The sequence below is a fragment of the Bacillus sp. 1780r2a1 genome (genome assembly GCA_024134725.1).
Classification (GTDB): Bacteria; Bacillota; Bacilli; order Bacillales; family Bacillaceae_H; genus Priestia; species Priestia aryabhattai_A.
Genome location: CP099863.1, coordinates 3,964,778 through 4,080,120, shown reverse-complemented (window position 1 = coordinate 4,080,120; position 115,343 = coordinate 3,964,778). Strand labels below are relative to the sequence as shown.

At 38.5% G+C, this 115,343-nt stretch carries 115 protein-coding genes (2 of these 115 running past the window's edge); 103 read left to right on the top strand and 12 right to left on the bottom strand.

The annotated features are described in order from the left end of the window. The 8 genes from NIZ91_20635 to NIZ91_20600 form a co-directional block, all read left to right on the top strand. Positions 1 to 515, top strand: partial view of an acetyl-CoA C-acetyltransferase gene (locus NIZ91_20635; protein ID USY55075.1) — the 3' end only. 664 nt of this gene lie to the left of the window's left edge; 515 of the gene's 1,179 nt are visible here — the last part of the coding sequence; its start codon lies beyond the left edge, outside the window; the stop codon is at positions 513 to 515. Between the two features lie 15 nt (positions 516 to 530). Beyond that, entirely contained in the window at positions 531 to 1,385 is an 855-nt protein-coding gene (locus NIZ91_20630; protein ID USY55074.1) for a 3-hydroxybutyryl-CoA dehydrogenase, read from the top strand. 11 nt (positions 1,386 to 1,396) lie between these two features. Further along, a complete protein-coding gene (locus NIZ91_20625; protein ID USY55073.1) occupies positions 1,397 to 2,509 on the top strand; it encodes an acyl-CoA dehydrogenase family protein in 1,113 nt (370 codons plus the stop codon). Between the two features lie 16 nt (positions 2,510 to 2,525). Next, a complete protein-coding gene (locus tag NIZ91_20620; protein ID USY55072.1) occupies positions 2,526 to 3,665 on the top strand; it encodes an acyl-CoA dehydrogenase in 1,140 nt (379 codons plus the stop codon). Between the two features lie 22 nt (positions 3,666 to 3,687). Continuing rightward, entirely contained in the window at positions 3,688 to 4,317 is a 630-nt protein-coding gene (locus tag NIZ91_20615; GenBank protein ID USY55071.1) for a TetR/AcrR family transcriptional regulator, read from the top strand. A gap of 18 nt (positions 4,318 to 4,335) precedes the next feature. Further along, a complete protein-coding gene (locus tag NIZ91_20610) occupies positions 4,336 to 7,563 on the top strand; it encodes a methylmalonyl-CoA mutase family protein (GenBank protein ID USY55070.1) in 3,228 nt (1,075 codons plus the stop codon). Between the two features lie 210 nt (positions 7,564 to 7,773). Beyond that, positions 7,774 to 8,319 carry a DNA-directed RNA polymerase subunit delta gene (rpoE, locus tag NIZ91_20605; protein ID USY55069.1) on the top strand — a complete coding sequence of 182 codons (546 nt, stop codon included), beginning with the start codon at positions 7,774 to 7,776 and terminating at the stop codon, positions 8,317 to 8,319. A 347-nt stretch (positions 8,320 to 8,666) separates the two neighbouring features. After that, the gene (locus tag NIZ91_20600) at positions 8,667 to 10,274 is read left to right on the top strand and encodes a CTP synthase (protein ID USY55068.1); all 1,608 of its coding nucleotides are present in this window, start codon (positions 8,667 to 8,669) and stop codon (positions 10,272 to 10,274) included. Positions 10,275 to 10,313: 39 nt separating this feature from the next. On the opposite strand, the gene NIZ91_20595 is transcribed toward NIZ91_20600, so the two are convergent. Continuing rightward, the gene (locus tag NIZ91_20595) at positions 10,314 to 10,844 is read right to left on the bottom strand and encodes a DUF2529 domain-containing protein (protein USY55067.1); all 531 of its coding nucleotides are present in this window, start codon (positions 10,842 to 10,844) and stop codon (positions 10,314 to 10,316) included. Between the two features lie 237 nt (positions 10,845 to 11,081). Here NIZ91_20595 and NIZ91_20590 point away from each other — a divergent pair, with 237 nt between their 5' ends. The 41 genes from NIZ91_20590 (at position 11,082) to NIZ91_20390 (ending at position 47,106) form a co-directional block, all read left to right on the top strand. Beyond that, entirely contained in the window at positions 11,082 to 11,456 is a 375-nt protein-coding gene (locus NIZ91_20590) for a response regulator (GenBank protein USY55066.1), read from the top strand. A 225-nt stretch (positions 11,457 to 11,681) separates the two neighbouring features. After that, a complete protein-coding gene (locus tag NIZ91_20585) occupies positions 11,682 to 12,539 on the top strand; it encodes a fructose-bisphosphate aldolase (protein ID USY55065.1) in 858 nt (285 codons plus the stop codon). A 123-nt stretch (positions 12,540 to 12,662) separates the two neighbouring features. Continuing rightward, positions 12,663 to 13,307, top strand: coding sequence for a fructose-6-phosphate aldolase (gene fsa / locus NIZ91_20580; protein ID USY55064.1), 645 nt, complete (start codon positions 12,663 to 12,665; stop codon positions 13,305 to 13,307). Positions 13,308 to 13,511: 204 nt separating this feature from the next. After that, entirely contained in the window at positions 13,512 to 14,798 is a 1,287-nt protein-coding gene (locus NIZ91_20575) for a UDP-N-acetylglucosamine 1-carboxyvinyltransferase (protein USY55063.1), read from the top strand. 493 nt (positions 14,799 to 15,291) lie between these two features. Next, entirely contained in the window at positions 15,292 to 16,566 is a 1,275-nt protein-coding gene (gene rho / locus NIZ91_20570; GenBank protein USY55062.1) for a transcription termination factor Rho, read from the top strand. A gap of 216 nt (positions 16,567 to 16,782) precedes the next feature. Next, complete coding sequence (gene rpmE / locus NIZ91_20565; protein USY55061.1) at positions 16,783 to 16,983, top strand: 50S ribosomal protein L31; 201 nt, start codon at positions 16,783 to 16,785, stop codon at positions 16,981 to 16,983. Between the two features lie 201 nt (positions 16,984 to 17,184). Beyond that, positions 17,185 to 17,796, top strand: a complete 612-nt coding sequence (locus NIZ91_20560; protein ID USY57250.1) for a thymidine kinase — start codon at positions 17,185 to 17,187, stop codon at positions 17,794 to 17,796. Positions 17,797 to 17,886: 90 nt separating this feature from the next. After that, positions 17,887 to 18,273, top strand: a complete 387-nt coding sequence (locus tag NIZ91_20555) for a hypothetical protein (protein ID USY55060.1) — start codon at positions 17,887 to 17,889, stop codon at positions 18,271 to 18,273. An 86-nt stretch (positions 18,274 to 18,359) separates the two neighbouring features. Beyond that, entirely contained in the window at positions 18,360 to 19,427 is a 1,068-nt protein-coding gene (gene prfA, locus NIZ91_20550) for a peptide chain release factor 1 (GenBank protein USY55059.1), read from the top strand. Between the two features lie 2 nt (positions 19,428 to 19,429). Beyond that, positions 19,430 to 20,272: a peptide chain release factor N(5)-glutamine methyltransferase gene (prmC, locus tag NIZ91_20545; protein ID USY55058.1), complete on the top strand. Its 843-nt coding sequence runs from the start codon at positions 19,430 to 19,432 to the stop codon at positions 20,270 to 20,272. 80 nt (positions 20,273 to 20,352) lie between these two features. Further along, positions 20,353 to 21,120 carry a stage II sporulation protein R gene (spoIIR, locus tag NIZ91_20540; GenBank protein USY55057.1) on the top strand — a complete coding sequence of 256 codons (768 nt, stop codon included), beginning with the start codon at positions 20,353 to 20,355 and terminating at the stop codon, positions 21,118 to 21,120. An 81-nt stretch (positions 21,121 to 21,201) separates the two neighbouring features. Beyond that, entirely contained in the window at positions 21,202 to 21,645 is a 444-nt protein-coding gene (locus NIZ91_20535; protein ID USY55056.1) for an acetyltransferase, read from the top strand. A 187-nt stretch (positions 21,646 to 21,832) separates the two neighbouring features. Next, positions 21,833 to 22,873, top strand: a complete 1,041-nt coding sequence (locus tag NIZ91_20530; protein ID USY55055.1) for an L-threonylcarbamoyladenylate synthase — start codon at positions 21,833 to 21,835, stop codon at positions 22,871 to 22,873. A 70-nt stretch (positions 22,874 to 22,943) separates the two neighbouring features. Continuing rightward, positions 22,944 to 23,504, top strand: coding sequence for a manganese efflux pump MntP family protein (locus tag NIZ91_20525; protein ID USY55054.1), 561 nt, complete (start codon positions 22,944 to 22,946; stop codon positions 23,502 to 23,504). Positions 23,505 to 23,686: 182 nt separating this feature from the next. Further along, a complete protein-coding gene (locus NIZ91_20520) occupies positions 23,687 to 24,121 on the top strand; it encodes a low molecular weight protein arginine phosphatase (protein USY55053.1) in 435 nt (144 codons plus the stop codon). 50 nt (positions 24,122 to 24,171) lie between these two features. Further along, positions 24,172 to 24,609 carry a ribose 5-phosphate isomerase B gene (gene rpiB, locus NIZ91_20515; GenBank protein USY55052.1) on the top strand — a complete coding sequence of 146 codons (438 nt, stop codon included), beginning with the start codon at positions 24,172 to 24,174 and terminating at the stop codon, positions 24,607 to 24,609. A gap of 24 nt (positions 24,610 to 24,633) precedes the next feature. Beyond that, on the top strand, positions 24,634 to 25,185 hold the full coding sequence (locus tag NIZ91_20510; protein ID USY55051.1) for a TIGR01440 family protein: 552 nt from the start codon (positions 24,634 to 24,636) through the stop codon (positions 25,183 to 25,185). A 122-nt stretch (positions 25,186 to 25,307) separates the two neighbouring features. Next, positions 25,308 to 26,552, top strand: a complete 1,245-nt coding sequence (locus NIZ91_20505; protein ID USY55050.1) for a serine hydroxymethyltransferase — start codon at positions 25,308 to 25,310, stop codon at positions 26,550 to 26,552. Between the two features lie 277 nt (positions 26,553 to 26,829). Beyond that, the gene (gene upp / locus NIZ91_20500; GenBank protein USY55049.1) at positions 26,830 to 27,459 is read left to right on the top strand and encodes a uracil phosphoribosyltransferase; all 630 of its coding nucleotides are present in this window, start codon (positions 26,830 to 26,832) and stop codon (positions 27,457 to 27,459) included. Positions 27,460 to 27,483: 24 nt separating this feature from the next. Then, the gene (wecB, locus tag NIZ91_20495; protein ID USY55048.1) at positions 27,484 to 28,632 is read left to right on the top strand and encodes a UDP-N-acetylglucosamine 2-epimerase (non-hydrolyzing); all 1,149 of its coding nucleotides are present in this window, start codon (positions 27,484 to 27,486) and stop codon (positions 28,630 to 28,632) included. Positions 28,633 to 29,062: 430 nt separating this feature from the next. After that, positions 29,063 to 30,895: a S8 family serine peptidase gene (locus NIZ91_20490; protein USY57249.1), complete on the top strand. Its 1,833-nt coding sequence runs from the start codon at positions 29,063 to 29,065 to the stop codon at positions 30,893 to 30,895. 314 nt (positions 30,896 to 31,209) lie between these two features. After that, positions 31,210 to 31,431: an AtpZ/AtpI family protein gene (locus tag NIZ91_20485; protein ID USY55047.1), complete on the top strand. Its 222-nt coding sequence runs from the start codon at positions 31,210 to 31,212 to the stop codon at positions 31,429 to 31,431. A gap of 6 nt (positions 31,432 to 31,437) precedes the next feature. Continuing rightward, positions 31,438 to 31,821, top strand: coding sequence for an ATP synthase subunit I (locus NIZ91_20480; GenBank protein USY55046.1), 384 nt, complete (start codon positions 31,438 to 31,440; stop codon positions 31,819 to 31,821). Positions 31,822 to 31,827: 6 nt separating this feature from the next. After that, positions 31,828 to 32,541, top strand: a complete 714-nt coding sequence (atpB, locus tag NIZ91_20475; GenBank protein ID USY55045.1) for a F0F1 ATP synthase subunit A — start codon at positions 31,828 to 31,830, stop codon at positions 32,539 to 32,541. A gap of 91 nt (positions 32,542 to 32,632) precedes the next feature. Then, positions 32,633 to 32,845 carry a F0F1 ATP synthase subunit C gene (gene atpE, locus NIZ91_20470; GenBank protein ID USY55044.1) on the top strand — a complete coding sequence of 71 codons (213 nt, stop codon included), beginning with the start codon at positions 32,633 to 32,635 and terminating at the stop codon, positions 32,843 to 32,845. 119 nt (positions 32,846 to 32,964) lie between these two features. Next, on the top strand, positions 32,965 to 33,477 hold the full coding sequence (atpF, locus tag NIZ91_20465) for a F0F1 ATP synthase subunit B (GenBank protein USY55043.1): 513 nt from the start codon (positions 32,965 to 32,967) through the stop codon (positions 33,475 to 33,477). Continuing rightward, positions 33,474 to 34,019, top strand: coding sequence for a F0F1 ATP synthase subunit delta (locus NIZ91_20460; protein USY55042.1), 546 nt, complete (start codon positions 33,474 to 33,476; stop codon positions 34,017 to 34,019). Before atpF ends, NIZ91_20460 begins: the two co-directional genes overlap by 4 nt. A 15-nt stretch (positions 34,020 to 34,034) precedes the next feature. After that, positions 34,035 to 35,543, top strand: a complete 1,509-nt coding sequence (gene atpA / locus NIZ91_20455; GenBank protein USY55041.1) for a F0F1 ATP synthase subunit alpha — start codon at positions 34,035 to 34,037, stop codon at positions 35,541 to 35,543. A 110-nt stretch (positions 35,544 to 35,653) separates the two neighbouring features. Continuing rightward, the gene (locus NIZ91_20450) at positions 35,654 to 36,511 is read left to right on the top strand and encodes a F0F1 ATP synthase subunit gamma (GenBank protein USY55040.1); all 858 of its coding nucleotides are present in this window, start codon (positions 35,654 to 35,656) and stop codon (positions 36,509 to 36,511) included. A gap of 36 nt (positions 36,512 to 36,547) precedes the next feature. Next, positions 36,548 to 37,969, top strand: a complete 1,422-nt coding sequence (gene atpD / locus NIZ91_20445) for a F0F1 ATP synthase subunit beta (GenBank protein USY55039.1) — start codon at positions 36,548 to 36,550, stop codon at positions 37,967 to 37,969. A 25-nt stretch (positions 37,970 to 37,994) separates the two neighbouring features. Beyond that, positions 37,995 to 38,402, top strand: a complete 408-nt coding sequence (locus tag NIZ91_20440; GenBank protein ID USY55038.1) for a F0F1 ATP synthase subunit epsilon — start codon at positions 37,995 to 37,997, stop codon at positions 38,400 to 38,402. A gap of 181 nt (positions 38,403 to 38,583) precedes the next feature. Then, entirely contained in the window at positions 38,584 to 38,823 is a 240-nt protein-coding gene (locus tag NIZ91_20435; protein USY55037.1) for a DUF1146 family protein, read from the top strand. 105 nt (positions 38,824 to 38,928) lie between these two features. Continuing rightward, positions 38,929 to 39,672 carry a YwmB family TATA-box binding protein gene (locus NIZ91_20430; GenBank protein ID USY55036.1) on the top strand — a complete coding sequence of 248 codons (744 nt, stop codon included), beginning with the start codon at positions 38,929 to 38,931 and terminating at the stop codon, positions 39,670 to 39,672. 31 nt (positions 39,673 to 39,703) lie between these two features. Next, on the top strand, positions 39,704 to 41,011 hold the full coding sequence (murA, locus tag NIZ91_20425; protein USY55035.1) for a UDP-N-acetylglucosamine 1-carboxyvinyltransferase: 1,308 nt from the start codon (positions 39,704 to 39,706) through the stop codon (positions 41,009 to 41,011). A 155-nt stretch (positions 41,012 to 41,166) separates the two neighbouring features. After that, positions 41,167 to 42,198, top strand: a complete 1,032-nt coding sequence (gene spoIID / locus NIZ91_20420; protein USY55034.1) for a stage II sporulation protein D — start codon at positions 41,167 to 41,169, stop codon at positions 42,196 to 42,198. A 167-nt stretch (positions 42,199 to 42,365) separates the two neighbouring features. Beyond that, positions 42,366 to 43,208: a M23 family metallopeptidase gene (locus NIZ91_20415; protein ID USY55033.1), complete on the top strand. Its 843-nt coding sequence runs from the start codon at positions 42,366 to 42,368 to the stop codon at positions 43,206 to 43,208. A gap of 247 nt (positions 43,209 to 43,455) precedes the next feature. Beyond that, the gene (gene spoIIID, locus NIZ91_20410; protein ID USY55032.1) at positions 43,456 to 43,719 is read left to right on the top strand and encodes a sporulation transcriptional regulator SpoIIID; all 264 of its coding nucleotides are present in this window, start codon (positions 43,456 to 43,458) and stop codon (positions 43,717 to 43,719) included. Between the two features lie 185 nt (positions 43,720 to 43,904). Beyond that, positions 43,905 to 44,906: a rod shape-determining protein gene (locus NIZ91_20405; protein USY55031.1), complete on the top strand. Its 1,002-nt coding sequence runs from the start codon at positions 43,905 to 43,907 to the stop codon at positions 44,904 to 44,906. 113 nt (positions 44,907 to 45,019) lie between these two features. Continuing rightward, positions 45,020 to 45,835 carry a flagellar hook-basal body protein gene (locus NIZ91_20400; GenBank protein USY55030.1) on the top strand — a complete coding sequence of 272 codons (816 nt, stop codon included), beginning with the start codon at positions 45,020 to 45,022 and terminating at the stop codon, positions 45,833 to 45,835. A gap of 31 nt (positions 45,836 to 45,866) precedes the next feature. Continuing rightward, positions 45,867 to 46,691, top strand: a complete 825-nt coding sequence (locus tag NIZ91_20395; GenBank protein USY55029.1) for a flagellar hook-basal body protein — start codon at positions 45,867 to 45,869, stop codon at positions 46,689 to 46,691. Between the two features lie 124 nt (positions 46,692 to 46,815). Continuing rightward, the gene (locus NIZ91_20390; GenBank protein USY55028.1) at positions 46,816 to 47,106 is read left to right on the top strand and encodes a hypothetical protein; all 291 of its coding nucleotides are present in this window, start codon (positions 46,816 to 46,818) and stop codon (positions 47,104 to 47,106) included. 33 nt (positions 47,107 to 47,139) lie between these two features. Here the strand turns inward: NIZ91_20390 and NIZ91_20385 are convergent, their stop codons facing one another. Further along, positions 47,140 to 47,562: a helix-turn-helix domain-containing protein gene (locus NIZ91_20385; GenBank protein USY55027.1), complete on the bottom strand. Its 423-nt coding sequence runs from the start codon at positions 47,560 to 47,562 to the stop codon at positions 47,140 to 47,142. 470 nt (positions 47,563 to 48,032) lie between these two features. Continuing rightward, complete coding sequence (locus NIZ91_20380; protein USY55026.1) at positions 48,033 to 48,500, bottom strand: YwpF-like family protein; 468 nt, start codon at positions 48,498 to 48,500, stop codon at positions 48,033 to 48,035. A gap of 121 nt (positions 48,501 to 48,621) precedes the next feature. On the opposite strand from NIZ91_20380, the gene ssb reads away from it, so the two are divergent. After that, the gene (gene ssb, locus NIZ91_20375) at positions 48,622 to 48,966 is read left to right on the top strand and encodes a single-stranded DNA-binding protein (protein USY55025.1); all 345 of its coding nucleotides are present in this window, start codon (positions 48,622 to 48,624) and stop codon (positions 48,964 to 48,966) included. Positions 48,967 to 49,143: 177 nt separating this feature from the next. Here ssb and NIZ91_20370 read toward each other — a convergent pair whose 3' ends face one another. The 3 genes from NIZ91_20370 to NIZ91_20360 form a co-directional block, all read right to left on the bottom strand. Continuing rightward, positions 49,144 to 50,211, bottom strand: a complete 1,068-nt coding sequence (locus NIZ91_20370) for a LysM peptidoglycan-binding domain-containing protein (GenBank protein USY55024.1) — start codon at positions 50,209 to 50,211, stop codon at positions 49,144 to 49,146. Between the two features lie 158 nt (positions 50,212 to 50,369). After that, the gene (locus NIZ91_20365; GenBank protein ID USY55023.1) at positions 50,370 to 52,985 is read right to left on the bottom strand and encodes a DEAD/DEAH box helicase; all 2,616 of its coding nucleotides are present in this window, start codon (positions 52,983 to 52,985) and stop codon (positions 50,370 to 50,372) included. Then, a complete protein-coding gene (locus tag NIZ91_20360) occupies positions 52,972 to 54,534 on the bottom strand; it encodes a hypothetical protein (GenBank protein USY55022.1) in 1,563 nt (520 codons plus the stop codon). The genes NIZ91_20365 and NIZ91_20360 overlap by 14 nt, the downstream gene beginning before the upstream one ends. A 118-nt stretch (positions 54,535 to 54,652) precedes the next feature. On the opposite strand from NIZ91_20360, the gene galU reads away from it, so the two are divergent. From galU to NIZ91_20345, 3 genes are all read left to right on the top strand, one after another. Then, on the top strand, positions 54,653 to 55,525 hold the full coding sequence (gene galU, locus NIZ91_20355; GenBank protein ID USY55021.1) for a UTP--glucose-1-phosphate uridylyltransferase GalU: 873 nt from the start codon (positions 54,653 to 54,655) through the stop codon (positions 55,523 to 55,525). A 237-nt stretch (positions 55,526 to 55,762) separates the two neighbouring features. Further along, positions 55,763 to 57,046, top strand: coding sequence for a nucleotide sugar dehydrogenase (locus NIZ91_20350; GenBank protein USY55020.1), 1,284 nt, complete (start codon positions 55,763 to 55,765; stop codon positions 57,044 to 57,046). 91 nt (positions 57,047 to 57,137) lie between these two features. Beyond that, entirely contained in the window at positions 57,138 to 57,845 is a 708-nt protein-coding gene (locus tag NIZ91_20345; protein ID USY55019.1) for a WecB/TagA/CpsF family glycosyltransferase, read from the top strand. A gap of 37 nt (positions 57,846 to 57,882) precedes the next feature. Here NIZ91_20345 and NIZ91_20340 read toward each other — a convergent pair whose 3' ends face one another. Continuing rightward, the gene (locus tag NIZ91_20340; GenBank protein USY57248.1) at positions 57,883 to 59,400 is read right to left on the bottom strand and encodes a flotillin family protein; all 1,518 of its coding nucleotides are present in this window, start codon (positions 59,398 to 59,400) and stop codon (positions 57,883 to 57,885) included. An 11-nt stretch (positions 59,401 to 59,411) separates the two neighbouring features. Beyond that, complete coding sequence (locus tag NIZ91_20335) at positions 59,412 to 59,957, bottom strand: YqiJ family protein (protein USY55018.1); 546 nt, start codon at positions 59,955 to 59,957, stop codon at positions 59,412 to 59,414. 455 nt (positions 59,958 to 60,412) lie between these two features. Between NIZ91_20335 and NIZ91_20330 the strand changes: the two genes are divergently transcribed. Next, positions 60,413 to 61,462: an undecaprenyl/decaprenyl-phosphate alpha-N-acetylglucosaminyl 1-phosphate transferase gene (locus NIZ91_20330; GenBank protein USY55017.1), complete on the top strand. Its 1,050-nt coding sequence runs from the start codon at positions 60,413 to 60,415 to the stop codon at positions 61,460 to 61,462. 34 nt (positions 61,463 to 61,496) lie between these two features. Here NIZ91_20330 and NIZ91_20325 read toward each other — a convergent pair whose 3' ends face one another. Together NIZ91_20325 and NIZ91_20320 are read right to left on the bottom strand one after the other, a co-directional pair. Beyond that, complete coding sequence (locus NIZ91_20325; GenBank protein USY55016.1) at positions 61,497 to 62,489, bottom strand: LCP family protein; 993 nt, start codon at positions 62,487 to 62,489, stop codon at positions 61,497 to 61,499. Between the two features lie 179 nt (positions 62,490 to 62,668). Continuing rightward, complete coding sequence (locus NIZ91_20320) at positions 62,669 to 63,301, bottom strand: YigZ family protein (GenBank protein ID USY55015.1); 633 nt, start codon at positions 63,299 to 63,301, stop codon at positions 62,669 to 62,671. A 567-nt stretch (positions 63,302 to 63,868) separates the two neighbouring features. On the opposite strand from NIZ91_20320, the gene NIZ91_20315 reads away from it, so the two are divergent. The 19 genes from NIZ91_20315 (at position 63,869) to NIZ91_20225 (ending at position 79,932) form a co-directional block, all read left to right on the top strand. Beyond that, positions 63,869 to 65,017 (top strand): sensor histidine kinase, encoded by a 1,149-nt coding sequence (locus NIZ91_20315; protein USY55014.1) that lies wholly within the window; start codon positions 63,869 to 63,871, stop codon positions 65,015 to 65,017. A gap of 71 nt (positions 65,018 to 65,088) precedes the next feature. Continuing rightward, positions 65,089 to 65,772, top strand: coding sequence for a response regulator transcription factor (locus NIZ91_20310; GenBank protein ID USY55013.1), 684 nt, complete (start codon positions 65,089 to 65,091; stop codon positions 65,770 to 65,772). A 130-nt stretch (positions 65,773 to 65,902) separates the two neighbouring features. Beyond that, on the top strand, positions 65,903 to 68,230 hold the full coding sequence (locus NIZ91_20305) for a hypothetical protein (GenBank protein USY55012.1): 2,328 nt from the start codon (positions 65,903 to 65,905) through the stop codon (positions 68,228 to 68,230). Beyond that, positions 68,227 to 68,532: an EscU/YscU/HrcU family type III secretion system export apparatus switch protein gene (locus tag NIZ91_20300; protein ID USY55011.1), complete on the top strand. Its 306-nt coding sequence runs from the start codon at positions 68,227 to 68,229 to the stop codon at positions 68,530 to 68,532. Before NIZ91_20305 ends, NIZ91_20300 begins: the two co-directional genes overlap by 4 nt. A gap of 47 nt (positions 68,533 to 68,579) precedes the next feature. Next, on the top strand, positions 68,580 to 69,005 hold the full coding sequence (locus NIZ91_20295; protein USY55010.1) for a flagellar protein FliS: 426 nt from the start codon (positions 68,580 to 68,582) through the stop codon (positions 69,003 to 69,005). Between the two features lie 15 nt (positions 69,006 to 69,020). Next, positions 69,021 to 69,842 carry a flagellin gene (locus NIZ91_20290; GenBank protein USY55009.1) on the top strand — a complete coding sequence of 274 codons (822 nt, stop codon included), beginning with the start codon at positions 69,021 to 69,023 and terminating at the stop codon, positions 69,840 to 69,842. An 81-nt stretch (positions 69,843 to 69,923) separates the two neighbouring features. Beyond that, positions 69,924 to 70,361, top strand: a complete 438-nt coding sequence (locus NIZ91_20285) for a YaaR family protein (GenBank protein ID USY55008.1) — start codon at positions 69,924 to 69,926, stop codon at positions 70,359 to 70,361. A 116-nt stretch (positions 70,362 to 70,477) separates the two neighbouring features. Continuing rightward, complete coding sequence (locus NIZ91_20280; GenBank protein USY55007.1) at positions 70,478 to 71,323, top strand: DegV family protein; 846 nt, start codon at positions 70,478 to 70,480, stop codon at positions 71,321 to 71,323. A 229-nt stretch (positions 71,324 to 71,552) separates the two neighbouring features. Next, positions 71,553 to 72,896, top strand: a complete 1,344-nt coding sequence (locus NIZ91_20275; protein ID USY57247.1) for a DEAD/DEAH box helicase — start codon at positions 71,553 to 71,555, stop codon at positions 72,894 to 72,896. A gap of 284 nt (positions 72,897 to 73,180) precedes the next feature. Then, complete coding sequence (locus tag NIZ91_20270; GenBank protein USY55006.1) at positions 73,181 to 73,588, top strand: hypothetical protein; 408 nt, start codon at positions 73,181 to 73,183, stop codon at positions 73,586 to 73,588. A gap of 57 nt (positions 73,589 to 73,645) precedes the next feature. Next, the gene (locus NIZ91_20265) at positions 73,646 to 74,047 is read left to right on the top strand and encodes a hypothetical protein (GenBank protein USY55005.1); all 402 of its coding nucleotides are present in this window, start codon (positions 73,646 to 73,648) and stop codon (positions 74,045 to 74,047) included. A 212-nt stretch (positions 74,048 to 74,259) separates the two neighbouring features. Further along, the gene (gene flgM / locus NIZ91_20260; GenBank protein ID USY55004.1) at positions 74,260 to 74,517 is read left to right on the top strand and encodes a flagellar biosynthesis anti-sigma factor FlgM; all 258 of its coding nucleotides are present in this window, start codon (positions 74,260 to 74,262) and stop codon (positions 74,515 to 74,517) included. Positions 74,518 to 74,532: 15 nt separating this feature from the next. After that, positions 74,533 to 74,973: a flagellar protein FlgN gene (locus NIZ91_20255; GenBank protein USY55003.1), complete on the top strand. Its 441-nt coding sequence runs from the start codon at positions 74,533 to 74,535 to the stop codon at positions 74,971 to 74,973. 20 nt (positions 74,974 to 74,993) lie between these two features. Beyond that, complete coding sequence (flgK, locus tag NIZ91_20250; GenBank protein USY55002.1) at positions 74,994 to 76,508, top strand: flagellar hook-associated protein FlgK; 1,515 nt, start codon at positions 74,994 to 74,996, stop codon at positions 76,506 to 76,508. A 2-nt stretch (positions 76,509 to 76,510) separates the two neighbouring features. Then, complete coding sequence (flgL, locus tag NIZ91_20245; GenBank protein ID USY55001.1) at positions 76,511 to 77,392, top strand: flagellar hook-associated protein FlgL; 882 nt, start codon at positions 76,511 to 76,513, stop codon at positions 77,390 to 77,392. Positions 77,393 to 77,435: 43 nt separating this feature from the next. Further along, positions 77,436 to 77,852, top strand: a complete 417-nt coding sequence (locus NIZ91_20240; protein USY55000.1) for a DUF6470 family protein — start codon at positions 77,436 to 77,438, stop codon at positions 77,850 to 77,852. A 3-nt stretch (positions 77,853 to 77,855) separates the two neighbouring features. Further along, entirely contained in the window at positions 77,856 to 78,284 is a 429-nt protein-coding gene (locus NIZ91_20235; GenBank protein ID USY54999.1) for a flagellar assembly protein FliW, read from the top strand. 13 nt (positions 78,285 to 78,297) lie between these two features. Continuing rightward, the gene (csrA, locus tag NIZ91_20230; GenBank protein USY54998.1) at positions 78,298 to 78,537 is read left to right on the top strand and encodes a carbon storage regulator CsrA; all 240 of its coding nucleotides are present in this window, start codon (positions 78,298 to 78,300) and stop codon (positions 78,535 to 78,537) included. A 165-nt stretch (positions 78,538 to 78,702) separates the two neighbouring features. Next, on the top strand, positions 78,703 to 79,932 hold the full coding sequence (locus tag NIZ91_20225) for a flagellin (GenBank protein USY54997.1): 1,230 nt from the start codon (positions 78,703 to 78,705) through the stop codon (positions 79,930 to 79,932). Between the two features lie 421 nt (positions 79,933 to 80,353). Here the strand turns inward: NIZ91_20225 and NIZ91_20220 are convergent, their stop codons facing one another. Next, positions 80,354 to 80,701, bottom strand: a complete 348-nt coding sequence (locus NIZ91_20220; protein ID USY54996.1) for a hypothetical protein — start codon at positions 80,699 to 80,701, stop codon at positions 80,354 to 80,356. A 285-nt stretch (positions 80,702 to 80,986) separates the two neighbouring features. Between NIZ91_20220 and NIZ91_20215 the strand changes: the two genes are divergently transcribed. The 20 genes from NIZ91_20215 (at position 80,987) to putP (ending at position 102,692) form a co-directional block, all read left to right on the top strand. Continuing rightward, the gene (locus NIZ91_20215) at positions 80,987 to 81,340 is read left to right on the top strand and encodes a flagellar protein FlaG (protein USY54995.1); all 354 of its coding nucleotides are present in this window, start codon (positions 80,987 to 80,989) and stop codon (positions 81,338 to 81,340) included. Between the two features lie 14 nt (positions 81,341 to 81,354). Beyond that, positions 81,355 to 83,145: a flagellar filament capping protein FliD gene (gene fliD / locus NIZ91_20210; GenBank protein ID USY54994.1), complete on the top strand. Its 1,791-nt coding sequence runs from the start codon at positions 81,355 to 81,357 to the stop codon at positions 83,143 to 83,145. Positions 83,146 to 83,177: 32 nt separating this feature from the next. Next, positions 83,178 to 83,576: a flagellar export chaperone FliS gene (gene fliS / locus NIZ91_20205; protein ID USY54993.1), complete on the top strand. Its 399-nt coding sequence runs from the start codon at positions 83,178 to 83,180 to the stop codon at positions 83,574 to 83,576. After that, complete coding sequence (locus tag NIZ91_20200; protein ID USY54992.1) at positions 83,573 to 83,923, top strand: flagellar assembly protein FliT; 351 nt, start codon at positions 83,573 to 83,575, stop codon at positions 83,921 to 83,923. The genes fliS and NIZ91_20200 overlap by 4 nt, the downstream gene beginning before the upstream one ends. A gap of 197 nt (positions 83,924 to 84,120) precedes the next feature. Then, the gene (gene raiA / locus NIZ91_20195; protein USY54991.1) at positions 84,121 to 84,678 is read left to right on the top strand and encodes a ribosome-associated translation inhibitor RaiA; all 558 of its coding nucleotides are present in this window, start codon (positions 84,121 to 84,123) and stop codon (positions 84,676 to 84,678) included. A 231-nt stretch (positions 84,679 to 84,909) separates the two neighbouring features. Continuing rightward, positions 84,910 to 87,426, top strand: a complete 2,517-nt coding sequence (secA, locus tag NIZ91_20190; protein ID USY54990.1) for a preprotein translocase subunit SecA — start codon at positions 84,910 to 84,912, stop codon at positions 87,424 to 87,426. Between the two features lie 132 nt (positions 87,427 to 87,558). Next, a protein-coding gene (gene prfB, locus NIZ91_20185) for a peptide chain release factor 2 (GenBank protein USY54989.1) occupies positions 87,559 to 88,657 on the top strand; the annotation gives its coding sequence in 2 pieces (ribosomal slippage) (positions 87,559 to 87,621 and positions 87,623 to 88,657; 1,098 coding nt in all). Positions 88,658 to 88,775: 118 nt separating this feature from the next. Further along, positions 88,776 to 89,636 (top strand): YitT family protein, encoded by an 861-nt coding sequence (locus NIZ91_20180; protein ID USY54988.1) that lies wholly within the window; start codon positions 88,776 to 88,778, stop codon positions 89,634 to 89,636. 69 nt (positions 89,637 to 89,705) lie between these two features. Then, positions 89,706 to 90,014, top strand: a complete 309-nt coding sequence (locus tag NIZ91_20175; protein ID USY54987.1) for a cytochrome c — start codon at positions 89,706 to 89,708, stop codon at positions 90,012 to 90,014. Positions 90,015 to 90,316: 302 nt separating this feature from the next. Beyond that, positions 90,317 to 91,003 carry a cell division ATP-binding protein FtsE gene (gene ftsE / locus NIZ91_20170; protein ID USY54986.1) on the top strand — a complete coding sequence of 229 codons (687 nt, stop codon included), beginning with the start codon at positions 90,317 to 90,319 and terminating at the stop codon, positions 91,001 to 91,003. Then, the gene (ftsX, locus tag NIZ91_20165; GenBank protein ID USY54985.1) at positions 90,993 to 91,883 is read left to right on the top strand and encodes a permease-like cell division protein FtsX; all 891 of its coding nucleotides are present in this window, start codon (positions 90,993 to 90,995) and stop codon (positions 91,881 to 91,883) included. Before ftsE ends, ftsX begins: the two co-directional genes overlap by 11 nt. Before the next feature lie 110 nt (positions 91,884 to 91,993). Then, positions 91,994 to 93,319 (top strand): peptidoglycan DD-metalloendopeptidase family protein, encoded by a 1,326-nt coding sequence (locus tag NIZ91_20160; GenBank protein USY54984.1) that lies wholly within the window; start codon positions 91,994 to 91,996, stop codon positions 93,317 to 93,319. Positions 93,320 to 93,492: 173 nt separating this feature from the next. Further along, complete coding sequence (locus tag NIZ91_20155; GenBank protein USY54983.1) at positions 93,493 to 94,935, top strand: S41 family peptidase; 1,443 nt, start codon at positions 93,493 to 93,495, stop codon at positions 94,933 to 94,935. A gap of 145 nt (positions 94,936 to 95,080) precedes the next feature. Next, on the top strand, positions 95,081 to 95,398 hold the full coding sequence (locus NIZ91_20150; protein ID USY54982.1) for a helix-turn-helix transcriptional regulator: 318 nt from the start codon (positions 95,081 to 95,083) through the stop codon (positions 95,396 to 95,398). A 44-nt stretch (positions 95,399 to 95,442) separates the two neighbouring features. Further along, positions 95,443 to 96,078, top strand: a complete 636-nt coding sequence (locus tag NIZ91_20145; protein ID USY54981.1) for an FMN-dependent NADH-azoreductase — start codon at positions 95,443 to 95,445, stop codon at positions 96,076 to 96,078. A gap of 155 nt (positions 96,079 to 96,233) precedes the next feature. After that, positions 96,234 to 96,869, top strand: coding sequence for an FMN-dependent NADH-azoreductase (locus NIZ91_20140; protein USY54980.1), 636 nt, complete (start codon positions 96,234 to 96,236; stop codon positions 96,867 to 96,869). Between the two features lie 267 nt (positions 96,870 to 97,136). Further along, the gene (locus NIZ91_20135) at positions 97,137 to 98,327 is read left to right on the top strand and encodes a PDZ domain-containing protein (protein USY54979.1); all 1,191 of its coding nucleotides are present in this window, start codon (positions 97,137 to 97,139) and stop codon (positions 98,325 to 98,327) included. Between the two features lie 272 nt (positions 98,328 to 98,599). Beyond that, entirely contained in the window at positions 98,600 to 99,514 is a 915-nt protein-coding gene (locus NIZ91_20130) for a proline dehydrogenase (protein USY54978.1), read from the top strand. A gap of 24 nt (positions 99,515 to 99,538) precedes the next feature. Beyond that, positions 99,539 to 101,107 carry an L-glutamate gamma-semialdehyde dehydrogenase gene (pruA, locus tag NIZ91_20125; GenBank protein USY54977.1) on the top strand — a complete coding sequence of 523 codons (1,569 nt, stop codon included), beginning with the start codon at positions 99,539 to 99,541 and terminating at the stop codon, positions 101,105 to 101,107. A gap of 121 nt (positions 101,108 to 101,228) precedes the next feature. After that, complete coding sequence (putP, locus tag NIZ91_20120) at positions 101,229 to 102,692, top strand: sodium/proline symporter PutP (GenBank protein USY54976.1); 1,464 nt, start codon at positions 101,229 to 101,231, stop codon at positions 102,690 to 102,692. 37 nt (positions 102,693 to 102,729) lie between these two features. On the opposite strand, the gene NIZ91_20115 is transcribed toward putP, so the two are convergent. After that, a complete protein-coding gene (locus NIZ91_20115) occupies positions 102,730 to 104,379 on the bottom strand; it encodes a sigma 54-interacting transcriptional regulator (protein ID USY54975.1) in 1,650 nt (549 codons plus the stop codon). Between the two features lie 291 nt (positions 104,380 to 104,670). Here NIZ91_20115 and uvrB point away from each other — a divergent pair, with 291 nt between their 5' ends. The 10 genes from uvrB to NIZ91_20065 all read left to right on the top strand — a co-directional run. Continuing rightward, a complete protein-coding gene (uvrB, locus tag NIZ91_20110; GenBank protein USY54974.1) occupies positions 104,671 to 106,650 on the top strand; it encodes an excinuclease ABC subunit UvrB in 1,980 nt (659 codons plus the stop codon). Positions 106,651 to 106,657: 7 nt separating this feature from the next. Continuing rightward, positions 106,658 to 109,537 carry an excinuclease ABC subunit UvrA gene (uvrA, locus tag NIZ91_20105; GenBank protein USY54973.1) on the top strand — a complete coding sequence of 960 codons (2,880 nt, stop codon included), beginning with the start codon at positions 106,658 to 106,660 and terminating at the stop codon, positions 109,535 to 109,537. Positions 109,538 to 109,712: 175 nt separating this feature from the next. Beyond that, positions 109,713 to 110,810, top strand: coding sequence for a DUF4097 family beta strand repeat-containing protein (locus tag NIZ91_20100; GenBank protein USY54972.1), 1,098 nt, complete (start codon positions 109,713 to 109,715; stop codon positions 110,808 to 110,810). Positions 110,811 to 110,873: 63 nt separating this feature from the next. After that, the gene (locus tag NIZ91_20095; GenBank protein USY54971.1) at positions 110,874 to 111,071 is read left to right on the top strand and encodes a PspC domain-containing protein; all 198 of its coding nucleotides are present in this window, start codon (positions 110,874 to 110,876) and stop codon (positions 111,069 to 111,071) included. Between the two features lie 2 nt (positions 111,072 to 111,073). Beyond that, the gene (locus tag NIZ91_20090; protein ID USY54970.1) at positions 111,074 to 111,436 is read left to right on the top strand and encodes a phage holin family protein; all 363 of its coding nucleotides are present in this window, start codon (positions 111,074 to 111,076) and stop codon (positions 111,434 to 111,436) included. 148 nt (positions 111,437 to 111,584) lie between these two features. Continuing rightward, a complete protein-coding gene (gene hprK, locus NIZ91_20085; protein USY54969.1) occupies positions 111,585 to 112,520 on the top strand; it encodes an HPr(Ser) kinase/phosphatase in 936 nt (311 codons plus the stop codon). Positions 112,521 to 112,534: 14 nt separating this feature from the next. Beyond that, on the top strand, positions 112,535 to 113,359 hold the full coding sequence (lgt, locus tag NIZ91_20080; GenBank protein ID USY54968.1) for a prolipoprotein diacylglyceryl transferase: 825 nt from the start codon (positions 112,535 to 112,537) through the stop codon (positions 113,357 to 113,359). A gap of 4 nt (positions 113,360 to 113,363) precedes the next feature. Further along, entirely contained in the window at positions 113,364 to 114,308 is a 945-nt protein-coding gene (locus NIZ91_20075) for a hypothetical protein (protein USY54967.1), read from the top strand. Further along, positions 114,298 to 114,945, top strand: coding sequence for a pyrophosphatase PpaX (ppaX, locus tag NIZ91_20070; GenBank protein USY54966.1), 648 nt, complete (start codon positions 114,298 to 114,300; stop codon positions 114,943 to 114,945). The genes NIZ91_20075 and ppaX overlap by 11 nt, the downstream gene beginning before the upstream one ends. Then, positions 114,942 to 115,343 carry the 5' portion of an acyltransferase gene (locus NIZ91_20065; GenBank protein USY54965.1) on the top strand. 132 nt of this gene lie beyond the right edge of the window, so 402 of the gene's 534 nt are visible here — the first part of the coding sequence; the start codon lies at positions 114,942 to 114,944; its stop codon lies off the right edge, out of view. The genes ppaX and NIZ91_20065 overlap by 4 nt, the downstream gene beginning before the upstream one ends.

Below are 115,343 nucleotides of genomic sequence, written 5' to 3'. Positions count from 1 at the left end.
ATACGTCATATGAAAGACTGAGTACGCTGCGACCAGTATTCGATCATGATGGAACAATTACGGCAGGCAACGCACCCGGTGTAAATGACGGCGCAGCAGCATTGCTTGTAATGAATGAAGAAGAAGCAAAGCAAAATGGTTATCAACCGATTGCAACGATTATAGGTCATGACTCATTAGCTGTTGAGCCACAAAAATTTCCTGTTACGCCAGGGTTAGTAATAGAGAGAGTGTTAAAGCGTTGTAATAAAACTGTTCAAGATATTGATTTATTTGAGATTAACGAAGCCTTTGCAGCTGTAGCGCTTATGAGCATGCAAGTAGCTAACTTACCTGCTGACAAAGTGAACGTAAACGGAGGAGCTATCGCACTTGGCCATCCAATTGGGGCAAGTGGAGCGAGGATTTTAGTTACCCTTATTCACGAACTAAAGCGCCGTGGGGGTGGCTTAGGAATTGCAGCAATTTGTAGTGGCGGTGGCCAGGGTGATGCTGTGATGGTAGAAGTACATTAAAAAGGGGAGAAGGCCATGGATATTAAGAACGTACTTGTAATTGGAGCAGGACAAATGGGGTTAGGGATTGCCCAAGTTTTTATGACGTCAAATTACCATGTTTCACTTTACGATATGTCAGAAGAACAGATTAAAAAAGGAATCGCATTTATCGATAAGCAGTTAAATCGCCAAGTAGAAAAAGCTGCTATGACACAAGCGGAAAAGGATGAAGTGATGGAGAGATTAAGTCCAATTTCGTCTCTTTCTAAGGCAAAGCAAATAGATTTAGTAGTGGAAGCCGTCGTGGAGAAAATGGAGGTTAAACAAATGCTCTTTAAAGAGTTAGATCAGCTTATGCCACCTCATACAATCTTGGCTACCAATACATCATCCCTACCCATTACCGAAATTGCAGCCGCTACTAATCGGCCTCAACAAGTCATTGGAATGCATTTTATGAACCCAGTGCCTGTGATGAAGTTAGTGGAAATTATTCGAGGGTTAGCTACAAGCGATGAAGTGTATAAAGTAATTCACGAAACGTCTGAGCGTTTAAATAAAGTTCCTGTAGAAGTAGAAGATTTTCCTGGGTTTGTATCAAACCGAATTTTAATGCCAATGATTAATGAAGCAATTTATACGTTATATGAAGGTGTTGCAAGGAAAGAGGATATTGATGCAGTGATGAAGCTTGGCATGCGTCATCCAATGGGGCCGCTGACGCTAGCTGATTTTATTGGCTTAGATACCTGTCTATTTATTATGGAAACACTCCACAAAGGGTTTGGAGATGATAAATATCGACCGTGTCCGTTGTTAAGGAAATATGTAAAAGCGGGTTGGTTAGGGAAGAAAGTAGGTCGTGGCTTTTTTATATATGACAAGTAAGGAGTGATGAAATGCTTGCTTTTACGGATAAACAGCTCAGCTTTCAACAGCTCATTCGTAAATTTGTGGCGGATGAAGTGATAAAAGTGGTGCCCAAAATGGAGAACGGAGAGTTTCCAAAAGAGATGTTAAAAGTCATGGGGAATGCAGGCCTTCTTGGAATTCCTATTCCAAAGGTTTACGGTGGTCAAGAGCTCGATTTTATTTCATATACCATGGCCATCCATGAAATCTCCAAAGTAAGCCCTGCTTTAGGCGTTATTTTATCTGTTCATACGTCCGTTGGTACCAATCCAATTCTTCGCTTTGGAACAGATGAACAAAAGCAGAGGTATGTGACAAAACTATCCAAAGGAGCATATCTGGGCGCTTTTGCTTTAACTGAACCGAATGCAGGCTCTGATGCAGCTAGTTTAAAAACAACTGCTGAAAGAAAAGAAGACCACTATATTGTAAACGGTTCCAAAATTTTTATCACAAATGGTGGAGAAGCAGATACGTACATTATGTTTGCGAAAACTAACAGAAGCTTAGGTTCCAAAGGAATTACCGCGTTTATTGTAGAGAAAAATATGGTTGGGTTTCACGTTGGGAAAGATGAAAAAAAGATGGGGTTAAACGGTTCTCGTACTGTGCAGCTTCACTTTGAAAATATGAAAATACCAGTTGCTAATCGCCTTGGCAACGAAGGAGAGGGCTTTAAGATTGCGATGGCCAATTTAGATGCAGGGAGAATTGGCATTGCAGCGCAGTCCTTAGGGATTGCAGAAGGAGCTCTTTATGAAGCCAAGAAAAATATAGTATTTACTGAAGAAAAAGAGAACATTCTTCAGCAAGGAAAACTTGCTGACATGGAAACTCAAGTGGAAGCAGCTCGACTACTTGTTTATCGCGCAGCTCATTTATATCAACAAGGCATGAAATGTACAAAACAAGCTTCAATGGCAAAGCTTTTTGCTTCACAAGCTGCAATGAATCTTACGACAGAAGCCATTCAGCTTATTGGACTTGGAGGAGCCACACAAGGCCATGCTGTAGAACGTTTATTCCGAGATGCAAAGGTATGTGAAATTTATGAAGGAACAAGTGAAATTCAGCGTATCGTAATCAGTAAATCTTTATAAATTGGGGGAGCTTAACATGTATTTTAAACTATCAGAAGAGCATGAAATGATTCGGAAAATGGTTCGAGATTTTGCTAAGAATGAGGTAGGGCCTACAGCTGAAGAGAGAGATGAAGAAGAGCGTTTTGATCGAGATATCTTTCGAAAGATGAGTGAGCTAGGATTAACTGGCATCCCGTGGCCAGAAGAGTATGGAGGAATTGGAAGCGACTATTTAGCTTATTGTATAGCCGTTGAAGAGCTGTCGCGCGTATGTGCATCAACAGGAGTGACACTGTCAGCCCATACCTCTCTTGCTGGGTGGCCAATCTTTAAGTTTGGTAGCGAAGAGCAAAAGCATAAGTACTTAAAACCGATGGCTCAAGGAGAAAAAATTGGTGCTTACGGACTTACTGAGTCGAGTGCAGGATCTGATGCGGGAGGCATGAAAACGACCGCTGTAAAAGAAGGCGATTTTTATGTATTAAACGGCTCGAAGATCTTCATTACAAACGGTGGAGAAGCGGATATTTATGTCGTGTTTGCCCGTACAAATCCAGCAGAAAAACAAAAAGGAACGAGCGCATTCATCGTGGAGAAGAATACGGAAGGATTCTCTGTTGGAAAGAAAGAAAAGAAGCTAGGTATTCGTTCATCACCCACAACGGAAATTATCTTTGAGAACTGTCGAGTGCCAAAAGAGAATCTACTGGGCAACGAAGGAGAGGGCTTTAAGATTGCCATGATGACGCTGGATGGTGGACGAAACGGTATTGCTGCTCAAGCGGTAGGGATTGCTCAAGGAGCTCTAGACGCAGCGGTGGCGTATGCAAAAGAGCGTCACCAGTTTGGCAAGCCCATTATTGCGCAGCAGGGAATTGCGTTTAAGTTAGCTGATATGGCAACTAGCATTGAGGCAGCACGACTATTAACGTATCAGGCAGCTTGGTTAGAAGGAGAAGGGCTACCTTATGGGAAGGAATCCGCTATGTCAAAACTTTATGCAGGTGATACTGCTATGAAAGTCACGACAGAAGCTGTTCAAGTATTTGGTGGGTACGGATATACGAAGGATTATCCTGTTGAGAGATATATGAGAGATGCAAAAATTACCCAAATTTATGAAGGGACTCAAGAGGTTCAGCGTTTGGTTATTTCTCGTTACCTTTCAAAATAAAGAGCGGAGAAGGTGGATGTTGATGAGTAAAAGAGAAGTGCTTACCTCTATTAAGGATGAGCGGTTAATTGAAGAAAGACGGACGCAGATGGTGAAAGGTGCAGTTAGTCTTTTTAAAGAAAAAGGTTTTCATCGAACGACCACGAGAGAAATCGCAAAATCATCAGGATTTAGTATCGGTACGCTTTATGAATACATCCAGTCAAAAGAAGATGTTCTTTATTTAGTTTGCGACAGCATTTATGAAGAAGTAAGAGAGCGCTTAGAAGAGGAAATGCACCTTGAAGGCTATACGGTTCAATGCTTAGAAAAGGCAATTACGCATTATTTTAAGGTGATTAATGAACTTCAAGATGAAGTTCTTGTTATGTACCAAGAAGCAAAATCATTATCAAAAGATGCTCTCCCCTATGTATTAAAAAAAGAGCTTGAGATGGTGGGCATGTTTGAGACATTAATTCGTGGTTGTATCCAAAGCGAGCAATTCCTTCTAGATGACAAAGAGGTAAAGCTGCTAGCCCATCATATTTTTGTCCAGGGGCAGATGTGGGCGTTTAGACGTTGGTGGCTGCAGCAACACTACACGCTGGAAGAATACACAAACATACAGCTGAAGTTTTTGCTAAAAGATTTTTCAGTCCAATCTGTTTAATGGGGAGGCGTCATTATAATGGAGCAAAAGAAAAGAGTACGTTTTGTAACGGCGGCTAGCTTATTTGATGGCCATGATGCGTCTATTAATATTATGCGACGCATTTTGCAATCGTTAGGAGTAGAAGTCATTCACTTAGGCCATAACCGGTCTGTTGAAGAGGTGGTGAATGCTGCTATACAGGAGGATGTTCAAGGAATTGCAATTTCTTCATACCAAGGAGGTCACGTCGAGTACTTTAAATATATGTATGATTTGCTAAAAGAGAAAGGGGCTTCCCACATTCGTATTTATGGAGGAGGTGGTGGAGTTATTATTCCAAGCGAAAGAGAGGAGCTTCACCACTACGGGATTGCTAAAATTTTCTCTCCAGAGGATGGGCGCTTAATGGGGCTACAAGGCATGATTCAGTATATGGTGGACGAGTGTCAGATGGTGGCTGTGCCTGAAGTACCCCCGGTCAATCAGTTAGAAAAAACCAATCATCAAGTCATTGCTCAGTATATTACATTAGTTGAGAATGCGCTTTTAAATGGGGTTATGCAAGAACAAGCGGCAACTCTAGAAGCGATTAAAAGAGATTTAAAATCGGCATCATCTATTCCCATTTTAGGTATAACGGGAACAGGCGGGGCTGGTAAAAGCTCTTTAACAGATGAATTAATTCGGCGCTTTCTAGAAGAAAATGAATCTCTTCATATTGCTGTATTATCAATTGATCCAACTAAGCAAAAAACAGGTGGAGCGCTGTTAGGAGACCGAATTCGAATGAATAGCGTTTCATCGAATCGAGTTTATATGAGGAGTTTAGCAACACGTTCTTCTAAACATGAGCTATCAGCAGCTATTAAAGATGCAGTTGATATTGTAACGACAGCGGGCTTCGACATGATTATCGTCGAAACGAGTGGTATTGGGCAAGCGGATGCTGAAATTAAAGATTTAGCCAATCTATCCATGTATGTCATGACTAGTGAATTTGGTGCCCCATCGCAGCTTGAAAAGATTGAGATGCTTGATTATGCCGACTTTGTTGTTATTAATAAATTTGAGAAAAAAGGGTCTGAAGATGCGAAGCGCCAAGTTCAAAAGCAATATCAGCGTAACCATGAACGATTTGAGGAATCACCAGGCAATATGCCTGTATATGGAACTATTGCCAGTCAATTTAACGACCCGGGAACTAATTATTTATATAATGAGTTGATTCGCACTATTAATCAACAGTTCAATACTCAGCTTAAACCAACTCTATCTACAGATGAAAAACAATCACATACCATTATTCCTCCAGATAAACAGCAATATTTACAGGAGATTGTAAATACAGTGCGAGGCTATCATAGCTATGCAAAAGAGCAAGGGGACTTTGCGCATAAAGTCCATCAAGTAAAAAGCGTTATAAATGAGGTTAGACATAAAGAAAGTCAGCATGAGCTAAAGGAACTTTTGCAAAAATATGAAAACCAGTTATCTAAAGAATCAAAAGAGAAGTTAGAAAGGTGGGAAGAATTAAAGATTAACTATCGTCAACCTACGTTGACAACTTACGTGCGAGGAAAAGAAATCAAAACAGATTTACAAATTGAGACATTGTCAGGATTGAAAATTCCAAAGGTAGCGTTGCCTACATTACGAGATGATGGAGATGTTTTACAGTGGTTATATAGAGAAAACGTTCCAGGTGGATTTCCTTTTACAGCCGGAGTTTTCCCATTTAAGCGAAAAGGTGAAGACCCTAAACGACAGTTTGCTGGAGAAGGCACACCAGAAAGAACGAACCGTCGCTTTCATTATTTGTCAAAAGATGATAACGCGAAGCGTCTAAGCACAGCCTTTGATTCCGTGACGCTATATGGTGAAAATCCAGCGGAACGTCCTGATATTTTCGGGAAAATCGGTGAAAGTGGCGTTAGTATATGTACATTAGACGATATGAAAAAGTTATATGAAGGCTTTGATTTATGTGCACCTTCTACATCGGTTTCTATGACGATTAACGGACCAGCTCCTATTTTATTAGCTATGTTCATGAACGTAGCTATTGCTCAAAAGGTAGATAAAAAAGAAAAAGAGTTGAAACGTCAGCTGAGTCTAGAAGAATACGAAGTGGTAAAAAACGAAGCCTTAACCACGGTTAGAGGAACTGTCCAAGCAGATATTTTAAAAGAAGACCAAGGACAGAATACATGTATTTTCTCTACAGAGTTTGCTTTGAAGATGATGGGAGATATTCAAGAATACTTTACGCAGAATCAAGTTCGTAACTATTACTCTGTGTCAATTTCGGGCTATCATATTGCAGAGGCAGGAGCTAACCCCATTTCTCAGCTTGCTTTTACGCTTGCTAATGGATTTACGTATGTAGAGTATTACTTAAGTCGTGGTATGAATATCGATGACTTTGCACCAAACCTTTCCTTCTTTTTCAGTAATGGACTTGATCCCGAGTATACGGTAATTGGTCGCGTAGCTCGACGTATATGGGCCATTGTTATGCGTGATAAATATGGAGCAAACGAACGGAGTCAAAAGTTAAAGTACCATGTACAAACGTCTGGGCGTTCACTTCATGCTCAAGAAATTCAGTTTAACGACATTCGTACAACACTACAGGCATTAATGGCTCTTCATGATAACTGTAACTCTTTGCATACGAATGCGTATGATGAAGCTATTACAACACCTACGGAAGAATCAGTACGTCGTGCGATGGCTATTCAATTAATTATTACGAAAGAAAATGGGTTAACAAAGAATGAAAACCCGCTTCAAGGTTCTTATATTGTAGAAGAGTTAACAGATTTAGTGGAGGAAGCTGTTTTACAAGAATTTGAACGTATCAATACACGAGGTGGAGTATTAGGTGCTATGGAGCTACAGTACCAGCGCGGCAAAATTCAAGATGAATCAATGGAATATGAGATGAGAAAGCATAATGGTTCCTTACCAATCATTGGAGTAAATACGTATCGTAACCCCAATGAGCAAGGTGATATAAGCGTTAATGATATGCAGCTTGCTCGCGCATCTTGGGAAGAAAAGAATTATCAAATCGAGCAGCTTAAAGCGTTTCAAAAAAAACATATTGGTGATGCAAAGCCAGCGCTTGAAAGGTTAAAAAAGGTTGCCAACAATGGAGAGAATATCTTTGCTGAGCTTATGAATACCGTCCAAGTTGCCAGCCTCGGTGAAATTACACAGGCGCTTTACGAATGTGGTGGGCAGTATCGTCGAAATATGTAAATTGTTTTAGAAACAGAAACTATTAGCTATATAGAGCTAGTAGTTTCTGTTTCATTTTGCAATTTCCAAGAGATTTTTAGAATCGAGGCTAGCATAAATGTATTGAATTTGTTTATAATGAATGGTATGTATTTATTCGTGTCCATCATTTGAACTTATGATGAATTGATTTAATAGATTTTAGATATACATAGAAAGGGCGTGTCACCTTTGAGTTTAGAAAAATACTCAAAAGAAGAATTAAAAGAGATGTCAATGATCGAAATTGCGTATGCGCTGTTAAGTGAGAAAACAGACCGTCAAGCTATTTCATTTCAAGAAATTATTGATGAAATTGTAAAAGCAACAGAGATGTCAGATACAGAATTAAAATCAAGAATTGCTCAGTTCTATACAGATATTAATATCGATGGCCGTTTCCTAACAATTGGTGAAAACTATTGGGGTTTAAGAGGTTGGTATCCTTTTGATCAGGCAGAAGAAGATATTGTACCAGCAGCGAAGCCTAAGAAGAAGAAAGCGAAAAAAGCTGTTGTAGACGAGTTAGATGATTTTGATGATTTAGAAGAAGAAGATCTAGATTTCGATGATCTTGATGAACTAGCTGAAGAAGAAGATGACGATGATTTTGACGATTTAGATGAAGAAGATGTTATTGAAGAAGACGAAGAAGAATTTGATGACTTAGATGAAGATCTAGATGAAGAAGATGATGAAGAAGACGAAGAAGACCTTGAATATGAGGATGGAAAATAATCTATCATAATGGTTCTTGACTTTTGTCATTGAAATATGTAGAATCTTTTTTGGGCTCTTTAAACGAGTATTTAAGAAGTTTAAACATATTATATAGAACATTGCTCCCAATCCTGTTATGGCATTGGGAGCAATTTTTTTTTAAAAACTTGGCAACTTGGAGTTAAAAACTATAAAGGCTCTTTGTGCTATCGGGTTTTTGCTTTTTCGTACTGAACAGTTGAATTCTTATTCAAGCATTCTTAGTCATGCTTTCAATAATTTCATACATGATGAATGAATTGTGATTGTTTATGTAAAAACTTTTAGTATTGTACACTTTAACAAATTTAGAGGGGGAAGACCAAATGACAAAATATATTTTCGTAACAGGTGGCGTTGTATCTTCTTTGGGGAAAGGGATTACTGCTGCTTCTCTAGGTAGACTATTAAAAAATCGTGGATTAAATGTAACCATTCAAAAGTTTGATCCATACATTAACGTAGACCCAGGAACAATGAGCCCTTATCAGCATGGTGAAGTATTCGTTACAGATGATGGTGCAGAAACAGATTTAGACTTAGGGCACTATGAGCGCTTTATTGATATTAACTTAAATCGCTATAGTAACGTAACAACAGGGAAGGTTTACTCAACTGTATTGAAAAAAGAGCGCCGTGGTGACTACCTAGGTGGAACAGTTCAAGTAATTCCTCATATTACAAATGAAATCAAAGAAAAAGTATTCCGTGCAGGTAAAGAGACAAACGCAGACGTTGTTATTACTGAAATTGGTGGAACAGTAGGAGATATCGAATCTCTGCCATTCTTAGAAGCTATTCGTCAAATTAAAAGCGATATCGGTCGCGATAACGTAATGTACATTCATTGTACATTAGTGCCATATTTAAAGGCTGCAGGTGAGATGAAAACAAAGCCAACACAGCATAGTGTTAAAGAACTTCGTAGCTTAGGGATTCAGCCAAACGTTATTGTTGTACGTACAGAAATGCCAATTTCTGAAGATATGAAAGAAAAGCTAGCTTTATTCTGCGATATCGATAAAAAAGCAGTTATTGAATGTGCAGATGCAGAAACGCTATACGAAATTCCATTATCTCTACAAGACCAACACTTAGACCAAATCACGTGCGATCACTTAAAGCTAGATTGTAAAGAAGCGGATATGACAGAGTGGAAAGAGCTTGTAGCTAAAGTAAAAGGCTTATCTAAAACAACAAAGATTGCTCTTGTTGGTAAATATGTAGAGCTTCAAGATGCTTACATTTCAGTTGTTGAAGCAATGCGACATGCTGGCTATGCGTTCGATGCAGATGTAAACATCCAATGGATTAACTCAGAGCACGTTACGCAAGAAAACGTAAGTGAACTATTAGGTGATGTTGATGGAATTCTAGTACCAGGTGGATTTGGTGACCGCGGTATTGAAGGTAAGATCGTAGCTACTCAATATGCTCGTGAGCAAAAAGTGCCATTCTTAGGTATTTGCTTAGGTATGCAACTTGCATCTGTAGAGTTTGCTCGCAACGTATTAGGTTTAGAAGGAGCACACTCTGCTGAAATTGCTCCAAGCACAAATTATCCAATCATCGACTTATTACCAGAACAAAAAGATGTTGAGGATTTAGGTGGAACACTTCGCTTAGGCTTATATCCTTGTAAGCTAACAGAAGGAACATTAGCTCATCAAGCGTACCAAGATGAAGTTATTTATGAGCGTCATCGCCACCGTTACGAGTTCAATAACGAATATCGTCAAGAGATGGAGAAGAAAGGCTTTATCTTCTCTGGTACAAGTCCAGACGGTCGTTTAGTGGAAATTGTTGAGTTAAAAGACCACCCATGGTTCTTAGCAGCTCAATTCCATCCAGAATTTACTTCTCGTCCGAACCGTCCACAACCTCTATTTAGAGAGTTCATTCGCGCATCAATTGAATTAGGACAACAACAATAAAATGTGATAAAAAAGACGCTGTGTTACAGCGTCTTTTTGTTATTCGTTTTCATCTAGGATTTCTTTTAATGTAAACGATAAACCATAATAAGCATAAAGGGCCGTCATGAGAGCTGGAAAGCCAAAGCGTTCACCATTATCATCAGGTATAAGAGGTTGTAAAAGATAAGTATTAATGTGAACATCTGATAGGTCATGAATGCTATCACTTTGTACTTCTTTAGGAACGGCACCGATGCTAACAAACGGAATTCCTTCTTTAAGTAGCATATGTGCAACTTCAACTGCTTTTTCATCTGTGGAAAATCTTGTAACAATGAGGACTCGATCGACTGATGTTAAACTGCGAATGTCATCGAGAACTAAAGGTTTTGCATGAGTTAAAGGTTCTGCACTCTGCGTCGCTTCGTACGTCACAGCTTGCATTTCATTTACTCCATAAATATAAATATTGCCTTGTCCAACGGCTGCTTGAGCTAAAATACGAGACCCATCTTCTAAGTTGAGTTCTTCTTTTTCGCCTATGCGTTTAAAATAGCTAGACAATTGTGTTGTGAAAATTTTAAGCATGATAAATTCACCTTTCTCTTTCTCAAGAGTGTTTGCTAATCATTATAGCGAAAAAATATATCCATATTCTAGTGTAAAACAAGTTATAATAAAAAGGTATTAAAAAACGAGGTAAGAATAATGACTGAAATTCCTGTATTTTGTAAGATTTTCTTAAATGAGCAGGGATTTGTCGCTTTATAACGAAATACATATGTTAGTTTTGTCTCAACAAGAGGCGGTATAGAAGGTGGGATTATGTTGACTGAAAAAATCTTAATTGTAGATGACCAGTACGGAATTCGTATTTTACTAACAGAAGTATTGCAAAAGGAAGGGTATCAAACTTTTCAAGCAGCGAATGGGTTTCAAGCGATTGACATTGCAAAAGAACAACAACTTGATCTTGTCTTACTTGACATGAAGATTCCAGGAATGGACGGAATTGAAATTCTAAAAAGATTAAAAGAGTATGACAAGACAATAAAAGTGATTATAATGACCGCTTATGGTGAATTAGATATGATTCAAGAAGCAAAAGATTTAGGTGCATTAACGCACTTTGCAAAACCGTTTGATATTGATGAAATTAGGCAGGTTGTTAGGGAATATATACCATTAAAGTCTAAGTAAGTGCTTACAAACAAGCGTGTTTCTAAGAAATTTTTAATATTAACCTAAAAATCTTGCTGTTTTGTTTTTAAGTTGGTATCCTAATTACTGTATTAATCATTCGACAACATATTGTGTGCAGATACACCGCATTTCTACATGGAATGTCAGATTCAAGAGCATACTACTTTAGGTAGGCTTTTGGTTAGTATCTAACTCACATAGATTATTAAGGAGGATTTCAACATGCCTTTAGTATCAATGAAAGACATGCTTATTAAAGCAAAAGAGGAAGGCTACGCAGTAGGCCAATTTAACCTAAACAACTTAGAGTTCACTCAAGCTATCTTAAAAGCAGCTCAAGAAGAAAACTCTCCAGTTATCCTAGGTGTATCTGAAGGTGCAGCACGTTACATGGGCGGTTTCAAAACTGTAGTATCAATGGTTAAAGGTTTAATCGAAGACTACAATGTAACAGTGCCAGTTGCAATTCACTTAGACCATGGTTCAAGCTTTGAATCATGTGCAAAAGCAATTCATGCAGGATTCACTTCTGTAATGATCGATGCTTCTCACCACCCATTCGAAGAAAACATTGCAACTACTGCTCAAGTAGTTGAATTAGCACACTTCCACGGTGTATCTGTAGAAGCTGAGTTAGGAACTGTTGGTGGACAAGAAGATGACGTAATCGCTGATGGCGTTATCTACGCTGATGCAAAAGAGTGTGAAGAGCTTGTTAAACGTACAGGTATCGATTGTCTTGCTCCAGCATTAGGTTCAGTTCACGGTCCTTACAAAGGTGAGCCAAACTTAGGTTTTGCTGAAATGGAAGAAATCGGTCAAATTACTGGTTTACCATTAGTATTACACGGTGGTACTGGTATCCCAACAAAAGATATTCAAAAAGCTGTTTCTTTAGGAACTGCTAAAATTAACGTAAATACAGAAAACCAAATTGCTTCAGCTAAAGCTGTACGCGAAGTACTAGCTGCACAACCTGAGCAATATGACCCACGTAAATACTTAGGACCAGCTCGCGATGCAATTCAAGCGACAGTTCAAGGGAAAATGCGTGAGTTTGGTTCTTCAAACAAAGCATAATTACCATTCCGCATTAAGTGATTAATGATGAGATGGTGCAAAGCCGCCTTGCTCAATAGTTGTAAGGCGGCTTTGTTTTAATTATAATTTTCATATAATTAAGAAAAAAGGGGATGGGGACAGGTGAAATTTTTTATTGATACAGCTAACTTATCAGAAATAAAGGAAGCGTATTCATTAGGTGTAGTTGCTGGTGTTACAACGAATCCAAGTTTGGTAGCAAAAGAGAATATTACATTTGAAGACCGCCTTCGAGAGATTACGGAGCTGGTTGAAGGGTCAGTAAGTGCCGAGGTCATTTCTTTAGATGCAGAAGGAATGATACGAGAAGGTAAAGAGTTGGCAGCCATTGCGCCAAATATTACGATTAAAGTGCCAATGACTCCAGACGGCCTAAAAGCAGTAAACGAATTCACTAGTCTTGGAATTAAAACCAACGTAACGCTTATTTTTTCTGCTAACCAAGCATTGTTAGCTGCAAGAGCTGGAGCTACATATGTTTCGCCATTTTTAGGACGCCTTGATGATATCGGATTTAATGGTATGAACTTAATTTCAGATATTGCAGAGATTTTTGCTATTCACGATATTCCAACTGAAATCATTGCTGCTTCCATTCGTCACCCAATGCATGTAACGGAAGCTGCTAAGCAAGGAGCTCATATTGCAACAATTCCTTACAAGGTTATTATGCAACTTTTTAAGCACCCTTTAACAGAAGCAGGAATAGAACAGTTTCTATCAGATTGGGAAACACGACAAAAATAATGTAGATAAGATGATATGGCATTTACGAATAAACTGAGTAAATGCCATATTTTCTTTAAAATTGTCGAAATTATACATGATTTTTGGATTTTCGTGTACACTAGTAGATAAGAGGAAAAATACAAGTAGTCTACATAGTGGTAGTTCCAATTTTTTCCTTAACTACAGAGTGGAAAACTTTCTTTCGCTGGAAGGGAGCTATAAATGGAAAAGCTGAAAATACAAGGTGGCTTTACTCTAAGTGGAACAGTTCGTGTAAGCGGTGCTAAAAATAGCGCTGTGGCACTGATTCCAGCTACAATTTTAGCGGAGTCACCTGTTACAATAGAGGGGTTACCTCGTATATCAGATGTTGAATTGCTGAGTGATTTAATTGAAGAAATTGGTGGCAGTGTCACAAGTGATAATGAAGAATTAACGGTAAACCCGACTCATATGACGGCAATGCCTTTACCGAGTGGAAAGGTAAAAAAACTGCGCGCTTCTTATTATTTAATGGGAGCAATGTTAGGACGCTTTAAAAAAGCGGTTGTTGGTCTTCCTGGCGGTTGTTATTTAGGACCTCGCCCAATCGACCAGCATATCAAAGGTTTTGAGGCGCTAGGTGCGACTGTTACAAATGAACAAGGAGCTATTTATTTACGTGCTGAAGAACTAAAAGGAGCTCGAATTTATTTAGACGTAGTAAGTGTCGGTGCAACTATAAATATCATGCTAGCTGCTGTCAGAGCAAAGGGACGTACTGTTATTGAAAATGCAGCTAAAGAGCCTGAGATTATTGATGTTGCAACACTATTAACAAGTATGGGAGCAAAAATTAAAGGTGCGGGAACAGACGTTATTAGGATTGATGGTGTAGATACTTTACACGGCTGCCGTCATTCAATTATTCCAGATCGTATTGAGGCCGGTACTTATATGGTAATGGGTGCTAGCATGGGAAAAGAAGTGATTGTGGATAATGTAATTCCGCAGCACTTGGAATCCTTGACTGCTAAAATGAGAGAAATGGGCATTCATATTGAAACAAGTTCGGACCAAATTTTGGTGGCTACAAGAGAATTATTAAAGCCTGTAGACATTAAAACATTAGTGTATCCAGGATTCCCAACAGATTTGCAACAACCGTTTACTACTTTATTGACAAAAGCATCTGGTACAAGCGTAGTAACAGATACAATTTATGGTGCTCGTTTTAAACACATTGATGAACTAAGACGAATGAATGCTTCCGTAAAAGTAGAAGGTCGCTCTGCAATTATTAATGGCCCTGTACAGTTGCAAGGTGCACGTGTTAAAGCTTCAGACTTACGCGCAGGAGCCGCTTTAGTGACAGCTGGTTTAATGGCTAAAGGAATTACTGAAGTTACTGGATTAGAGCATATTGATCGTGGATATAGTCACTTAGTGGACAAGTTATCAACTCTAGGTGCAATGATTTGGCGAGAAGAAATGACTGAGGAAGAAATTGAGCAATTTCAAAATTCTTAATCATAGTTTTTCTCATCAGGTCAGCTACTAGACATTATGCAAATTTGGTCTATAATAGAGTAAGTTGAAAATCAGTGAGGGAAATCCCTCACTGATTATTCGTTATAAATAATAAATTGGTGTGTGCAATGCATTTGTACCTATCATTTCTTATTTAATATGAATTGAAAAGGTTTTCAGTCGAAGCTATTAAACTATAACGTGTTTTTTGGATTTGACCGTTATGCGTCAAAAAAAGATTGATTAAAAAGATAGAAAAAGGTTAGAATATAAGTTGCTACATCAAACAATTCGTGGTTTTGGCCACTTCGTTATGAAAGTAACCTGTTTTTTCTTCTAATAAGTGTATAATTATAATTGATTCTACTTATGTATACTTCTAGATTACCTTCTCCATCTTTAACACACTGTTCCGACCGTATCATTTTCTGCTAGATAGTAACTTAATATGGAAGGAAACTCAAAAATTATTCATTAAAAGCGTGGTGTCCTAATGAACTTAACATTATCCAGTTTAGAAAATATGAAATTAAAAGAGCTATATGAACATGCGAAAGCATATAAAGTTTCTTATTATAGCAAGCTAACGAAAAAAGAGCTTGTTTTTGCAATTTTAAAAGCACAGGCAGAACAAGACGGTCTGCTTTTCATGGAAGGTGTCCTTGAAATTATTCAATCGGAAGGGTTTGGTTTTTTAAGACCAATCAACTATTCTCCAAGTTCTGAGGATATCTATATTTCTGCCTCTCAGATTCGACGTTTTGATTTAAGAAACGGAGATAAAGTATCTGGTAAGGTTCGTCCCCCTAAAGAAAACGAGCGTTACTATGGCTTGTTACACGTAGAAGCAGTTAATGGCGAAGATCCAGAGACATCAAAAGAGCGCGTGCATTTCCCGGCCCTAACACCTATTTATCCAAATGAGCAAATGCGTCTAGAAACACAACCTAGAAGTTTCTCAACCCGAATTATTGATCTCATTTCACCAATTGGTTTTGGCCAAAGGGGATTAATTGTTGCGCCACCTAAGGCTGGTAAAACAATGCTTTTAAAAGAAATTGCCAACAGCATTACAACAAATCACCCAGAAGCAGAGCTTATTGTTCTCTTAATTGACGAGCGCCCTGAAGAAGTAACAGATATTGAACGATCTGTTGATGGAGATGTCGTCAGCTCAACGTTTGATGAGGTGCCAGAAAATCATATTAAAGTCGCAGAGCTTGTACTGGAACGTGCAATGAGACTAGTAGAGCATAAAAAAGACGTTGTCATCTTAATGGATAGTATTACTCGTCTAGCTCGTGCTTATAACCTCGTTATTCCGCCAAGTGGACGAACGTTGTCAGGTGGTATTGACCCAGCAGCTTTCCATCGTCCAAAACGATTCTTTGGTGCGGCTAGAAACATTGAAGATGGTGGAAGCTTGACCATTCTTGCAACAGCTTTAATTGATACAGGCTCTCGTATGGACGACGTAATTTACGAAGAGTTTAAAGGAACTGGAAATATGGAGCTTCACCTTGATCGCTCACTTGCTGAAAAACGTATTTTCCCAGCAATTGATATTCGTCGTTCAGGTACACGTAAAGAAGAGCTTCTTATTCCAAAAGAGCAGCTTGATCATCTATGGGCTATTCGTAAGTCGATGGCTGATGCACCTGATTTTGCTGAAAAGTTCTTAAAGCGTCTTCGTCAAACCAAGTCAAATGAAGAATTTTTTGCTTTATTGACTGAAGAGAAGAAAGCTTTATTAGCTAATAAAAGATAAAAGAAAACAGACCAAATTAATTTTATATAAGTTTTAAATGAAGTGTTAGTTGATGGAAAAAAGATGTTTTGAATAGGTGGTTGCAAAACGAAACAACCCTTGTTATAATTTCATCATGTGTGTTGATAAGATACACGATGTTGCAATTATGCTCATCATTTTTCTTATCAATAAACTCTGTTTCAGAATGATTCAGGGCGGAAGGAGATGAAAAGAATGAAAACAGGAATTCATCCAAAGTACAACAAAATCATGGTGAAATGCAGCTGTGGTAATGAGTTTGAAACTGGTTCTGTAAAAGAAGAGATGCGCGTTGAGACTTGTTCACAATGTCACCCATTCTATACGGGCCGTCAAAAATTCGCTGAAGCTGGTGGCCGTGTTGATCGTTTCAACAAAAAATACGGTCTTAAATAATCAAGATTGTCGAAGCAAACAGGCAAGTGGCTTATCTCTTGCCTGTTTTTTTACTTCTTAAAATAGGAAAAAAGTTAAAGATTTCCATTGTAGGTGAAGAAATCTTTTCTATATACATGTTCTACATAATTAAAGGTAGACTAGATAAAGTTAGTAGCGGTTCGCTCATAATGGAGTGATAGGAAGGGAGAGTCCCGCATGGTGTACGTAATGAAACAAAGCGGTTGGATTGAAGTAATTTGTGGAAGTATGTTCTCAGGGAAATCAGAAGAGTTAATTCGTCGTGTTCGTCGCACGCAGTTTGCTAAACAAAATGTGCAGGTATTTAAACCTGCAATTGATGATCGATACAGTGAAGAAGCAGTTGTGTCACATAATGGAACATCAGTTATTGCGCATCCAATATCCATCTCTACCGATATTTTAGATAAGGTTAGCGCTGAAACAGACGTAGTGGCAATCGATGAGATTCAATTCTTTGATAATCAAATTGTTGAAGTTGTACAAGCTCTTGCAGATAAAGGGTTTCGTGTCATTGTAGCAGGACTTGATCAAGACTTTCGTGGTGAGCCTTTTGGACATGTACCTCAGCTGATGGCAATAGCTGAATCAGTTACAAAATTGCAAGCTGTTTGTGCATCATGTGGATCTCCAGCAAGTCGTACTCAACGCTTAATTAATGGAGAGCCAGCTTCTTATGATGATCCCATTATATTAGTGGGTGCATCAGAATCTTACGAACCTCGCTGCCGTCATTGTCATGTGGTGAAAAGTTCAAAAACAGCAAGTAACTTTCAAGAGTTAACAAAGTAAAAAAGCAAGGCCAAACGGCCTTGCTTTTTTTTATGGAATTGGATGAAAAGAGAGGAATGCGGAAAGCTAACAAGATAGGAGGGTGATAGTATGAAACACTTAATCATAATACTGTTTACAGCTTTTCTTGTAACCGCATGTAATCAAGGAAACAATTCTCAAGAAGCTCAATCAAAAAAAGAGCGGGCTGAGCTTGAAAATTATGAAGAATTTACGGATCAAAACCCTAATTTTTTAAATACAACGAATAAACAAACTGCAGTAAAAGATGATGCAGCTAAGATTGAGGAAATTATTAACGTTAAAACTCCCTATAAGCCTGGAAATATTGTTATCAGTGGAAAAGATGCTTGGGTGACGGTCTATGTTGGAAAAGAATATAACGTTCACGAGAAGAAAAAGATTATAAAAAATCTCAATGAGGCTTTCTATGAGGGTTTGCCTAGACTTCAATTTCATGTAAACGTCAAGCCATAATCCATGTTAAGACTCACTTTGTTTTGACTGAATCCATGAGCTATACTATAATTAGAACGTTATGGATAAAAAATGAGGTGAATGACGTGTTTGATCGTTTAGAAGCCGTGGAGGCACGCTATGAGAAGTTGAATGAGCTTCTTAGCGACCCTGAAATCGTAAATGACCCATCTAAATTAAGAGAGTATTCAAAAGAACAATCAGATATACAAGAGACTGTTACGTGTTACCGAGAGTATAAAGAAGTAAAAGAGCAGCTACAAGATGCAAAAGCGATGCTTGAAGAAAAACTTGATGCGGATATGCGTGAAATGGTTAAAGAAGAAATTCAAGAGCTAGAGCCACAGGCAGAAGAATTAGAAGATAAACTTCGCATTCTGTTAATCCCGAAAGATCCAAATGATGACAAAAACGTTATTATGGAGATTCGTGGTGCTGCAGGAGGCGATGAAGCAGCTTTATTTGCTGGTAACCTGTACCGCATGTACTCCCGTTTTGCCGAGACTCAAGGCTGGAAAATTGACGTAATGGAAGCTAACACAACAGGTGTTGGTGGATATAAAGAAATTATTTTCATGATTAACGGTAAAGGTGCATATTCAAAAATGAAGTTTGAAAACGGCGCACATCGCGTTCAACGTGTACCTGAAACGGAATCTGGTGGACGTATTCATACTTCAACAGCAACCGTTGCATGTTTACCGGAAGCAGAAGAGGTAGAAGTAGAGATTCACGAAAAAGATATTCGTGTTGATACGTTCGCATCTAGTGGACCAGGTGGACAAAGTGTAAATACAACTATGTCCGCTGTTCGTTTAACTCATTTACCAACAGGAACAGTTGTGTCGTGTCAAGATGAAAAGTCCCAAATTAAGAATAAAGAAAAAGCAATGAAAGTATTACGTGCGCGTGTTTATGATAAATTTCAGCAGGAAGCCCAAGCTGAATACGATGCAAATCGTAAGCAAGCAGTAGGTTCTGGGGATCGTTCAGAGCGTATTCGTACGTATAACTTCCCTCAAAACCGTGTAACGGATCACCGAATTGGTTTAACAATTCAAAAGCTTGATCAAATTCTAGAAGGTAAGCTAGATGAAGTCATTGATGCATTAATCATGGAAGATCAAGCGAGAAGAATGGAAGATTCGAACTAACAATGAAAGTTTTTGAAGCCCTAAAATGGGCTTCTTCTTGTTTAAAAGAAGCGAAACGAGATGAAAATGCGGGGGAAATGCTGTTGCGTCATCACCTTGGCATGACTCGAACTTACCTACTTGCTTCATTACAAGAAGAAGTTCCAGCAGTAACAATAAAAAAATTCCAATATGATGTTAACAAACATGTAGATGGTATCCCGGTACAATATCTCATTGGTTCGGAAGAGTTCTATGGAAGGACGTTTCAAGTAAATGAGGAAGTGCTAATACCGCGTCCCGAAACGGAAGAGCTTGTATTAGGTTTAATTGAACGTATGAAACAAAAGTTTGGGCATAATCCAATTCAAGCTGTTGATATTGGAACAGGTAGTGGTGCAATTGGTGTTACACTTGCTTTAGAAGTTCCAGCAATAGAAATGACGTGCACTGATATTGCAGAAGAATCTTTAGCGGTAGCAAAAAAAAATGCTAAATGCTTGGGTGCGAAGGTTCAATTTGTACATGGTGATTTATTAAAGCCTTTTATTGAGACAGCTCAACGGTTTGATGTTGTGGTATCTAATCCTCCTTATATTCCTGATAGTGATGAGTTATCAACCGTTGTAAAGGACTATGAGCCTAATCGAGCTCTTTTTGGTGGTCAAGATGGTTTGAATTTCTATCGACGCTTTATGGAAGAGCTCCCGCTTGTTATTAACAAACAAGGAATTATTGCATTTGAAGTAGGGGCTGGACAAGCTAATGTCGTAGCAGATATGTTAAAAAAGCAGTTTCACAGTGCGAAAGTTGAAGTTGTTTTTGATATCAACGGAAAAGATCGAATGGTATTTGCTTCTTTATAAAAATAATAGATTTTAATAAGTTGCTAGTTTAGGATAGAAAATGATTGTCCATACTGTCTTGTGAAGGGATGGTGGACATAATGAAAAAACAAGCAATCATTTATTTTCTTTTACTTATTATTGGAGCAAATATCCAAATTCTATATACAAACCAAAAGGTCGAAGCTAATGAGCCCATGGTAATTCCAGATGAAGCGATTCGTTTGCGTATTCTAGCAAACAGCGATAGTGAGAAAGATCAGCATGTAAAGCGATTGATTAGAGATGAAGTAAATGCACAAATCACTACGTGGGTACAAGAGCTTACGTCAGTGGATGATGCCAGAGATGTTATTAAAAGCAACTTGCCAGCATTAGAAGCAATTGCTAAGGAAGTTATGAAAGAACAAGGTATGAATGAGTCTATACACGTTGATTTTGGAAAGGTGAGCTTTCCAACAAAGTTATATGGCCAGTTTCTTTATCCTGCTGGTGAATATGAGGCAGTACTAATCACTTTAGGTGAAGGTGAAGGAGCAAACTGGTGGTGCGTACTATTTCCACCCATGTGCTTTTTGGATTTCTCAAATGGTGAAGCTATTCAATCACCAATGCCAGAGGAAGAGCAACCTGTAGAAAAGAAAGAAGTGATTGAATCGGTCGCTGAAGAAGTAGCGAAAGTAGATGCTAATCATATTGATCATTCAAACCTTGTTGCATCGACTTCAAATTTAGCACAAGAAGTAGCTGTAAAAGAAGCGAAAAAAGAAAAGCAGCAGAAGAAGTCTAGTAAAAAAGTACAGAAAAAAGAAGAAGAAGTAGAAGTGAAATTCTTTATTGTAGAACTAGCTTCATCTTTATTCAAATGATAGAAAGTAAAAGTATATAGTTCTATTTGTTTCTCATATTTCATAGTTTTGTTACTAGAAACTAAAATGAGGTGATGAGAAATGAAGGAACAATTAAAGTTAGCAGAAGTGAAAGATTGTGGGCGAATTCAATCTTTCTTAACAAAAGCAGGTATTAGTTCAGAAGGTGTAGCAGAAAGTATTCATCATTTTGTTATTATGGAAGATGAGAATGACGAGCTGTTAGCAACTGTTGGATTTGAAAAAGATGGAGAGCATGGGTTATTACGTTCTCTTGTTGTTTCGCCTTCCCTCATGAGATCGGACATTTTATTATTATTTAAAAGTATTGTACAACTAGCAAAAAAAAATGATGTGCATCAATTATATTTAGTGACCAATAAGGCTTCATCTGTACAGTTTTTTTCTATGATGAATTTTCAGCAAATCCACTACGAAGAATTGCCAGGTGGCTTGAAACATCACTCTTATCTACGAAACCTTCCAAGCTTAGAGCAAGTATATGTGATGGCTTATCAAGATTAACTTTTACACATGTGAATAAATGTCATCCACAAAGTTATTAACAAACAAACAAGCTTTATCCACATTTTGTGGATAAAGCTTGTTTGTTGCAATCGTCTATTGATAAAATAAGTTAAAATCTTGTATAAATAGTAGGTAATATAGATGGTTTTGCCTATATATAGTTGTGCTAATAGGAGTGAATGAAATGAATACAAAAATCTGGTCTGTGGATAAAGAAATGAAAGAACATGATAGTTATCCACAGATAGAAAAAGCAGCTTCTTTATTAAGAAATCAAGAAGTGGTTGCGTTTCCTACAGAAACAGTCTATGGATTAGGAGCGGATGCAACCTCTGAAGAGGCTGTGGATAAAATTTTTAAGGCAAAAGGGCGTCCAAGTGATAACCCACTTATTGTACACATTGGCGACATGAAACAGTTAGATAGGATTGTAACCGAGGTTTCAGAAACGGCTCGAAAAATAATGAACGCTTTTTGGCCAGGACCAATTACGCTTATCTTTCCTAAAAAAGGATTTGTAGCGGAAAACGTAACCGCTGGATTAGATAGTGTTGCTGTTCGAATGCCTTCGCATCCCGTAGCTCTAGCTTTATTAAAAAAGGCAAATGTACCAGTAGCTGCACCAAGCGCAAATCTATCGGGAAAGCCCAGTCCAACAAGCGCTCAGCATGTTGTGAGCGATTTAGAAGGTAGAATTAGTGGAATTGTCGATGGGGGAGTGACAGGAGTGGGTCTAGAATCTACTGTTTTAGACTGTACAGAAGATATTCCAGTGATTTTACGACCTGGTGGCGTTACAAAAGAACAATTAGAAGCTTTAATTGGAGAAGTAAGGGTAGACCAAGCTCTTAAAGATGAGAAGGAAGCGCCGAAATCCCCTGGGATGAAGTATACCCACTATGCTCCTAACGCGCCGCTCATCATTGTAAAGGGTTCAAAGGAATTTTTGCAGAAGCAAGTTGAATATTTTCAAAAACAAGGAAAGAAAGTTGGAGTTTTAACAACGCATGAACATCAAGACTTTTATCATGCAAATCAGATTTTAACTTGCGGCTATCGAAGTAAGTTAGAGACGGTCGCAAGTGAACTCTATCATGTTTTACGTTCCTTTAATGACTATGACGTAGATATTATTTTAAGTGAGAGCTTCCCTGAACATGGAGTAGGTCAAGCTTTAATGAATCGGTTAGTAAAAGCGGCTGGTCATCAGTTTATTGTTCAATAATTTTAGATTCATCTTCTAAACCATTTCGTGCGTGCATAAGGTGAAATAGGCACGTCCGAGGAGGTTGAAGATGGATATTTCAGGATTGATTAGTGAACTGATTACATTAGTTATTATGGCATTTGCGTTAGGAATGGACGCCTTTTCGGTCGGACTCGGTATGGGTCTAGTCCGTTTACGCTTTCGCCAAATTTTCTACATTGGAGTAATAATAGGTCTTTTCCATATATGGATGCCGCTTTTGGGTATGTTTATTGGAAAGTTGTTGTCTGATAAGCTGGGAATGTTGGCTACATATGGTGGAGGCGTGTTATTACTCATATTAGGAATCCAAATGATTTACTCATCCTTCAAGCGTGACGAGGAACCGTTTATTAAACCAGTAGGATGGGGATTAATTATCTTTGCATTAAGTGTTAGCTTAGATAGCTTTTCCGTGGGCTTAAGCCTTGGAATCTTTGGAGCACGAACATTTTTAACAATTATGATTTTTGGCGTAGTAAGTATGCTTTTAACATGGTTAGGCCTTTTGCTTGGAAGGCGTGTTCAAGGCTGGCTAGGTTCATACAGTGAAGCGTTAGGTGGAAGCATCCTCCTTGCATTTGGAATCAAGCTTCTTTTTCAATTATAAATAGTTTACTAATTCAGTATCCTATAGAAGCAAGCTCAATTCACATAGAGCTTGCTTTTTTGTGCTTACATTTAATGAAAAGTATCATAGGTCATGGGTGTTGAACTCTTCTATATATTAAGGATAAAATAAAGGCAATGTAGAAAGGGTTTATTAGTAGTAAAATAAGGAGAGATTTTAGATTGAAAAAAGTCTTATTTGTTTGTACAGGAAATACATGTCGAAGCCCTATGGCAGCAGCTTGGTTAAGGAACCAAAAAAAGCATGAGATGGAAGTGAAATCAGCGGGTTTATTTGCAATGGACGGCCAACCGATTTCCACGCACGCAGCAGCTGTTTTAGCACAGCAAGGTATTGATGCATCACATACATCATCTAGTATAACAAGAGAGATGTTAGATTGGGCAACTCATATCTTTACCATGACGAGTAGTCATAAGCAGATGCTAGCAAGTCAAGCTCCTGATACGCTAGATAAACTGTTTACGCTAAAAGAATTTGTAGGTGAAAATGGAGACGTTGCCGATCCTTACGGAGGCAATTTATCTGTTTATCAAATGACATTTGAGGAAATACAGCAGCTTATTAATCGAGCAGTTAAAAAATTAGAAAATTAAAAATGGTAGTTTTAAAAAATACCTTTAACAGTCTATAGGGAGGATTCATTATGAAAGTAGCAATTGCATCAGATCATGGCGGTATAAATATTAGGAAAGAAATTATGCAATTAATGGAGGAACTAAACATTGAGTATATTGATTTCGGTTGTGAATGCAGCGATTCAGTAGACTATCCAGACTATGCAATTCCAGTTGCTGAAAAAGTAGCAGGTGGAGAAGTTGACAAAGGAATTCTAATTTGTGGAACAGGAATTGGAATGAGCATTGCTGCTAATAAAGTAAAAGGTGTTCGTTGTGCACTTGTCCACGATACGTTTAGTGCTAAAGCGACTAGAGAACATAATGATACAAATGTACTAGCTATGGGTGAACGGGTGATTGGCCCAGGTTTAGCTAGAGATATTGCTAAAATATGGTTGACGACGAGTTTTGAAGGTGGACGTCACGAAAATCGTGTAAACAAAATTAAAGCATATGAAGAGTAAATGATGTAAAGGAGGCGCTTTAGAATGTCTAATGCTCAAGATTGGGGCCAAGAACTAGAAGTGGTGCTAGCAGACTTTTCAAATCAGGTAAAACTTCCGCAACATAGTTTATTTGTAGTTGGTTGCAGTACAAGTGAAGTAGTTGGAGAGCGAATCGGAACATCGGGAACCGAAGAAGCAGCAGAGGTAATCTATGGTAAGCTTGAAGAATTTGCAGAGAACAAAGGCATCTATTTAGCGTTTCAATGCTGTGAACATTTAAATCGAGCGCTAGTGGTAGAAAGAGAAGTAGCGTTGAAGCAAAGTTTAGACCTGGTAACCGTTGTACCTGTTCGAAAAGCAGGTGGAGCGATGGCCACTTATGCATATCATCATTTCAAGGATCCTGTTATTGTTGAATTCATTAAAGCTGATGCAGGCATTGATATTGGAGATACATTCATTGGTATGCACTTAAAGCATGTGGCTGTTCCTGTTAGGTGTTCTTTGAAGCAAATTGGTCAAGCGCACATGACTATTGCTTATACTCGACCAAAATTAATTGGTGGACCAAGAGCCATTTACGAACGATTGTAAATAAATATATTAATATAATGCACATTTTTTGTTTTTTATTCTAAATAAACCATGTTACAATGTAGATGAATTAATAAAAAACGAACATTGTTCATACGAAACGAAACGAGGAGAGGATTTCGATGGAGAAAAAGTTAGTGCAGCAAGATCCAGCAGTCTATAATGCAATTCAAGATGAATTAGGTCGTCAACGTACAAAAATTGAGTTAATTGCATCAGAGAACTTCGTAACAACGGCAGTAATGGAAGCTCAAGGTTCTGTACTTACAAATAAATATGCAGAAGGTTATCCAGCTAAGCGTTATTATGGTGGCTGTGAACACGTAGACGTAGTAGAAGATTTAGCTCGTGACCGTGCAAAAGAAATCTTTGGTGCAGAACATGTGAATGTTCAACCTCACTCAGGTGCTCAAGCAAACATGGCTGTGTACTTTACAATTTTAGAGACAGGAGATACAGTTCTTGGTATGAACTTATCTCACGGTGGACATTTAACGCATGGTAGTCCAGTAAACTTTAGCGGCGTGCAGTACAATTTCATTGAATATGGTGTAGACGCAGAAACACATCGTATTAACTATGAAGATGTATTGGAAAAAGCACGTACTCATAAGCCGAAGTTGATTGTTGCTGGTGCTAGTGCGTATCCTCGTGAAATTGACTTTAAAAAATTCCGTGAAATTGCAGATGAAGTGGGAGCATATTTAATGGTAGATATGGCTCATATCGCTGGACTTGTAGCAGCAGGCCTTCATCCGAATCCAGTTCCACATGCTCATTTCGTTACAACAACTACGCATAAAACATTACGCGGACCGCGTGGTGGAATGATTTTATGTAAAGAAGAATTTGCAAAAGCAATTGATAAATCAATCTTCCCTGGAATTCAAGGTGGGCCATTAATGCACGTTATTGCTGCTAAAGCAGTAGCATTTGGTGAAGCGTTACAAGAAGAATTTAAGCAATATGCACAAAACATCATTGATAATGCAAATCGCTTAGCTGAAGGCCTAACAAAAGAAGGTTTTACATTAGTTTCTGGTGGTACAGATAATCATCTTGTTTTAATCGATGTAAGCTCAATGGGACTAACAGGTAAAGTGGCTGAAAAAGCGTTAGATGAAGTTGGAATTACAACGAATAAAAACACAATTCCTTACGACCAACAAAGTCCATTTGTAACAAGTGGAATTCGTATTGGAACAGCTGCTGTGACGACTCGCGGATTTGGTGCTGAAGAAATGGATGAAATCGCTGCTATCATTGGCTTAACATTAAAAAACATTGATAATGAAGAAAAGTTAGCAGAAGCAACAGCTCGTGTAGAAGCATTAACAAGTAAATTTGAAATGTATGCATCTCTATAATCTATATAAGATAAATAGTAAAATACAAAAAGAAAAGTTGGGAAGTTACCCAACTTTTCTTTTTGTATCAACGTTTAAAGGTGAATAATATGGTTACAAAATTGTTATAGAAAAATATCTATTTTTGGATTAAGCTTGAACTCAAAAATAATTTTCTGTAAAATAGATGCAATGCTTAAGTTATGTTAACGTTATCGTTTTTTTTAAAGTAGGTACCATTCAAGGGCTTGAATGGTATTTCAATGTGGACATTTTTAAATTCAAAGGAGAGATTTTAATGGGCAAAGTATACGTATTCGATCATCCTCTTATTCAACACAAATTAACATACATACGTGATGTAAAGACGGGAACAAAAGAATTTCGTGAGCTAGTAGATGAAGTAGCGAGCTTAATGGCGTTCGAAGCAACTCGTGATCTACCTTTACAAGATGTAGAAATTGATACACCAGTATGTAGAACAACTTCTAAAGTAATTGCTGGTAAAAAGTTAGGAATTGTACCGATTTTACGTGCAGGTATCGGAATGGTTGACGGTTTCTTAAAACTAATGCCTGCAGCAAAAGTAGGGCATGTTGGCCTATACCGTGATCCAGAAACACTGCAACCAGTTGAATACTATGTAAAATTACCAAATGATGTAGAAGAGCGTGATTTTATTGTTGTAGACCCAATGCTTGCAACAGGTGGTTCAGCAGTTGAAGCAATCAATTCGTTGAAAAAGCGCGGTGCAAAAAACATTAAATTTATGTGCTTAATTGCTGCTCCAGAGGGAGTAGAAATTGTAAAAGAAGCGCACCCAGATGTTGATATTTATATCGCAGCTTTAGACGAAAAATTAAATGACCATGGTTACATTGTTCCAGGTTTAGGAGATGCGGGAGACCGTTTATTCGGCACAAAATAATTTCTCAGATACGGGTGATAAATAATGAAGCAACCAATTAAAGTAATGACGATATTTGGTACTAGACCGGAAGCTATTAAAATGGCACCACTTGTTCTTGAGCTAAAGAAACGTCCCGAGGAATTTGAAGCAATTGTGACTGTTACTGCTCAGCATCGTCAAATGCTTGATCAAGTGCTATCCATCTTTAATATTGAACCAGATTATGACTTAAACATTATGAAAGACCGTCAAACATTAATGGATGTAACAACTAGGGGATTAGAAGGTTTAAACGATGTAATGCAAAAAGTAAAGCCAGATATTGTGTTGGTTCATGGAGATACAACAACAACATTTATTGCGGGACTAGCAGCGTTTTATAACCAAATTCCTGTAGGGCATGTAGAAGCAGGTCTTCGTACATGGAATAAATATTCACCTTATCCTGAAGAGATGAATCGACAGTTGACGGGTGTACTAGCAGATTTACACTTTGCTCCAACAACGAAGTCTTCTGTTAATTTGAGAACAGAAAACAAGAATGAAGAAAATATTTTTGTGACAGGAAACACAGCTATTGATGCGCTGAAAACAACTGTAAAAGATTCGTATGAGCATGAAGTCTTACGTAACCTTGGTACTGATCGTCTTATCTTATTAACCGCTCATCGTCGTGAAAATTTAGGTGAGCCAATGAAAAATATGTTTAGAGCCGTAAAGCGCATTGTAACTGAACATGATGACGTACAAGTTGTTTATCCTGTGCACTTAAATCCTGTTGTACGTGAAACAGCCAATGAAATATTAGGCGATGATGATCGTATTCATCTTATTGAGCCATTGGATGTAATTGACTTCCATAACTTTGCGAATCGAGCACATCTTATTCTAACGGATTCCGGTGGCGTTCAGGAAGAAGCACCTTCTCTTGGTGTACCTGTGTTAGTATTACGTGATACAACGGAGCGTCCAGAGGGTATTGAAGCAGGAACGTTAAAGTTAGCTGGTACAGAAGAAGAAACGATTTACACCTTAGCGAAAGAGTTATTAATCGACACATCCGTTTATGAAACAATGTCGAAAGCATCTAATCCTTATGGAGATGGTCATGCTTCTGAACGTATTTGCGATGCAATTAGCTACTATTTTAAACATCGTGAAGAAAGACCTGAAGAATTTAAGCCGTTATAAAAATAAACCTAACACCTCTCACATGAATGCAGTCTATTTGTGACACGCTATGTTGAGAGGTGTTTTTATGTGGAAAATAACCATTTTATTATTATTAATATTTGGAGTAAACAGTACAATCACGTACAGTGAAGGCGTAGAGTTTCCAGATATTCAATCATTTGAAAAACAGGTGCAAAAAACATACATTCTCATACTGAACGAGCAGAATGTGGCAGTTGCAAAACAAGAAATAAAGAAAAAATATCCCAACGTAAGCATTAACCACGAATTTCGAGAAGTATTTACAGGTCTATCCGTATCGGGGACTTTATACGACTTACAAAGACTGCGAGAAGAATCTTATATTGATAGTTCACATGCTTCTGTTTCGTATCATGCAAAAAATGAAGGAAGCGCATCTTATATTGGCAGTGAAAAGGTAAGGGGCATGTTTGATAAAAAAAACCAACGTTTAACAGGTAGAGGGATAAAAGTTGGAGTGATTGATACAGGAATTGACTTTAATCACCCTGATTTAAAGTCAAATTATCGAGGTGGATATGACGTTGTCGACCAAGATTACTCTCCAATGGAAACAGTAAGTAAGCAAGGAGAGCCTACGCTTCATGGTACGCATGTGGCTGGTATTATCGGAGCAAACGGGAAGATGCGTGGAGTGGCACCTGAAGCTGAAATTTATGCTTATCGAGCATTAGGTCCAGGCGGTTCTGGTTCTTCTGAAAACGTTATTCTAGCTGTTGAAAAAGCCATTCAAGATGGAGTCGATGTTATCAACTTATCCCTAGGAAACGATATTAATGGGCCAGATTTACCGACTAGTTTAGCTCTGAATAAGGCCGTTGAAAAAGGAATCGTAACGGTAACGTCCAGCGGTAATTCAGGGCCAGGATTGTGGACTGTCGGATCTCCTGGAACAGCTCGAGAAGCAATTTCAGTTGGTGCATCCGTTTCTCCAACAAGCATTCCATTTATAAAAATGGAAAGTTTCCCACATGATATTTCTCTATCTCCATTACCCAATGCTGAGAAATGGGATATGGATCAGAAAATTGTATTAAAGGACGCGGGAAGCGGAAGGGAAATGATTGATGTTGGAAATAAGGTCGTCCTTATGCATACCGGGGAAATTCCTCTATCGAATAAAATAAACAAAGCTAAAAAAGCTGGAGCTAAAGCGGTAATTGTATACCATGCTATCAACGGAGTGGTAGATGAGACTGTAAGCGAATTGTTTTCAATTCCAGTAGTTATCGTTTCGAGTGATGTGGGGGAAGTCATAAAGAAAGAAATTCAAAAAGGAAACGTGTATGCATCTACTTTCTCCAAGACTATAGAAGATATTATTACCCCTTTTAGTTCAAGGGGCCCGGTTACAAGCACATGGGACATTAAGCCTGATGTAGTAGCGCCAGGCTATCAAATCATGAGTACGGTACCGAACGGGTATGAGCCTTTAAATGGAACGAGCATGGCAGCACCTCACGTAGCGGGAGCCTGTGCTTTACTTTTACAGGCTCACCCTGATTGGTCTCCTGAACAAGTAAAAGCTGCACTGATGAGTACGGCAAAGCCAATTAGGAATTTGAAGGGTGAATTATATCACGTATATGAACAAGGCGCAGGAAGGATTCAAGTGGAACGTGCAGTAAAAGCAACAACGCTGTTATCACCTAGCACGTTACCTTTTGGAATTTTTGAAGGACAAAGTAGTAAAAGAATTAAAATGAGCATCTTTAATGAATCAAATTATAAAAACGTTTATCATGTTACGCCTCCAACAAAAAAGTCTGGTGAAACTTGGAGAGTACCGCTTTCTTTCACATTAAAGCCTAAAGAAGCGAAGACTATTTCATTTGATCTTCAGGTAAACAGCCATCAAAAGAAAAAAGGCATATATGATGGACGGTTGGAAATTCGTGATTCACGTGAAACAATATCAATACCGTATTTGTATATGGTCGAAAAGCCAAATTACCCTCGAGTTATGGGACTGCAGGCTATGCAAGGAAGTGATGCTAATACTTATATATATGAAGCATTTTTACCTGAAGGAGCGGATGAATTTGGAATTGCTGTTTATGACACGGATACCCTTCGATTCGTCTCTTATTTAGATGTAGATAAGAAATTAGAAAGAGGAATGTTAAAGCGGAAAATTCAACTGCAGGAAGAGCTACCTAAAGGTGATTATAAAGTATTCGCATATGCTAAAAAAGATGGTAAAACAGAGGTAGTAAATGCGAGGCTGATGATTGAGTAAAAGGGCATCAAACCAAGGTTTGATGCCCTTTTACATTGTTCTTATTTAATTATGAAATATGTGTGGCAAAAATGTGAACATCCCTTTTTAGATTGTGAAGTTTTTAGCTTAAACACATTGACATTAAATATGTGCTATTGTATGCTAACAATGGATATAAATGATAAGGTTTTCAACACTTGAAAATCAAGGTTCGCTTGTGTTTTCGACTAACTGTTTTTAACTTTTTTGGTAATTTATACATAAGTTTGCATAGCTTTAGAGTATGTAGATTTTTTTGAAAAAAAAGAATTTACCAAAAAGGGGTTTTCTAAATGACTAAGCAAAAACGGCAGTCATTACAAGCGATTGCATTAATGTCCACCATTCTTTCTCAGTTAGCAGGTTCCGTATTAATCGGTCTATTTGGTGGCAAATGGATTGATGGAAAAGTTGGGACTGAGCCACTTTTTTTAGTTTTAGGCCTTCTTTTAGGGCTTGCAGTTGGCGTCTATGCCATGCTGCGCACAGTCCGACAATTTTTTTCAGGAGATTAATAATCCATGCAAGAATTGCAACATTTATTTCCAAGACTTCGATCCTACATATTTTATTTATTAGCAATATACGTTCTCGGATGGGGATTTACTCCTTATCAAACCGTGTTTTTAGGCCTGATTTTAGGTACAGCACTCAGTTTGTATAACCTTTGGGTTTTAGTAAGAAGGGCTAAACAGTTTGGACAAGCGCTGGATGAAGGAAAACGACCTCGTTCAGTAGGAACATTTGCAAGGTTTGCAACCGCTGCGCTAGCAGTTGTAATTACAATCTCTTATCCAAATACTTTTCATATTATTGGTGTAGTTATGGGATTAATGACATCCTATCTTGTCATTATCATAGATTTAGTTGTTCAAAATATACGCAGGAGATGGGAAGAGAGGTGAATATAGTTGGGTCATGAATCACCAACTCAAGATTTCTTTGGTCTTACGTTTAATCTCAGTAACATGTTGATGATTACCGTGGCGTCAGTCATTGTGTTTTTAATTGCAGTTTTATGTACTCGTACTTTAGCAATGAAGCCTACAGGTATGCAAAACTTCCTGGAGTGGGTATTAGACTTTGTAAAAGGCCTCATTAACAGCACAATGGATTGGAAGACAGGTGGACGCTTCTTAACACTAGGTGTAACGCTCTTAATGTATATCTTCGTTGCCAATATGTTAGGATTGCCATTTGCCGTTGTTGTCGATCACGAATTATGGTGGAAATCACCGACTGCTGATCCGACGATTACATTGACTCTAGCAGCAATGGTCGTTGTCTTATCACATTATTATGGTATTAAGATGAAGGGGTTCGCAGAATATGGTCGAGATTACTTCAAACCAATGCCTTTTCTATTCCCATTAAAGATTATTGAAGAGTTTGCAAATACGCTAACGCTTGGTCTACGTCTTTTCGGGAATATCTATGCAGGAGAAATTCTGTTAACTTTATTAGCAGGGCTTGCTACAAGTGGTACTGCTCTTGGATTATTTGGGGCGGTTGTGCCAACATTGGCATGGCAAGGCTTCAGTATTTTCGTAGGTGCAATTCAAGCATTTATCTTTACAATGTTAACAATGGTTTACCTGGCACACAAAGTGAGTCAAGACCATTAATTTATAAAACCTTCGCTCAAGCTTTACCCGTTTTGAGCGAGTTTAAAACATGTTGAAAAAATTCTATTTCACTAAGGGAGGACTTTATAAAATGGGTTTATTAGCAGCTGCAATTGCAATTGGTTTAGCGGCACTAGGTGCTGGTATCGGTAACGGTCTTATCGTATCAAAAACAGTAGAAGGTATCGCTCGCCAACCAGAAGCACGTGGTACATTAACAACAACAATGTTCATCGGGGTTGCATTAGTAGAGGCGATTCCTATCATCGCTGTAGTAATCGCGTTCATGGTTCAAGGTCAATAATTAGTAACTTAAAACGTTTAAAAGTGGCGAAGATCATTCGAAAAGAACCTTCGCCATTGCTTTATGTCTTTAATGAGCAAAATCATAGATGTTAAGTCTTTGAAGGGAGTGAAGCAGCCGTGTCAAATACGTTTGTATTAGGAGCATCAGGCTTTAACGGTGGAGATATTTTATTCCAATTAGTAATGTTCCTTATCTTGCTAGCATTGTTACGAAAGTTCGCGTTTGGTCCAGTAATGGGTATCATGAAACAGCGTGAAGAGCATATTGCAAGTGAAATTGATTCAGCTGAACAGCAGAATCAACAAGCACAAAAGCTTGTTGAAGAGCAACGCGAGCTGTTAAAACAGTCTCGTGAAGAGGTTCAAGTTTTAATGGAAAACGCAAGAAAATCCGCTGAAGAGAAAAAAGAAGAAATTGTTGCTGCTGCGCGTGAAGAGTCTGAGCGCTTAAAAGCATTAGCAAAACAAGAAATTCAGCAAGAAAAAGATCAAGCAGTTACTGCACTTCGTGAGCAAGTTGCATCATTATCTGTATTAATCGCGTCGAAAGTGATTGAAAAAGAATTGTCAGAGCAAGATCAAGAGAAGTTGATCAATGAGTACATTCAAGAAGTAGGGGATGTACGATGAGTCAGCCGGCAGTCGCGAAGCGTTATGCATTAGCTCTTTTTCAATTAGCTTCTGAAAAGCAATCTATCGATGCTTTACAAGAAGAATTAGACGTAGTGGAAGCAGTTTTCGCTCAAAACGATGATTTAATTGAAGTGTTAACGCATCCAAAGATTTCAAACAACCGAAAAAAAGACTTAGTTCGCCAAACGTTTTCAACGTTGACAGAAACGGTTCAAAATACGCTCCTTTTATTATTAGATCGTCATCGTATTCAAGTAGTAGGGGAGATCACTCGTGAGTATCGTGCTCTTGCAAATGAAGCACGAGGTGTGGCTGAAGCTACCGTTTACTCTGTAAAAGCATTATCTTCAGATGAAGAGCGTGCTATTTCTGAAACATTTGCACCAAAGGTAGGAAAGCATTCATTATATATTACAAATGTAATCGATAAAAGCCTAATCGGCGGCGTGAAGCTTCGCATCGGCAACCGTATTTATGACGGAAGTATTTCCGGGAAATTAGAATCGGTACATCGCGAACTTCTTGCACATAGATCGTAGATAGGGGTGAAATTCATGAGCATCAAAGCTGAAGAAATTAGTGCGCTGATAAAACAGCAAATTGAAAACTATCAGTCTGAGATTAAAGTGAGTGATGTAGGTACTGTTATCCAAGTAGGGGATGGTATCGCACGTGCTCATGGCCTCGACAATGTCATGGCTGGAGAGTTAGTTGAATTTTCAAACGGTGTCATGGGTATGGCACAAAACTTAGAGGAAAACAATGTCGGTATCATTATCTTAGGACCTTACACTGGAATTCGTGAAGGGGATGAGGTACGTCGTACGGGAAGAATCATGGAAGTTCCTGTAGGAGAACAATTAATTGGTCGTGTTGTAAACTCGTTAGGTCAACCTGTAGACGGTTTAGGCCCAATTGGAACAACAAAAACACGTCCAATTGAAAGTCAAGCTCCTGGTGTTATGGATCGTAAATCTGTACACGAGCCACTTCAAACAGGTATTAAAGCGATTGACGCGCTTGTACCAATTGGCCGTGGTCAACGTGAGCTTATCATTGGTGACCGCCAAACAGGTAAAACATCTGTGGCAATCGATACAATTTTAAATCAAAAAGACCAAGATATGGTTTGTATTTACGTAGCTATTGGTCAAAAAGAATCAACAGTACGTAACGTAGTAGAGACATTGCGTAAGCATGGAGCACTTGATTACACAATCGTTGTAACAGCATCTGCTTCTCAACCAGCACCAATGCTGTTCTTAGCACCTTATGCTGGTGTAACAATGGGTGAAGAGTTCATGTATAACGGCAAACACGTACTTGTTATCTATGATGATTTAACAAAACAAGCATCTGCATACCGTGAACTTTCATTATTACTTCGTCGTCCTCCAGGTCGTGAAGCATATCCAGGGGATGTATTCTACTTACACTCTCGTTTATTAGAGCGTGCTGCAAAATTATCAGATGCTAAAGGTGGAGGATCATTAACAGCTCTTCCATTTATTGAAACACAAGCAGGAGACGTATCTGCTTATATTCCAACAAACGTAATCTCGATTACGGATGGACAAATTTTCTTACAGTCTGACTTATTCTTCTCAGGTGTACGTCCAGCGATTAACGCAGGTCTTTCAGTATCACGTGTAGGTGGGTCAGCTCAGGTTAAAGCGATGAAGAAAGTAGCTGGAACGCTACGCTTGGATTTAGCATCTTATCGCGAGCTTGAATCATTTGCTCAGTTTGGATCAGACCTTGACCAAGCTACACAAGCAAAGCTTAACCGTGGTGCGCGTACAGTAGAGGTATTAAAACAAGGCTTACACAAGCCGCTTCGCGTAGAAAAACAAGTAGCGATTTTATATGCGTTAACAAAAGGCTTCTTAGATGATGTACCAGTTGCTGATATCACTCGTTTCGAAGATGAGTACTTAGCATGGTTGGATTCAAATCGTAAAGAAGTTCTTGAAACAATTCGTACAACTGGCGGACTGCCTGAAGATGGTGCGTTTGAGTCTGCTCTTGAAGCGTTCAAGAAAACATTTGTAGCATCTGAGTAATCGTTAACTTTGTCAAAATGGTATGTTAAGACAAGCTTTTATTAAGGTAAAGGTGAACTTACGTTCACCTTTCATACCACGTGATCTTCTAAAACAAGGTGGTGAAACCTGTGGCATCATTACGTGATATACAAACGAGAATTACATCAACGAAAAAAACGAGTCAAATTACAAAAGCAATGGAAATGGTTTCAGCTGCAAAGTTAAACCGTGCCGAGCAAAACGCTAAGTCTTTCGTTCCTTATATGGAAAAGATTCAAGAAGTAGTTGCAAGCGTAGCAGGAGGCAGCAAAGGCGCTGCACATCCAATGCTAACGGCTCGTCCTGTAAAGAAAACAGGATACATTGTCATTACTTCAGATCGTGGCTTAGCAGGAGCTTATAATAGTAACGTTTTACGCGCTGTCTCACAAGCAATCGAAAAACGTCATGCATCTTCCGATGAATATGGTGTAATTGCAATTGGGAAAGTTGGGCGTGACTTCTTTATCAAGCGTGGTATTCCAGTGTTTTTAGAAATTACTGGTTTATCCGACCAACCATCTTTTGCTGATATTCAAGGAATTACTTCGCAAACGGTGCATATGTTCGCAGACGGTACATTTGATGAATTGTATTTATACTATAACCATTTTATTAATACAATCTCTCAAGAAGTAACGGAAAAGAAGCTGTTGCCGTTAGCTGATTTAGCTCCAACAGGGAAGCTTGTATCCTATGAGTTCGAGCCTTCTCAAGAGGAGATATTAGAAGTGCTATTGCCACAATATGCAGAAAGCCTTATTTATGGTGGCTTACTGGATGGAAAAGCAAGTGAGCACGCAGCGCGTATGACAGCGATGAAAAATGCAACGGATAATGCAAAAGACCTTATTAATAATCTTACCTTATCATATAACCGTGCTCGTCAAGCAGCAATCACGCAAGAAATTACGGAGATTGTTGGTGGAGCAGCGGCTTTAGAATAGAAATAAGACTTGAAAAGCAAGTTAGGAGGGAACACGATGGCAAAAGGACGCGTTACTCAAATCATGGGTCCAGTTGTAGACGTAAAGTTTGACAGCGGACACCTTCCAGCAATCTATAACGCCCTTAAAATTTCTCATAAACCTGTTAGTGAAAGTGAAGTAGCAATCGAATTAACATTAGAAGTTGCAATTCACTTAGGTGATAATACAGTTCGTGCAGTAGCAATGTCTTCAACTGATGGACTAGTTCGTGGACTAGAAGTAGAAGATACAGGCGCACCAATTTCTGTACCGGTTGGTGATGTAACGTTAGGTCGTGTGTTTAACGTATTAGGTGAGCATATCGATTTAGATGGACCAATCAGTGCGGGAGCTCGTCGTGATCCAATTCACCGCGAAGCACCAAAATTTGAAAACTTATCTACACAAGCTGAAATCCTAGAAACGGGAATTAAAGTAGTTGACCTTTTAGCTCCTTATATTAAAGGTGGTAAAATCGGTCTGTTCGGTGGAGCAGGTGTAGGTAAAACTGTACTTATTCAAGAACTAATCAATAACATCGCACAAGAACACGGCGGGATCTCAGTGTTCGCAGGTGTAGGTGAGCGTACTCGTGAGGGTAACGATCTATACCACGAAATGACAGATTCTGGTGTTATTAAAAAGACAGCGATGGTATTTGGTCAAATGAACGAGCCACCTGGAGCACGTCAACGTGTTGCATTAACTGGTTTAACAATGGCTGAATATTTCCGTGATGAGCAAGGACAAGACGTTCTGTTCTTTATCGATAACATCTTCCGTTTTACTCAAGCTGGTTCAGAGGTATCAGCCCTACTTGGTCGTATGCCTTCAGCGGTAGGTTACCAGCCTACACTAGCAACGGAAATGGGTCAATTACAAGAGCGTATTACATCTACTAGCGTTGGTTCTGTAACATCGATCCAAGCGATTTATGTACCAGCCGATGACTATACGGATCCGGCTCCTGCAACAACATTTGCTCACTTAGATGCAACAACTAACTTAGAGCGTAAGCTATCTGAGATGGGTATTTACCCAGCGGTGGATCCGTTAGCTTCGACTTCGCGCGCGCTTTCTCCGGAAATCGTAGGTGAAGAGCACTATAACGTTGCACGTCAAGTTCAGCAAACGTTACAGCGCTATAAAGAATTACAAGATATTATTGCAATCTTAGGTATGGACGAGTTATCTGATGAAGATAAGCTTGTTGTACAACGTGCTCGTCGTGTTCAATTCTTCTTATCTCAAAACTTCCACGTTGCGGAGCAATTTACTGGTCAGAAAGGTTCATACGTACCAGTTAAAGAAACGGTTCAAGGATTTAAAGAAATTCTTGAAGGTAAATATGATCATTTACCAGAAGATGCTTTCCGTTTAGTAGGACGTATTGAAGAAGTAGTTGAAAAAGCGAAAAGCATGGGAGTAGAAGTATAATATAGGGACATAGGAGGTTTTTTGAATGAAGACAATCCATGTCAGTGTAGTCACTCCTGATGGCCCAGTTTACGATTCGGAAGTGGAAATGGTCAGTGCTAGAGCTCAAAGTGGTGAGCTTGGTATCTTACATGGACATATTCCGATGGTAGCTCCATTACAAATTGGAGCCGTCCGCTTGAAAAAAGGAAGCAGCAGTGATGAAGTTGTAGCTGTTAGTGGAGGCTTTCTTGAAGTAAGACCTGACAAAGTAACAATCTTAGCACAAGCAGCAGAGACGTCAGATATGATTGATGTTTCTCGTGCAGAAGAAGCAAAAAAGAGAGCAGAAACACGACTGCAAAGCAAACAAGATGACGTTGATCATAAACGTGCTGAGTTAGCTTTAAAGCGTGCTTTAAATCGCATAGAAGTTACTAAACAAAAAATGTAATAACTAAAGCCTCCTTAAGCTTTTAAGGAGGCTTTTTACATGTAAATAAAAAGATTATATTAAGTTAAAATATGTAAATTAAGTTATATAGAGGTAAATCTTTGCACATTGCGCTGGACTGTGATTAAATGAGATAGTGGCTTTTCTTTGTTTTTTATCATTATGTTAAGGAGGTGTGATCATGCTAATTGGTGGTATTGGTCCACAGGCGCTATTAGCGATGGTTTCTCACCTTATTTTTATTGTCATTACATGGTATGCGCTTCAAGGTTTTCAGATTGAGAAATTAATGAAGCCAAACCGGATAGTACAAGCAAGAATCATGTTAATCTTGCTAACTATTACAATCGCTTCTACTGTTAGTAATTTCTTTTTGGATTACTTATTCTGGTCGCAGCGAATTCCTTCCTTATTTCAATAGAAAGTAGTGCTACCCTCTTAAAAGGCTGTCTAAAAATGACGACGAAACAGGTGTATTCATCTGGTTAATTTGGACAGGCTGATAGTAAGAAGAGGGAGTGAGGAAATGGGGAAAAAAATTAGTGTCTTTTTGGCTATTTTCATTGCAGGTATAATCGTATATTATGGAAGTTACGTGACCAATGCACAAGCTTCGAATTCAACGCTTGAAAAAATGGTTAACGTCTTAAATAAAGAAGCTGTAGAGATGAAAGAATGGTCATTGTATGCACGTGAAGAAGCTATGGACGTTACTAGTCTAGTAAACTTCCAAATGAAATCAAAACAGCTTCAAAGTAAATTTAGAGGTTTTAAATGGGACATTAAAAGGGAAAACGATGTATGGAAAGCTAAGGGTACAAGACAAACGGAATCTGTGAAAGAGTTGATTATGTTAACCTATACGGGAGATGAAAAAAGTAAGGGTGGATATATCTCATATGAGTTAATAGGACAAGGATTCACGACTCGGAATGTCAACGATGCCGAAGAGATTTTTAAAGACAATTATGAGCAACTTTTCCTAACAAATCCATTAATTTTCTCTTGTATAAAAGGTGAAATAAATGATAAGATGGAAAGTGTTTTGTCTTTACAAGTCAAGCAATTATTAACAGCATTCAATGCCCAGCAGATTGAATCGCTAATGGAAGAGTCATTTGTATCAGTATCAGCATATACTGGACTGTGGGAAGAAGCTCTTTCAAGTCAACAGCAGGAAATGAACTTACAAATTGCATTACGCAAGACAGGAATGGGCGGTCAAACAACCCTAGTTGTTGGCACACCTATTATTACGTCTGAATATTAATATATAGAAAATGGACGCGGAGGGGAATACCTTGGAAAAAATCATCGTCCGCGGTGGAAATAGATTAAACGGTACAGTAAAAGTAGAAGGTGCAAAGAATGCCGTTTTACCTATTATCACTGCAACATTATTAGCTAGTGATGGAAAAAGCATTTTAAATGATGTACCAGCTCTCTCCGATGTATTTACGATTGGCGAAGTTTTAAGACATCTGAATGCAGAAGTGGATTTTGAAACAAATCGTGTAGTTGTAGATGCATCAAGAGAATTAGAAACAGATGCACCTTTTGAGTATGTAAGAAAAATGCGAGCATCTGTATTAGTAATGGGTTCTTTATTAGCCCGTACTGGTAAAGCGCGTGTTGCGTTACCAGGTGGATGTGCAATTGGTTCTCGTCCAATTGATCAGCACCTTAAAGGCTTTGAAGCAATGGGAGCCAAAGTTACGGTTGGAAACGGCTTTATCTATGCTGAAGTTGAAGGAAGATTACAAGGTGCAAAGATTTATTTAGATTTCCCAAGTGTAGGTGCCACTGAAAATATCATGATGGCGGCAACGCTTGCTGAAGGTACAACAATTATTGAAAACGTAGCAAAAGAGCCTGAAATTGTGGATTTAGCAAACTTCTTAAATGCGATGGGTGCGAAAGTACGTGGAGCTGGAACTGGTACAATCCGAATTGAGGGTGTTAACAAATTATATGGTGCCGAACATTCAATTATTCCTGATCGCGTTGAAGCAGGTACGTTCATGGTAGCAGCAGCGATTACAGGTGGAGATGTGCTTGTACGTGGAGCTGTATCTGAACATTTGAGCTCGTTGGTAGCAAAAATGGAAGAGATGGGCGTGAAGATTATTGAAGAAGGCGACGGTTTACGTGTTATTGGACCGGAGAAATTAAAGCCTGTTGATATTAAAACGATGCCACACCCTGGCTTCCCAACAGATATGCAATCTCAAATGATGGCATTATTGTTAGCAGCTGAAGGCACAAGTATGATTACAGAAACAGTTTTCGAAAATCGCTTTATGCATGTCGAAGAGTTTCGTCGTATGAATGCAGATATTAAAATTGAAGGTCGTTCTGTGATTATTAATGGTCCTTCAAAACTACAAGGCGCAGAAGTAGCAGCAACAGATTTACGTGCTGCAGCAGCATTAACGCTTGCTGGCTTAGTGGCTGATGGCTATACGCGCGTTACTGAATTAAAGCATTTAGATCGTGGCTATGTGAACTTCCACCAAAAGCTAGCGGGATTAGGTGCTGATATTGAACGTGTAAATGATAAAACACATCAAGTGGAAACATCACAACAAGTATCTGATGTAAATATGTAATAAAAAAGTATCTCGCTTTGTCGAGATACTTTTTTTTATGGACAAATTTAGAAAAGGTTTTGGAGTGTCATAAAAGCTTGTCCCTATCCATAAATATGAATTATAAGGATTATTGAGTTCCTTGATAAATTCATAGATATGGAGGCTCTGTGTACATGAAGCAAATAAAGCCAATGATTATTCTAGCAGCGATCTTCTTTCTCGTCATTCTTTTAATTCCAACTTTATTGGTGATACCTTTTATTGAAAACGAAAGCGATTCATTAATGAATAAAGAGAATAAAAAAGCGGAACAGTCTGAGGTAGAGGAAGCGCCTAGTTCACAGCTAGATATTGATGTAGGTGTATATCGCTCTCAATCAGAGCAGGTAGAGACGTTGCCTCTTGAAGAATATCTAGTAGGAGTCGTAGCTGCTGAAATGCCTGCAGAGTTTGAATTGGAAGCATTGAAAGCCCAAAGCCTTGCAGCGCGCACTTATACTGTTCAAAAGCTTATGAATAGAGCAAATGCAGGCTTACCAGCCGGAGCAGACATTACAGATACTGTAAACGATCAAGTATATTTAAGTGAAAAAGAATTAAAAGAGCAATGGGGAAAAGAGTATGAGTGGAAAATCAAAAAAGTAAAAGATGCGGTTAAAAAAACAGAGGGACAAATCTTGACGTATAAAAATAAGCCCATTGATGCCACATTTTTTTCAACTAGCAATGGTTATACGGAAAATTCAGAGTCGGTGTGGTCAAATTCTATCCCTTATTTAAAGAGTGTCGAGAGTCATTGGGACACGAAATCACCTAAGTTTAAAAATCAAAAGATGGTATCTATTTCAGAGTTTGAACAGAAGCTAGACGTCAACATCTCACAATCTGGTGATGTAGGTAATATTATTTCAAAAACGCCTGGAAAACGAGTAGATTATGTGCAGGTTGGCAATAAAAAGATAGCTGGAACTGTGGTACGTAATAAGCTAAATCTTTCATCAGCTGATTTTACATGGAAGCGTGAGAATGACCATATTGTCATTGAAACTAAGGGATATGGGCATGGAATTGGTATGAGTCAATACGGTGCTAACGGTATGGCTATGGAGGGTAAATCTTATAAAGACATAGTGACTCATTATTATACAGGTGTAGCAATCGCCGGCTCAGACCAGTATGTTACACAGCTAACGGCTAAAAAGTAAATAAAAAAGCTTACTCTAGACATAGATCTAGAGTAAGCTTTTTTTGGGGAAATAAATAGCTTTATGTATATTTTTAAAACGTTTGTCGAAAAATAATCGAAAAAAACTTTTAGGTTGTGTATATATTCTTAAAATTGTGTTCAAACTGGTTGCTGAGGTGATGATACATGAGAGAGGAAGAAAAGAAACGTACTTCTCAACAATCAAAGGTTCACAAACTTTTTAGAAAGCGTTGGATTTTCCCAGCAATCTATCTGGCAAGCGCAGCAATTATCCTTACAGCCGTTCTTTGGTTTCAAGCGAATGGAAATAGTAACCTAAGCGAAGATGCTAAAGATCGTTATGGACAAGATGGGACTGCATATACAGAAGATGCAATGGAAGTAAATGCATCGCTTGAGAATTTAAAGATGCCACTTGTAAATGATAAGGATGCTGTTGTGAAGAAACCATTTTACGATGATCAAGCATCAAAGAAACAACAAGAAGCAGCACTCGTATTTTATAATAATACGTATCACCCAAACACAGGTATTGACTTAGCGGTAGAAGGTGATAAATCATTTGATGTAACAGCAGCTGCAAGTGGAACTGTTACAAAAGCCGAAAAAGACCCGTTGCTTGGATTTGTAATTGAAGTGGATCACAAAGATGGACTTGTTACGCAGTACCAATCGTTAGATGAAGCGACTGTTGAAGTAGGAGATGTTGTGAAACAAGGTCAAGTGCTTGCTAAAGCTGGAAAGAGCTTATATAACCAAGAAGCAAATAACCATGTTCACTTTGAAATTCGTAAAGATGGCGTTGCTATGAATCCTAGCGATTACTTTGGTAAATCAGTCTCTTCTATTAAAGAAGTGAAAGCTGCTGAAGTGACAGAACCGACTACAGCTGATGAGCCATCAAAGGATAAAGAAGAGTCAAAGCAGGAAGATAAAACTGGTGACGAAGCACCTAAAGCTCCTGAAAAGAAAGAGCAATCTGCGGATGAATTAAAATCAAATGCATAATATAAACTAATAAAAGCCTACCTTCTCTTAAACTCAGTTTTGGGTTAAGAGAAGGAGGTTTTTCTCTATTTTTTGATAAAATAGATGAAATTTTTAAAAAAATAAAATAAATCACTTGTCCCTCTTGACTTTTATAGCATATATCTTCGTATAAGCTAATACACTGTTACAAACCTACAAAGAGAATGGTGGAAAAATATAGAATGTTTTTCATCATCTCACATCCAATTTAGGGAGGGCGAGTAGAGTGCACGATTACATCAAAGAGAGAACTATCAAGATTGGGAAGTATATCGTGGAAACCAAAAAGACCGTTCGTGTAATTGCGAAAGAGTTTGGTGTTTCTAAAAGTACTGTCCATAAAGATTTAACAGAAAGACTACCTGAAATAAACCCTGAACTAGCAAATGAAGTAAAAGAAATACTTGATTACCATAAATCAATTCGACATCTGCGTGGAGGGGAAGCAACAAAATTAAAATACAAAAAAGAAGAAGAAATTGTAAAGTAGTACGATTCCCCTTTACTATCGTAAGCAATAGGGTAGGAAAGGGGAATTTATATTGGTTAAAAAAGTAAAAAAATAAAAATTTTTATTAATAAATACATACATATACAATTTGTGATAAAATAGTAAATTAGGAAAAAAGAATGGTATGCATGCAATGATATGTAAACTGAAGGAGGATTTAAGGTATGTTAGCAAAAGACATCGGTATCGACCTTGGTACGGCTAACGTCTTAATTCATGTAAAAGGCAAAGGAATTGTATTAAATGAACCATCGGTTGTAGCAATCGATAAAAATACAAATAAAGTGTTAGCAGTTGGGGAAGAAGCACGTCAGATGGTTGGACGTACACCTAGTAATATTGTAGCAATTCGTCCTCTTAAAGATGGTGTAATCGCGGACTTTGATATTACAGAATCTATGTTGAAATATTTCATTAATAAGTTAAATGTAAAAGGTTTTTTATCGAAACCTCGCATTTTAATTTGCTGTCCTACGAATATTACATCCGTAGAACAAAAGGCAATACGTGAAGCAGCCGAAAAAAGTGGCGGCAAAACCATTTATTTAGAAGAAGAGCCAAAAGTAGCAGCTATTGGTGCGGGAATGGATATCTTTCAACCAAGCGGTAATATGGTAGTGGATATTGGTGGGGGAACAACAGATGTGGCTGTGTTATCAATGGGCGATATTGTAACAGCTTCATCTATTAAAATGGCTGGAGATCGTTTTGATGCTGAAATCTTACAGTATATAAAAAGCAAATATAAGCTGTTAATTGGTGAGAGAACAGCTGAAGAAATTAAGGTGAAAATTGGTACAGTTTTCCCTAACTCAAGAGAAGAAGAATTAGATATTAGAGGTCGAGATATGGTGTCAGGCCTTCCTCGTACAGTCACAGTAAAATCTCATGAGGTAGAGGAAGCGCTTAGAGAATCTGTTAGCGTCATTGTACAAGCATCAAAAAGTGTCTTAGAACGTACACCTCCAGAGCTTTCTGCCGATATTATAGATAGAGGTGTTATCTTAACAGGCGGAGGAGCTTTACTACACGGTATTGATCAGTTGCTAGCAGAAGAACTAAAAGTTCCCGTACTGATTGCTGAGAGTCCAATGGATTGTGTTGCAGTTGGTACAGGTATTATGCTAGACAATATCGATCGACTTTCTCGCCGAAGTATTATTTAATAATGAAATTCTTATCATACGCTTTTTGTAAAAGCGTAAATAAGATGATAACTCCTCTTTGTAAAGTATTACAAGAGGAGTTTTATTATTTCTAAAAGTGTGAGGTGGACAAGTTGTTTAAAGGTTTTTATACAGCGACAGCAGGAATGCTATCCCAACAGCGAAGAACAGATATGCTTACAAATAATATTGCTAATGCAAATACTCCAGGCTTTAAAGAGGATCAAGGAGTTATTAGAGCGTTTCCGGAGATGTTATTGCAGCGTATCGAAGAGCAGCAAAAAGGAAAAACTGTAACTCGTTCTCAAGAGAACATTGGAAGCTTAAATACAGGAGTATACTTACAAGAAACGGTTCCTAATTTTGTGCAAGGAGATCTCCAGCAAACCGATTACCAAACAGATCTCGCACTGTTACAAACGAACTTACCAGACCAGAATGGTGGCTTATTTTTCGTAGTACAGAGTTCTGAGGATAACCTTTCTTATACACGAAATGGTAATTTTTCAGTAGACCCGGCAGGATTTTTAACCACTAATAATGGTGAATATGTGCTTAATATAAATAATGAAACTATCAATGTCGGAAGTGAAGAATTTAAAGTGGATAATCAAGGGAATGTAATGGTTAATGGTGAAGTAACGGGGCAATTAAATATTGCGTATGCTGATTCTATGGAAACAATCATTAAAACAGGAAACGGACTATACCAAACTGAAAATGGTGAGCCGTTGCCTTCAACTATTGAAAACGGTGACGCTTCTTACGAAATTAAACAGGGGTTTGTGGAGCGCTCTAATGTAAATATGTCACAAACTATGACTGAACTACTTACTGCTTATCGTACATTTGAAGCAAATCAAAAAGTGATGCAAGCTTACGATCGCAGCATGGAAAAAGCAGCCAATGAAATTGGTAAAGTAAGATAAGCATTGTATCAAATAATTGGAGGAATAATACGTGAATCGCTCGATGATTAATGCTACAAACACAATGACTCAATTGCAACAGCGCTTAGATTTAGTTGGAAGCAACTTGGCAAACGTAAATACAGTTGGTTACAAAAAGCGTGACGCGTCATTTAGTGATATGTTGTATCAACAAATCACTAATCAGTCGGATAAAGCAAGTGAACAAGGAAGAAAGACACCGCTTGGCATTCGTCAAGGAGCAGGAGCCATTCTTTCTCAAACGAAACTTGTTACTACACAAGGTTCACTTCAAGAAACAGGGCGACAACTAGATGTTGCATTAACCAACCCAAACGTTTTCTTTCAGGTGCAGAGAGATAATAATGGTACAGTAGAAACGTACTATACAAAAAGCGGTTCCTTTTATCTTACCCCACTTGGAAACGGAGAAGTACAGTTAGTGAACGCAGATGGAAATGCAGTCTTAGATAGTGAAGGCAATATTATTTCCTTTAGCAAGGACTTTCGTGAGCTTCAAATTAATAAAGCTGGTGAATTAACTGTTGTTGGAAGTGAAGAAAATGAAGTTATTACCCTAGGTTTAACTCGAGTAAACCGTCCGCAGTCACTTGAGGCAGTTGGTTTATCTTTATTTAAGGTTCCTGATGCTCTAAATCAAGAAAATAGTATTCAAAGCTTACAGGGTGATGAACGTATGGAATCGGGGATTCGGCAAGGGGTCTTGGAACAATCGAACGTTGATATGAGCAAAGAAATAACGGATATGACATTGACGCAAAGAGCCTACCAGTTTAATTCGCAATCCATTTCAATTGCTGATCAAATGATGGGACTGGTAAACAGTATACGTTAATTATTCGCTTTGCTTTTTATAAAATAGTAAATTATAACTAATTTTTTAATTTGTTCATAAACTATACCTTCACGTGGCATTCTAAGTACGTAGATTGAATTTATGTAAAAGGAGAGTTGCTACGATGAAGAAAAAAATACTTATGGGTTTAGGTTCAGCTGTGTTTGCACTTGCAACACTAGGGGCGTGTAACACGCAAGACCCACCGCCAGAAGAAGAGCAAATGGAAGAGCAAGAAAACATGGATGAGCAAAAAGAAGAAAATATGCAAGAACAAGAGATGCAAGACGAAAACGATATGAACAACATGGATGATAACCAGAATCAAAATGATGATGAAAACAATGAGAATGACCAAGAAGACCCAGTAGAAGATATGAATGATATGGAAGATAAAGATCGTAAAGATGAATAGAATGAGTATAAACAAACATGTCAGCTTAGGTTGTCATGTTTGTTTTTTGTTTGAAAGCGTATACAATTTCCGGAATAAAGGGGTGATGGTATTTAAGAGCTCTTTTTGAGGTACTTCTGGTAAAGAGTGCAGTTTTTGTAAAGCTTTTTTTAAATCAGGGTATTTTTGAAAGAGCATAAGTAGAGTGTGAACATCGTTGTCGGAAACATGATAAGTAGCAGGTGAAGAGTTGAGTTTGTGGGGTTGTTGAAGGTGAGGTTCAGATTCTAAAAACTCATCTAGATTTATTTGGAAATGACTTTTAAGCAAAAGGCAGTCTGCTATATCGGGATATTGAATGGAAGTTTCCCATTTGGAAACTTTAGAGCGAGAAATATTAAGCAATTTTGCAAATTGATCTTGAGTCAAACCTGCATTAGCACGAAGCATTTTAATCTTAACAGCAATTTCTAACATAAGTACCACTTCTTTCTTCATATAGATTGTGTTCGGAATTAGGTCTAAAGTCATGTAAATGAGTAATATTCGAACTTAATTAAAAAAATACAGCAAAATGACAGAAAATTCAAGGTAATATTCGTTTATTTTTAAATTAAATAAAGTAAGATAGGGGTTTTTTAAAAAAAAGTGGTGAAAAAAATAAAGCTTAACTGATAAGTAAAAAAAGGTGAAGAAAAAGCTGTTGAATCATGGTAAAAAATATATTAATATACATAATACAAACAAGAAAGGAGTAGAGAAATGGCGAAATATTACTTGAAACGTAATCAAATAAAACATCGCAAAAGAAAGAATAGTCGAATGAATGATTTACCTTTATTTTTGGGGAAGCATAGAGAGTTTAAGCCTATTAATCCTTTACCCTCCAACCATAACCTTCACCGTATGACTCAACACCCTTTTAAGTAATATAAATTTTTTAATCTTCACGTGTTCTTTATATTTTCTCGTTCATTAGTAGGAAGAGTTTTGTTATTTCGTTTTTTATTATGAAGCTGATATTTAAACTGTGCTAATAATTCAGAACCTGTTAAACCTTGTTCAATCAAGTTAGCGAGAATCATTTCAGCAAAGTGTAGTTTTCTTTCAAGTAATGTACCTTTCATTAATACGCTTATCTGCTTATCGTTAATTGCTTTGACTGAAACAACCTGAACCGAAAACAAGGCAGGATCGTTGGTTGGTTTTGAGATAAGTGCCTCAATTTGTACAGGTTGATGATCTTTTAGTGGCAGCTCAAATAAGCGTGTAAACTGCTGATCAATAACAGCTTCGAGAATCCAATGGTTATCTGTATCTTCTTTATTAATAATTAACCCTTTATTTAATTCTAAATTATGTTTCTCTCCTTCATGATCAATTAGTTGTAGGCCGACTAATCGAAATGTTTTCATACAGAAGCTTCCTCCTTTAACAAATATGTTACTCGTATACCACTATTATAACATGAGGTATAAGAATATTCTTATTATTCAACCTTTTGATTGTGTAGAAATTGAATAAAGAGGTGATCAATTGATTAATGAAGTAGTGTTAGTAGGGCGTTTGACACGAGCTCCTGAACTAAAATATACTTCCGAAGGAATTCCTTTTTCTCACATTACAGTAGCTGTGAACAGAAATTTTCGTAACCAGGAAGGAGAAGTGGACGCAGATTTTGTATCAATAACGCTATGGCGGAAAAACGCTGAAAACATGACGAAATACTGTGATAAGGAGTCTATTATAGGAGTCGTAGGTCGTGTGCAAACACGTACGTTTGAAAACAACTTGCATCAACGCGCTTATGTTACAGAAATTATCGCAGAATATGTTCGGTTTTTAAGCGGTAAGCCTTCCTCACCTGAAAATCAGCCATGATGTTTTTCAGCACTATAAGCTAAATGGAATTGCTTCATTATCTCTTTTATCCAAGATCAGAAAAACTTACTTTCCTCTCTTTATTATAATCCCCACTTTGCCATTGAACTCTCATCAATGGTTCTTTTTTGTGAAAAACTCCTCTAGCTGCAAGTAACAACTAGAGGAGTTTAGCTTTTATTTTGAGAAACGTTTCGCTCCTAGGTAGCGTTTGTTCCAATAGCTATTATCTAAGCTTGAAATAGTTACACCTGTTGAAGAGCCAGCATGAATAAACTGACGATTTCCTAGGTAAATTCCTAGATGTGAAGGTCCTGACGTATATGTAGTAAAGAACACCAAATCTCCAGGTTGTGGCTGACTTACCGACTTTGAAGCATTCCAAAAGCCCATTGTTGTATAACGAGGCATTGAAACTTGTTCTTTCATTACATAGTAAATAAATCCACTGCAATCAAAGCCAGATGGTGTTGTACCACCCCATTTATAAGGAACACCTATATATTTCTTTGCATCAGTAATCATTTTAGAAACATTTAGTTGTCCATTGGTTGGCGTTGTAGTTGAAGGAGTGCCAGTGCTTGGCGTAGATGGCGCTGCTCCAGATGTAGTTACTTTTAAGACCTGGTTGACATAAATAATATCAGATTTTAAGTTATTTGCTGTTTTAAGAGCAGAGACGCTCATTTTAAACTGAGCTGCAATTTTAGAAAGCGTATCACCCTGCTGAACTTTGTATGTACCATTTGTTGAAACCGACGGCGTTTGTGGTTCCGTTACTTCCGGCTTGGGGTTAGAAGATGTAGCTTGTCCATTTACTTTTAATGTTTGGTTGACATAAATAACATTTGATGAGAGTGAATTTAACCTTTTTAAATCTGAAACGCTCATTTTAAATTGAGCTGCAATCTTATATAGCGTATCGCCACTTTGTACTTTATAAGTAGAAGCAGTACTCGGTGTGGAAGGTGTTGGTTTTGCTGTCTCAACAGGTTTCGTAGGCTCTGATGGTTTTGATGCATTAGACGAAATCACGAGTGTTTGTCCTATATGGATAACATCAGACTTTAGGTTATTTTGAGTCTTTAAGTTTTGTACACTTGTTTGATATTTAGTAGCTATTGACCACAAAGTATCGCCTGACTTTACCTGAACAGAAGTAGAAGCAGCGTCAGTAGACGTTTGAAAAAGGGTAATTCCTCCTAATATCGATCCTATCGACAGGACAATTTGCTTTTTTTTCACTAGTAATCCTCCTTTTGTATATGAATCTTTTAGACTATTTTCGACTCGTTTTAATCATAATCTAAAAAAAAAGAAGAAGTAAAGGGTATTTTGTCACACAAAACACCTTTTTTCTTCTTTTGAAGCCGAATTTAATAAGGAGGTGGCTTTTTCTTTTATTAATTGTATTGAAATAATTCTTGCAGTTCTTGCTGTGACAATTCTGTGATCCACTTGTCATTTTGAACTAACTGTTCACTTAGCGCGTATTTTTTCATCATCATATCATCAATCTTTTCTTCAATCGTCCCTAAGGAAATAAATTTATGAATATGGACAAATTTTTGTTGACCAATTCGATATACGCGATCCGTCGCTTGATTTTCGACTGCTGGATTCCACCAACGATCAAAATGAATTACGTGATTCGCGGTTGTTAGGTTCAAACCAACTCCACCTGATCGTAAGGATAAGATGAAAATGGAATGCTGACCAGATTGAAAAGATGCTACCATGTCATCACGCTCTGCTTTTGATAAACCTCCATGCAAGAATAATACATCTTCTTTTAAAGCTCTTTTCAAAGTACGTTTTAGCATGTTCCCTGTTTCAAGATATTGAGTGAAGATTAAGCAGCTTTCATTTTGTAGTTTAATTTGTTTTAGTAGCTCAACTGTCTTCTCAAGCTTAGGTGATCGAGTAATAGCTTGCTTATTAATTGGCTCTTTTAACAACAAAGCAGGGTGGTTACAAAGTAGTTTGAGCTTTGTTAGAAGTTGAAGAACCTGACCGCTTCGTTCAATTCCTTTTTGTTCTTTAAGATCGTTAAGAGTCGAATGAACAAGCTCTTCGTACAGCACTTTTTGTTCAGCTGTTAACTCAATATGCACTTTTTCTTCTTGTTTATCAGGTAGGTCTAAAGCAATTTTTTTATCTGATTTAGTACGTCTTAATAAAATGGGAGAAAGCAATGCTTTTAACTGTTTCGATTTTTTTAGGTCTTGTTCTTTCTCAATTGGAATAACAAATTCTTTCTTAAACCTTTCTAAGCTATCTAGATAACCAGGATTTAGAAAATCAACAATAGACCATAGCTCGGTTAACCGATTTTCGATTGGTGTACCGGTCAGAGCAAATCGATGAGCTGTATTTAATTTTTTAACTGCTTTTGCCTGTTTAGTATGAGGGTTCTTAATATGTTGGGCTTCGTCCAAACATACTGTATCCCAAACTTTCGCTTGAAAAAGTCCGACTTCTTGAGCCACCAATTGATAAGTTGTAATGACTAGATCATAATCACTTATTTCATCTAGACTTGTTGTGTTTTCTGACGCTAATCGGTTTTTACCATAGTGAGTATACACTTTGAGGTAAGGTGAAAATTTACTCAGCTCTTTCTCCCAATTCCCAATCAGTGAAGTTGGGCAAATAAGTAAAAAGGGCTTTTGTGCAGCGGCTAGTTCATTTGCCTTTGTAAAATAACTAATCAACTGAATCGTTTTACCAAGACCCATGTCGTCTGCTAACAAGCCGCCTATCCCTATTTGACGTAGGTGGATTAACCAATTTAATCCTACCTGTTGATAATGGCGCAGTTTTCCTTTAAAAGCAGAAGAAAGTTGGATAGGTGGAAGTGTATGAGCTTGCTTTAATTGATTAACAATTGATTGAGAGTGTGAATTTAAGTAATATTCAATGGGCACGTTATTGCAATCATTATCAAATGAAAAAGGCTGTTTTAGATGCGAACGCAATACTTGATGGACGCTAACGCCTTGTTGCTTTGCTTCTTTTAGCAGCTTTTTCGCTTTTCTGATAAGCGTACTGTCTACATGAATCCATTGACCATCTAATTTTAGCAACTGTTTTTTCTTTTTAATCAAGTCGTTGAGCTCATCTTCCGTTAACCTATGTGAGTCTATAGAAACCGACCATTGAAAGTTTGTTAAAGCTTCTATTCCAAACGAAGACGCTTGGTTTTCTTCATGGACAGCGTGTACTTGAATTCGACCTTTTTTAATTCCTTTCCACCAGCTAGGTAGCTGCATGTGCACACCTTTTTGAATTAATTCATTGCTTTCCTGGGTCAGGAAGTTCCATAGCTCTTCATCAGATAACGTAGGTACTTTTCCTGATAAGGCATGTCGTAAGGTAGGTGATGAGTGCTTAATTCGTTGAACTTCATATAAAATAGCTTTTTCATTTTGATACTCATGAATCATGTCATCACGAATAAGAAAAGGGTCTTGATCGCTATCTGCAGGAATGGCTACTAGCTGAACTTCCCAAAAAGAACCTTCAAATAACGGTTCTTCAAATCGCACAGATACGGTATATTCACTTTGAGGATAAGGGATATTAGCCTCCTCGAGCAGCTGATAAGTATGATTGAGAAAAAGAAATTCAAGCACATTTTTTTCCCAAGTTGAATTGCTATTTACCAATAAAGGCTGTGTTAATCCATCGACAGTTAATAGGTTCTCTTTTAGCTTTAAAGCTCTATTAAAGTAATCCTGAACTTCTTCTGAAAACGTTGGTGTTAATAAGTGTCCTTTTTCAATGGACAAAAAGAATGTGAAGCTATCCCATGCTGACAATAGAATACCACTCTTGCCGTCCAGCTCAAAAGGAGATAGAGTTGTACCGTAATAAGAAGAAGAATGCCATAAAAATAGGGAATTCTTCCATTTGGCTGGCTGTAGAAGCTGTTGGTTTCTGTCGGTGCAGTATAAAAACAACTTATCTTCGTATTTATCAATATGGAGCGTTAGTTCAAATAAATCAAACATCAGCATGAAGCCCTCTTTCTTTTAGTAGCTTTTGAAATAAGGATAGTGATTTTGTTTCACCATGTAAATAGTGTATATAACGATGAAACAACTTCTCTTTATTTGTTTTAATATAAATTTCTTGTAGTTTTAGTAAGTAATCACATGCAAGTGCATAGCTTGTTTTCTTACGCTCTGAAATAAAGTGACTAATAATTTGATGCAGGATTGGAATCGCATAATCTGCACGTTGTTGAATAACATATTCAGCTATTTCACTTGCTTGTTGGGCATCATCAAAGTCTAGCAGTACTTGAAGTTCCATCCATTCTTTTAAATATCCTTTGTTATGTAGATACTGGCTATATTCAATAAAGCTATACGGTAATAAAAGCTGAAGGCACACGATATAAGGATCTTCCTTCTTTATGAGAAGTGCGTATTGTTTAAAAAGGTTCACTAAGATTGAAACCATATTTCGACTTCCTTGATAAGTGGAGGGAACAGTCCTTACATACTCACCCATTTTATTTGAAAGATAGGTTATCCACACTGGCAAGCGCTCCGTTTCTTTTTGAGAAAGCAGTTCCTTTACCCAAGAGATATAGTAAGGAAGCTTTGATAAGTCATCTGGTTTTAGAGTTAGGATAGCACCTTCATCGTTTCCATTTAAAAATAATAAATAGCTACGGGCAATAGTCGCGTGAATAGAGGTAAAAGGTTTAAGAATGGTTAATTCTTTGTTGATCCATTCCTCGTCATTTAATACATTTGCCCATATAACCTCATATAACTTCATCAATTCATATTGTAATGAATCACTTTCATCTAGTAATAAGCGAATAAAAGATAAACTATTTTCAATAATGAATTTCTTATCATCTGGAATGGAACTTAGCTTATTAACTTTAGCTAATTCACTTACTTTATTGGTTAGTTTATAAAGGTGCACATATAAGAAGGATTCTTTTGTGTTAGCAGAGAGCTGAATCTGCTTTAGCTCATCATTAAATTTTAAGACGGCGTATAGACCTCCATATAAAAGAAAAAGGTTTCGTAAGGTCGGTTCAGTTGGAGCTGTCTTAGTTAATGACATAAAAAACTCCTCATATAGATTTTGAAAAATAGAAAGGTTTTTGGTGGATTGTGCTTGCGAGAATTGATCGTATACTATATCAAACTGCTCGATCCACGCCTTAAAAGAAAGATCAATGGAAAGAGAAGAAGGTTTTTTTGGTTGAATGAATAAGCTTGTCTCCCCTGCGCTTCGCCACTCTTGAAATAGTATTGTTAGGGGCTCATATTGGGCCCAAAGAAAGAAAACCAAAGCGAATTGATGTTTGCAAAATTCACCATCATTGCACGTGCACGAGCTTTTGAGTAAGTTGCTTGTATTAATTGTTGTGGTAAATCCATCTACACGGTTAGAGATGGTCTCTGTGTCTTGCTTTATGCCATTGTTTGAAATCTGCTTATATAATTGAAGCCCATCAGCAGCTTTTGCTTTATAAATTGGATTATTGTAGGGAAGAGTAGAAATAAATTTTGATTTTAATTTATAAATAAACTCGGTCATTTGACTCATCCTTTCAAAATGGAAGCGATGTAGAATTTCGTGACAGTTATGATAAGGTTATTATAAAATACATTTATATGAATTGTAACAACCATGAATTTAATGGGAGGTAAATGAAATGACAGTACGTAAAGCAATCATACCAGCTGCAGGATTAGGAACACGATTTTTACCTGCAACGAAAGCGCAACCAAAAGAAATGTTACCGATTGTTGATAAACCAACGATTCAATATATTATTGAAGAGGCAGTAGCTTCTGGTATTGAAGATATTCTAATTATTAGCGGTCGCGGTAAGCGCGCGATTGAAGATCACTTTGATAAATCATATGAATTAGAAGAAACGTTAGCAGCTAAAGAAAAATGGGACATGCTTAAAGAAATCCAAGAAATTTCAAGCTTAGCCAATATTCATTACATTCGCCAAAAGGAACCAAAGGGGTTAGGGCATGCGATTAACTGTGCACAAAGCTTTATTGGTAATGAACCTTTTGCAGTTTTACTCGGTGATGATATTGTACAATCGGAAAAGCCTTGCTTAAAACAACTTATGGATGTTTATGAAGAACACCAATGTACGGTAGTAGGTGTTCAGGAAGTACCTCGTCAAGAAACGAATAAATATGGAATTATTGGAATTGAAGAGTCAATACAAGATGATGTTTTTGAAGTAAATACGTTAGTAGAAAAGCCAAATCCGGCTGATGCACCTTCTACGTACGCAATTATGGGAAGATACATTTTAACACCTGAGATTTTTGATATTTTAAGTCAAGAGAAAATTGGTGCTGGGGGAGAAGTGCAGTTGACAGATGCAATTTTACAACTGAATGAATCTCAGCGCGTGTTGGCTCACTATTTCCAAGGTAATCGCTATGATGTAGGAGATAAGTTTGGTTTTATTAAGGCTACGGTAGATTTTGGTTTGCAAAGAGATGAACTGAAAGAAAAACTAATGGACTACTTTCAAACGATTGTAAAAGACAAATGATTATAGTAGATGAACTAGCGCACTGCAACTAGTGCGTTAGTTCTTTTGGTTTAGAAAAAGCTTAAAAAGATAAATCATTTGTTCGGTGATGAACAAAACAAAACTGATGCATAATATAAATAAGAAGACAATTTGAATAGTGTTTTTATATAAAAGCTATCATGATGCAACAATTTTCGCTATAATATCATGTAGGTTTCATTTATAAAGTATGTCATATAAAGGAGATTTTCTGTAATGGCAAAAAAATTATGTGTAGTTGGCTTAGGGTATATTGGTTTACCGACAGCCGTTATGTTTGCAAATCATGGTTTACAGGTTCACGGCGTTGACGTAAACGAGCATGCAGTCAACTTAATTAAAAATAAACAGCTTCATATAGAAGAGAATGGACTACAAGAGCGCTTAGAAGAAGCAGTCGACGAAGGCTTATTCACGGTTAGTACAAAACCTGAAGAAGCAGATGTATTCATTATTGCAGTACCTTCGCCAATTAATAGTGATAAAACAGCTAATTTAAATTATGTAAGAGAAGCAACCAAATCAATCGTTCCTTATGTTCGTAAAGGGAATTTGGTTATTTTAGAGTCAACAGTTCCTCCTCGTACTGTAGAGGATGTTATGCTACCTGTTTTAAAAGAAACAGGACTAGCGTTTGGAACAGAATTATTTGTGTCTCATTCACCTGAGCGTGTTATTCCAGGTAAGGTATTTGAAGAACTGGTAAACAATGATCGCATTGTGGGTGGAATTAACGAAGAATCAAGTCGATTAACAGTGGAATTATATAAAGTATTCGTAAAAGGCAATATTCACGTAACAGATGCTACAACGGCTGAAATGGTCAAGGTTATTGAAAATACGTACCGCGATGTGAACATTGCTTTCGCGAATGAGTTAGCAAAAATTAGTGAAAAACTAGGTGTTAATGCTTGGGAAGCGATTAAGTTAGCGAACTATCATCCACGTGTAAACATTCATTTACCAGGGCCGGGTGTAGGGGGACACTGTATCGCAGTTGACCCATGGTTCTTAACAGAACTACAACCTGAGTTAGCGAAAATCATTTCTCTTTCTCGCCAAACAAATGATTCAATGCCAGAATATACCGCGCTAAAAGCAAAAAGCATTCTTGATGCAAAAGGCATTCAGCACGGTCGTGTTGCCGTATTAGGCCTAGCATTTAAAGGGAATATTGATGATATGCGTGAAAGTCCATCAACGGATGTATTGGCACATTTAGATAAGTTAAATGTTGATTACACGGCGTTCGACCCGCACATTAAAGAAAATAAAATTGAAAAGCAAACACAAGACTTAGAGGAAGCTGTAGCTCATGCAGACTTAATCTTAATTCTCACAGACCATAACGAATTTAAAGAAATGCTTCCGTCTGCAGTTGAAGATAAAATGCGTACCAAAGCTATCTTTGATACGAAAAATTGTATTCAGCGTGATGCATGGAAACAAGCAGGATTTGATGTTATTTTATTAGGTGATTCTAAAGTTTCTACAATGTAAGCATAATAAAGATAACAATGAAAGACGGGCTATAGCCTGTCTTTCATTACGAATAAACACAAAATTTTAGTATCTTTAAATAGGTGATTTGATGAAAGAGAATATCTTAGGTGTAGATGTATGTCACGACACATATGATGAGTTAGCAGTAAAGCTAATGGAAGATATTAATCAACGTAACACCTCGTTTATTGTAGCCATTAATCCAGAAAAGATCATGAAAGCCCAAGAAGATCAGGAGCTACGTACATTGCTAAATAAAGCAACGTATCAAATTCCAGACGGTATTGGTGTTATTTTGGCTTCTAAGCTTCGCAAAGGTAAAATCCGCGAACGAGTAACGGGAATTGATATGATGATGAAGCTTTGTGAAACAGCTGCTGTAGAAGGCAAGAAAATCTTCTTGTATGGTGCCAAGCCAGGCATAGCTGAAGAGGCGAAAGTCAAGCTAGAAGAGAAGTTTCCAGGTATTCAAATTGTGGGTGTACTTGATGGTTATGAAAAAGACGAGCATGTAATTGAAACAACTATTAATGAATCAAAAGCAGAGATCGTTTTTGTTGCATTAGGAAGCCCAGCACAAGAAAACTGGATTTTAGCAAACAAAGATCATTTATACCCTTCCGTTTACCAAGGGGTAGGAGGATCGTTTGATGTAATTTCTGGTCGCTTAAACCGTGCTCCAGAATTTTTTCAACGATTCGGGTTAGAATGGTTATATCGCTTAATAAAAGAGCCATGGCGTTTAAAAAGACAACTAGCACTACCAAAGTTCTTACTTAAAGCGCTAAAAGGATAATAAAAAAGAGAGCCTAGGCAAAAGGCTCTCTTTTTTATTACGCTTCTTTTTTATCTTTAATTTCTTCTGTTAGCTGATCTAAGCTGTGACGAACGTTTCCTTTTCCAGAGAAGTTTTCAATCAATTCTTTAACATCTAACCCAGATGAAGCTTTTAACGATTCTTGTAAAGTAGACATTAGGTTGGTAGCATAGCCAGTTACTTTATTGGCACCGCCATTTTCACCTGAGCTACCTGTATCAACGACTGTAATCTTATCAATATTAGATAAAGGTGCAGCAACTTGCTTCGCATATTCTGGTAGCATTTTGATAATCATATCCAATATAGCTGCTTGACCGAACTGTTCAAACGCTTCTGCGACTTTTTGTTTTGCTTCCGCTTCTGCAAGTCCTTTTAAACGAATAATTTCTGCTTCTGATTCACCCTGAGCACGCTCAGCATCCGCTTTTGCAAGACCATCAATACGAACGCGTTCAGCTTCTGCTTTAGCCATTGTTTCAACACGATACTTATTTGCATCCGCTTCTGCAAGTTGCTTCGCTTTTTCAGCAGCAGCAGCCTGCTCAACTGCGTAGCGATCCGCATCTGCTTTCTTTTTAACTTCAGAATCATATTGGCGTTCACGACGAAGAATTTCTTTTTCTTCTAACTCAATTTGTTTTTGACGCTCAATGATACGAATTTGCATTTCATGTTCTGTTACTTCCTGTTTTGCACGAGCTGTTTCTAAATCATATGCTTGGTCAGCACGAGCTTTTGCAATATCTTGTTCACGGCGGTATTCAGCCGTTTTTAATTGGTTTGCTTTTTCGGCTTCCGCAATTTCAGTATTTCGCTCTAGTTCCGCTTTTTGAGCATCTTTGTGTGCTTCTGCGCGCTTGATTCTCGTTTCTTTTTCAGCTTCAGCAGTAGCAATGTCAGCGTCACGTTTTACTTGGGCGATACGAGGTTTACCAAGGGATTCTAAGTATCCATTTTTATCACGTACATCCTTGATTGTAAATGAGACGATAACAAGCCCCATTTTTGCTAAGTCTTGAGAGGCTACGCGCTGTACTTCTTGTGAAAATTTCTCTCGATTTTTATAAATTTCTTCCACAGTCATTGATCCTAAAATCGAACGTAAATGTCCTTCAAGAACTTCACGCGCTTCCGTTTCACGATCTTCTTTTGCTTTACCTAAGAACTGTTCAGCTGCTGTAGCAATTTCTGATATAGAACCGCCTATTTTAATAATAGATACACCATCGGCCATCACGGGTACACCTTGTTCTGTATATACTTCAGGTGTTGATACTTCTAATTTACTTGATAATAAACTCAATGGTTCAGCTTGTTGAAATACGGGTAATACAAATGTACCTCCGCCTCGAACAATTTTGATTCTATTTCCAGATTCATCAACGTGAACATTCTTTGATCCTAAATAGCTACCTGTGACAATCAGTGCTTCATCAGGACCTGCAGTACGATATTTGGTAATAAATACTCCAATCAATACGATTAATAAAAAGACAACGATTCCAGCAATAATAAAAATGGACATAAATATCCTCCTCTTGATTATGAATTTGGTAGTGTGTAGTTGGTCGATTCGTAAGTAACAACAACCGCATTTCCGTTTTTGATTTCAACAATCAATACTTTGGTACCTGACAAAATTTCTTGATTTTTTAAGCTAATAGCTGGTTTTGAAATAGTACCACTTACGTCTTTAACAACAACTTCACCGTATCCGTCAATAGGAATAGGAATGATGAGTTCGCCAATTCGGCCTTGAAGAGATGACTCTGTAAAAGCAATTGATTCTTCAGCAGATGATAAAGGAATAAGAACAAAAATATTAAGTAGTGTTACGAGTAATAGGGCAATAATTGCAGAGACAATCAGATTTAAAATACTAGAAAATAGCTGTAATTGTTCTAAGATATAGCCGCTTGCACTGAAGATTGTAAAAAAGGAAAAAATGAGCGTAGGATTTAATCCAGGAATACCCTCAAATAATGCATCTAGTACGTCACCGAATAAAATGTATAAAAAGGTAAGGGTACCAAAACCAATTAGCGTGTAAAGGTAAATTGTCTGAATAGGTACCGAGAACAGTTCCAATTTGAAAACCTCCCTTCATTTAATTCTTATAAAAGGTAATACGCTCAAAAAATGGAAAAGTTTCATTTTTTATAAAAATAATAATTTTTTTTCAACTTTAAGGTTGAGATGATGCAGTAGATAAGCAATTGGTTCATTCATCCATTCGAATGTTCGTATATTTGCAAAGACGGTTAAATACAATAGATAGGGTGTTGGTTAGCAAGAGAAAGATAGAAGAAAAATATAAGAGTGCAGGTGTGTATTAAATGATAGATACATAGAAAAAGTTAGTTTAAGCTTTATAAAGACAAATTCTTATTTAAGTAGTAAAATCAATATGGTATAATCCAGTTTAGGAGAAAACTAGTCAAAAAATTTTGTGCAATAGCTCGCTCATATGTAATATTATCCAAATCTAAATAACAGTAACATTTACTGCGATTTTGGTTAACATAAACCTGAGGAGGGTCTACATGTTATATTTGACCTTGTTTATTTGTTTTATTTCGTCTATTTTAGTCACTCCGCTTGTTAAAAAATTAGCATTTAAAATAGGTGCAACAGATAAGCCAAATCAACGAAAAGTTCACCAGAAAATTATGCCTCGTCTTGGAGGATTAGCAATATTTATTAGTTTTTTAATCGGTTATTTCCTTTTACAACCAACTAGCCCTTACGCTTTAGCAATTATCATCGGAAGTTTTATCATCATTATCACAGGTGTGTTGGATGATATGATGGAACTTTCAGCAAAAATTAAGCTAGGCGGTCAATTGCTTGCAGCATTAATCGTGGTGGTATATGGCGGTGTACAAGTTCAGTATATCAACCTTCCTTTTAACGGCAGTCTTGAGTTTGGCGTTTTGAGTATTCCTCTTACTATCATTTGGATTGTAGGGATTACCAATGCCATCAACTTAATTGACGGATTAGATGGTCTTGCAGCTGGAGTTTCTTCAATTGTGTTAATTACAATTTCAGGAATGGCCATTATGATGAACGACGTGTTCGTAACGAGTATGGGCTTTATCCTGTTAGGCAGTACGCTTGGGTTCTTGTTTTATAATTTTCATCCTGCCAAAATCTTTATGGGAGATACAGGGGCACTGTTCTTAGGGTACATGATTTCGGTTTTATCTCTGTTAGGATTTAAAAATGTTACGTTAATTTCATTGATTGTACCCGTTATTATTCTCGGTGTACCGATTTCAGACACGTTCTTTGCAATTATTCGCCGTATCGTTAAAAATCAGCCGCTTTCGGCTCCTGACAAGTCGCACCTGCATCACTGCCTGTTGCGCTTAGGGTACAGCCATCGCCAAACAGTTTTAATTATTTACGGTATGAGTGCAATCTTTGGCCTAGCAGCGGTTATCTTTTCTCAGGTACAAACCATGTGGGGATCGTTCCTCGTTCTCGCCATTTTAATTTTTGCAATTGAAATTATTGTGGAGAAAATTGGTCTGGTAGATAAAACATATCGACCACTACTCAATATGTTTCAAGCTCTGCGATATAAATAAAAAAAGCCTGTCGGCTCGGCCGACAGGCTTTTTTCTATTCTTTGCTTTCTTCGTCTAGACCTAAATGTTCGTGTAGCGTATCGCTTACTTCTTGAACAGCCATATCATCCAAGTCATAATAATAAACCCCATTAATCGTATCATCTGTCCCAGCAAGGTTTAATGTTTCAATCTCAATATTTTTTGAAGCGTAATCGTAGAACGAAAGCATCTCGCCAAACATTAAGTTTGTTTTCATGTTATCACCAACAGCTTCGATTAAGTTACCATACTTTGTCATAGACCCAATTGACGACGCTTCCTTAGCGATAGCTTGCATAAGCTGCTGCTGTCGCTTGCCTCGTTCAATGTCACTATCTTGTTTTCTTGTTCGAGCAATGGCTAGTGCTTCTTCACCGTTTAAGTGCTGTTTACCAGCTTTTAGTACGACCCCTTCATGATGGTCACTAGAGTCTTTTTCTTTTAAGTCGTAAGGTACATCAAATTCGATGCCTCCTAAAGAATCAACAATTTCAGTAAAAGCCTGAAAATTAAGCTTTACATAGTAGTCTACGGGAACATCGAATAGCTCTTCAACTGTTTCGACCGTTGCTTTCGGTCCACCATATGCATGAGCATGCGTAATCTTATCTTTTTTGCTGACTTCTGGAATATATACACGAGAGTCGCGAGGAATACTCACAAGCTTCACCGTTTTTTCTTTTTCGTTTAGCGTCGCTAAAATTAGTGCATCTGTACGAGCGGATTTCCCGAAATTTCGCGATTCGCTGTCATCAACCCCCATAAATAAAATGGAGATGTTGTCTTTCTTAGGGTCGATTTTTCGATCGCGCATCGGTGAAGAGTCACGATCTCCTAAGCTTTGAAATGAATCAGATGCAACGCTTTTTGCTTTAGCGAACAAATAAGAGCCGTACGCCGTAGCGGATAATCCAATGATTAAGATTGGCAAAAGAAAAAAAGAAAGCAATCTTCTTTTTCGCTTTTTTCGATTTACTCGTTTTTCAAAACGCCTATGCTGAGCCATATACGTTCTCCTTTAGTTTAGTAAGTTTTTACATAATTTTATTGTTTGTTGTTAGAATTCAATTTAAACGGTATGGTTTCAATATTACCTTATATTTTAGTAAGGAAAAGAACGACGCACTGTGACTCAGTGCGCTGTCTTTCATTTTACAATGTTTTTAATTCACAGTAAATAATTCATTATATCTCTTCTTCTAAATAGGTCACTTCGCCTGCTGAAATGTCTGCTTGGCCATTTGTAAGTTCCGTCATCCATGCTGTAAATGCATCTTTTTGACTCTCTTCGACAAATGTATCTACAATCACGTTATCTGCATAATGAATTTCTTTTAAGGCATAAGGTGAATTGCGTAATTCATTTTCTAGCTTGCCAAGCCACGTATAATCGACTTTTGTATGCATGATTTGCATAAGTGTACATTTTACGATGCCAATGTTTGTAAGGCCTTCAGATACTGAGTTGCTATATGCGCGAACGAGTCCTCCAGCCCCAAGTTTAATGCCGCCAAAATAACGCGTTACTACCACAACAGTATCCTTTAGCTCTTTTCGCTTCAGTACTTCAAGCATTGGTACACCGGCAGTACCACTAGGCTCACCGTCATCATTAGCTTTTTGAAACTGATCCCGCTCTCCGATTAAATAGGCAGAACAGTTGTGGTTTGCGCTCCAATGTTCTTTTTTTATCCCTTGAATAAAGTCTTGTGCTTCTTTTTCCGTTGTCACACGCTTTGCATGGCAGATAAAGCGCGATTTTTGAATCACAATTTCATGTGCACCAGACTGTTTTACAGTATAATATTGAGGTAACAAGGTAGTAAAATGCCTCCTGTTTATATGATTTTATGTGTTTATTAAAGAAAAGTGGGTAATAGGTAATTAAAATTAAGAATAAAAGCAATTTTTTCTTATCTCACTTATTATAAAGCTTCAAAACTGATACATCAATTTGGAGCCTTGAATTGTTACAGTGTTGTAAAGTATTTATCAATGATAATGGACAGACTAACTAAACCAAAAGTTTTAAAAAAATAATCACATAAATGTTACGAATGACATGTAATTGTTAAACGAAACAGGATGTTTGTCCCTGTTAATGGTGAGATAGAAATGGTAGTCTTTTGGAGTAGAGTGTATATCATGCATGAAAAAAGTAGTGAGCAAAGATGTACACCAAAAGAACTTATTCTATTCTAATATAAGAAAAACAAGAAGGTATCTCATATGTTTTTCTATAGCCATGCTGTTTCTATAGATGCTGTCTTAATCATGTAAACTGGAGTCTATCCAGATTTCCTCGCAGTTCAAGTAAGTCGTACGAGAAAGCGTAATAACGTATTGGCATTTCTTCGAATGTGAGTGTAAGCTTGAGGTGAACAAATGTCAAAACATAAATTAACAAGTAAAATGTTAGATGAAATATTAGACAAAATCATTGGCACAGTTGGAAATAGTAAAGATGAAGTATATCGCTTATCTGAAAGTGCACGACAGGAATATGAAGAGATAAAAGAAGAACTAGAAGGTTTAAAAGCCAAAGTTTTGCATGTTATTGAACAAGGAGATCGCTTAGAGGCTCAGGCACGTTTAGCACGAAAGCGCTTAGCTGAGGTAAGTAAGCATTTTCAAATTTATTCTGAGCCAGAGGTGAAAGATGCCTACGAAAAGGCTCATGAACTGCAAACAAAGCTTTTGATGAATCAGCAGTCAGAACACCAGCTTAGAAGTAGGCGAGATGAACTTGAGCGTCGATTGATGTCGTTGGAAGAAACCATTAAGCGTGCAGATCACCTGGTAGGACAGATTTCAGTAGTATTAAACTATTTAACCAGCGATTTGAAGCAAGTTGGAGAAATTGTTGAAGATGCTATTCAAAAAGAGTATTTTGGCTTTCGGATTATTGAAGCACAAGAGGAAGAGCGGAAAAGATTATCCCGTGAAATTCATGATGGTCCAGCACAAATGCTAGCTAACGTGATGATGAGGTCGGAATTAATTGAGCGTATTTACCGAGAGCGCAGTGCTCAGGAAGCTATGGATGAAATTCGAGATTTACGAAAAATGGTGCGTTCAGCACTTTATGAAGTGCGAAGAATTATTTACGACTTAAGACCAATGGCATTGGATGATCTCGGGTTAATTCCAACACTTAGAAAATATTTAGATACGATTGAAGACTATAATGACGGTAAACCACGCATTACTTTCATTTCGATTGGACAAGAAAAACGTACTGCGTCAAAGCTGGAAGTAGCACTGTTTCGACTTGTACAAGAAGCTGTTACAAATGCGTTAAAGCATGCGGATGCCTCGGAAGTTCAAGTGAAAATTGAGTTTAATAACGAACAAGCAATTTTACTTGTAAAAGATGATGGATGTGGCTTTGATCAAAATCAAAAAAAAGAAAATTCCTTTGGTTTAATTGGAATGAAGGAAAGAGTAGATTTGTTGGGTGGAAGCATTGCTGTCCATTCAAAATTAAATCAAGGTACACTTGTTATGATTAAAGTACCGATTCTAAATAAATAATAAAAATAACAATAACATCAAATTAATATAGTAAATAACTATTCACTGTTAGATTTGGGGAGGAACCGAACATGCAAACAAGAATTGTCATCATTGATGACCATCAATTATTCCGCGAAGGAGTAAAACGTATTTTAGATTTTGAAAAAGATTTTGAAGTAGTAGCAGAAGGTGACGATGGTAACGAAGCGATTGGTCTTGTTGAAGAACATCAACCTGACGTTGTTATCATGGATATCAATATGCCAGCTGTAAATGGTGTTGAAGCAACAAAGCAGCTAGTAGAGATGAATCCAGATACGAAAGTTATCATTTTATCTATTCATGATGATGAAACATATGTGACTCATGCACTTCAAACAGGAGCAAGAGGCTACCTATTAAAAGAAATGGATGCAGATGCATTAATTGAAGCTGTTAAAGTGGTAGCAGAAGGTGGATCTTACCTACACCCGAAGGTAACGCATAGCCTAGTAAAAGAATATCGTCGACTGGCAGCTCAAGGTCAATCATCTTCATATCCACATGAGCCAATTGAAATCCGTCGTCCACTTCACTTATTAACTCGCCGTGAATGTGAAGTACTCCAGCTTTTAGCTGATGGAAAGAGCAACCGTGGAATTGGTGAAGCTCTATATATTAGTGAAAAAACAGTTAAAAATCATGTAAGTAATATCTTACAAAAGATGAACGTAAACGACCGTACGCAAGCCGTTGTTGTAGCAATTAAAAACGGTTGGGTAGAAGTACGATAACAAAAAAGCTCCGCATACATTTGTATGCGGAGCTTTTTTAGGTGAAAAGACATATGAAAAGCAAAAAAAAGTAGCCGATACATACCGTAGAGAACATATGTCGTAAAGCGACTTAATGGAGCGTGAATCTATGAAAATTCAACAGTCATCCCATTCGTTGCATCACGCGATTGCGCCTTCGGCAACTACAGTTGCAACAGAAGATACGCTGCAAGGAATAGTTAAGGAAGTAATGAATGAAAAAGAGGTGCTTATGCAGGTAAAGGGACGTGAAGTACCCGTTTGGCTAGACCAGCCAGTACGTAAAAATGATCATATTAAAATAAAAGTAACGCATATAAAAGAAGGTTATATAGAAGGACAAGTTTTATCGAAAACACCAACAGAGTTTTTTGAAGAACCGGTTACAAGGCCAAATATGGCAGCTCCTTCAGAACAAGTACAAAAAGCTGCTCAAAGACTTAGAAATGCTGGATATCGAATAACAGAATCTTCGATAGTAGCACTTGAACGTTTTTTTACTATAATAAATCGCTCAGCTTCACAAACAGATGAAACGATTTCTGCTCTTGTGAATAAAGAGTTAGAAGTGACGGTAACGCATCTTACTGCCATTGATGAAGCTCTTCACGGTGATGGATTAAAGGAGCTTTTTAAAGAAGCGGTTACCAATCGACCGAATTTGTCATTAGAGCTACAGGTTAAGGTTGAAGAAGCTTTAAAAAGTGTAAAAGGAGCGACTCAATCGTCTTTTAACCAAGAGGAAATCAGCGTACTGCTTCAACGTCTAAAAACAGGTGATAACGTAGAGAGTATTCTTCAGCAATTAAAAAAGGTAGAAGAAATACCTAAGAATATCGTAGAGCAATTACAGCGTATTTTTCGAACGAGTCAAGAAGTCACAGCGAGCATTCTTAAAGAGTTGAATCGAGACGACCTGCTGAAAAACATGCCCCTAACTAAACAAGAAATGCAGGCTTTGCTTCTTGAATTAAAGAGTAGCGGTGTATCGCAAGAAGTTCAGAGAAAGCTACTAGAAGGCTTAAAGCTGCAAGAACTTGTTCTTCAGCGCACCATTGATTTGGTAACAGCGTTACAAACAAAACAAGTAGATATAAAAAATGTTCAAGAAGTACTTCATTTGGCTATGCGTAAGTTTAGTCGTGAGCCGAATATAAAAGTTGCTCTTGAGCACCTTTCCAATCAAGTGTTACCAGTTTTAATAGCTCATCCGGAACACGCTGAAAAAGTAAGTGAAGCTCTTGTTGAGGCAAGTAAATTAGCAGATCAGCATAAAGAAATGGCTGCTAGAAAGCAAATAAATGAAGTTATATTGGCCATTAGCGAGAGTTCTGAGCAATCATCAGCAAAAGACCTACCTTTTCATGCTGCTACAAAAGATGTAGTTGTAACGGTTGTGACAGAAAAACTTGCGCATATCACAAAAGAATTTAAAAATATACAGCAGCAAGTAAATCGTCAGCTTCTCAATGTGTCGGATTTGCTTCAAGAATCAGCACCTTCAGCAAGAATGAAGGCTTCACAACTGTTAGAAGCAACCGTTAAGCAGCTAGATAAAGCGATTTTACAAAGTGATTTCATGTTATATGCTGATATGAAGTCTGAAAAAGAAATGTTGAAGGCTAGTCAGCTTCTTCAAGAAGCCAAACGTCTATTAGCACAAGGGGATCGCTCTCAAGCTCACAGCTTAGTTATGCAAATTAAAGAGATGATTAAAGGAATGGACTATAAGCCTTCTCACCAAAAGATGCTGCATTTTGTTCAAGACGATTTGTTTTCAAAAGCTGCTTTACCAGGAATTAGCATCGTTGATGAGTCAGAAATAGGAGCTAGAGATATCTATGAAACGGTAAAGAGATTGGGGTTTCAGCGTGAAAAAGAGGCATTACATGTATTACAAGGACAACAGCAAGCATCCACAGCTGATGTTAAAAGTGGTCTGTTAAAAGGAGAATATGTGGGCGTGTCGGCTCAAACAACTGATTCAGCCCTTCAGCATATTACAGGACAGCAGCTCTTAAATAAGCAGGATTCCTCATCAGCGCAGCAGCTTTATATGCAGATACCTTTTACGTTAAAAGGTGAAATAGGAACCATGAAAGTATTTGTTCAGTCAAATAAGCAGCATGAAAAAATTGACTGGGAAAATACAAGCTTATACTTTCTATTTGAGACGAAGCAACTCGGTGAAATTGGCGTGATGTTAAAAGCAGCAGATCGTAATTTGTCCATTTCATTTGAAACGAACAGTGACGTTTTTGTATCAAACGCTGATACGGTTGTGGATGAATTAAAGGATAAAATTACAGCAATTGGTTACGCAATTACAGGGGTCTCCTATTCAGAGTTACGAAAAGGAAGCGAAGAAGAAGTGAAAGCACCAATTAAGAAACAAATCCCGCTTCTGTCAATGAAAGGATTTGATTATTCAATATGAACTATCAGTATATTAATACAGGGAATAGAAGGCAAAAGAGAGGACCTTCTGCAACAGTTATTCGCTATGAGCAAGGGGAAGGAGCACCAAAAGTCGTTGCGCAAGGTTCAGGTTTGACGGCAAATCGAATTCTTAGTCTTGCAAAGCAACATGATATTCCTCTGCAAGAAGACGAAACGCTTCTGACAAATTTGATGGATATTGAGCTAGGAGATCAAATCCCCCCACAGCTATACGGAGTTATTGCTGAAATTCTTTTATTTGTAAAAAAAGTCGAGGACATGAATGAAAATGGCTACTAGACGTGCCGATAAGTAAAAAAAGGACTACACAAGGGAGATATGATGAATTGGACTTTTTAACGGAAGAGCTTCTTTATCAAAAAACATCGCAGCAGCTCACGTCCATGCTGTATGAAAAAGCGATTTTAAATATCGAAGAAAGCATTGAACATATTCATAACAAAGATTTCTATACAGCGAATGAAAATTTAAAAAATACAAGTGATATTCTTCATCGCCTAGGCGTCGGTTTAAAGTATGAAGCAGGCGTTATCGCGGAGCAGCTGGATACGATTTATAACTACGTAGCAGAACGAGTGGTAGAAGGAAACATGAAGAAAGATATTACGATTTTACAAGACGCGCATCACGTTTTAAAGGAAATTTCAGTTGCTTGGAATAAGGCAATGAGTGAAGAGGTAGCCCAAAAGCGACCAAGCATTCGTAGAAAATTATCGTCTTATGAGAGCCAAATTAGTACAACGACATTATAAAGAGGAGCTTATTAAATGAGAATCAATCATAATATTCAAGCGTTAAATGCTTATAAAAACTTATCCACGAATCAAATGAATACGTCGAAAAGCTTAGAGAAACTATCATCTGGACTTCGTATTAACCGCGCAGCAGACGATGCAGCAGGATTAGCTATCTCAGAGAAAATGCGCTCTCAAATTCGCGCTTTAGATATGGCAGAGCGTAATGCGTTAGACGGAATTTCACTCATTCAAACAGCAGAAGGTGGCATGCAGGAAGTGCACAGTATGCTTCAGCGCATGCGCGAACTAGCCGTTCAATCTTCAAACGGCACATATCAAGATGCTGAAGACCGTGCGTATTTAGATGCTGAAGTGCAGCAGTTAAAGCAGGAAATCGACCGTATCGCACAAACAACACAATTTAACGGTACAAATTTATTAGATGGGAAAACAACGAATATTCAATTTCAAATTTCACCAGAGGCTCCGAGCTTAGCGCTAAAGTTAGCTAAAATTGGTGACGTTACGACGGCAACTTTAGGTCTTACGACAACTTCTATTACAACCGCAACAAATGCAACAACTGCTATTACTCAGCTTGATAAAGCGATTGCTGCTGTGTCAAAAGATCGCTCAACGCTTGGTGCTGCACAAAACCGCCTTGAGCATGCGATGAGCAATATCAGTACAATGAGTGAAAACTTAACGGCTTCTGAATCGCGCATTCGTGACGTGGATATGGCACAGGAGATGACGGAGTTTACGAAAAACAACATTTTAAACCAAGCTGCGCAAGCGATGCTTGCACAGGCTAACCAGCTTCCACAAGGCATTTTACAGTTGTTAAAATAATGGATTATGAAAAAGAGAGAAAAGCACGGTGCTTTTCTCTTTTTCCTGTATAATACAAGTAAAAATGAAAGAGGAATAGAAATGGATGTTCAGCGAATTAACGGACTGACAAATCAACTAAACGTTTCTAAAGCGAAAGAGGTTCAAGAATCAATTACGTTCACGGACGTTATAGCTAAAAAGCAGCGTGACCTCACCCATGAGCGTTTATCACAACTGGTGACAAAAATCGATGAACAAGGTCGTCACTTAGCCAAGAATCAGACGGTTGATGTGCTTCGAAAGTACAAAGCCCTGGTGAAAGAGTTTATGGATGATGCAGTTAAAAATGGCTTTGAACTGCATGAAGAGAGGGGCTTTAACAGAAGAGGAACGACAAAGGTATATAAGCTTGTAAAAGAAGTCGATCGTAAGCTTGTTGATTTAACAAACGACGTGCTAAATAAATCAACGAATGAGCTTCAGCTTTTAGCAAGAGTAGGTGAAATCCAAGGTTTATTGGTCAACATCTATACGTGAAAAGAGGGAAGGTTAAAAGGGCTTTCTTTGTTTTTGTAAACATGCATTTTAAATTGAAATGTTGTAAAATAGAGTGAACTTATTTTTAAATAATAAAAAAGGATGGACCCTTTCAAATGAAAACGGCAATTATTACTGATAGTACAGCGTATATATCAGAAGAAGTGCGCGCTCAACATGACATACATATGGTACCGCTTAGCGTTATTTTTGGTAGTGAAACTTATCGTGAAGAAATAGACGTAACGGCGGAAGAATATTTTCATAAAATTAAAGATGCCAAAACATTGCCAACAACCTCTCAGCCTCCAATTGGTGAGTTTGTTGAACTGTATGAGCAGCTACAGCGTGATGGTTATGAGTCGGCGGTCGTTGTGACGCTCTCAAGTGGGATTAGTGGAACCTATCAAGGGGCACTTTCAGCAAGCGAAATGGTTTCAGGTTTTGACGTACAAGTATATGATTCTGAAATTAGCTGCATGGTGCAAGGCTTTTATGTTCTTGAAGGAGCTAAAATGGCGAAAGCTGGTCGTACGCCAGCAGAGATTGTAAATCGTTTGGATGAAATGAAAAAGTCTATACGTGCTTATTTTATGGCAGACGATCTTTCACATTTGCAGCGTGGAGGTCGCTTAAATGCAGCTCAAGCGATTATTGGAAGCTTGTTGCAAGTTAAGCCACTGCTTCACTTTGTTGATAAAAAAATTGTCCCTTATGAAAAAATCCGTACAAGAAAGCGCGCGTTAAAACGTATCGTAGAATTACTGGATGAGGATGCACGTGAGCTTGCGCCAATGAAAGGCGTAGTGATTCATGCCAATCGCCCTTCAGAAGCAGCAGAATTTAAAGCAGAGCTGCAAGAAACGTACCCTCACATTGAGTGGACCCTGTCATACTTTGGACCAGTTATTGGTACTCATCTAGGAGAAGGTGCCATCGGTGTTGGGTGGTATAAAGAATAAAGCCAAACTAACTTTTTGTTAGTTTGGTTTTTTTATTGCAGGAATTTAGTCAACGTATCTCGTACTAGTTAGGATGAAAGGAGCGATGTTTTTGCGTTTTATTCTACATGACAATCAGTTAGTACCAAATTCCTCACGGGAAGCGAAGGCGATCTCACAGCTTCCGGAGTGGTATGCCCCCTCTGTTAACCCTGCATTTTTATTTAGTTCAAGTCTCCAACAATTCCTCATTGGGAAGCAATTACTCCCTGATGAACTCATTTCATTTTCTTTTTCCACTCTTCATGAACATTACGAACAAGGCTATATTCGCTATCATAAGTCAATCATTAAAAAAGACGTGATGACCTGCATGCGCTGTGGAAATCAGCAGCAGCATCTATTTGCTTCGTTTCATTGTGGTCGCTGTCACAGCACGTGTACGTATTGTCGCGCTTGCATTGGGATGGGGCGTGTATCAGAATGTACGCCGCTTATCACATGGAAAGGTCCTCTTTTACGCAAGGTTTCGTCCCCAGCTCTTACATGGAAAGGCAAGCTTTCTCCTGCTCAGCAAACGGCTTCTAGCCAAATGGTAGAAGCCGTAAATTCAAATCAAGAGCTGCTCGTATGGGCCGTTTGTGGCGCTGGGAAAACGGAAGTTCTCTTTGAAGGTATTGCCAAAGCACTTGGTTTGGGTAAATCAGTATGCATCGCCACGCCGAGAACGGACGTAGTCCTGGAGCTTCATCCAAGGCTTCAACAAGCATTTCAAGGATTGGAAGTAGTGGCGCTTTACGGTGGAAGTGCTGATAAAGGGAAGCACTCTTCCTTAATCCTCGCAACCACGCATCAGCTTTTGCGTTACCATGAAGCATTTGACGTCGTGATCATTGACGAAGTAGACGCATTTCCTTATTCAGCAGAACCAATGTTACAGTATGCTGCCCACAAAGCTCGTAAAGTAGAATCAACCCTTATTTACTTAACAGCAACTCCCAGTGAAAATCTTAAGCAACAGGTTAAAGAAAATAAGCTAGCAGCTGTCAAAATACCGGCTCGCTATCACCGGTATCCCATTCCGATACCTCGTTTTGTATGGTGTGGCAACTGGCAGAAGAGGCTTGTTAAAAAGAAGTTACCTTTTTCTATATCAAGCTGGATCAAGCAGCGAGTATGTGATGATAAGCAGTGCTTTGTGTTTGTACCAAAGGTCAAATGGGTTCAGTCCGTTGTAGAACTCATTCAACAGCTAACGCCAAGCGTGGCTGGGGTGCACGCAGAAGATAAGGAGCGAAAAGAAAAAGTAAAAGCATTTCGTGAGCGGCAATATACCATTTTGGTTACAACAACCATTTTAGAACGAGGGGTGACTGTCCCTAATATTGATGTCGCTGTAGTAGGTGCTGAAAATGAAATTTTCACTGAAAGCGCACTTGTGCAAATTTCAGGCCGAGTTGGTAGAAGCGCAAACTTTCCAACAGGAGACGTGGTCTTCTTTCACTATGGGCAAACGGGTGAAATGAAAAAAGCGAAAAAGCATATGGTAGATATGAACGATATGGCAAAAAAACAAGGTCTAATTCAGATATGATATGGTGTTTACTGTGCCATGAATCAATTGAACCCGCTCATAGCTTCTCGTCTCTGATTTCTCCACAGCAAAAAAAGTGGCTGTGTGAAACGTGCCAGTCATCTTTTAAAGGGCTTTCAGAGCCACTTTGTAGACGTTGTGGAAGGATGCTTAATGAGCTTCCTATAGCTTATTATAAGGGTGAATATTGCATCGACTGCGTTCAATGGAACAAGAAGAAATCACCTTTAATTCGTAACTATTCATTATATAAATATAATAAATTCGCAAAAGAGGTAATGGCTTTGTTTAAATACCGAGGTGACTACGAACTTCATAAAATATTTACTGACGATTTCGCTCAGCTTTATAAGGTATATAGTCCCGAGAATCCCGTACTGGTTCCCATCCCTTTAAGCAAGGAACGAATGTATGAACGAGGGTTTAATCAAGCGGAAGCGTTGGCATCTTTACTCCCGGCAGAAGTAGCTTATCCTCTTACTCGTAAGCATACGGAGAAACAAGCGAAGAAAACGAGAGAAGAAAGGCTACAAAACCATAGGGTGTTTGAGCTTGTGGAGCCAGCTTCGGTTACAAAAAGAAACGTCATTTTAATTGATGATTTGTACACAACAGGCGTTACGTTACACGAAGCAGCGCTTTGTCTAAAAGATGTGGCGGCAGCAATCTATTCTTTTACAATTTACCGTTGAAAAAATAAGCGGTTCAGCCGATACAAAAGGAAATGAGAAGAGAAAGGGAAAAGGAGCATGTTAACGAATTGTTTACGTTGTGGAAGCTTATATGTTCAAAGTGGAGCACGCAACATTTGCCCAAGTTGTTATCAGGAAGAAGAAGACCAGTATGAGCGCGTGGTTACCTTTTTACGAAAGCGAGAAAATCGAACTGCAACCATGTATGAAGTCGTTAAAAAAACGAAAGTACCAGATCTGCGCATTCGGCAGTTTATTCAACAGGGGAGGCTACTAATAGCCAAATTTCCAAACCTAAGCTACCCTTGCCTAGAGTGTGGGCAAAATATTAGAGAGGGAAAGCTTTGTCATAGTTGCGCTCAGCAGTTGAAAAATGATTTAGCGAAGCACGAAATAGAAACAAAACGTCAAAGTGAACGACAGGATCGATTATCAACTTATCGTTTGAAAGATAAATAATCTAGATAGAAAGAACTGGTTATCTTCTTTTAATAAAAATAATGGTTCTTAAGACCTTTTTAGTTTGGGTACAAAATCGCACTTATTTTGAAGCTTTTTAGTATGTTTGTGCATTTAGCCTCAACTTTGAATCAGTTGCTAAATGTTTAATTCAAAGCTCCGATATAATGAGTAATAGATAGCGGATACAAACTTTAAAGAGGTGACGAAAAATGAAGATAAATTCAACTCATTCTAGCAGAATAAATCCATATCAAAAGGCAGCTGAAAAAATGGAAAAAGCTCAGCAAACAGGAAAACGAGATGGTGTACAAATTTCAAAAGAAGCGAAAGAGCTTCAGCAAATGAGTACGAAAGCGACAGAGCATTCAGCAAAGGTTGAACAGCTAAAGCAGCAGATTGAAAATGGAACATATAAAGTTAACGCAGAAGAAGTGGCAAAAGGGCTTATCAACTTTTATAAAAAGTAAAGGGAATGACAAAAATTGAATAGCGGCAAACTGAATGAAATTTTAACAAAGCAAATTGCATTGCATAAGAGCTTATTAGCTTTAACAGACCAGAAGACGGCAATTATTATTAGCCAAGATATCAAAAATTTAACCCATGTGCTTAAAGATGAGCAAACACATGTTGCGGCGATAGAAGCATTGGAAAAACAGCGTATGTTGCTCATGGGAAATATCGAACAGATCGATCAAGCCATTACCCTTCAACCACTTCAAAGCCAGCTCATTGAACTTATTGAAAGCATTCAGAAAAAAAATGAGTTAAATCAACAACTGCTAACACAATCTCTGCAGCTCATTAATCTTGAGCTTGACTTATTAACCTCATCTCAACAAGTAGATTCATATAATTATACAAAAGTAGAAAACGATGTACCACCACTTACACCAGCATCTACCTTTCAGTCAAAAGCGTAGAGAATGAAGGAGAGAATGTAATGATTTCAACTTTTCATGGGCTACAGGTTGCAAAGCGAGGCATGAATGCGCAGCAGTCAGCGCTATACACAGTCGGGCAAAATATCGCCAATGCCAACACGCCAGGCTATACCCGTCAGCGCGTTACGTTTGAAGCGAGTACGCCTTACCCAACACCAGGAATGAACCGTCCAGGAGTGACAGGCCAACTTGGCACGGGGGTGGATGCCAAAACGATTGAGCGTGTGCGCGATCAGTTCCTTGATGTACAGTACAGAGGGGAAACGGTTAAGGTAGGTTATTGGGATGCTAAATCGGCAGCCATTGACAAAATGGAAGAAATTTTAAATGAGCCATCTGAAGACGGACTGTCGGCAACGTTTGATCAATTCTTCGAAGCGCTTCAAGACGTTGCCGCAAATCCATCAAATGCCGGTGCTCGATCTGTTGCACGTGAGAGGGCAAATGCGATTGCTGATACATTTACGTATCTGTCCACATCGCTGGAAGTTATTCAAGGTGATTTACAATCTGAAATTGACGTCACCGTCACGCAAATGAACTCGGTTCTTGAGCAAATCAATAACGTTAATAAACAAATTAATGACATTGAAGCGCACGGCTATTTGCCAAATGATTTATACGATGAGCGTGACCGCTTATTAGACGAGCTTTCACAGTTTGTAGAATTTGACGTACAGTACAATCAAACAAGCGGTAACAGTCTGCTCGTAGCTGAAGGAACCGTGACGGTTACGATGCAAACTGCAAACGGCCCTGTTACGTTAGTCAATGGTCAAACTCGCCAAGCTGCAGCGTTTACAATAAACGATAGGGGCGGAATCGTAACTGATATTCGTGTAGGTGGCCAAACACTTTCGCCAGCTAACCTTTCACAAGGTAAGCTTAAAGGATTGATTGAATCAGCAGGTTACGTAGATGAAAGTGGCCAAACTAAAGGCGTATACTCGGATATGCTGGCGTCTCTTGATAAAATGGCCTTTGAGTTTGTAAACTGGTTTAACGGCCAGCACGAACAGGGCGTAACGTTAGATGGCCAAACGGGTGTATCTTTCTTTAATCCAATTAACGAGGAAAAAGGCGCAGCGAAAAACATTACGCTATCAAATGAAATTATTCAAAGTACTAACAATATAGCGGCTGCTTCTCAATCAGCAATAGATGGAGACCGTAAAGGAGACGGAAGTAATGCGCTAGCGCTGGCTAACTTTCGTGATAGTATTCGTATTCAGCTTACTAACGATCAAACTGTATCCATGAAAGAATATTATCAATCTCTTATTGGACAAATGGCGGTTAACGGTCAGCAGGCAAACCGTCTAAAAGGAAACTCAGAAACGCTTCAACAAGCTGTGGAGCAGAGAAAACAATCAACAAGCTCCGTTTCAATTGACGAAGAAATGAGCAACATGATTCAGTTTCAGCACGCATACAATGCGAGTGCTCGCATGGTGACAGTAATTGATGAAATGTTAGATCGTATTATTAACGGATTGGGAACGGGTGGTAGATAAAGATGCGAATTACACAAAGCATGTTGGCGGCCAACTCATTACGACATATTAACAGCAGCTATAATCAGCTCCAAACCTTGCAAAATCAGCTATCAACGGGTAAGAAAATTACGCGTCCGTCAGATGATCCCGTTGTCGCTACGAAGGGGATGGCATACAGGTCTAACCTATCTGAAATTGATCAATACAAGCGAAACTTAACCGAGGCCTATTCGTGGTTTGATAACTCTGAAGCAGGGCTTGAACAAGTTAACTCCATTTTTCAACGTGCTAAAGAGCTTATGGTTCAAGGAACAAACGGCACGAACGATGGACAAGATCGCCAAGCAATTGCTCGTGAAATTGAACAGCTGAAGCTCGATTTTATGCAGGTAGCAAATACGCAAGTAGCGGGCAGATATATCTTTAACGGCGTGAACGTAGGGAACGCGCCCGTTACTCAAAGTGCGGATGGCTCCATTGCATCTGAAATTAATGCCGACCCTTTTTCAGTTGAAGTATCAAAAGGCGTCAGCCTACGTGTCAACATTAATGCTGACCGTATCTTTTCGCAAGAAGCGTTTGATTTCATCAATAATATTCAAGTTGGTTTTGAAAACAACGACGTTGAATCGCTTCAACAATTATCAACACAAGTGGATGACTATTTATCAACTCTATCAGCAGAGCGTTCAGAGCTTGGTGCAAGAAACAATCGCCTGGAGCTCATTGAAAATCGCATTGCTTCTCAAGAAATTATCGCTAGCCGTATGATTTCAGATAACGAAGATGCTGACATTGAGAAAGTCATTACGGACTTAACCATTCAAGAAAGCGTGCACCGTGCTTCCTTATCAGTTGGTGCCAAGCTCATTCAGCCAACGCTTCTTGACTTTTTACGCTAAACCAAAACTCCTTCTTTGAAGGGGTTTTTTAGGAGGAATACTGATGCAAGTTAGTGCCACCCAGGCCTCTTACGCCATGCCATCCATCACTCAGCCCCAGCCAGTCGACGTTTCGACAGAAAAAATCCAGATCATTGTCGAAAAAACACCGTCCCGGCTTACTATTGATCAAACTAAGGCATGGGAAGAAATGAACCTGCAATCAATTTTAAAAAGAATGGCCGAAGAAGCAAATGAAGGAAAACAGGCGGTGATGGAATCTATTACAAAAGCAACCCAAGAAGGAAAAGAGTTAATGAAAATTGAACAGGAGGGTAATCCAATCGCTGATCAAGCCAAGCGCAACAGCGAAAAGCCCATCTATCCAAGCAACATAACCTTTATTCCAAGTCCGTTTAGTGTCAAAATAAACTATGTACCTGAAACACTATCAATCTCAACAATTAAACAAGAGGTGTAGCTCATGCTTAAAACAGCTTATCACGGTGATGTTCAAATTGAACAACCCTCATTAACATTTGAAAAAGGTCTTCCCGGGTTTCCACACGAAACGCAATTTGTGATTTTGCCGCTTCCAAACGCTGATATGTTCCACGTGTTACAGTCTACGAAAACGCAGGAAGTTGCGTTTGTGATGACCGAGCCATTTCAATTCTTCCCAGACTATGACTTTAAATTAGATGAGACAACGGTCAAGCAGCTTCAGCTTGAAAGTAGCAGTGACGCTGCGGTATACGTCATTTTAACGATGCATGACGACGTGACTAAAATTACGGCAAACCTGCAGGCACCAATCGTTTTTAACACCAAAAACAATCAAGCTAAGCAAGTTATCTTAAATAACGAAGTCTACCAAACAAAGCACGCGCTGTTTCAGCCCGTCAACAACTAAGGAGGGAACGACCATGCTAGTCCTAACGCGTAAAACGAACGAAACGATTAAAATCGGTGAAAACATTGAAGTGACCGTTCTCTCTATTAGCGGTGATCAAGTCAAACTTGGTATCAAGGCCCCGCGTGACGTTGAAGTCCATCGCCAAGAAATCTATGAAGAAATACAGCTGGAAAACCGCCAGGCATCCAAGCCGGTAGCTAATATGATGGACATCTTAAAAATAATAAATGACACCAAACCAAGACTCTAAACCGTCTTGGTTTTTCTTTTGAAAAAAGTAAAGAAACCGCTAAACAATCTAAAAAAGAAGACGATATCATTCTTGTAAAGACAAACTGCCAGGCGGCCGATTGGCGGGGAGTCAAAATAAGCTCACACGGACGTGGGCGAAAACATATTCAAGGAGGAAATTATAATGAGAATTAATCATAATATTGCGGCTTTAAACACATACCGTCAGTTCGGTAATGCAAATGCTGCTCAATCAAAATCAATGGAGAAATTGTCTTCTGGTCTTGCAATTAATAAAGCTGGAGATAATGCAGCTGGGCTAGCAATCTCAGAAAAAATGCGCGGGCAAATTCGTGGTTTAGACCAAGCTGGGAAAAATGCACAAGATTCAATCTCAATGATTCAAACAGCAGAAGGTGCTTTAAACGAAACTCACGACATTCTTCAACGTATGCGTGAACTAGCTGTTCAAGCTGGTAATGATACAAACACAGGTACAGACCGTGGTGAAATTCAAAAAGAGATTAACCAATTAACATCGGAAATTAACAGAATTGGTAATACTACTGAATTTAATAACCAAAAATTATTAAATGCTACATCAGGTACTCAAGTAGGAGGTTCACCAGCTGTTCCAGGAACACCAGCAACTACAATTGCATCAGCAACTGATATGACAGCTGGGGGTACTAATACTGCTTCAGGTGAAGCTACTATTAGTGGGACATTTACAGGAGCTGCTGATGAAACTCTAACACTTCAAAAAACAGCTACTGGTTGGTCTGTAGATGGAGGAACTTCTGATGTATCTTTAACAGGAGATACATTTACTTACAAAGGTATGACAATTGACATTTCAGCTGCAAAAGGTGATGCAGCAACTGGTGATACTTGGACTCAAGACTTAACTGCAGCAGTAGCAGGAACACCAGCAACTGGTGCAAAGTCTCAATTTACAACACAAATTGGTGCGAATGAAAACCAAACCATGACGCTTGAATTTGAGGATATGCGTGCAGCAGCTCTAGGAATTACTGGTACAGCAGGAAATGCCGGTTTTACAACAGCAGCCACAGTTACTGATGGTACTAACAATACTGCTAATGAAGCTGCCCTAGACGTATCATCAGCTGAAAATGCAGGTAAAGCTGTTACAGCAATTCAAAGTGCTATTGAAAAAGTTTCCGCAGAACGTTCTAAACTAGGTGCGAACCAAAACCGCCTAGAGCACACGATTAATAATCTAGCTACATCTTCTGAAAACCTAACAGCTGCGGAATCTCGTATCCGTGACGTTGATATGGCGAAAGAAATGATGAATCAAACGAAAAACTCAATTCTTTCTCAAGCTGCTCAAGCAATGCTTGCTCAAGCTAACCAACAGCCACAAGGAGTTCTTCAACTTCTACGTTAATTTTAAGCTGAATAGAAAGACTCTAGTCTATGTACTAGAGTCTTTTTTTACTATGAAAAGGTATAAATGACAGCAATCAAGCCCATACTAATATCAAGGTATTCCCCTATCCCCTTTTTTATTGATCTTCTCCCGTGAGAAGGTCTTTTTTTATGAAAAAGGCTGAAACAGAAGTATTTCAGCCAATGGTAAGCTTGAACGATTGAGAGTTCGCAACTCTTAGTTGTCCAGGCTTTTTTGTGATTGGGCAAGCCTAGTTTGGAGACGGAGTGGAATGGAGAGAAAGGCACTCGACTCCTCTGCGCGGAAAGCGAGTGGCCGTGGCGCAATGGAGCGAACGTGTTGAGCCAAACCATAGAGAGGGGAGCGGCTATTGTTTGGCTCTTAGAAGCAATCATTTTGTTATATTCCAAACTCTTGCTTATGTATAAATAGACGATAAAGCCGATTTGTCTTCGATTTGAGCGGGTTCTTGGGTAGAGATGTATTCAATCTTATAGCGGTTTAAGTAGTTTTTTTGCAGAATGGCACAGCCAATTTGTTTATCGGTTGTGGTGAACAAAATGATGCGCTTTTCTCCGTTGATCGTTTCGTCTTTTTGTATTTCTTGAATGGACAAGCTGGGTTCTTCTTTTTTCGCATAGGTTTCAATTTTCGCTTGAATAGTAGAATACGAGTCGGTTTCTTTAATTGCTTTTTCGTTTGTATGAATAACGGCAAAGGCCGTGAGCATCCCGGCAAGTAGAAAAGGAATGATCGTTTTTTTCATGGCTGAGTAGCTCCTTTATAGAGGATCGTGACAATGTGGAATTTTAACAGCATTGTAGCACGAAAAGCCCCCAATAAAGGTCTAGATTTAAAGAAATAGGAAAATAAAACAGATTAATGGATAACAAAGGTAGCGCTCGTGACCTTCATCCCTGTCGAAAAAACAAGCCTTATCTCATGCGAAATCGTGTTTTTAAAGCGAAAAAGTACTGCGAACTACCTATAAACAATAAATAAATGCTTCCGATAACAATAGAAAAGAGTGTTTTTTTAAGGGGTGGCTGTGATGGAGGGGACATCATTTTCAGCTAAAATGCTTCATTCAATTGCGTTAAGCTATGCCAATGTTCAGCAATCAAAAGAAACAAAACAGCTAGAAACAGAGTCAAAAGCGCTGGAAAGCAGCAATGAAGTAATAATTGCACAGCTTGAAAAAGCAGTGGAAGAGATTAATCGAAAGCTCGCGCCTACGTTTGTTTCGGTGCGTTTTCAGCTTCATGAAAAGTCTCATACGTATTTCGCTCAGGTTGTAAATGCAGAAACAAACGAAGTGATTCGTGAGATACCTCCCGAAAAGCTTTTAGATATGCATGCCGAGATGGAGCGGCTTGCAGGGTTAGTCATTGATCAAAAAATGTAATTGGCGGTGAAACAATGGTTCGTATTGGTGGATTAGCAAGTGGAATGGATATTGACCAAATCGTAAGTGACTTAATGAAAGCGGAGCGTATGCCGCTGGATAAAATAAAGCAAAAAAAGCAAACAACAGAATGGCAGCGCGACCAGTATCGCGAAATGAACCGATTGTTAACGGAATTTCGTGATTCGGCTTTTAACATGACGCTCCAGTCAACATATATGGTGAAAAGCTCATCTTCAGCAGATGAATCAAAAGTTACGGCTACTGCGACAACTTCAGCAGGTAACGCGTCGTATACGTTATCAAACGTAACGATGGCGACGGCTGCCAAAAATATTAGCGGGGCAGTTTCAGGAACAACGAAAATTGATCCATCCAAAAGCTTATGGTCTCAGCAAAGTGCGTTTTCAGGTGGTCTAACGTGGCAGACTAAAACGATCAATCAAAGCGCGATTACGGTAGCGAGTGACACGACGAAGGTTTCGTTAGGAAAAGGAGCTATTTCTAATTTACCGACTTCTATTACGGTCAATGATGCGGACGGTGCTTCTACTAATTATACGGTTGTTAACAGCGCGGATAACCTAGGTGCAAACGATGTATTTATTGACGCGGCAACCGGTGAAATGACGTTTGGTACGCAACTTGCAAAAGATAGCGTGGTACAAGGGTTTGATTATGAACAAAACTACGTATCATTTGCCATTATAACCTATGATGAAAATGGAAAAGCGATTGAAGATGATCAAAAGAATGGGAAAATGAACTTTGAGTTTGATGGTACAAAATCTTTAAACGACGTTATTTCTACGATTAATAACTCCAAGGTTGGAATTTCTGCATTTTACGATTCAGGAACGGATAAAATCATGTTTACTCGTAAAGACACGGGTAAATTGACGAGCAGTACGGATGCGGCGGGTCCTCAAATGAAGCTTGAAGGTGATTTTCTGACCCAGACGCTAAAGCTCGATCAAACGAATGAACAAAGCGGAACTGACGCAACGTTTGAAATTAACGGCTTACAAACAACGCGAAAGTCCAATACGTTTACAATAAGCGGCGTGAGCTTTACCCTGCAAGATAACTTTACAGCCCCTGTGCGCGTAAATGTCAGCAATAACACGGATAAAGCCGTGGAATCAATTAAAAATTTTGTGACGAAATACAATGAGCTCATTGCCACTCTTAATGGTAAAATCACCGAAGAGCGCTACCGCGATTACGGTCCTTTAACGGATGCGCAGCGTGAAGGCTTAACGGACAAACAAGCGGAGCAGTGGGAAGAAAAAGCGAAAAGTGGGTTATTAAAAAACGATTCAATTCTTTCAAGCGGCTTAAATCAAATGCGTTCCAACTGGTATTCAGCTGTTTCAGGCCTTACGGGTGAATTTAAGCAGCTAACGGATATTGGAATTACGACAAGTACGAACTATATGGACCGTGGAAAGCTTGTTATTAACGAGACAAAGCTAAAGGAAGCACTTGAGAAAGATCCGCAGTCTGTTATGGACTTATTTTCAAAGAATGGTGAAACGACAAGCGAAAAAGGAATTGTCCGAAGACTTCGTGAATCCGTTGCGGATACGGTATCTAAAATTGAGCAGCGTGCAGGTCGCTCAACTTGGACGAATACGCAGTTTGTGCTCGGCCGTAATTTACGTGACATGGATGATCAAATTAGTCGATTTGAAAGTCGTCTTGTGCAGGTGGAAGATCGTTACTGGCGCCAATTTACAGCAATGGAAAAAGCCATTCAAAATTCAAACGCACAAAGCATGCAGCTATCGCAATATTTTGCTTAAACATAGAAAAAGTACGAGAAGGAGTGAAGGAAATGGCAGCAAATCCTTATCAAGCGTATCAGCAAGGGGCAGTTCAAACCGCTTCACCTGGTGAACTTACGCTGATGCTTTACAACGGATGTATTAAATTTATTAAAATGGCCCGTATGGGGTTTGAACAACATAATATCGAAGTGAAAAACGAAAACTTACTTAAAGCACAAAAGATTATTCAAGAGCTAATGGTTACGTTGGATACAAGTGCTACGGTTGGAAAAGAAATGATGGCGATGTATGACTATATGAATCAGCGTTTAATTGAAGCCAATGTTCAAAATCGCGTAGAAATCCTCGACGAAGTAGAGGAATATGCCGTTGAGTTTCGCGATACGTGGAAGCAGGTTATTCAAATGAATCGTAAGCAAACCCATGGTTCAGGTGGCCAAGCGTGACGTCTCTGGACTCCTTATATGACTTGACGGCTGAGCTCTATGGGGTTGTACAAAAGCCGCTTCTGGCAGAAGAACGTGAGGATATGATTACGAAAGTGGAATCTTTGCTTCAAGAGCGAAGTCAATATATTGACGAGCTTGTTCAGTCGAAAGAAAGCCAAAAAGATTCGAGAGGGAAAATCATCGTTAGCATGAATGCCATCATTGATTCAACATTGTTAAAATGGAAAAAAAGTGTTGAAGAGGACCTTCAAAAAACAAAGGCCAAAAAACAGCATGTTAATCGTTATGTTAACCCGTATGGAAATGAAACATTCGATGGAAGTTTTTACGATAAGCGAAACTGAATAGAAAGCATAAAAAATTGAAAAAATAAGGCCTTCTTCTCTTTGAAGAAGGTCTTTTTTTTGAGTTCCAACATACACTTTCTTAAATTTGAAAATTTATTCGCTGAATTTTCAAAAAAATATAGGTTTAAGAAGGGAAAGTGTCGGGTATTGTAGAAATATAGAGGTATAGCAATGATTAAAGGAGGAGTTCGAATATGATGTACAACATTCGTGGCGAAAACATTGAGGTAACTCCAGCAATCAGGGAATATGTAGAGAAAAAGCTCGGCAAGTTAGAGCGCTATTTCGATGGTACACCTAATGCTGATGTAAACGTAAACTTAAAAGTATACAACAACGACCAAAAAATAGAAGTTACAATTCCAATGACTGATCTTGTATTACGTGCTGAAGAGACGCATACAGATTTATATGCCGCAGTCGACCTTGTCCTTGATAAACTTGAGCGCCAAATTCGCAAGCATAAAACAAAAGTGAACCGTAAAATGCGTGAAAAAGGTGCTGAAAAATACCTATTCGCTGCGTTGGAAGGTGACTCAAGCGTTGCCGTTGCAGCTGAAACGGATGAAGAAGAGCTAGAGCTTGTCCGTACAAAACGATTTAACTTAAAACCAATGGATAGTGAAGAAGCAATTTTACAGATGAATATGCTTGGTCATAGCTTCTTTGTCTTCACAAATGCCGACACAAATACAACCAATGTCGTTTATCGCCGAAAAGATGGGCGATACGGACTGATTGAACCAAACTAAATACAGTAACTCCTAAGGCAGCGAGCTTTATTCGCTGTCTTTTTTAGCGATGTCTAGTTTACTTTGCTTATCCTGGTTCTTCTGGGCAATATTGAGTAAATGATCAATTCCGTAATATGAGTATAAGTTGCTACTTGTCTAGCCCCGATGTTACAATTTTATTCAGAATGTTTTATAATAAGGAAATAACAAGTACAAAATGTATTGATTATAAATAGAGGAGCGTTTAATATGCTTGGATTATTTAAAAAAGTGTTTGACGGAAATCAACGCCAAATCGGTCGTTTAGAACGAATGGCTGAACAGATTGATGCGTTGGGTCCTGATATTGCATCGCTGACAGATGATCAGCTTCGTGAGAAAACGGTAGACTTTAAAGAGCGTTATCAAAATGGTGAATCTGTAGACGATATGCTGACGGAAGCTTTTGCAGTTGTACGTGAAGCAGCAAAGCGTGTATTAGGCATGTATCCTTATAAAGTGCAGCTAATGGGTGGTATCTCCTTACATGAGGGGAATATCTCTGAGATGAAAACAGGGGAAGGTAAAACGTTAACTGCAACAATGCCTGTTTATTTAAATGCAATTACTGGAAAAGGCGTGCATGTTGTAACGGTCAATGAATACTTAGCAAGCCGTGACGCAACTGAAATGGGACGCCTTTATGAGTTTTTAGGCTTAACAGTTGGCTTAAATCTAAACAGCTTAACAAAAGATGAAAAACAAGAAGCGTACGCTGCTGACATTACGTATACAACAAACAACGAGCTAGGATTTGATTATTTACGTGATAATATGGTGCTTTATAAAGAGCAAATGGTACAACGTCCGCTTCACTTCGCTGTAATCGATGAGGTTGACTCCATTTTAATTGACGAAGCGCGTACACCGTTGATTATCTCTGGAACTGCTCAAAAGTCGACGGCTCTTTACATTCAAGCTAACGCATTCGTTCGCACGCTTGATAAAGAAACGGATTATACGTTTGATGTGAAGACGAAGAGTGTTCAGTTAACTGAAGACGGAATGTCTAAAGCTGAAAAAGCGTTTGGTATCGAAAACCTTTTTGATATCTCGCACGTCGCTTTAAATCATCATATTAACCAAGCGTTAAAAGCACACGTAACGATGCAAAATGATGTTGATTATGTGGTAGAAGACGGGAAAGTCGTAATCGTCGACCAATTTACGGGTCGTTTAATGAAAGGTCGTCGCTTTAGCGATGGGCTTCACCAAGCAATCGAAGCAAAAGAAAATGTTGATATTCAAAACGAAAGTATGACGCTTGCAACAATCACGTTCCAGAACTACTTCCGTATGTATGAAAAGCTAGCGGGTATGACGGGAACAGCGAAGACGGAAGAGGAAGAGTTCCGAAACATCTACAACATGCAGGTAGTTGTAATCCCAACGAATAAAGACATTGCCCGTGATGACAAAGCAGACTTAATTTATAAAACAATGGAAGGCAAGTTCAAGGCCGTTGTAGAAGATATTGCTGAGCGCTATGCGAACGGACAGCCTGTGCTTGTTGGTACAGTAGCCATTGAAACGTCTGAGCTGTTGTCTTCATTATTAAAGAAAAAAGGCATTAAACACCACGTTTTAAATGCAAAGCAGCATGAGCGTGAAGCTGATATTATTGAAAATGCTGGTCAAAAAGGCGCGGTGACAATTGCAACAAACATGGCTGGACGTGGAACAGATATTAAATTAGGCGAAGGTGTTATTGAAGCAGGCGGCTTAGCTGTAATTGGTACAGAACGTCATGAATCTCGTCGTATTGATAACCAGCTGCGTGGTCGTGCTGGTCGTCAAGGGGACCCTGGGGTTTCTCAATTTTATCTTTCAATGGAAGATGAGCTAATGCGTCGCTTTGGCTCTGATAACATGATGTCCATGATGGATCGCCTTGGTATGGACGATTCACAGCCAATTCAAAGTAAAATCGTGACAAGAGCCGTTGAATCTGCACAAAAACGAGTAGAAGGTAACAACTTCGATGCGCGTAAACAATTGCTTCAATATGATGATGTATTACGTCAGCAGCGTGAAGTAATCTACAAGCAGCGTTTTGAAGTATTGGATTCAGAAAATCTGCGTGATATTGTAGAGCGTATGATCCAATCAACAGTTGAACGAGTTGTCGCTACGTATACACCAGGTGATGAGTTAGAAGAAGATTGGAATTTACAAGGTATCGTTGATTATGTAAATGCTAATATTCTAGATGAAGGGCAAATTACGGAAGAAATGTTACGCCGTAAAGAGCCTGAAGAAATTGTAGAAATGCTTGTTGATTATGCAAAAGCACGCTATAACGAAAAAGAAGATCAGCTTGAGCCAGAACAAATGCGTGAGTTTGAAAAAGTTGTTGTTCTTCGCGCGGTTGATTCAAAATGGATGGATCATATTGATGCGATGGATCAGCTGCGTCAAGGTATTCATCTTCGTGCATATGGTCAAACGGATCCACTTCGCGAGTATCAAATGGAAGGCTTTGCAATGTTTGAAAACATGATTGCCACAATTGAAGAAGAAGTGACGAAGTACATGATGAAAGCGGAGATTAACAACAACCTTGAGCGTCAAGAAGTAGCGAAAGGACAAGCTGCCGTGCACCCGAAAGAAGGGGATGCACCTGCGAAAAAAAAGCCAAAAGTTAACGCGGTTGATGTAGGTCGTAACGATACGTGCATTTGCGGAAGCGGTAAGAAGTATAAAAACTGCTGCGGAAAAGAAGCATAAAAGTACGGAAGCGTTATTGGTTTAGCGGCAAACTGTGTTACAATCACATACAGATAAGTAACCCACAGGAAGGAAATGGGCAGCCCCCATTTCCTTCCTGTGTGTCAAAAATATGATAGAGGTGTTTGAACGATGGATTTAGTAGAAATTAAGCAAGAGTTAGAGAAAACAGCTAAGCGATTAGCGGACTTTAGGGGGTCTCTTTGACCTCGATAACAAGCAAGCTCGTATCGATGAGCTAGATGAAAGAATGGCTGATCCAAGCTTTTGGGATGATCAGCAAGCAGCACAAACAGTCATCAATGAAGCAAATGGCTTAAAAGATGCTGTAAATCAATTTAATCACTTAGATGAAACATATGAAAATTTACAAGTATCGTATGAGCTTGTAAAAGAAGAATACGATGAAGATTTAGCTAGCGAGCTGGTTGACGAGTTAAAAGAGTTAACGTCAGGTATGAATGAATTTGAGCTGCAGCTTCTATTAAGTGAGCCTTACGATAAGAATAACGCCATTTTAGAGCTTCACCCTGGTGCAGGTGGAACGGAATCTCAAGACTGGGGCTCAATGCTACTGCGTATGTATACGCGCTGGGCAGAGAAAAAAGGCTTTAAGGTTGAGACGTTAGACTATCTTCCTGGAGATGAAGCTGGAATTAAAAGCGTTACGTTACTAATTAAGGGTCATAATGCATATGGCTATTTAAAAGCAGAAAAAGGCGTACACCGCCTTGTGCGTATTTCACCGTTCGATTCATCTGGTCGTCGTCACACATCGTTCGTATCATGTGATGTCATGCCGGAGTTTAACGACGAAATCAATATTGATATTCGTACAGAGGATTTAAAAGTGGATACGTATCGTGCAAGTGGTGCGGGTGGTCAGCATATCAATACGACGGATTCGGCTGTTCGTATTACCCATCTACCAACTAATGTAGTTGTTTCTTGTCAAACAGAGCGTTCACAGATTAAAAACCGTGAGCAAGCAATGAAAATGTTAAAATCAAAGCTTTATCAGTTAGAGATTGAAAAGCAGCAAGAGCAGCTAGCTGAAATTCGTGGTGAGCAAAAGGATATCGGTTGGGGAAGTCAGATTCGTTCTTATGTATTCCATCCATATTCCCTTGTAAAAGACCACCGTACGAATACTGAGATCGGAAATACACAAAGCGTAATGGATGGAGATATTAATTTATTCATTGATGCGTACTTACGTTCACATATTTAAGAGTAGTATTATCCCCTGGATTTTCGCGCAAGCGCGGAACCAGGGGTTTTTTCTGACAGCATGAGTTGCTTAAAAGTTACATACGCTATGGTAAAAGTCGTTAACTGAGGTGACTATTATGAAAAGATCGCAAAGAGACGTATTTTCTGCATCTGACCGATTGCTGCAAATTGTCTATGTTATTGTTGGTGCAAGTATCGTGGCGGTAGCTTTTAATATATTTCTACTACCTAATCGTATTGCATCGGGTGGTGTGAGCGGGATCAGTACGATTTTAAATGCTTTATTTGGGTGGTCTCCTGCTTATGTACAGTGGGCTTTTAACGTACCGCTTTTTCTTTTAGGAGCTTTGTTACTTGGGTGGCAATTTGGAGCTAGAACTTTAGTTGGTACGGTTTTTTTACCCTTTGTTGTCTTGTTAACAAGTGATATTCAACCAGCTACAACGGATCCTCTTCTTGGAGCGTTGTTTGGTGGCATTGGTGTGGGGGGGGGATTAGGCCTTGTGTTTCGAGGGCATGCATCCACCGGAGGCACGGATTTAGCTGCACAAATTATTCACAAGTATACGTCGTTATCGCTCGGTATTTGTGTGGCTTTAATTGATGGGCTCATTGTGATTGCAGCTGCTTTGGTATTTGATTTAGAGCGAGGACTATATGCACTAATCGGCCTTTATGTCACAAGTAAAACTATTGATCTTGTCCAAGTAGGCGTCGGGCGTTCGAAAATGGCACTTATTATTACGAATAAAGAGAAAGAAGTGCGACACGAAATTTTACATACAATTGATCGCGGAGTGACACGCTTGTCAGCCTATGGAGGATATACGGATGAAGAACGACCAATCTTAATGGTTGTTGTTGAACAAACAGAATTCACAAAATTGAAACAAACGGTTAAAGCAATTGACCCGTCTGCATTTGTCATTGTTGCAGACGCTTCAGAGGTACTGGGAGAGGGTTTTAAACGTTCGTAAGTAGGTTATAATAGAGTGAAAAACTTCACAAAAATGGTTAATTTTATTGTGGAATGAGGAGGGATAGCCATGAAGAAATTAGCATTAGCAATCATTGCAGGAGCATCTCTTACATTGGCAGCGTGCGGTGGAGGTAATGAGTCTTCTGAAACAGCTTCTGAAGCAAGTGGAGAAGAGCTTTATCAACAAAACTGTTCAGGTTGTCATGGGCAAAATCTTGAAGGTGCAAGAGGACCAAACCTTGAGAAGGCTGGCGCGAAATATTCACAAGAAGAAATTGAAGACATTATCAATAATGGTAAAGGAAGTATGCCAAAAGGCTTGGTAAATGAACAGGAAGCGAGTAAAATTGCGGAATGGTTAGCTGAAAAGAAATGATATAGAACGAGGAGCAAAGAGCTTCTCGTTTTATTTTTTTACAAAAGTTTAGGCGGAAATAGTCCCGCTATTTCTTTTAATTTCCTTGATAGAAGACGTCTTTTTAGGGAGATAAAACAGGTTATGTGAATCCGACTATTGTCATATTTGAAATGAAAATGTAATATTTTTAGGGCTTAAATTCTCGAAAAGTGATGTTATAATGAGAAAGCAACTGAAATGAGTCGTTTTTTTTGATTTTTTTTGTAATTCTTTGTCGAAAGACGGGAATGAAAATAACACACTTGATTAGGTGATAACTGATGATTGAAATGCAAAATGTTTATAAAACGTATCCGAACGGTGTGAAAGCAATCAATGGGATTAGCATCAAGATTAATCAAGGTGAATTTGCTTATATCGTAGGACCAAGTGGAGCGGGTAAATCCACATTCATTAAAATGATGTACCGTGAGGAAAAACCTTCTACCGGCGACATCATTGTCAATGGCTCTAACGTAGCCAAAATTAAAAGTCACAAGGTACCAATCTTCCGTCGTAATATTGGGGTTGTTTTCCAAGACTTTAAACTTTTACCGAAGTTAACGGTATATGAAAACGTGGCGTTTGCTTTAGAAGTTATTGAGCAGCACCCAGAGGAAATTAAAAAGCGCGTAATGGAAGTGCTTGACCTTGTAAAGTTGAAAAATAAAATGCGTGCATTCCCAGATGAATTATCTGGTGGAGAGCAGCAGCGGGTGTCAATTGCGCGTTCTATTGTAAATAAACCAAAAGTGGTCATTGCAGATGAGCCGACAGGGAACTTAGATCCTGAAACATCTTGGGAGATTATGGACATTTTTGAAGAAATTAATAAAAGCGGTACAACAATTTTAATGGCAACTCACAATCGTGAAATTGTAAATGCAATTCGTAAACGAGTAATTGCTATTGAAAATGGAAAAGTTGTGCGTGATGAAGTAAGAGGTGATTACGGATATGAAGGCTAGAACATTCGGTCGCCACTTACGAGAAGGAGCAAAAAGTCTTAGTCGAAACGGGTGGATGACTTTTGCATCAGCTAGTGCGGTAACAGTTACCTTACTACTAGTTGGTGTCTTTTTAACGCTTATGCTTAACCTAAATCATGTAGCCAATTTAATTGAAAACGACGTTGAGATTCGAGTACATGTCGATCCAGCAGCTACAGACGAAGAGCAGTCGGCTATTGAAGAGGAATTAAAAGCAATTAGCCGTGTTGATACGGTGTCTTTTTCTTCTAAAGACAAAGAGCTCAAAAGCTTAATTGATAGCATGGGTGAAGAAGGTAAAGCATTTGAACCTTTTGAACAACAAAACCCATTAAATGACGTATTTATTGTGAAAACAAAAACACCAAACGATGTGGCTAAGGTTGCTACAGAGATTGAAAAATATTCAAATGTTACAAATGTGCAATACGGACAAGGAGAAGTTGAAAAGCTGTTTAACGTCCTAGAAGTTGCCCGTAACATTGGAATTGCTTTAATTATCGGTTTGCTTTTCACAGCAATGTTCTTAATTTCTAATACAATTAAGATTACCATCGTTGCTCGTCGTGAAGAAATTGAGATTATGAGATTAGTAGGAGCAACAAACCTATTTATTCGCTGGCCATTCTTCATTGAAGGGTTGTTGCTTGGATTATTAGGTTCAATTGTACCAATTGGTGTCTTAATTGGTGTGTATACGTTTGTATTCAATCAATCTGAGCCAAAATTCAACGGATATTTTGAGCTTTTACCAACGTTCCCATTCACGCTTCAAATTGCGCTATTACTTGCTGTAATCGGTGGATTTATCGGCGTTTGGGGAAGTATGCTATCAGTTCGAAAATTCTTAAAAAAATAAACTATATTATTCAGTACCACGACAAATCTAGCCTAAACGTTAGATTTGTCTTCTTACATATAAAGATGATAAGCACATAAAAAACATGTACAAATGAGGAGAACAGGCAAATGAAACGCAAAGTATTAACGGTTACAGCAGCGGCTTTTGTCGGGCTAAGTGGTGTATGGTTAAGTTCGGGGAATATCGCTTATGCAAACGGAGACATTGATAAAAAGATTAGCGATTTAAATGAAAAAAGTTCAAATGTAAACAAAAACATTAATGAAGGTAAAGAAGAAATAAAATCTTTACAAGAGCAACAGAAAAAAACAGAAGCCGAAATGAAGCGTTTAGATGCAAAAATTGGTGAGACAAATGAGAAAATTCGCAGTCGTGAGTCTGAAATATCAGAAACAAAGAAAGAAATTGAAAAATTAAAAAAAGAAATTGAAGAAGTAAAAGAACGCATTGAAAAGCGAAACGAACTGCTAAAAGATCGAGCTGTAGCACTACAGGAAAGCGGTGGCTCAGTAGATTACATGCAAGTTCTACTAGGTTCACAAAGCTTTGGTGACTTCATTAGCCGTGTTAGTGCAGTGTCTACGATTGTAGAAGCGGACCGTGAGTTATTAATTCAGCATGAGCAAGACAAAAAAGAGCTTCAAACAAAAGAAACAGCTGTTCAAACAAAGCTAGATTCACTTGAAAAAGCGTTAAAAGAACTTGAAACATTGTCGGCAGACCTTGAGAAGCAAGTCGCTGAAAAAGATAAATTAATTGCTACTTTACAATCCCAAGAACAATCAGCAAACGATGAAATTGTTGGTTTAGAAGAAGAAGCAGCTCTATTAGCTGACCAAAAGAAAGCAGCAGAAGGTGAAAAGGCAGCTTGGGAGCAAGAGCAGCGTGAAAAAGCAAAAGCGGCAGCAGAAGCAAAGGCAAAAGCTGAAGCAGAAGCGAAAGCTAGTCAATCACAGCCAGCAGCAAAATCTGCACCAAGCGCAGCACCAGCTCAAAAAGCAGAAGCTGCACCAGCACCAGCAGTAACAAGTGGTTCGTTCATGCGCCCAGCTAACGGCCCAGTTACATCTCGATTTGGTTATCGTGAAACGTTTGGTCGCATGCACTACGGAATTGATATTGGAAAACGTGGCGGTAGCGTACCAATTGTCTCTGTAGCGGATGGAACAGTTATTCGAGCGTATTATTCATCATCTTTCGGAAATGTTGTATTTGTACGTCACAACGTCAACGGTCAAACTTGGGTATCAGTCTATGCGCACTTAGAAAGTTATAATGTGTCTAGCGGTCAATCAATCGGAAAAGGCCAACAGTTAGGCTACATGGGTAATACAGGTCGTTCATTTGGTGCACATTTGCACTTTGAACTTCATAAAGGAGATTGGCAAGGAAGCAGCTCTGCTGTAAACCCTGAAAATTATATTAACTTCTAATTTTGTGCATATGTTGTACAAGCTTATCATAAAATCTTAACAAAAAGGCATCACACTTGATTTGTGTGGTGCCTTTTGCTACAAATAACACATGCATCCTTTTTATTACATAGTTTCAAGGCTATCTATTATAATAAAAAGAGATGGGTCAGGGTTGAGGAGGATGAAAGAGCTTGAATCGAAAAATAGTGGCATTATTAATGATACTCTCTCTTGTAGTTGGGGCAGCAGGTACTTATTTTGGATTACAATATGTAAGTGCTCAAAGCGCTGGTTTATCAAGTCTCTCGTCTGCTACAGGGACAAACAATGTAGATGTAAATGGTGAGTTTGAAAAGATTAAGCAAGCCTATGACCTTATATCATCCCAATATTATAAGGATGTAGATGAAAAAAAATTACTAGAAGGTGCTATTCAAGGAATGGTACAGACGCTTGATGACCCTCATTCATCCTATATGAATAAGGAAACAGCAAAGCAATTTGAACAATCACTTGACTCATCCTTTGAAGGAATTGGTGCAGAAGTTAGCATGGTAGATGGCAAGGTTACAATCGTAGCACCATTTAAGGAATCACCGGCTGAGAAAGCTGGTTTAAAACCAAACGATCAAATTTTAAAAATTGATGGTAAAAGCATTGAAGGATTAGAGCTTTATGATGCAGTATTAAAAATTCGCGGTAAAAAAGGGTCAACAGTTAAATTAGATGTTCAGCGTCCCGGTGTAAAAGAAACGATGAAAGTTGATGTGGTCCGTGACGAAATTCCAATTGAAACTGTTTATTCATCTGTAAAGAAAGTAAATGGCAAATCAATTGGCTACATGGAGATTACTTCATTTTCTGAATCAACCCAGGATGAATTTAAAAAGCAGCTAAAAGAACTTGAAAAGAAAAACATTGAGGGACTTGTCCTTGATGTGCGTGGAAACCCAGGTGGCTATCTCCAAAGTGTAGAGAAAATGTTAGATGAGCTTGTAACAGGTAAAAAGCCGTATGTACAAATTGAAGAGCGTGACGGTGATCGCCAAACGGTTAAGTCTTCTTTAAAAGAACCAAAAGATTATCCAATTGTAGGATTAATCGATGGTGGTAGCGCATCTGCTTCAGAAATCTTAGCCGGTGCGTTAAAAGAAGCTGGTGGATATGACATCGTCGGTGAAAAGTCATATGGCAAAGGAACAGTTCAGCAAGCGGTGCCAATGGAAGATGGCAGTAACTTAAAGCTGACATTCTATAAATGGTTAACACCCGATGGCAACTGGATTAATGAAAAAGGAATTAAGCCAACTGTTGAAGTAAAGCAGCCTGACTATTACTACACAAATCCAATTCAAGTTACCAAAACACTGAAATTTGATATGACAGATGATCAAATTAAAAATGCACAGCAAATGTTAAAGGGATTAGGTTTTGAACCTGGCCGGACCGATGGATATTTTGGTAAAGAAACAGAAACAGCTGTAAAAGCGTTCCAAAAAACAAATGACCAAAAAGTGACGGGAGAAATTGACGAAGATACAGCAGCACTACTTCAGACGAAGCTGCTGGAAAAAATAAAGTCTAAAGAAGATGATCGTCAATTAGAAACGGCTCTAAAGCTTGCGAGCGAATAATGAATGAATACAAAAACCCCCTCTTTGCAGACCTGCAAAGAGGGGGTTTTTGTAGAAATAGTGAGCATGTTTATTCCCTATTTCTGTTACAATAAGTGAACAAGTTGTTTTTTCATCCATATTAATAAAGGAGGATCTCACTAATATGGAAGAACAAAAAGAGTTACAGCCAAAGGTAGAGAAGAGTTTTGAATTGATTGGTAAAAAATGGACGGGTTTAATCATTTATGTGCTGATGAGCGGTCCAAAGCGTTTTAGCGAGCTCAATGAGGCAATTCCGGCTTTAAGTAGAAGATTATTAACTGAGCGAGTTAAAGAGTTAGAAGAGCATGATATTGTATTACGCACAGTTATACCCGATCGTCCAATTCGAACAGAATATACTCTTACACAAAAAGGAAAAGAGCTAGGGCAGATTTTAGGACCCATTACGCAATGGGCAGAAAGCTGGATTAAAGATTAACAAGTACAGGAGTAGAAGCCTAGCTACAGAAAGGAAGACCAAAGATGGCAAACGTTCTTTATATTACTGCACATCCACTAAGTGAAGATGAATCATTAAGTATGGCGGTAGGCCAGCAATTTATTGAAGCCTACCAAAAAACAAACCCTAATGATGAAGTCGTTCATTTGGATTTATATAAGGCTGACATACCATTTTTAGATAAGGACGTATTTAACGGATGGAAAAAGTTGCGTACAATGGGCTCTTTAGAAAATTTATCATCAGATGAGCGAATGAAAGTAGGACGACTGGCAGAATTAGGCGCACAATTTTTATTAGCAGATAAATACGTGTTTGTTACGCCCATGTGGAATTTTTCAGTCCCTGCCATTATGAAAGCTTACATTGATGCAATTGCTGTATCAGGCAAGACGTTTACATATACAAAAGAAGGTGCGGAAGGTTTGTTAAAAGGAAAGAAAGCACTTCATATTCAAGCTCGAGGAGATGTGTATTCAGAAGGCCCAGAAGTAAACCGTGAAATGGGACATCGCTATCTAGAAGTCATGATGGACTTTTTTGGGATTGAATCCTTTGAGAGCATTATTATTGAAGGTCAGGTAAAGTTTCCAACTAAAGCACAAGAACTGAAAGAAAAAGCAATAAATCAAGCGTTGAATATTGCTACTACTTTTTAAAAAGACTTTTACCAGTCTTTTTTTTATATTTAAAAGACATAATAAAAAACAGAGTAACCATTTAAACGCAAATAAAACAGTTGACTAAAAAGGTTACCTAGGTTATTATTAGTAACATAGTTATCAAAAAAGTGAAAGAAAGGTGCGAATTCAACATGGCAAAAGTATTATATATTACAGCACATCCGCATGACCATCAAACTTCATTCAGTATGGCTGCAGGAAAAGCATTTATCGACACATATAAAGAAGAAAATCCAAGCGACGAGGTTGTACACATTGACCTTTATAAAGAAGATATTCCACAATTAGATGCAGATATCTTTGGTGGATGGGGAAAACTAGGAGCAGGTGAAGCATTTGATAAGTTATCTGCTGACCAGCAGCGTAAAATCGCTCGTTTAAACGAATTAAGCGATCAATTTGCGAATGCTGATAAATATGTATTTGTAAATCCAATGTGGAACTTCTCATTCCCGCCGGTTATGAAAGCATACTTAGATTCTGTTGCTGTAGCAGGAAAAGCATTCCGTTATACAGAGCAGGGAGCAATTGGATTATTAACAGATAAAAAAGCATTCCATATCCAAGCAAACGGTGGTATCTATTCAGAGGGCCCAGCAGCAGATGTGGAGATGGGACATCGCTATATTGGCATTATCATGAATTTCTTTGGGGTTCCGTCATTTGAGGGATTATTTGTCGAAGGTCATAATGCAATGCCTGCAAAAGCAGAAGAAATTAAAGCAAGCGGCATTGAAAAAGCAAAAGAAGCAGCACGCAAATTTTAATAAAGAAGTAAGAAAAAGGGTATCTACACAGTAGATGCCCTTTTTTTGGGTAAATAGAATTGAACACATATGTGTAGAACAGACAGTTACCATACAAAAATGAATGATTTGTTCCTTTTCTCATAGTGCTTGGAGGACTGTTTTTTAGAAAAAAACAACATTGGCGGTTGTTCTCATACTTTGTTAAAATGAAATTACTGGTTATACATATAAATCTGCGTTGATAAATAAAAATAAGAAGTTGAGGGAGTAGTAGGCGGTGGAAAGATGGAAGTCGTAACAGAGATTCTAAAAGGAGCGGGAAAGCTTTTTATACATCCGCTCACCTATTTATTTTTACTGGTTTCATTCTTTGTTGGTCTGGCACGCGTTAAGCGTGAACGAAAAAACTTTCACGTTCGAGTATTTGATTTTATTTTAGAAGCGAAGTATTTATTTTTTCCTGGCATTATTATTGGCTTAATCCTTTCAATTATCACTGTTTTAGTAGGGACATACGTAACAATTGGAACGCTTGTGTTTATTGCTTTAATCACGTTTCTTCTGAGTGGACCGTGGACATTCCGATGGTTATCGCCCGCTTATGTGTTAGGTGTAACCATTTTTGCTACGCTAGTTATTCCAAACGTAGGAATTGGAAGTGGGATTGTTCATACATTGTCACTTGAATTAAAGGATGCACATTTACCATCGCTAACGTTTTTGTTAGCGCTACTAGTAGTAGCAGAAGGATATTTGATTTGGAAGTTTGGTGTAAAAGGAACCTCTCCTGCTATTATTAAGAGCAAACGAGGCCAAGAGATTGGTGCTCATTTCTCTCAAAAGCTTTGGGTTGTTCCGGTGTTTTTATTAGTTCCTGGTGATGCAATTACGTCCACTTTCAGCTGGTGGCCAGTACTTACGGTGGGGCAAACGTCGTTTAGCTTATTTTTTGTTCCATTTGCGATAGGATTTAGTCAACGAATTCAAAGCATGTTGCCAAGCGCATCAATTTCATTCACTGGAAAAAGAGTACTATTTTTAGGTGTTGGTTTAGTTTTAGTGGCATTTATAACATTGGTTGTTCCACTATTTTCAATTGTTGTGGCGGCTCTTGGTATCGTAGTTCGACAGTGGATTAGTACAAAACAACGTGTGGTAGATGAAAATTCAGCACCATTTTTCACAAAAAAATTAGAGGGTGTTATCATATTGGGAGTTATTCCAGGATCACCCGCTGAAAAAATGGGCTTACAAGTTGGAGAGTTAATTACAAAAGTAAACGGTGTGCCTGTATCAGAAGTTGCAAAATTCTACGAAGCGCTTCAAGTTAATAATCGCGCTTTCTGTAAATTAGAAGTGCTTGATTATTCGGGTGAGGTTCGCTTTGCTCAGCGCGCTTTGTATGATAATGAACATCATGAGCTAGGAATTTTATTTGTTCATAACTACAAGAAGCTAACATCGGAAGCTGTTTAATTCAGAAACCCTATTTCTTTATCATAAAGAAGTAGGGTTTTTTGTTTGAAAAAGTATGACAGATGTCTTAACAAACTTCTAGTATATTCCTATTATGTTAGATATAATCAAATTATCGATTGAACAAAAGTGTATATTTTATAAAAAATAAACAAATTTGTTCAAAAAATACACAGAAAGCGTTTACAAAATTGTAGAGAGGAGAGTATACTGAACATATAGTAAGTTAAGAATCTTTTAAATCTTAATGTGATGAAGGAGGCTTGGTATTGATGGAGGTTTTAATGAGAACGATGTTTCAATCGTTAGGCAAAAATCACTCAATGAATAAATTAGCAAAAAGGTATGGTCTACGGATGGGTGCAGCAAGATTTGTGGCAGGTGATTCAATTGAATCTGCTATTAATACTTGTAGAGAGCTTAACGCTGCAGGTAAGGTTGCAACGTTAGATCATCTTGGGGAATTTGTATATACCAAAGAGGAAGCGGCTGAATCCACTGATATGTGTGTGCAGACATTACATGCAATTGCGCACTCAAATGTTAATTCAAATTTATCACTGAAGATGACATCTCTTGGTTTAGATATTAGCGAACAACTCTGCATGGACAATATGCGCAAAATTCTTGAGGTTGCCAAAATGCATGGAATTTTTGTTCGAATTGATATGGAAGATTATGCTCACTGTCAGCAGTCACTAGATATATATAAAGAGCTGCGAAAAGAGTATGATAACGTTGGAATTGTGATTCAAGCATATCTGTATCGCACACAGCAGGACATTAAAGACCTAAATCAATATCAAGCAAACTTGCGCTTAGTAAAAGGGGCATATAAAGAGTCACCTGAAGTAGCATTTCCAGCAAAAAAAGATGTAGATGAAAATCTTAAAGAAATTATTAAAATGCACTTGGAAAACGGCAATTATACAGCCGTGGCAAGCCACGATGAAGCAATGATTGACTATACAAAAGAGTTAGTTAAAAAACTGAATATTCCAAATGACCAATTTGAATTTCAGATGCTATACGGTATTTGTGTGGAGTTACAAGATAAGCTTGTTAAAGAAGGTTATAAAGTGCGCGTATATGTACCGTACGGTGTAGATTGGTTTGGGTACTTCATGCGCCGATTAGCTGAGCGCCCAGCGAATGTATGGTTTGTATTAAAGAACTTTGTAAAATAATTTCACGTAAAGGGGTAGATGAATATGACAATTACAACAAAACCATCTGTATTTAAAAATGAGCCTTTCACTGATTTCACAGTTGAAGCAAATAAGGTAGCGATGGAAAAATCGTTGAAAAAAGTAAAGGGTGAGCTAGGGAGAACCTACCCAATTTCAATTGGTAGCGAAACAATTGATACGGGAGATTATATTGTTTCAATTAACCCTGGGAGTAAAGATGACGTCATTGGGCGTGTGAGCAAAGGAACAACGGCTTTAGCAGAACAAGCAATGCAACAGGCGTTAACAACGTTTGAAACGTGGAAGAATGTTTCACCGGCTGAGCGTGCGGATTATTTATTTAAAGCAGCGGATTTGATGCGTCAGCGCAAGCATGAATTCTCTGCAATGCTCGTTTATGAAGTAGGGAAAAATTGGGCTGAAGCAGATGCAGATACAGCAGAAGCAATTGATTTTATGGAGTTTTATGCAAGAGAAATGCTTCGCCTTAGCGAGACGCACATTAACCAGCCATTAACGCCTGTAGATGGTGAAAAGACGCAAATGACGTATATTCCACTTGGAGTAGGCGTAATCATCTCGCCATTTAACTTCCCACTTGCTATTATGGCAGGGACTACCGTAGCGGCAATTGTATCAGGGAACACTGTTATCTTAAAACCGGCTGATTCAGCTCCGGTTATTGCGGCTAAATTTGTAGAGCTTATGAAAGAAGTAGGTTTACCAGAAGGCGTCTTAAACTTTGTGCCGGGAGACGGTATTGAAGTAGGCGAATACTTGGTTGAGCATCCAAAAACACGCTTTGTTTCTTTTACAGGTTCACGTGAAGTTGGTTGTCGTATTTACGAAAGAGCGTCTAAAGTACAGCCTGGACAGATTTGGTTAAAGCGTGTCATTGCTGAAATGGGCGGTAAAGATGGCATTGTGGTAGATGAAACAGCTGATTTAGATGCAGCTGCTGATGGAATTGTTGCAGCAGCATTTGGCTTCCAAGGACAAAAGTGCTCAGCAGGATCTCGAGCAATTATTGTGGAGTCTGTTTACGATGAAGTGGTAAATAAGGTTGTCGAACGCACGAAAAAGCTTAGTATTGGACTTCCGGAAAAAAATCATGCAGTCGGTCCAGTCATTGATCAAAAAGCATATAATAAAATTTTGTCGTATATCGAGGTTGGAAAAGGTGAAGGAACGCTTCTAACAGGGGGTAGCCCTGCCGAAGGGAATGGCTTCTATATTGAACCAACTATCTTTGGAGATGTGAGTCCGCAGGCACGTATTATGAAAGAAGAAATCTTTGGTCCTGTGCTTGCGATGGCAAAAGCAGCTGACTGGAAAGAAGCAATTGAAATTTATAACGATACAGATTACGGATTAACGGGTGGGTTCTTCTCTCAGGATGAGAGTCGTATTTCAACTGCGCTAAATGAAATGCATTGCGGTAACTTGTACATCAACAAAAAATGTACTGGTGCGTTGGTAGGAGTACATCCTTTTGGTGGCTTCAATATGTCAGGAACGGATTCTAAAGCAGGTGGATATGACTACCTACTTCTATTTACACAAGGGAAAATGACAGCTAGAAAGATTTAATGGGATTTAATCAGAGGGGCCCTGGGCCCTTTCTGATTATTTTTTTATCATAAAATTTTTGGTTACTTCTGAATTAAAATCTAGTATATTATTTCTATGCAAATTTGAGAGGAGAGATTTGATGGAGATTCAGCTGTTAAGTTCCATTGTGGTATACATGATCGGTATGTTATTAATTGGTTATTATGCTTACCGAAGGACTTCTAATCTATCAGACTATGTATTAGGAGGACGCTCGCTAGGCCCGGGCGTAACGGCTTTAAGTGCAGGAGCCTCTGATATGAGTGGATGGCTAATGATGGGATTACCTGGTGCTATGTTTGTTCAGGGGGTAAGTGCTTCGTGGATTGTAATTGGGCTTACGTTAGGTGCATATGCTAACTGGTTATTTGTTGCACCTCGTCTTCGTAAGTATACAGAAGTGGCTAATAATTCAATGACAATTCCAGCATTTTTAGAAAATCGCTTTAACGATGATTCCAAAATGTTACGCATGATATCAGCTATTGTTATTATTTTATTTTTTACTTTTTATGTCTCATCAGGAATTGTATCAGGAGGCGTTCTTTTTGAAACAACGCTTAATCTAGACTACGAGATAGGCCTATGGGTTGTAGCTGGAGTAGTCGTAGCTTATACGTTGTTTGGTGGCTTTTTAGCCGTTAGTTGGACCGATTTCGTTCAAGGAATTATTATGTTTGTTGCTTTAATCCTTGTGCCAATTGTGGTTCTTACACAAATAGGTGGATTTGATACGGCAATGAATGAGGTTCGAAACATTGATACGGACTTATTCAATATTTTTAGTGGCACAAGCTTCTTAGGCATCATTTCGTTGTTTGCATGGGGATTAGGTTATTTTGGACAGCCTCATATTATTGTTCGATTTATGGCTATCTCATCAGTAAAAGAAATTAAGCCTGCTCGTCGCATTGGGATGAGTTGGATGCTTGTTTCAGTGGTTGGAGCTATGCTAACGGGCTTTGTAGGCTTAGCCTATTATACAAAACAAGGGTTGGACATTGCCGATCCTGAAACGGTATTCATCGGATTAAGTACGATTTTATTTCATCCAATTATTACAGGTTTCTTATTAGCAGCTTTGCTAGCTGCCGTAATGAGTACCATTTCATCACAACTTCTTGTAACGTCAAGTTCATTAACAGAAGATTTGTACAAAACATTTTTCCGACGTTCAGCAAGTGATAAAGAACTAATGTTGGTTGGACGTGGATTTGTACTTCTTGTATCCATCATTGGTGTCATGATTGCATTTAATAAAAGCGGTACAATCCTATCCTTAGTCGGTTATGCGTGGGCAGGGTTTGGAGCTGCTTTTGGTCCTGTTATCTTATTGAGCCTTTATTGGAAACGAATGAATAAATGGGGAGCGTTAGCAGGTATGGTTCTTGGTGCCGTGACGGTTGTTGTATGGACAAAGATCCCTGGGCTATCGGATTTATTATACGAAATGATTCCAGGTTTTTTAATTAGCTTAGTTGGAATTGTAGTAGTAAGTCTATTAACACCTGCTCCGAACGAGAAAACGCAAAGCGAGTTTGAAGAATATAATCAATCAGCGTAACCAAAAAGACCTTTCTAATTTAGAAAGGTCTTTTTGGTTACAAGCCGTATTCTTTAATTTTGTTATACAATGTTCCTCTTGAAATTCCCAATAAATCAGCTGCGGCGCTCTTATTGCCATAGGTTCTTTTTAGCGTATCTTGAATAAGCTGCTTTTCAGAGGATGCTTCATTCAAAGGCTCATGAAGATTGATTTGACGTTTTAATTCAGCTGGTAAGTGTTGTGCCGTGATGGTTGGCAAATCGTTAAGTAAGATTAGTCGTTCTATAGTATTTCGAAGTTCTCGTACATTACCGGGCCACTCTTGATGACAAAGCGTTTCCACAATATCTTCATCAAGAATCGGTTTTGCCTTTTCGTACTTTATGCTAAATTCTTCAATAAATTGTGTAATGAGCGTTGGAATTTCATTCTGACGCTCTTTTAAAGGTGGAATATGAATATTGATGACCGTTAGCTGATAATAAAGGCCCTCATAAAATTCTCCTTGCTCGATTAAGCTCTCTAATAGGATAGATGTTGAAGCCATAATCCTTGTATTAACTTGAACTTGCTCATTACTTCCCGTCATGTAATAAGCAGCGTTTTCGAGATAGTCACACAGTTTAATTTGAACATCTAAAGGCATCTTATGAACATCTTGAATAAATAAGGTTCCGTTAGCTGCTAGCTCTAATTTTCCAGGCCTTTTATCGGTTGTAGGCTGTGAGAATACGCCTTGCTGATATCCGAAAAGCTCCATATCGATGAGGCCAGGAGGAATAGTTGCGCAGTTTAGCGTAATAAAGGGTTCGTTTCGTCTTGTACTATCGTAATGAATAGCCTGAGCAAGTAGTTCTTTTCCAGACCCTACCTCTCCGGTTAATAAAATAGGAATATTTGTAGACGAGACCTTTTTAGCCATTTCTATCTCTTCTTCAAGGGAAGAGTTCTCCCCAATAATAGAAGAAAATAAGCTCTTATCACCTACCAATGGGTCTTGTTCGACTTCTTCGTGCAGTCGAATAATATTGGTAATATCATGCTCGGTTGCCACTGCACCAATCACTTTATGACCTTTTACAATAGGTGAAGCATTTACTAACACATGCGTTTCTTTATTTGGCTTATGGTATGCGCCTCGGATTGGTCGACCTTCGTTTAAGATTTTATGTAGCACAATGGATTCATCATCGAAGTACGTATTAATAAACTCGCCAACAATTGCTTGTTTAGCGATTTTGTACGTATTTTCAGCCGCTGTATTCCACAGTACTACTTTTCCTTTATCATCAACAACCGTCACAGCATCGTTAATGGTTTCTCCCAGCGTTTCAAAATAAGAGAAAACATCTTCATTTTCAGCTTGTAGATAGTGAATCCAATCGGAAGGATGAAGTACACCGTGAATAGAATTAGTTTCGTATGCTTGGATAAGAACTGGACGCTCCCAGTTAACCTTTGATGTTTTGAGGTCAAGCCAAGTAGATATAGTAGAAGGAGACCAGTTGGTTTTATAAATCCAATCAATAATAGGCATGCTCATCGAAGCACTCTGGAGGGCAAACTGTTCTGTTGTATGAAAGATGTAATAATGTTTATCAAAAACGATAACATATTCAAAGTTAGAAAGTTCGGATTTTATCTGGGACATGGATGTAGATGGACTGGTTAAAATAAAGGAGTCGTTTATTTTAATTGAGCTCATTGGATTGTACTAAACCCCTTTCATATTCTTACTTTTCATTAAATGTATCATACTTTTTAAAAGGTCGCAAAGCGCTTCTTTTGATCTATTTTATAGCTAATTTGCAAAGGGATTATATATTTGCTCAGACTGGGTATACAAATGAGAGATGAAGAAACAAGGAAAATTTGAACAGTCAAATACTATTGAGTTCCATTATATAAAAAGAAGTGATAAAATACGAATATAAGTTCGTGTTTTAGGAGATTACGGTACTATAATTTTTAACACTAAGGGAATGGAGGCCTCTCTGTGGCAGATCAATTTAAGCTAGTATCCTCATATGAACCTCAAGGGGATCAGCCTAAGGCAATCGAAAAAATTGTCAAAGGTATTCAGGAAGGAAAACAGCAGCAGGTGTTATTAGGTGCAACAGGAACAGGTAAGACCTTTACGATTTCTAACGTAATTAAGGAAGTTAATAAGCCTACCTTAATTATTGCTCATAATAAAACGTTAGCAGGTCAGTTGTATAGCGAGTTTAAAGAGTTCTTTCCGGATAATGCAGTAGAATATTTTGTAAGCTATTACGACTATTATCAGCCGGAAGCCTATGTTCCACAAACCGATACGTTTATTGAAAAAGATGCAAGCATTAATGACGAAATCGATAAGCTGCGGCACTCTGCAACGTCTTCGTTGTTTGAGCGAAAAGACGTTATCATTATTGCCAGCGTTTCTTGTATTTATGGATTAGGTTCACCGGAAGAATATAAAGAAATGGTTGTCTCGCTTCGTGTCGGCATGGAAAAAGAGCGAAATCAACTACTTCGAGATCTTGTTGACGTACAGTATGAACGAAATGACATCGACTTTAAACGCGGGACGTTTCGCGTGCGTGGAGATGTAGTGGAAATTTTTCCAGCGTCAAGAGATGAGCGCTGCATTCGCGTTGAGTTTTTTGGTGATGAAATCGATCGGATTCGTGAAGTCGATGCTTTAACTGGAGAAGTACTTGGCGACAGAGAGCATGTTGCTATCTTCCCAGCGTCTCACTTCGTAACTCGTGAAGAAAAGATGAAAGTAGCCATTAAAAATATCGAGAAAGAGCTTCAAGAACAGCTTGAAAAGATGCGAGAAGCAGGCAAGTTACTAGAAGCTCAGCGCCTTGAACAGCGCACAAATTATGATTTAGAAATGATGAGAGAGATGGGGTTTTGTTCTGGAATTGAAAATTACTCTCGCCATTTAACACTACGTCCACCAGGATCAACACCATACACGCTGCTAGACTTCTTTCCAGAAGACTTTCTTCTTGTGGTAGATGAATCACACGTGACTATTCCACAAATTCGCGGAATGTATAACGGAGACCAAGCGCGTAAACAAGTGCTGGTTGACCACGGCTTTCGCCTTCCGTCCGCGCTTGATAACCGCCCGTTAAAATTCGATGAATTTGAAGATCATATTCATCAAATTGTTCATGTTTCAGCAACACCAGGGCCTTATGAGCTTGAGAAAGCGCCTGATGTCATTGAACAAATTATTCGACCAACAGGATTACTAGATCCGAATATTGAAGTGAGACCAATTGAAGGCCAGATTGATGATTTGATTGGTGAACTTCAAGATCGAATTGCGAAAAACGAGCGCGTTCTCATTACAACGTTAACGAAAAAAATGTCAGAGGACTTAACCAATTACTTAAAAGAAATAGGCATTAAAGTACAGTATTTGCATTCTGAAATTAAAACGCTTGAGCGAATTGAAATTATTCGAGATTTACGACTTGGTAAGTTTGATGTTTTAGTTGGAATCAACCTTCTAAGAGAAGGGCTCGACATTCCTGAAGTGTCACTTGTTACAATATTGGACGCAGATAAAGAAGGATTTCTACGATCAGAACGATCACTTATCCAAACGATTGGTCGAGCAGCGCGTAATGCCAATGGGCATGTTATTATGTACGCAGACCGTATTACTAACTCAATGGAAATTGCGATTAGTGAAACAAAGCGTCGTCGTAGCATCCAAGAAGAATATAACGAAAAACACGGCATTACGCCGCAGACGATTCAAAAAGAAGTTCGCGGTGCCATCCGAGCAACAATTGTAGCTGAGGATACTGAAAGTTACGATCAAGCACCTGCATTCGATAAAATGACTGGAAAAGAAAAACATAAAGTAATTCAAGAAATGGAAGAAGAGATGAAGGAAGCAGCTAAAGCTCTTAACTTTGAACGAGCCGCTGAGCTTCGTGACCTCATTTTAGAACTAAAAGCAGAAGGGTGATAGCAAGATGGCGATGGAGAAAATCGTAATAAAAGGCGCGCGCGCTCATAATTTAAAAAATATCGATATTGAAATTCCGCGTGATAAGCTGGTCGTACTAACCGGCTTATCAGGTTCTGGTAAATCATCGCTTGCTTTTGATACGATTTATGCAGAAGGTCAGAGACGTTACGTGGAGTCACTATCCGCATATGCTCGACAGTTCCTTGGTCAGATGGACAAGCCGGACGTGGATTCCATTGAAGGTTTGTCTCCGGCTATCTCAATTGATCAAAAAACAACGAGTCGTAACCCTCGTTCAACTGTAGGAACGGTTACAGAGATTTATGATTATTTACGTTTACTGTTTGCGCGTGTAGGGAGACCAACTTGTCCAAACCATGGAATTGAAATCACGTCTCAGACCATTGAACAGATGGTCGACCGTATTTTAGAGTATGAAGAGCGTACAAAATTACAAGTGCTTGCTCCCGTTGTATCTGGACGAAAAGGTGCACATGTAAAAGCTTTAGAAGACATTAAAAAGCAAGGCTATGTGCGCATACGTGTAGACGGAGAAATGCGTGAAGTAACAGAAGAAATTGAGTTAGATAAAAATAAAAAGCATTCGATTGAAGTAGTTATCGATCGAATCGTCGTAAAAGAAGGCGTACAATCTCGTTTATCTGACTCTTTAGAAACGGCTCTAAAACTTGGTGATGGAAAAGTTATTATCGATATTATCGGTGAAGAAGAGCTCTTATTTAGTGAGCATCATGCATGCCCGAAATGTGGTTTTTCCATTGGGGAGCTTGAACCTAGAATGTTTTCATTTAACAGTCCTTATGGCGCTTGTACAGCATGTGATGGATTAGGCATGAAGCTTAAAGTGGACGCTGAGCTGGTAATTCCGGATGATACATTAACATTACGAGAGAATGCTATTGCTCCTTGGGCTCCAACAAGCTCTCAGTACTATCCACAAATGCTAGAAGCAGTCTGTGCTCACTATGGCATTGATATGGATGTAGCGGTAAAAGACTTACCTAAGCATTTGTTAGATAAGATTTTGTATGGAAGCGATGGAGACAAAATATATTTCCGGTACGAAAATGACTTTGGACAAGTGCGTGAAAACGAAATTTTGTTCGAAGGTGTAATTCCAAACGTAGAGCGTCGTTATCACGAAACAAGTTCTGATTATATTCGTGAGCAAATGGAAAAATATATGGCTGAACAGCCTTGTTCAACATGTAAAGGCCACCGCTTAAAGAAAGAAGCACTTGCCGTTTTAATTGATTCGAAACATATTGGTAACGTGACTCGCTTTTCTGTTCAAGAAGCGTACAATTTCTTTAGCAGCCTGCAGCTTTCTGATAAAGAAATGAAAATCGCAGACATGATTTTAAGAGAAATTAAAGAACGACTCGGATTCTTAGTAAATGTTGGACTAGATTACCTCACGATTAATCGTTCAGCTGGAACATTGTCTGGTGGAGAAGCACAGCGTATTCGACTAGCAACGCAAATTGGCTCACGCTTAACAGGAGTCCTGTATATTCTAGATGAACCATCAATTGGTCTGCATCAGCGTGATAATGACCGCCTTATTCGAACAATGCAAGATATGAGAGACATTGGCAACACGCTAATTGTTGTTGAGCATGATGAAGATACGATGCTTGCTGCTGATTATTTAATTGATATTGGTCCCGGTGCCGGTGTCCATGGAGGAGCAGTTGTGTCACAGGGTACGCCAAAAGAAGTGATGGCAGATCCAAATTCATTAACGGGGCAGTATCTATCCGGAGACCGTTTTATTCCGTTGCCAACAGAGCGCCGCTCAGTTGACAAAAGTCGAATGATTGACATTGTAGGTGCAAAAGAAAATAATTTGAAAAATGTAAAGGCAAGTATTCCACTTGGAACGTTTACAGCAGTGACAGGCGTATCAGGGTCAGGGAAAAGTACGCTAGTAAATGATATTTTACACAAAACGCTTGCTCAAAAGCTTCATAAAGCAAAAAGTAAAGCTGGCGAACATAAAGAAATCAAAGGAATTGAGCACTTAGATAAAGTGATTGATATTGATCAGTCTCCAATTGGGCGTACACCTCGCTCTAATCCTGCTACGTATACGGGCGTCTTTGATGATATTCGTGACGTGTTTGCCCAAACAAACGAAGCAAAAGTGCGAGGTTATAAAAAAGGCCGCTTTAGTTTTAACGTAAAGGGAGGCCGCTGTGAAGCTTGCCGTGGAGACGGAATTATTAAAATTGAAATGCACTTTTTACCGGATGTATATGTACCGTGTGAAGTTTGTCATGGGAAGCGCTATAACCGTGAAACATTAGAGGTTAAGTATAAAGATCATAATATTTCAGACGTGCTGGATATGACGGTTGAGGATGCTTTGCATTTCTTTGAAAACATTCCGAAAATCAAGCGTAAGCTACAAACGATTTATGATGTAGGTCTTGGATATATTACGCTTGGGCAACCTGCTACAACGCTATCAGGGGGAGAAGCACAGCGCGTAAAACTAGCTTCAGAGCTTCATCGTCGATCAACGGGCCGAACGCTTTATATTTTAGATGAGCCAACAACTGGTCTCCATATTGACGACATTGCGCGACTTCTAAAAGTACTGCAACGCCTCGTTGAAAATGGTGACACAGTCCTTGTGATTGAACATAATCTGGATATTATTAAAGCAGCAGATTATTTAATTGATTTAGGACCTGAAGGTGGGGATAAAGGCGGTCAGATTGTTGGTACAGGTACACCAGAAGAAGTCGCGGAAGTGAAAGGGTCCTATACAGGCAAATATTTAAAACCGATTTTAGAACGGGATCGAAAGCGTATGGATGAGAAGATAAAAGAAGTTCAAACTGTTGGTAAAGCATAGAAGAAAGGAAAAGGCGCTAAAGGTAGCGCCTTTTTTCTATTTTATGTATATTGAAACTTTTTACAGCATAAACCGTATTACATAATAGTCTGCTTTTTCTTTAATAAAAAGGCAGTAAAAGTATGAAATAATGGGTTAAGATAGATGAATTTATAAACCAAAAGGGGAGAGTTGCATGCTAGAAAAGCGCAAGCAAATTTTACAAATGGTAGAAGAGGGAAAGTTGACCGTAGATGAAGCGTTAACGCTTTTAAATTCACTTGAAGCAAATCCTGAAGCAAATCCTAAACCAGCTGTGAACGTAAACACTTCATCACAACTGACGCCTTATGTTGGTAAATCGAGTAGCAGTTCTTCAACTTTTAAACCTTCGTCTGCATCTTTTAAAGAAAAGTTATTTAGCTTTGTGGATCAAACAGTCAAAAAAGTAAAGGATGTTGATCTAGACTTTAATTTTGGTCCATCGTTTAAAGTTCAGCATATTTTCCAACAAACAGAAGCTTATATTCAAGCAATCGATATTGATATTGCAAACGGAAGCGTGAAGGTAAAACCATGGGGAAGCCCTGACGTACGAATTGAGTGTGAATCAGATGTTTATAAGGTAGAGGGACAAGAGCAAGCACGGCAGGCTTTCTTAAAAGATGTCTTATTTTCAATTGAAAACGGTAAGCTGAAATTTAATGTGCAAAAAAAACATATGAAGGTAAAAGCAACGGTTTATATACCCGAAACCGAGTATGAGAGAGTGAATTTACGTGTGTTTAATGGTCCTATCGAAGGGGAAAGATTAAATGTAAGAGAATTAAAGGCTAAAACAGCCAACGGTTTAATTCGCTTTTATGAAGTGAATAGTGGACAGCTTGAAGCGGAAACATCCAATGGTCACATTGAGCTCTCACGTGTTTTCTCATCAAAATGTGAGATGGAGACAATTAATGGCTCTATAAAGTTTGATGGAGATTATAAAAAAATTGATGCGCAAACTTTTAATGGTGATATTGAAGGGTACCTAAAAGGAGAGCGCATTGAGTTAGCATTTTTAAAAACGACTACGGGACATATTGAGTTTTATACGCCGTCTCATCTTGGTATTGAAGGAGATTTAAAATCGAATTTAGGTAAATTCGTATGTAACTTACCTCAAATGGAGGTCATAGAAGAGAAAAAAGAGACGGTTATGAAACAGATGCGCTTCCGAGCATACCTTGAAGCAGCTAAATCGTATAAATTATTAGCGGAGTCCAAAGCTGGTTCAATCACAGTTAAGTAAAACGTTGGCATACACTAAAGCCTTTTGTAATCAGAATGATTAGGAAAAGGAGAAGATTGATAAATGAAAAAGTTATATAGATCACGCAAAAACAGAAAATTAGCCGGGATTATCGGCGGGATTTCAGAGTATACAGGGGTTAGTGCAACAATCCTTCGACTGATTTTTGCATTAAGCGTTCTATTCGTGATTGGAACACCACTTGTGGTTATCTATATCATTTTAATCTTTGTATTGCCAAATGAAGAAGGAGCCTATTAAGCATGTTTGTGAGAGGGATTATTAGCATTTTAATTAATGCACTTGTACTCATAGTAATTGCCGGTTATATCGATGCTTTTCAATTATCATCGCTTGGTGCCGCCATTATTGCCAGCATTATTTTATCCATTTTAAATATTATCGTAAAACCCATTTTAATTCTTTTGACGTTACCAGTGACATTTTTGACACTCGGACTGTTCTTATTCGTTATTAATGCAGCAACGTTAATGATTACGCAAGGTATTATGGGTGATTCGTTTATTATTGATGGATTCGGAACGGCTATTTTAGCAGCAATTATTATGTCTATTCTTAACTTATTAATCCAAAAGGTTATCATCGATCCTTTACGTTCTAAATAAAAGTAGCGCTAGCTTCATCGAAGCTAGCGCTACTTTGTTTTCTCTTCTCTTGCTTTTAGTGATAAAATAGAGAGAACCTTTAATGGTAAATACTATCATAGACAAAAAGCTATTGGGTACATGGTTTTAAACTAAAGGAGGATTTCAGGTGGTAACAGTTCGTACTAAAGATTTAGTTGAAAAGTTTAATTTAGAATTAATTAGTGGAGAAGAAGGAATTGACCGTCCAATTGCAACAAGTGATATTTCACGTCCGGGAATTGAAATGGCCGGCTACTTTACATATTATCCAGCAGAGCGCATACAGCTATTAGGGAAAACCGAACTATCATTCTTTGATCGCTTAGACGATGAAGAGAAGAAAATCCGAATGGAAAAAATGTGTACAGATATTACGCCAGCCATTATTATCTCTCGTGATATGTCTGTCCCAAAAGAATTGATTGAAGCTTCTGAACGCGAAGCAGTTCCTGTACTACGATCACCTTCTAAAACAACAAGACTATCAAGTCATTTAACGAACTTCTTAGAAAGCCGTTTAGCACCGTCTACTGCTCTTCATGGAGTGCTTGTGGATATTTATGGAATTGGTGTCTTAATCATGGGTAAAAGTGGCGTTGGTAAAAGTGAAACTGCGCTTGAGCTTGTAAAACGTGGCCATCGTCTAGTAGCAGATGACTGTGTAGAAATTCGTCAAGAAGACCAAGATACACTGGTAGGTAATGCTCCGGGATTGATTGAACACTTACTTGAAATTCGCGGTCTTGGTATTATCAACGTGATGACGCTGTTCGGTGCAGGTTCAGTACGTAGCTACAAGCGCATTTCATTAGTTATTCAGCTTGAAACATGGGATCAAAATAAGCACTATGATCGCTTAGGTCTTGAGGAAGATAAAATGAAGATTATTGACACAGACGTGACAAAAATCACGTTACCTGTTCGTCCAGGACGTAACTTAGCTGTTATTATTGAGGTGGCAGCAATGAACTTCCGTTTGAAACGAATGGGAATTAACGCAGCTGAACAATTCTCAAATCGTTTAACGGATGTTATTGAAGACGGTGACAGAGAAGACATTTAAGAAAGGGTGGTTCGATGGAAGCAAATATTCAGCCGCTTGATCGCGTGTTTTTAGAGCTTGGTCCACTGACAATTTATTGGTATGGTGTCATTATTGGAGCGGGTGTTCTACTTGCTCTTTATATTGCTACAAAAGAAAGCACGAAGCGCGGATTACCTAAAGACACATTTATCGATTTAGTACTATTTGCAGTACCAATCGCCATTATTTGTGCGCGCATATACTATGTGGCGTTTGAGTGGGATTATTACTCACAGCATTTGAATGAGATACCTCAAATTTGGAACGGTGGCATTGCTATTCATGGTGGCTTAATTGGGGCCGTTTTAACTGGAATTGTTTTTTCACGCGTAAAAAAGATTTCATTTTGGAAGCTAGCGGACATTGCGGCACCAAGTATCATTCTTGGGCAGGCAATCGGACGCTGGGGGAATTTTATGAATCAAGAAGCGCATGGTGGTGAAGTATCACGTGCTTTTCTAGAAAGTTTACATTTTCCAGAATTTATCATTAATCAAATGTATATTAACGGTACATATTATCATCCTACGTTCTTATATGAATCGCTGTGGAACTTAGCTGGATTTGCGCTGTTAATTGCGCTGAGACGCGTAAACCTACGTAGAGGTGAACTGTTCTTAACGTACGTTATTTGGTATTCGATTGGACGATACTTTATTGAAGGAATGCGTACAGACAGCTTGATGTTGACGGATACGCTACGCATTGCACAAGTCATTTCACTTGTTTTAATTGCAGTAGCAGTCATTATTATCGCTATCCGTCGAAAAACAAATAAGGAAACGTATTTGGAAACAAGCAAAAAGAAACAGGGGTGAGGGAATGCTTAGGTCGATACAAAAGGGGATTATGGGAGGACTCAAAACAACGCTGACACTTGGGAAAGTCATTTTTCCAGTAACGCTAATTGTTTCACTCCTTCAATACACGCCGGTTCTGGATTGGTTTGCTACGTTAATTTCACCTTTGATGAAGTTGTTTGGTCTATCAGGAGATGCAGCCATCCCACTTGTGCTGGGGAACTTGTTAAATTTATATGCGGGAATTGCAGGGATTTTATCACTGGATTTAACGGTAAAAGAAGTATTTATTTTAGCTGTTATGTTGTCTTTCTCTCATAATTTATTAATTGAAACGAGCGTAGCTTTAAAAGTTGGTGTGAAGCTATGGGTTATTTTATCCGTTCGTATCGGGCTCGCTGTGATTTCAGCTATCGTCATCAACTTGGTATGGAATGGCGGAGGCGAACAGGCAGAGTACGGATTTTTAGCAACAAAACATGAAGAGGTAAGCGGATGGGGAGCAATCATCTGGCAGTCAATTGAAAAAGCAGGTTTTGGAATTCTACAGCTGGCTCTCATTGTGATTCCAGTCATGGTAGGAATTCAAATCCTTAAAGATATCGGGTGGCTAGATAAGCTTTCTTCAATGCTTGGTCCTTTTACACGCTTATTAGGCATGAAAGAAAATACGTCTACAACGCTTGTGACGGGTCTCTTACTAGGATTGGCATATGGAGCTGGCGTTATGATTCAAGCTGTACAAGAAGAAGGAGTTAGTAAACGTGATGCGACGCTTGCATTCATCTTTTTGGTCGCTTGTCATGCTGTAGTAGAAGATACGTTAATCTTTATTCCGCTAGGTATTCCTGTACTGCCGCTGCTTATTATTCGAGTAGTTGTTGCGCTCGTATTAACCATCGTTATTTCACGAATGTGGAAAGAGAATGAAGTAAGGCATAGAAAGGAAGTTTCATATGAGCATTAACACCGTTCTTTTTGATTTAGACGGAACGCTAATTGATACAAACGAATTAATTATTTCATCTTTTATGCACACATTAGACCATTATTATCCGAAGCAATACAAACGTGAAGATGTCCTGGCATTTATGGGCCCGCCTCTTTACGATACCTTTGTAAGGATGGATAAAGAACGAGTACATGAAATGATTGACACATACCGTACACATAACTTAAGTCATCATGATGAGCTTGTAACAGAGTTTGAAGGCGTATTTGAAACGGTGAAATGGTTACATGAACAGAAGTACAAGTTGGCTATTGTTACCACAAAACAGATTAATACGGTTATGATGGGACTAAAGTTAACGAAGTTAGATCAATTTTTTGATGTAATTGTTGCAATTGATGATGTTCAGCATGCGAAACCTCATCCAGAGCCAGTTGAAAAAGCATTGGCACTTTTAAATGCACAGCCGGAAGAAGCTGTCATGGTAGGAGATAATCATCATGATATTCTATCTGGTAAAAATGCAGGTGCGAAAACAGCTGGTGTGGCTTGGAGTGCAAAAGGAAGAGAGCATATTGCTTCTTATGAGCCAGATGTAATCTTAGAAGAGATGAAAGATCTGATTTCATGGCTAAGAGGAAAAGAGCAGTGAGAAAGACGAAACGGTTTCCTGTCGAAGGACCTAATTCGCTCTGGCACGTCTACAAAACCGTTCCATTTTGGAAGGTGATGCGTAATTTTATTGTGATTCAGCTCGCTCGCTATGCTCCTTTTTTATCATTTAAAAACTGGCTTTACCGCACGTTCTTACGGATGAAGGTAGGGCCTCAAACTTCTTTTGGATTGATGGTTATGCTTGATATTATGTTTCCAGAGAAGATCACGGTTGGAAGAAACTCAGTTATTGGATACAATACAACGATCCTCGCCCATGAATATTTAATTAAAGAATATCGACTTGGTGATGTGATCATTGGTGATGAGGTAATGGTTGGAGCTAATAGCACAATCTTACCTGGAGTAATAATCGGTAACGGAGCAATTGTTGCT

Coding starts and splice junctions, on each gene's coding strand:
- wecB (USY55048.1), top strand. CDS start 27,484: ATGAAGCAACCAATTAAAGTAATGACGATATTTGGTACTAGACCGGAA.
- NIZ91_20305 (USY55012.1), top strand. CDS start 65,903: ATGAAAATTCAACAGTCATCCCATTCGTTGCATCACGCGATTGCGCCT.
- NIZ91_20405 (USY55031.1), top strand. CDS start 43,905: ATGTTAGCAAAAGACATCGGTATCGACCTTGGTACGGCTAACGTCTTA.
- NIZ91_20595 (USY55067.1), bottom strand. CDS start 10,844: ATGCTTAAAATTTTCACAACACAATTGTCTAGCTATTTTAAACGCATA.
- rpmE (USY55061.1), top strand. CDS start 16,783: ATGAAAACAGGAATTCATCCAAAGTACAACAAAATCATGGTGAAATGC.
- secA (USY54990.1), top strand. CDS start 84,910: ATGCTTGGATTATTTAAAAAAGTGTTTGACGGAAATCAACGCCAAATC.
- NIZ91_20530 (USY55055.1), top strand. CDS start 21,833: ATGAATACAAAAATCTGGTCTGTGGATAAAGAAATGAAAGAACATGAT.
- NIZ91_20610 (USY55070.1), top strand. CDS start 4,336: ATGGAGCAAAAGAAAAGAGTACGTTTTGTAACGGCGGCTAGCTTATTT.
- NIZ91_20440 (USY55038.1), top strand. CDS start 37,995: ATGAAGACAATCCATGTCAGTGTAGTCACTCCTGATGGCCCAGTTTAC.
- NIZ91_20115 (USY54975.1), bottom strand. CDS start 104,379: ATGAGCTCAATTAAAATAAACGACTCCTTTATTTTAACCAGTCCATCT.
- NIZ91_20430 (USY55036.1), top strand. CDS start 38,929: ATGGGGAAAAAAATTAGTGTCTTTTTGGCTATTTTCATTGCAGGTATA.
- raiA (USY54991.1), top strand. CDS start 84,121: ATGATGTACAACATTCGTGGCGAAAACATTGAGGTAACTCCAGCAATC.
- ftsX (USY54985.1), top strand. CDS start 90,993: ATGAAGGCTAGAACATTCGGTCGCCACTTACGAGAAGGAGCAAAAAGT.
- csrA (USY54998.1), top strand. CDS start 78,298: ATGCTAGTCCTAACGCGTAAAACGAACGAAACGATTAAAATCGGTGAA.
- ppaX (USY54966.1), top strand. CDS start 114,298: ATGAGCATTAACACCGTTCTTTTTGATTTAGACGGAACGCTAATTGAT.
- NIZ91_20555 (USY55060.1), top strand. CDS start 17,887: ATGAAACACTTAATCATAATACTGTTTACAGCTTTTCTTGTAACCGCA.
- NIZ91_20525 (USY55054.1), top strand. CDS start 22,944: ATGGATATTTCAGGATTGATTAGTGAACTGATTACATTAGTTATTATG.
- NIZ91_20280 (USY55007.1), top strand. CDS start 70,478: ATGAAAACGGCAATTATTACTGATAGTACAGCGTATATATCAGAAGAA.
- atpD (USY55039.1), top strand. CDS start 36,548: ATGGCAAAAGGACGCGTTACTCAAATCATGGGTCCAGTTGTAGACGTA.
- NIZ91_20585 (USY55065.1), top strand. CDS start 11,682: ATGCCTTTAGTATCAATGAAAGACATGCTTATTAAAGCAAAAGAGGAA.
- NIZ91_20350 (USY55020.1), top strand. CDS start 55,763: ATGGCAAAAAAATTATGTGTAGTTGGCTTAGGGTATATTGGTTTACCG.
- NIZ91_20590 (USY55066.1), top strand. CDS start 11,082: ATGTTGACTGAAAAAATCTTAATTGTAGATGACCAGTACGGAATTCGT.
- atpE (USY55044.1), top strand. CDS start 32,633: ATGGGTTTATTAGCAGCTGCAATTGCAATTGGTTTAGCGGCACTAGGT.
- fliS (USY54993.1), top strand. CDS start 83,178: ATGGCAGCAAATCCTTATCAAGCGTATCAGCAAGGGGCAGTTCAAACC.
- NIZ91_20225 (USY54997.1), top strand. CDS start 78,703: ATGAGAATTAATCATAATATTGCGGCTTTAAACACATACCGTCAGTTC.
- flgM (USY55004.1), top strand. CDS start 74,260: ATGAAGATAAATTCAACTCATTCTAGCAGAATAAATCCATATCAAAAG.
- NIZ91_20145 (USY54981.1), top strand. CDS start 95,443: ATGGCAAACGTTCTTTATATTACTGCACATCCACTAAGTGAAGATGAA.
- NIZ91_20535 (USY55056.1), top strand. CDS start 21,202: ATGAAGGAACAATTAAAGTTAGCAGAAGTGAAAGATTGTGGGCGAATT.
- NIZ91_20220 (USY54996.1), bottom strand. CDS start 80,701: ATGAAAAAAACGATCATTCCTTTTCTACTTGCCGGGATGCTCACGGCC.
- NIZ91_20630 (USY55074.1), top strand. CDS start 531: ATGGATATTAAGAACGTACTTGTAATTGGAGCAGGACAAATGGGGTTA.
- NIZ91_20150 (USY54982.1), top strand. CDS start 95,081: ATGGAAGAACAAAAAGAGTTACAGCCAAAGGTAGAGAAGAGTTTTGAA.
- putP (USY54976.1), top strand. CDS start 101,229: ATGGAGATTCAGCTGTTAAGTTCCATTGTGGTATACATGATCGGTATG.
- NIZ91_20600 (USY55068.1), top strand. CDS start 8,667: ATGACAAAATATATTTTCGTAACAGGTGGCGTTGTATCTTCTTTGGGG.
- NIZ91_20345 (USY55019.1), top strand. CDS start 57,138: ATGAAAGAGAATATCTTAGGTGTAGATGTATGTCACGACACATATGAT.
- NIZ91_20510 (USY55051.1), top strand. CDS start 24,634: ATGTCTAATGCTCAAGATTGGGGCCAAGAACTAGAAGTGGTGCTAGCA.
- NIZ91_20140 (USY54980.1), top strand. CDS start 96,234: ATGGCAAAAGTATTATATATTACAGCACATCCGCATGACCATCAAACT.
- upp (USY55049.1), top strand. CDS start 26,830: ATGGGCAAAGTATACGTATTCGATCATCCTCTTATTCAACACAAATTA.
- NIZ91_20490 (USY57249.1), top strand. CDS start 29,063: ATGTTTGATAAAAAAAACCAACGTTTAACAGGTAGAGGGATAAAAGTT.
- pruA (USY54977.1), top strand. CDS start 99,539: ATGACAATTACAACAAAACCATCTGTATTTAAAAATGAGCCTTTCACT.
- atpA (USY55041.1), top strand. CDS start 34,035: ATGAGCATCAAAGCTGAAGAAATTAGTGCGCTGATAAAACAGCAAATT.
- NIZ91_20075 (USY54967.1), top strand. CDS start 113,364: ATGCTTAGGTCGATACAAAAGGGGATTATGGGAGGACTCAAAACAACG.
- NIZ91_20090 (USY54970.1), top strand. CDS start 111,074: ATGTTTGTGAGAGGGATTATTAGCATTTTAATTAATGCACTTGTACTC.
- NIZ91_20360 (USY55022.1), bottom strand. CDS start 54,534: ATGACCGAGTTTATTTATAAATTAAAATCAAAATTTATTTCTACTCTT.
- spoIID (USY55034.1), top strand. CDS start 41,167: ATGAAGCAAATAAAGCCAATGATTATTCTAGCAGCGATCTTCTTTCTC.
- NIZ91_20180 (USY54988.1), top strand. CDS start 88,776: ATGAAAAGATCGCAAAGAGACGTATTTTCTGCATCTGACCGATTGCTG.
- ftsE (USY54986.1), top strand. CDS start 90,317: ATGATTGAAATGCAAAATGTTTATAAAACGTATCCGAACGGTGTGAAA.
- lgt (USY54968.1), top strand. CDS start 112,535: ATGGAAGCAAATATTCAGCCGCTTGATCGCGTGTTTTTAGAGCTTGGT.
- uvrA (USY54973.1), top strand. CDS start 106,658: ATGGCGATGGAGAAAATCGTAATAAAAGGCGCGCGCGCTCATAATTTA.
- NIZ91_20625 (USY55073.1), top strand. CDS start 1,397: ATGCTTGCTTTTACGGATAAACAGCTCAGCTTTCAACAGCTCATTCGT.
- NIZ91_20135 (USY54979.1), top strand. CDS start 97,137: ATGGAAGTCGTAACAGAGATTCTAAAAGGAGCGGGAAAGCTTTTTATA.
- NIZ91_20620 (USY55072.1), top strand. CDS start 2,526: ATGTATTTTAAACTATCAGAAGAGCATGAAATGATTCGGAAAATGGTT.
- flgK (USY55002.1), top strand. CDS start 74,994: ATGATTTCAACTTTTCATGGGCTACAGGTTGCAAAGCGAGGCATGAAT.
- NIZ91_20290 (USY55009.1), top strand. CDS start 69,021: ATGAGAATCAATCATAATATTCAAGCGTTAAATGCTTATAAAAACTTA.
- NIZ91_20390 (USY55028.1), top strand. CDS start 46,816: ATGAAGAAAAAAATACTTATGGGTTTAGGTTCAGCTGTGTTTGCACTT.
- NIZ91_20385 (USY55027.1), bottom strand. CDS start 47,562: ATGTTAGAAATTGCTGTTAAGATTAAAATGCTTCGTGCTAATGCAGGT.
- rpiB (USY55052.1), top strand. CDS start 24,172: ATGAAAGTAGCAATTGCATCAGATCATGGCGGTATAAATATTAGGAAA.
- NIZ91_20175 (USY54987.1), top strand. CDS start 89,706: ATGAAGAAATTAGCATTAGCAATCATTGCAGGAGCATCTCTTACATTG.
- rho (USY55062.1), top strand. CDS start 15,292: ATGAACTTAACATTATCCAGTTTAGAAAATATGAAATTAAAAGAGCTA.
- NIZ91_20300 (USY55011.1), top strand. CDS start 68,227: ATGAACTATCAGTATATTAATACAGGGAATAGAAGGCAAAAGAGAGGA.
- NIZ91_20505 (USY55050.1), top strand. CDS start 25,308: ATGGAGAAAAAGTTAGTGCAGCAAGATCCAGCAGTCTATAATGCAATT.
- NIZ91_20415 (USY55033.1), top strand. CDS start 42,366: ATGAGAGAGGAAGAAAAGAAACGTACTTCTCAACAATCAAAGGTTCAC.
- NIZ91_20480 (USY55046.1), top strand. CDS start 31,438: ATGCAAGAATTGCAACATTTATTTCCAAGACTTCGATCCTACATATTT.
- NIZ91_20265 (USY55005.1), top strand. CDS start 73,646: ATGTTAACGAATTGTTTACGTTGTGGAAGCTTATATGTTCAAAGTGGA.
- NIZ91_20285 (USY55008.1), top strand. CDS start 69,924: ATGGATGTTCAGCGAATTAACGGACTGACAAATCAACTAAACGTTTCT.
- NIZ91_20100 (USY54972.1), top strand. CDS start 109,713: ATGCTAGAAAAGCGCAAGCAAATTTTACAAATGGTAGAAGAGGGAAAG.
- NIZ91_20160 (USY54984.1), top strand. CDS start 91,994: ATGAAACGCAAAGTATTAACGGTTACAGCAGCGGCTTTTGTCGGGCTA.
- NIZ91_20095 (USY54971.1), top strand. CDS start 110,874: ATGAAAAAGTTATATAGATCACGCAAAAACAGAAAATTAGCCGGGATT.
- NIZ91_20325 (USY55016.1), bottom strand. CDS start 62,489: ATGGCTCAGCATAGGCGTTTTGAAAAACGAGTAAATCGAAAAAAGCGA.
- NIZ91_20575 (USY55063.1), top strand. CDS start 13,512: ATGGAAAAGCTGAAAATACAAGGTGGCTTTACTCTAAGTGGAACAGTT.
- NIZ91_20215 (USY54995.1), top strand. CDS start 80,987: ATGGAGGGGACATCATTTTCAGCTAAAATGCTTCATTCAATTGCGTTA.
- NIZ91_20435 (USY55037.1), top strand. CDS start 38,584: ATGCTAATTGGTGGTATTGGTCCACAGGCGCTATTAGCGATGGTTTCT.
- flgL (USY55001.1), top strand. CDS start 76,511: ATGCGAATTACACAAAGCATGTTGGCGGCCAACTCATTACGACATATT.
- NIZ91_20615 (USY55071.1), top strand. CDS start 3,688: ATGAGTAAAAGAGAAGTGCTTACCTCTATTAAGGATGAGCGGTTAATT.
- NIZ91_20235 (USY54999.1), top strand. CDS start 77,856: ATGCTTAAAACAGCTTATCACGGTGATGTTCAAATTGAACAACCCTCA.
- prmC (USY55058.1), top strand. CDS start 19,430: ATGAAAGTTTTTGAAGCCCTAAAATGGGCTTCTTCTTGTTTAAAAGAA.
- NIZ91_20315 (USY55014.1), top strand. CDS start 63,869: ATGTCAAAACATAAATTAACAAGTAAAATGTTAGATGAAATATTAGAC.
- fliD (USY54994.1), top strand. CDS start 81,355: ATGGTTCGTATTGGTGGATTAGCAAGTGGAATGGATATTGACCAAATC.
- NIZ91_20330 (USY55017.1), top strand. CDS start 60,413: ATGTTATATTTGACCTTGTTTATTTGTTTTATTTCGTCTATTTTAGTC.
- NIZ91_20310 (USY55013.1), top strand. CDS start 65,089: ATGCAAACAAGAATTGTCATCATTGATGACCATCAATTATTCCGCGAA.
- NIZ91_20365 (USY55023.1), bottom strand. CDS start 52,985: ATGCTGATGTTTGATTTATTTGAACTAACGCTCCATATTGATAAATAC.
- galU (USY55021.1), top strand. CDS start 54,653: ATGACAGTACGTAAAGCAATCATACCAGCTGCAGGATTAGGAACACGA.
- NIZ91_20130 (USY54978.1), top strand. CDS start 98,600: ATGGAGGTTTTAATGAGAACGATGTTTCAATCGTTAGGCAAAAATCAC.
- NIZ91_20380 (USY55026.1), bottom strand. CDS start 48,500: ATGAAAACATTTCGATTAGTCGGCCTACAACTAATTGATCATGAAGGA.
- NIZ91_20460 (USY55042.1), top strand. CDS start 33,474: ATGAGTCAGCCGGCAGTCGCGAAGCGTTATGCATTAGCTCTTTTTCAA.
- NIZ91_20485 (USY55047.1), top strand. CDS start 31,210: ATGACTAAGCAAAAACGGCAGTCATTACAAGCGATTGCATTAATGTCC.
- spoIIR (USY55057.1), top strand. CDS start 20,353: ATGAAAAAACAAGCAATCATTTATTTTCTTTTACTTATTATTGGAGCA.
- NIZ91_20240 (USY55000.1), top strand. CDS start 77,436: ATGCAAGTTAGTGCCACCCAGGCCTCTTACGCCATGCCATCCATCACT.